Genomic DNA, 115343 nt, shown 5'->3' with positions numbered 1-115343 from the left:
CTGTGAACTCTTGAGTTTGGGTGTCTACATCCAGTTCGGAGAAGTGCCGTTTAACGGATTCCCATGCACCACGGGCGGTAATTCCCATCGCTTTGTGGTCGTAGCCCACCGAGCCGCCGGACGCGAAGGCATCACCAAGCCAGAAGCCGTACTCATCGGAGAGCGAGTTGGCGATGTCGGAGAAGGAAGCTGTTCCCTTGTCCGCTGCCACCACAAGGTAAGAATCGTCGTCGTCGTGACGTACCACTGAAGCCGGTGGCACCAAGGTCTGGCCATCAGCAGCGGTGACCAAGTTGTCAGTCAGGTCCAACAGGCCCCGGATAAAGGTCTTGTAGCTTTCCACGCCTTCGGCCATCCAGGCTGCACGGTCCGCGGCCGGGTCCGGCAACTGCTTGGCGAAGAAGCCACCCTTGGCGCCGGTTGGGACAATCACTGCGTTTTTGACAGTCTGAGCTTTGACTAGGCCAAGGATTTCAGTGCGGAAGTCTTCGCGTCGGTCAGACCAGCGCAAACCGCCACGGGCCACCTTGCCAAAGCGCAAATGCACACCTTCAACACGTGGCGAGTACACCCAGATTTCGAACATCGGGCGCGGGAACGGGAGCCCGTCGATGTTCCTCGGATCTAGCTTGACGCTCAAATATGGCCGGTTTTGGTAGTAGTTGGTCCGCAGCGTTGATTCGATCAAGTTACTGAACGTCCGCAGAACACGGTCGGCGTCCAGCGTTGGGACCTGTTCGACGGCGGCAGCAAGTTCGGCGCGAACCGTCGCCACACGCTCCTCGCGCGTTTGAGCCGGTATCTCGGGATTAAGGCGGGCTTCGAAGAGCGCTATCAATCCGCGCGTGACAGCCGGGTTGGTCAACAGCGTGTCGGAGACAAAACCGTACGAATTAGTGTTCCCCATTTGCCGCATGTACTTTGCGTAGCTTCGCAGAATAACAACCTGGCGGTAGTCCATACCCTCGCGGAGTACCAAACGGTCAAAGCTGTCTGATTCAATGGCACCGGTAATTGCCGCACCAAAGGAATCAGCCAACAACGATCCTGTGGCGATGGGATCGATACCTTCCGGGTACTTCAAACCAAGATCGTAGAGGAAGAAATCCTGTTGATCACTGGTCTGAATCTCAAAAGGACGCTCGTCCAGAACTTCAAGACCCAAGTTATGGAAAAACGGCAGAATCTGGCTCAGGCTGCGGGGTTCCATCATGTAAAGCTTGACGCGCGCGTCCTCCTCGAGGCTCTCCCCCGCGCCAGCTGGGCGATACACATGCAGGCCCTGTCCGCCACTGGCGTCAGCATCAGAGCGTTCGCTGTTCGCCCCATACTTTTCAAAGCGAGCGATGTCCTCGAGTGCATCCTCCACTTCGTAGTCCACCCGGTAGCTCGCCGGAAAAGCTTCTGCCCACAAGCGGGCGAGCTGGTCGGCATCTTCGTGAGTGCGTCCGTTACCGAGCACTTCTGAAATACCTTCTGACCATGAGCGGGCAGCACGAACCAAACGCTGTTCTAGCGCGTTGGCGTCAACGTTGGATAGGTCTGCGTCGCGAGGTAAACGAATGCGGAAGAACAACCGAGCCAGCGCTGATTCGCTCATACGCGCTTCGTAGTCGATGGACTTAGCGTCGAAAGTTTCGCGAAGTTCTTTTTCAATCCGCAAACGGACGTTGGTGGTGTAGCGATCGCGTGGCAAATAAACCACGGCGGAGACAAAGCGGCCGTAGATGTCCGGGCGCAAGAACAGGCGTGTTTGCCGACGCTCTTGAAGGCGCTGGATGGCGCTGGCTGTAGTGAACAGCTCTTGTGCGTCCATTTGGAACAGCTCATCGCGTGGATAAGTTTCCATAATGCCCAGGAGGTCTTTGCCCGAGTGAGAATCCGGCGGGAACCCAGACTCACGCAAAACCCAAGCCACCTTTTCCCGGATGATCGGGATGTTCTGAACAGAACCGGCGTAGGCAGTTGTAGCAAAGAGGCCGATAAAGCGGCGTTCGCCGGTGACATTGCCCGCCGAATCAAAACTCTTGACGCCTACGTAGTCCAAGTAAGCAGAGCGGTGCACCGTGGACCGCGAATTCGCCTTGGTGATAACCAGCGCGCGCTTTTCGCGAGCCCGACGTTGGCCTTCCGGCGTAAGATGCTGGATCTGCTTGCCATCCTCGTGGCCCCGGAGCAGACCAAGGCCGCATTCATCCCCAAGCTTGAGTACATCTTCGCCGTCCTGTGTGATGAGTTCGTAGTCGCGGTAACCCAAAAAGGTGAAGTTGCCATCATCTAACCAGCGCAAGAGATCTTGAGTTTGCCGAATATCCTCCACCCCATGGGAGTGCGCAACCTTTTCCAAACCGTCAGCCACTTCAAGGGCTTTGCTGCGCATTTTCTGCCAGTCTTCAACGGCAGCCCGGACATCCCCCAGAACGCGTTCGAGTCCGGCCACAAGTTCCTGAGCGTGGTCTTCGCTGGTTCGATCGATCTCGACGGCGATCCAAGACTCCATGTGCGAGGTTTCGTCATCCGCGGCTACTAAATGCGCGAGGTTAGGCAGAGCCGCGGTGTCACCACTGGAAGTTCCAACGTGCGAAGGCACCCGGGCCACGCTACGGAGGGCACCGGAGTTGCGGTCACGGGTGACTACAAACATGGGGTGAACCACAAGGTGAATAGGAGAGTTTTGACGCACTAACTCTGCGTTGACTGAGTCAACAAGGAAGGGCATATCGTCAGTGACGATGTACACCACGGAGGCGTCTCCTTCGTGCTGCACGGCTATATTTGCGGTGCCGGACAAGCGCGTCTCCGCAAGCTGGCGGTGGGCGTTGGCCCGTGCAGCGAGGGTTCCGCTGTCGAAGCGGCTAGCGTCGTCCGCTGCCAGATGCTCGTAGTAGTCGGCGAGAAAACCATTTTGATTTTCCACCGGGGTGAACTGATCCGACTCGTTGGATCCCGACGACATCGACAAACGCCTCCATCACTGGTTTTTGACCAGCATCATTGCTGGCTACATGCCGAGCCTAGCGCTTCGCGCGACGTTGCGCCGTGGTTGAAAACACAGAGGATTTTCGCTTCCGCTGGACAGGTGCACAAACGAGTGCTGCAATTCCTCGACGCAAATCGGAGTCCGGGGCCACCTCCAATAACACCGAGCCGCTCAAAAGCGCTGCGTCCGTTGCAGCCTGATCAGCGGGCAAAAACGCCGTGATCGACGACGCAGGCGCGAACCTATCCCATGCGTCGCGCAACTGAGTCTCCGGCGAACGCCCAAGCAGCGCTGAACGCACATTGTTCATCAGCACAAGCGGAGCTGCGCTGGGAACTGACTGCTCCAATTCAGCTAACGCTCGCACCAGACGCGGCACACCAATCGGGCTGGCCAATCCAACCGCGAACACTTTGTCGGCCAGTTCCAAGCTCCGAAGAGTGGCCGCATTTCGCCGCGGAGCCAAGGTGTCAAAACTCAGCTCTTCGTCAGCTTCGAGACAAAACCCGGCATCGATGACTACGTACTCGGCGTTCGCTTTGCATCGTTCAATCACACGCTCCAACGCAGCTGCCCTGAGCTCCGTCCACCGATCGGCACGAGTGATTCCCGTCAGCACTCTCATGATTCCGCCCTTGGTGACTACGGGCATGGCGATCCGCAAGAGAGCTGCATCATCAAGAACACCCTGATCCGCTAGGCGGCAGGCATGCGCCAAGGCCGCGGATTCATCCAGTAGACCCAGCATGGTGGCGATACTTGCTCCATAGCTGTCAGCGTCGATGAGAATGACACTTTTACCCTCGGCAGAGAGCTCGGCAGCCATGTTGACGGCAATAGTTGTTCGACCTGGCGCACCGGCGGGGCCCCACACCGCAATAACTTGGCCAGTACCTTCGGCCAAAGGCGTTGGCTGGTCAATGTCGAGTGCGGATACCGCGGCATCTGACGGATCCGCATAGGCGCTATTGAATCCCCCAAGACCCGATTCTGGCCGGCTCCGGGAGTTACCGCTGAGCTGCCGCACGGCTTCGGAGAGTCTTTCTGCGAGCACACCCGGTTCAACAGCAAGAGGCGCGACGCCAACACCAATTGATGACAGACGGGCCCGTTCCTCCGGTACGTCGCTAAGGGCAACCACGGCGACACCCACTGCATGTAAACGGTCAATCAAGGAGGCGGTCAGTTCTTCGCTGCCTCCAGCTACAACCGCAGCGCGGGCGAGCCCGCTTTGGCACGCAGCAATCAGTTCGGCCAGTTCGGTGCAGCGCCGAACCACTGTCACGGGACCGTGGAGACGCTCAAGCCCGCCCACAAGGTCCTCTTCAGTACTGCCCACGGTGATGACCGGAATACTCATTTGACACCACCAGCCGGGTCCCAAACCACAGAAATCTTTGCCTTGTTAGCTTGCGCTCCCAGCAACTTGGGCATTTGGGCATCGGACACTAAAACAAGCACCGACTTCGCCGAGGATGAACCCAGAGATTGTGAGCTAGCCACAATGTCGCCAATCTCAGCACCAGGTAACAGTAACTGCGGTTCCTGGTAACCGTTGCGTGTGTCCGGCATGGCCACCCACACATCAACGTGTGAGCCCACCACTGCTTGGGCGGGAAGAGCCTGATCGATGGTGATAGCTACGGGCTTCCGATCCAAGGCGTCAGCATGCCCCACGCTGTCTTTGGGAAGAAGCTGCCCCTTGGGGATCATCCGAGTAGCGATGCTGGACTCCGGAACACCGTCAGAGGCGAGGATGTAGCTGTCTTGGGTGTCACCTAGCTGGACTTTGGCACGCCCCAAGGAGCCGGCGTCGACCTTTTGCCCGACGGCGATGGGTGCGTTCGCCACGAAAACTTCAGTGGTGCGATCCATGGAAGTTATCAGCGCAACCACTCCAGCCACAGAGCAAAGAACCAGCAAAATACCCACCAAGAGGCGCGGATCCTTCCACGACGGCTTCTTCAACCTCGCAGCAGTGTTTGTGGTCGTGGAACTCATCATTGGTACATCCCCCATAGTGGCCAAGGTCCAGCGCCACTGCGGCGCCTCGTTCACCATTCTCACCACCGAAGCCCATAACCAAAAGTCATACGGTCAAAATGCATCAAACTGTGGATAACTACGTCAAGACACAGCAAGGATGGCAGAATAGTGCCATGCCACGATTCCTGACTTTGGCCGATGTTGCCGAACAGCTACAGATCAACTCTCCACAGGCCTATGCCTTGGTGCGCAGTGGTGAACTCAAAGCCATTCAAGTGGGTGGCCGCGGCCAATGGCGTGTTGAGCAGAGCAAGCTCGAGGAATACATCAACGAGCGCTATGCCGAAACCGAGCAGATGACTGCCGCCAACGCCAAAAGCAAGGGCAAAAACGTCACCGCTTGAGCAATGACGTTACTTCCAAGCAGTAGCGCGAACCACTAATAGATCCGCAATGACTGCACTACTGCCACTGAGCTCAGCGGCAGAGTCACCACAGCCTCGAGAGAGGCACTTCTGCGGACTTCGCCTGGTGCAAGAACCGCAAGATCAACGTGATCGGCAGCCACCCGGTCCAAAACGCCTCGCAACGTCTGTGATTCTTCGCGGCCGTCCAGAAGTTGGAGCTGCACTTCGGTGCGGTCTCGCCCGATAGTCCGCAGCGCCGAGGCAAGGCTAATGCGAGCCCAACTCTTAGTCACAGTAGAGCTGCTGGCCCTCCCCAAACCCTGATAGGTGATGATGGCCGGATAAGTCACCAAATACTCATGGACTCCGGCGTCCATCACCAGCCAATCACGGCCCACATGCGAGAGCTTGCCGGAGATTTTTGCCCCGCCGCGCAAGGCTATGGAAATTCGGTGTCCTGCATGAGCGCGCAAGCGATCAATAAGCTCAACGGCCGAGGCATCCACGCGAGCGCGTTCGGAAATTTCCGCTTCAAGATCCAGCTGAGCACTTGCTGCCAGCTGATTCTCAAGGTCTTCAAAAAGAGCGTCCCATCGCATGGCGTCAGCGTAGGCTGCGTCCTTCCCCGGGTCAATTCATACGCGACTTACCCGCTTCTAAGGCGCCATGGACGGCTAGAGCAGCCCTAGTGTGAGCATTTCTGACGTCAAAATCTCCGGAAATTTCTCAACCATCCCTCAGGGCCTGGAATCTGCACGTTTACGCAGGCCAACGCGTTTTTCTTAGCTTGACGGTGAGTCCCAGCACGCAAATATGAGCGAAAAACTGACGTCAAGAAAATCTATCCTCTAGACAAACGTCGATGGAATGAGTCAAACTGAATTCAAATTCGTCAAACTACATCAAATGACATGATCGGAGTCCGGTAATGAACCAACACCAGCCCATTCAGCATCGCGTTTCTATGGACGCCGCTATGGCTACCGTCATCTTGATACTCGGAATTGCCCTGGTCTGGATAGGAAGTAGCGCCGCTAGTCGCGGAGCCGTTCAAGACCTTATGGCCGGGCATCCTGATTTTGAAGGTCTGCTTGGTTTGTTGGCCACCGTTACTGGCTTGGCAGTGGTCCTTTGGTGGATTCTTTCACTTCTTGCTGCACTCATTGCCGCAGTGTTGGGCAAGCTCGGTAAAAACCGCGCATCTGAACAAGCTGGACGCTTTGCACCAGTGTTTATGCGCCGCTTGGCACTTGCGATCTTAGGAATCAACCTCTTGGCAGCGCCCATGGCACAAGCCACAGACGCTGCCCTTGACCCAAGGTGGCACCCGGTGCCGGCGGTCTCAGCCACGGCCGGCGCGGCCGCTACTGTCACCGCTAACGCCAATGCCGCTAATGCCACTGCTACTTCAAGTCCAGCAGCAACTGCCACAGCTATCCCTAGCAGCACAACAGCTACACCCCCAAGCGCAGCTCCAGCGCACCCGCCATTATCGGCTGCAACATCTCAGGCAGTTTCCGGCTCGACGCCGATTCGTGGGGCTTGGACGCCAAGTGCACCGGCCGCAAATGCAGGTGTCTTAGCACCACCGCAGAAGCGGGAAGTTGCCGAAAGCGCCAGCCCCACCTCAAGTGCAAGTGCCGCTTCGAATGCGAAGGGTGGCCGCCGGGCCGGAACGGTAGCCGCCGTGGCAGGTGACAGTCTGTGGAGTCTCGCGGCTCGACACCTGCCGGCTGGTGCTAGCGATGCCGAGATTGCAGCCGAATGGCCCCGCTGGTTCCAACTCAACCGAGAGGTTGTGGGCGAGGACCCCAATCTATTGCTTCCCGGCACGGTGCTTTGGATCCCCGCACACTAAGAATTCCACTCGAACTCATCACCACTCGTTATTCCACCTCAGATTGAAGGGCAGTCCCATGAGCATCAGCACACTGAAGAAAGTTCCCGCCGTTTCCCCCAAAGCCCCCAGCGCAAAGCGAGCGGGCACGGCCAAACGCGCCAGCGCTATGGCGCCAGCACCGTCGCAACAACCGGTACTCAGCGTTGTTGGAGCCCAAGAGATCAGAGAGGTTCGCCACACGGCTGGCACAGTAGTGCAAGCAGCGATGGAAGTCCTGGCCGGTACCCGACCATCGCGTCAGCTCTCACGTTGGTTGGAGCCGAACATCTTCGCAGCGCTCGAGCTACGCGCCACCATTAGCCGCAATTCGGAGAAAGCAGCGGGCAACCGCCGTAAAGTCCACGCTAACCCGGCCGTTCGTAGTGTCCATGCCAGTCAGGTATGCGAGGGCGTCTACGAGCTCGCTTTGTTGGTCCGTGAGGACACCAAGGCTCGAGCAGTGGCCGTGCGGCTAGAACAACGCCAAGCGTCCTGGTGCGTTACAGCTCTAGAAATTGGCTGACGCGCCGCCCAGACCGGACGACGCGTCAGTTCAACGCACTAATGAAATCTCACCAGAGGGGTCTTATCCCTGGCGATCAGCGCTTCTTCTTGTTGTTTCTTTTCGCCTTGGCTGCAGCAGCCTTAGCCGGATTACCTGAGCGAGCATCAGCGGCATCCGTATTGCGTGCGGTCTCAATATGAGTTTCCGCATCGCCATCCTCAGTGGGTGCTGTGTACTGCAACTGTGCCGGCTTAGCGGGAGCTTCCAAGCCCGTAGCGTGAATGTGTGGCTCATGGTTTGCCTCACCCTCAGCTGAACCTTCTTCGCCGGGCGTAACCTCAACTTCAAGGTTGAACAAGAAGCCAACGCTCTCTTCACGAATCGCAGCCATCATGGACTGGAACATGGTGAAACCTTCACGCTGGTACTCAACCAGCGGGTCACGCTGAGCCATAGCTCGCAGACCGATTCCCTCCTTGAGGTAGTCCATTTCATACAAGTGTTCTTGCCACTTGCGTCCAATCACGGACAGCACCACACGACGCTCAAGCTCGCGCATGCTTGCTTCGCCGAGCTGGTTTTCGCGGCCTTGGTAGACCAAGCGAGCATCGGAAAGAATCTCTTCCTTCAAGAACTCACTCGTAACGCGAGACTTTCCTCCGGCCTCGTCAATCACGTCATGGTAAGTCAAGGTCACGGGGTAGAGCGTTTTGAGGTTCCTCCACAACTGTGCGTAGTCCCAGTCATCGCCATGGCCTTCGGCGGTCGAATCGTCAATAACTGCATTGATCGTATCTTCCAGGAAGAACTGGACCTTTTCGTGCAGATCATCGCCCTCAAGAATCCGCCGACGGTCGCCGTAGATTGCTTCGCGCTGGCGGTTCAACACGTCGTCGTACTTCAAAACGTTTTTACGCTGTTCGGCGTTGCGGCCCTCAACCTGGCCCTGCGCAGAGGCGATAGCACGCGAAACCAGCTTCGACTCGAGCGGGACATCGTCCGGAAGCGAAGAAGCCATCAGCCGCTCAGCGCCACCGGAGTTGAACAAGCGCATCAAGTCATCGGTCAAGGAAAGGTAGAAGCGAGATTCGCCCGGGTCACCCTGACGGCCGGACCGTCCACGCAACTGGTTATCAATCCGGCGAGACTCATGGCGTTCCGTACCCAAAACATACAGCCCGCCCAAGCCCAGGACTTCCTCATGCTCGTCCTTAACAGCCTTTTTGGCAGCTTCGAGGGCTTCCGGCCATGCAGCCTCATACTCTTCCGGGGTATCAACCGGGTCAAGACCCTTTGCCTTGAGCGCCGCAACGGCCGTGAACTCCGGGCTACCACCGAGCATAATGTCGGTTCCGCGACCAGCCATGTTGGTGGCAACCGTCACTGCTCCCTTGCGTCCAGCCTCGGCAACAATGCTTGCTTCGCGAGCGTGGTTCTTAGCGTTGAGGACCTCGTGCTTAACGCCTTCCTTGGCCAACTGGCGGGAAAGATATTCACTCTTCTCCACGCTGGTGGTACCAACAAGGACCGGCTGGCCCAATTTGTGGCGTTCGACGATGTCTTGGACTACCGCGTCAAACTTAACCTGCTCGTTTTTGAACACCAGGTCCGGCTGGTCCACACGCTGCATTTCACGGTTGGTGGGAATGGCCACCACACCGAGCTTGTAGGTGCCCATAAATTCTGCGGCCTCGGTCTCGGCAGTACCGGTCATACCTGCGAGCTTGTTGTACATGCGGAAGTAGTTCTGCAGCGTTACGGTGGCGAGCGTCTGGTTCTCGGCCTTGATTTCAACGCCTTCTTTGGCCTCAATCGCCTGGTGCATACCTTCGTTGTACCGGCGGCCAGCCAGAATACGTCCAGTGTGCTCGTCAACGATGAGGACTTCGCCGTCCAAAACGACGTAGTCCTTGTCGCGCTTAAAGAGTTCCTTAGCTTTGATGGCGTTGTTCAAAAAGCCAATCAGCGGAGTATTTGCCGACTCGTACAGGTTAGAAATGCCGAGGTAATCCTCAACCTTTTCAATACCGTTCTCCAGCACACCGACGGTACGCTTTTTCTCATCAACCTCGTAGTCAGTTTCAACGCTGAGCCGGTTAACAACCTTGGCGAATTCGCCATACCAGCGGTTCGCGTCGCCTTGAGCCGGTCCAGAAATGATGAGCGGGGTGCGGGCCTCATCGATCAGGATCGAGTCAACTTCATCCACAATCGCAAAGTTGTGCCCCCGCTGAACAAGCTCAGTGCTGTCCCACGCCATGTTGTCTCGCAGGTAGTCAAAGCCGAACTCGTTGTTAGTGCCATAGGTGATGTCAGAGGCGTACTGTTCACGCCGAACAGCGGGATCCTGGTTGGAGAGGATGCAACCGCTGCTGAGGCCAAGGAACCGGTAGACGCGCCCCATCAGGTCTGACTGATATTCGGCCAAGTAATCGTTGACCGTAACTACGTGCACGCCTTTGCCACTTAGTGCGTTGAGGTATGCCGGGGCCGTGGCCACCAAAGTTTTACCTTCACCAGTCTTCATTTCGGCAATGTTGCCCAAGTGCAGCGCGGCGCCACCCATCAACTGAACGTCGAAGTGGCGCATACCTAGGGTGCGGGAAGACGCTTCACGCACTGCAGCAAAAGCCTCTGGCAGAAGATCATCCAGGCTTTCGCCGTCAGAGTGACGCAGCTTGAGCCGGTCAGTTTCTTCGCGCAACTCAGCGTCCGTGAACGTCTTGAGTGTGTCCTCGAGGGCGTTGATTGAAGCTGCATAATTGCGCAGTTGCCTCAGGGTCTTCTTATCGCCGGTGCGAAGAAGTTTTTCAAGAAGTGATGCCACGTGACGTTGCTCCCAGTCCATTGCTGCCGAAATCTGGCGTGTTCAGTCTACGGGAGAGACTCACACCACGTGCGCGCCTTTCCCTCTGAGTGAAAGTCCGTATCTAATTTTCTAGGGTGTGCACCGCGTCGGCGAGCTGCGCGCCGAGGTCTCCTTCGTCGTCGACCCTGACGGTGTCCAACTTGAGCCAAGTTGCCATCAAGCGCAGTTCCGCGGCCAGTTCCTGAGCTGTGTCCAACGGTGCGCCGGGCTCGGCATGGCTTGCGCGTACCCAAAGTGCCGAGGCTTGCCGGTCAGCCTTCAGATCCACCCGGGCAACAAAGCTGTCCCGTAACAAGAACGGCAAAACGTAGTACCCATAACGTCGTTTGTGCGCCGGTGTATAAATCTCCAGGCGGTAGTGCATACCGAATAGTTCTTCGAGGCGGCGCCGCTCAAACACCACGGGGTCAAAAGGGCTCAGCAATGCGCGCCCCGTGGCCCGGCGCGGTAAAGCGGCCTCAGTGTGTAAATACAGTTCCCGATCCCAGCCAGCCACCTGAACCTTTTCTAGGACGCCAGTTCGCAACAAATGGTCGACGGCGGTACTCGCCGCCGATTGTGGCATACGGAAATAGTCGGCTAGGCAACGAAGGGAGCCGATTCCGTGGGCACGAGCTGAGGCTTTAATCAGACGAACCATGGACTCCTCCCGCGATGCCTCCCCCAACTGCGCTGTTTGAGGATAAGCCTTATGGGTCAAAGTGTATCTGCGCTCAAACTGATCTGTGCGACCAGCAGATGTAATAGTTCCTTGTTCAAAAAGGTCTTCGAGAACACGCTTCGCGGAGTTCCAATTCCATCCCCAATTAACGTCTTCTCGTTCTTCTTTGTGGTCAATGCGCGCCGTCACCTCGGAGGCGGTCAGCGGGCGGCTGGTGGACAGCACCGTCATAATTTGCCCGGCAAGCTGATCACGAAGCTCAGGGTCCAGGTTTTTGGCACCCATCCACGTACGGTTTTGCCACACCCGCAAATCATGAAAGTGCTGAGGCTGGATGTAACTGGCTTCATGGGCCCAGTACTCCATCATTCGCCGCGGAGATCGATTAGACATTGTCTCGAGGGTGGAACGGTCATAGTCGCCAAGACGGGAGAAAAACGGCAGATAGTGGCTGCGGGACAGCACATTAACCGAGTCGATCTGCACCAATTGCATCCGCTCAAACGCGCCACTGATCGCCCGCGCCGAAACCGGCCCAGGCTTGCGGGCCTTCGCGAGTCCCTGAGCACCGAGGGCAATTCTGCGAGCCTGCGCGAGTGATAGTTGCGCCAAGATTTGTGTCCTTCCACAGCTGATGCGGGCCCATCACTGGACCCGCATCAGCTTTTATACAGTCATTACATTGGCGTTATGCCAAGCACTCAAGGCCTAGACGCTGGCCACCTGGTCATCGGAGTGATACGCATGAATCTGCTCTTCCACGGGACCAGTGCCCGGTTCGCAGTTCTGATCAAGCGTGATGATTCCGTACGTCCAGCCCCGGCGACGATATACCACCGAGGGTGTGTCATTGGCGCTATCGATAAACAAGTAGAAATCGTGCCCCACAAGCTCCATGTTGTCCACTGCTTCGTCCATGGTCATCTTGACCGCTGGGAAAACTTTGCGACGAATGAGGACGGGACTATCGCCTGCGGGAATGTCGTTCTCGATCTCATACGGCGAGCGTTCTTCAGTGGGCGCCGACGTCTCTTCCTGAGCAGTTTCGAGGTAGAGCGGCGTGCTGGTGCTGGCCGGTTCCAGAGTGGCCGTAGCTTCGCGAACTGCCTTCGGTGTATGGCGACCGTGATGGACCTTGCGACGGTCCTTGGCCCGGCGGAGGCGCTCAAGCAACTTGGCATAGGCCAAATCAAAAGCGGCAAACTTGTCCGGAGCCGAAGCCTCAGCTCGAATCACAGGTCCGCGTCCCAAAACGGTGACTTCAACGGTCAGGAGGTTGTCCGTGGATCGTGCATTAGTTTCCTTAGAAACCTTGGCGTCCACTCGTTGAATCTTGTCTCCGAGTGACTCGATCTTTGCGATCTTTTCGCCGGCGTAATCCCGGAAGCGCTCAGAAACTGTCAGGTTCCGTCCGCTGATCATGAATTCCATGGTGCCCTCCAAATAACTTCGGTGACACGACAGCGGCACTTCTGGGGCCGATCTGTATTGACAGTCGAGCCCCTTTCCGAGCCGCCATCGAAAGGTACATCTCTTGATTTAGTACCCACAACTGACGTTAGTTCATTAGCCCTGCTTATTCACCCTTTCTTCACTTATTTTTTCCTGGCACTGCTCAGATGTCGTTACTTTCAGGTGCCGGCGCCCGTGAAGCGGCAAGTACTACTGCTCCTTCTACACTGGCACCGGCTGCCCGCAACACACGGGCAGCTTCGGAGAGTGTGGCTCCGGTGGTGAGCACGTCGTCCACAATCACCACTCGGCGGCCACACACAGCGGCGCGGGCCATATTTATCCCCCATTGCGGAACAATCAAGCGCAAACGCATACTGTGCCTGACGCGTCTTGATCGCTCACCGGCACCCAGACCTTTTTGCCCGCCACCGGCGGCACCCCAGGAGGCTTTCTTCGCCAGAACATCACCGATGCTCACACCGACCGCCAGCGACCCACTGGTCTGCACAGCCCGAAGCATCTCCTGGACAGGACTAAATCCCCGCCGTCGGAATGCTGCCGAAGAGGTGGGAACCGGAACAAGGATTACCGGCGGACCTGGAGCAAGCGCCACTCGCAAAGTCTGCGCGAGTATGAGGGCCAAAGGACGCAGTAGTCCAGCGCTACCTAGGTGTTTGTAGGCCAAAATCACTTGGGATAACTCGTCCCGATACACACCTGCGGCCACTGCTGGCAGCAACACGGTGCCGTCGAACTCGGTCAGAGCTGGCGCACCACTCTCCGCACGAAAAGGCACTCGGCATTGAGCGCGTAGCTGAGCCGCGCACTGTTGACACAAAATGGTGTCTTCGAGCCCACAATGCACGCACTGAGCCGGTAATAGCAGATTCAAGACGTCCGTTGCAGAGGCAGTGATTCTTCCGCTCAGCGTCTGGACTTTATGAGCTCCCATAGCTCGAGCATGCGCTATCCGGCCGCTACGCGAGGCTCAAATATGCCCATATGTGGAAAACTGCACTGAATTTTAGCCAGGGAATTTAGGGTCCAGGACGCCCGTGGTTTGTTGAGCCCAGCTGTTACCCACCCGCTGCAAAATGCCGTCCTTAGTACGGGCATACAGGTCTTGAACTCCGTTGCCTGCGCTCAGTGCCAGCAAACCTTGCAGCGCCGGGAGGTTCTGCGCTTGGCCCGAACGGAGCGTCAGCAGCTCGGGGGTCACCGAGGCGGTAGCTGAAGTGGCCATTACTGCAACCGTGGAATCACTAACCCACACGCCTTGATCGGGCGAGGATGTTGATGGCAAGGTCATAGGTGAGGTCAGTTCGCGCGGGGTGCCATCGCTGCTGCGGACGATTCCAACCAGCTGGACAGCAGTGCTGCCGTTCGCTGAAGAAATGACTAGAGCGCGTGTGCCGTCCCGTGAAACTTGGAACTCCTTGACCGCCCGGCCGGCAAGCCAACTCGGGGTCAGGATCACGCTGGGCATGGTGGCACCTTCGCGAACACCGTCCGGACGGTACGCCACAATCTCTTCGGCGCCGGTGCCGCCAGGTCCTGCCGTCCACACCCAGTTCTGGGGATCGAAACTTGGCCGCGACAAGCGGCTCCTGGTGGTGACGGCTCGAGCCGATTGCCCCGGGACGATGGTGTACATCGTGGTGCGCTGATCGTTCAAAAAAGCGTACGACGCCGAGGCTGGCGCCGCTGCCGGATACCGCGGCCCAAGCGCTGAGGTGTCCTTCAGACCGGTGATGCGTTCAGTCTTGTTGTTCTCGTACTTCACCAGCTCGTGGTTGGCGACGGCTATCTGCCATGACGGTACGTTTTTGTCCACAATCGGAGGCGAGACGGTGCCAGCGTCTTCGAGATGCAATTCGTTTTGGCCCGCACGTAATTGGACGCTGACCACTGTTGATTGTCCCCGGAAGGAGAGCGTGAGTTGGTTCAGCATCCGCTGACGGTCCTCCACCGAGGTCTCTAAGAGATCCTCTGTCAGGTCAACCTGCGCGGCCCCGGACACTACAGGTACTGATTCCCGCGCTAGCTGAGTTCCGGAAGGGAATGCGCTCACCACAGCATCTTTGAGGTACGGCGCCGGGCCAGCAAGGAGTGCGCTGACAATCGACTTAGTGACAGAGGCACGGTTGATAAACCAACGGACGTCTGGAACAGCGTATTGGAAGCTCGGGTCATAGAAGTAGATGGTGTAAGGCTGGTAGAGCCCACGGTAAATCTCTTCGGGAATGATGGTGCCATCTTGGACTTGGGAGATTCGCCATTGTCCATCCACCTGAGCCAAGGTGACCGGGACACTTTCAATCGTGCCGGAGGGGAACTGAGTGGCGATTCCCTCTGAGTCAACCGAATACGCAACATCTAGTTGATAGTTGAAGTCGTTGGCTTTCCCGCCGGGGACCACCTTGGCGGAGCGGTAGACCAATGTGCGCTGGTCCGGTTTCCACGAGACTGACGTAGATTGAGTCAGGAATTGCCGAGCTACCGCATAGTCATCTTGGTGCGAATTCCCTGCATTGTAGAAATCTTCAACGATGCCTTGTGGGCTTGACCCTGTACGTGGCCCTGAAGGGTAATAAACAGTGGCATCGGAGAGCTGCCCGCTGCTTTCGTCTTGGCTTTTGGTCACCGGGCCAGAACTAGGGATTTGGGCGCAACCACTCAAAAATAGAGCCATGATTACGACGGCGACGGCCCACCGGCGCCGCTCGCTGCGCCTATTCATCGTTCTGCTCCCTCGTGGCCATGTGATCTTCGAAGCTTGGCACAACGTCGTGCCGGTCAGCGGCACCCGCCGGGATGGACAAATAGTTTTGTTCCATGGGCACCGGCGACTTAATGATCTCTCCGCCGGCTTCAAGTGGGATGGTGAGCCGGAACGTAGAACCTTTGCCCTTTTCACCTCTGGCTTCCAGCCAGCCTTGGTGAAGTTTGGCGTCCTCCATGGCGATGGAGAGACCTAGACCGCTGCCACCAGTTGAGCGTGTTCGTGCGGGATCCGCGCGCCAAAAACGGTCAAAAACGCGGTCGGCGTCTGCTTTGCTGAGCCCAATTCCGTGATCTCGTACAGCAACGGCGACGGCATCAGCGTTAGAAGCGACCATAACTTCAATCGGCTTTCCTTCGCCATGCTCAACAGCGTTGAGGAGCAAGTTGCGGAGGATACGCTCAATACGTTTGGCGTCCATCTCGACCACGATGGTTTTTTGGCTTGTGGTCATCCGAATTTCTGAACCGTATTGTTTTGCCACCGGTGCAGCGCTCTCAATAACCTTGTCCAGCACTTGGAAAATGTCGCGAGGTTCAGCATCAAGTGTGGCCGCACCAGCATCAAAGCGAGAGATTTCCAACAAGTCAGCTAGCAGCGATTGAAAACGCTCGACTTGGTTATAAAGCAACTCAGCGGAACGCTTGTTAACTGCGTCAAAGTCATCGCGAGCGCTGTACAGCACCTCGGCTGCCATCCGTACTGTGGTCAGCGGAGTGCGCAGCTCATGGGACACATCCGAGACAAAGCGCTGCTGCATTTGGGAAAGGGTAGCCAGCTGGGTGATCTGCTCTTGAAGGCTCGCAGCCATGTGGTTGAACGAAGCCCCCAAACGGGCTACCTCGTCTTCACCCTTAACTGTCATACGTTCTTGGAGTTGTCCGGCAGCAAGCTTCTCCGAAACTAAGGCCGCGTGACTGACGGGGCTGACCACACTTCGAGTGACGAACCATGCCACAGCACCAATCAAAAGCACCAAAACCGCTGCACCAGCCAGAAGGACGTTTTGGATGTCGTTGAGCGTGGTTTGAGCCGAGTTGACGTCGTAGATCAAGTACAACTCGTACACAGTGCCGTTGAAAAGAACTTTGTTGCCCATCACTATGGCAGGGTGGTTTTCGCTCTGGACCGGCAGGCTAATAGAAGCCCAGTACTGGTCCTTGCCAGACTTTTGAACAGCTGCGCGCAAGCTCTCCGGAATGACGGAAATCCCGGTCTGGTACGAGGAGCGAGAATCTACCCATTTGTTGCGTGGTTGGGTTTGATCCGGGAGGGCCAAAAACACAAAGCGGCGCTGAATTTCTGTGCCTTTGCCCTCCAATACATCAAGGGTGTCAATGACGAGTTTTTGGACACTGGCACGGTCAGTGACTTGGGCGCCGTCGAAGGTGTCTTGGACTTCCTTGACCGAGGTGCGCGTGTCTATCTCAGCTTGGCGTAAGCGTTCCTGGAAGAGGTTGTTAGCGATCTGATTGGACAAGTATGCGCCCACACCAAAAAACGCCAAGCCAGCAAGCAGCAACGTCACCAGAACAGTTCGGAATTGCATGGATCTGCGCCAACGTCGCGCTACAGCCCTCCGTGCAGTGTCCAACGATGGGATGATCCGCGAGAGTGCGTGCAGAACAAAGCGAGCCAAGCGAACAAAGATGATTTGGGCGCGCCGAGCATAAATCCGGGCACGCAAAGAGGCGCCTTTTACCCCTCTGATATTTGGGTGTACAGGACTTTGATCGGGAGTAAGTTCTGGGTCCGGCGCATCGTCAGATGAAGGCGGCACCGCTGACTCAGGAACCTGCTTTATATCCGACACCGCGGACCGTCAAAACTACTTCAGGGGCTTCCGGATCCCGCTCAATCTTGGAGCGAAGGCGCTGCACATGAACATTTACTAGTCGTGTGTCAGCGGCATGACGGTAACCCCACACCTGTTCCAAAAGGAGCTCGCGGGTGAACACCTGCCACGGCTTCCGAGCCAACGCCACGAGCAAGTCGAATTCGAGTGGTGTGAGGGAAATTCGTTCGTCGCCGCGACTGACCATGTGACCGGCCACGTCGATAGTGACGTCAGCAATGCGAAGAGTCTCTGGCGCTTTTTGATCGCCCGGGCGTAGCCGCGCTCGAACACGTGCCACGAGTTCGGCTGGTTTAAAGGGCTTGGGGACGTAATCGTCAGCGCCTGATTCAAGGCCACGCACAACATCGGAGGTGTCCGACTTAGCCGTCAACATCACAATAGGAACATCGGACTCACCACGGATCTGCCGGCACACTTCAATGCCGTCAGAGCCGGGCAACATAATGTCCAAGAGGACTAAATCAGGCTTGGACGCACGGAAAATCTCGAGAGCCCGGCCACCATCAGCGCAAAACACCGGATCGAAACCGTCGTTGCGCAAAACGATGCCAATCATCTCGGCAAGAGCTTCGTCGTCGTCCACTACCAGAATGCGTGCCTTCATACGTCTATGTTCCCTTATTGACACAGCTTTGTCCCGTTGACTGGCCGAGGGGCGCTGCTCTGAGCGGGGAGAACTTCCCCTCTACATGCCTAGCGGCGCAGCGATCAGCGCCTATAGGCTGTCTGAGAACACAAGGTCCCCGGCGATCGCGAGTGCCACCCATCACGTGGCACCGTTGACCGGGGTGGGGGAAGGAATCGTGTGAGCAATCCGTGGGTATCTCCGGAGCCGTCCGAGAATACCGGGGCGCCTACACCGCCAGCTCCGCCGCTGCATCCTCCGCCGCCGTATCCTCCGGCCCAAGAGATGCCACCGTATGGGTCGCCGCGGTATCAAGCAGCCCCGTATGAACAACAGGCGTACCAACAGCGGCAGTACCTACAACCGGCTAATGGTTACAACCAGCAAGCTGGTTTCTACAATCCGAATTTCGCCAATGGCTATGTCCTGCCCCCGAAGCCAGTCGCAATTCCGCTCCGTCCTTTAGGACTAGCTGACATCCTCAGTGGGGCCTTCTCCGTTCTACGCCGAACTCCCGGTGCAATTCTTGGCTCGTCCCTGATCCTCTACACATTGATCGGGCTCATTATTGCTGGCACCGCTTCTTATGCCACAAGTATCGGTGTCGGCCTAGATTCCAGTATGAGCTCCGCTCGCGGGCTACCTCCCGAAGTGGCAGCGTTTGGCCTTGCGGTCATCAGTGGGATGGTTCTTTTAGCTGCCGTGGTTGGCCTTTGTTCGGTGCTCCTGCAGGGCGCTGTTTCTATACCGGTTTCACGCGCTGCACTTAATCGGAAAACTTCTCTAGCCCAAATGTGGCGAGGTGCCCGAGGCAGGATCTGGGCCGTGGTTGGTTTTGCTGTGCTGACAGTACTGGCTGGATCCGTGTGGTTTGGCCTAGCTGTAGGGATTTTGGTTTTGACTGCCAACGTGGACTGGCAATGGTCCCTCCCGCTGAACCTTTTGGGGATGAGTGGAGTATTCGTTGGATTCTTATGGATCTACATCAAGATTTCGCTAGTGCCGTCCATCATTGTGGTGGAGCGGCTGGGGATCTTCGCCTCGATCAAAAGATCATGGACTTTGACCACACATAATTGGTGGCGAATTTTGGGGATCAATCTCCTGACGGGACTCATCGTGGGCGTTTCTACGAACATCGTCTCGTTCGCCATCAGTACCGGATCGACTTTGATCTTCAGTACCTTTGCACCGCGTCAGAGCCCCGGCGACTACCTCGGTGGATATTTGATTGCCATGGCTGCGACTGTTGTTCTGACGTGTTTTGTGAGTGCATTTGGCTTTGCCCTCCAAGCAAGCGTGATCGCGCTGATGTATCTAGACCTGAGGATGCGTCGGGACGGTCTGGACGTGGAACTCATGCGTTTGAACGAAAGCAATGAAATCGACAACGGTGGCGTCCCGGGCGGCAGCGCTAACGTGCTGGGAACGTACCGAGCCATATGACGTTCATTCGTTTTGCAGTGACGCTTCTGCAACAGCGGTTTTTCGCTGAACCTCCCGTTACTCCGGGAGGAGATGAGGCGCGCCGTTGGGCTGAAGAGGAGCTCTCGCGGAGTGTCTATCAAGAAGCCAAACCAACACTTCTGGGCAAACTTCTCAACGATGCGTTGAACTGGTTCCGCAATCTAGTTGACGTTAATTTCAGCGCCCCTCCCTCCCAAACCAGCGTGGTGTGGGTAGGGGTTGCTGTGTTGGTGGTGGTTGTGGCAGCAATATTTATTGTCCGTCCCCGGCTGAACGCACAGGCACCGAAACAGGGCTTGGTTTTCGAGGAGGACAACACCAAATCTGCTGCCGACTTCCGGTCCGAAGCCGAGCTTGCCCAAAGGGCCGGGGAGCTCAGCGCCGCCGCAATTGCTTGGTTCCGCGCCGCGGTCAAAACCGCCGAAGAACGCACCGTTATCGATGCGAAGGCTGGGCGTACAGCAAGCGAAGCGGCGGCCGAGATTGGCAAGTCCTTCGTTTCCGAACAGGCTGAGCTTCACCGTGCCTCAGTGATTTTTTCAGCGATCGTTTATGGCCAACACAGTGTCACCCCAGTTCAGGTTCAACAGCTCAGCGGCCTCGAGTCTAGGCTTCGAGCACTCAAGCCAGAGCGCCACAAAAATACCTCCGCGCTACCGGCGGTGCCTCAATGAGCATAAGCAGCCCCTTCTCCAAAGCTCTTGCCTGGGTCCGCCGTCACCTGCTCTGGATCATCATTAGTGGATTTCTCCTCGGGGCTGCGATCATATTCTTTGTTATCGCCACAAGCCCCACACCTGATGCCAGCGATCTATCACTCAAGAACCCCAAACCGAACGGTGCAATGGCACTGGGGGAAGTCTTGAAGAAACACCAGGTGGACGTCAAGGGACCCGATTCGTTCAAAAAAGCCCTCGTAGAACTGGACTCCGCTAGCCAAGAGTCCACGACTTTTTTGTACGACCCGCGCAGCTACCTGGACAAAGATCAATTGCTCGCACTGGCCTCACGAAGGGGCAAGATCGTGGTGGTCACTCCGAGCCTCGCATCCTTGAAAGTCCTCGCTCCTGAGATATTCCAAGCCGGTGTTCTCGAAGTGCCGCACGGGAGTCTTAATCCACGGTGCAGCGCTGAGATCCCACAGCGGGCAGGGAACGTACAGGTGCACCGCGTACGTATCTACCGCTCTGCCACTGCTTGCTACGGTAGCGCCGACAGCAGCCCACACAACAGCAGCGAGGACAGCGGATCCGCAACCGGAATGTACGCAACGTCCAAGGATGGCCAAGTCACAGTACTGGGCAGCAAAGAAATCCTGATGAACGAGTTTTTAGCTCAGGGTGGCAACGCATCCTTAGTGATTAACTCGCTTGGAAGCACCGAAAAACTCGTGTGGGTAACACCAGACTTCTCTGACGTTACCCACACCAGCAAACCGAAAACGGTCACCGAGCTGATGCCTGATTGGGTAAACCTGGTGGGATTCTGGGTGATGTTCTTAGGGGTGCTAGCCATGCTGTGGCGAGGCCGGCGCCTCGGTCCACTCGCTTTAGAGCCCTTGCCAGTGGTGGTGAAATCCTCCGAAACGGTGGACGGCCGGGCCCGGCTTTATCAGCAGTCGAACTCTCTTGACCGCGCCGCTAGTAACTTGCGTTCAGGCACACTCTCCCGCCTGGCCTCCCAATTGCATCTGGGTCCACATGCCCCAGTGGCGAGCGTAGTGGAAGCAGTTTCCCGGCATCTGGGGCGTCCTGAGACCGATGTTAGCCATCTTTTGACTTCCTACAGACCCGCCACGGATGCGGATTTAACCCGCTGGGCGCAAGAACTCAACGCACTAGAGAAGGAAGTACTGTCACGATGACTACTACCCCATCCACCGAATTTCCCGGTGGTCCTCATCCCGCGCTCGAAGCGTTGAACCGTGTTCGTGCTGAAGTTGGTAAAGCCGTTGTAGGGCAAGACTCCGCTGTGACCGGCCTGCTCATTGCTCTGCTTGCCGGCGGTCACGTGCTGCTGGAAGGAGTCCCGGGCGTTGCAAAAACACTTCTTGTCCGCTCCCTATCAGCGGCCTTGAGTCTGGACACTAAACGAGTCCAGTTCACACCCGATTTGATGCCCGGTGACATTACTGGGTCACTGGTCTACGATGCCCACACCTCCGAGTTCACCTTCCGCGAGGGCCCTGTCTTCACGAACATTTTGCTCGCTGACGAGATCAACCGGACACCTCCCAAAACTCAGGCGTCCCTACTGGAAGCCATGGAAGAACGCCAAGTGTCAGTGGACGGTGTCTCGCGTGCCCTGCCCGATCCGTTTATTGCGGCGGCCACCCAGAACCCAGTGGAGTATGAGGGGACTTATGCCCTTCCTGAGGCCCAATTGGATAGGTTCCTGCTCAAACTGACCATGCAACTTCCCGAGCGTCATGACGAGATTGAGATTATTCGCCGCCATGCAACTGGTTTTAACCCGCGCGACTTGGCCGGGGCCGGTGTTACTCCGGTGGCAAGCGCAGACGATCTAGCCGCGGCTAAAGCTGCTGTGGCAGCTGTAGGTGCTGCGCCCGAAGTCTTGGCCTACATTGTTGACGTAGTGCGCGCTACCCGTACTGCGCCGTCGTTCCAGTTGGGTGTTTCACCTCGTGGCACCACAGCTCTTCTGAACACCTCACGGGCTTGGGCATGGTTGTGCGGGAGGAATTACGTTATCCCAGACGACGTCAAAGCTCTCACCGTCCCATGTCTGCGGCACCGGGTGAGTTTGCGAGCCGAAGCACAAATGGACGGTGTCAGCGTTGATGACGTGCTCTACGGCATTCTGGCCACCGTGCCCGTCCCGCGCTAATGGCCATTTCCGGGCGGGTCCTTCTACTCGCCGCCGTTGTGCTGGTTCTTTTGATGCTGTTCCCATCGTGGTCCACAGTGCTCCTGGCCCTGGCCGCGCTAGTGCTGCTGGTATTTTTAGACGTTGCGCTGGCCGCCCCGCTGAAGAAACTTCAGTTCCGCCGTATGCTTCCCCAGAACGTCCGGCTCGGGGAGCCCTGCACGAGTGAAGTTCTAGTCAGCAACGATTCGTCGCGCCGTCTCAAGGGCGAAATGAGAGATGCATGGCAGCCTTCGGCGGGAGCCCAAAAAGCACGCCAGGCTTTGGATATTCCACCTTCAGAGCAACGCAAAGTCAGCACCACCTTGTTGCCAACGCGCCGTGGCGAGCTACGCACGGCGAACCTGTCGGTGCGGGCCTTCGGACCTCTTGGGCTCGGGGCGCGTCAGCGAACGTTTTCAGCTCCGGGCTCAGTCAAGGTGCTGCCACCGTTCCATTCCAAACGTCATCTTCCTTCCAAACTCAAGCGTTTGCGTGAGCTGGACGGCAAGGCCGCTGTCCAGATCCGCGGAGCCGGCACCGAATTCGACTCGCTGCGCGATTATGTGCGCGGCGATGACGTGCGGTCCATCGACTGGAGGGCTACCGCCCGACGCCAATCCGTGGTAGTCCGGACGTGGCGGCCAGAGCGAGACCGGCGGGTGATCGTTGTCCTTGATACTTCGCGGCTCTCCGCAGTGCGGATTGATGATGAACCGCACTTGGATACCGGCATTGAGGCGGCGCTCCTGCTAGCAGTTTTGGCCGAGCGTGGTGGAGACCGAGTGGACTTTGTGGCTTTCGATCGACGCGTCCGGGCGCGCACCGGAAGCACCGCCAAGGGTATGCTGCTGAACAACTTGGTCCAATCCATGGCTACCTTGGAGCCAGCCCTCATCGAGCTGGATTTCAGCCAAATTCCTCAACAAGTACGCGCCATATCTTCCCACCGGGCCTTGGTGGTTTTGCTCACGGCCTTGGATTCTGGAGCCCCTGAAGAAGGACTGCTGCCCATAGTCCAGCAACTCGCCCAAGACCACGTTGTGGTGGTGGCAAGTGTTCGTGATCCAGCTTTAGATGCGCTGCTCACAGAACGGACGACGGCGACCCAGACGTATCGGGCAGCGGCGGCAGAGCGCGCCCTCCTTGAGCGGGAAGCAATCAGCAGGCAATTGCGGCAGATGGGGGCCGAGGTAGTGGACGCTGCACCGTTGGCATTACCGCCCTTACTCGCCGACGCCTATATCCGGCTCAAAGCGGCCGGGCGTCTGTAGCAAGGGATGCTGCGGGTTACTAGCTTTGATGCTTAGCCGAGCATTCGCTGGTTGATAGCGTCTGCCGCGGCGCTCAACCGTCCAAGCACAGTTTTCCCCTGCTGCGGGGTGCCACGATCCAGTGGTTGCGCTGGCATGACTCGAACAGCACCCAGAGTGTTCAACGGCAGACCTAATTCGCGCCACGGAACAATGATCTGATCTGCTGCTTTGCTGGCCGAGCCGGATTGGCTCGAGGCAAGCTCAAGCCCGGCCCAAAGCCGTTTTCCGCTTTCGACAGCACCAGCAGTGATGTCCCACTGTTCACGCGAAATACCCGCCACATCGAGGGCGAATCCATCAGCCCCGGAATGCAGGATTCGTTGCAAGGGCGCATCCTTCGCCGCCAGGGAGAACACAATCTCGTGTGCCCCAGCGTCCCGAAGGGCATCAACAAGTAACGTCCACGTAGCCGTAGCTTCGGCTCCCGGGATAGACCGCAAAGTGCGGTAGCCACTCGCCGTTGGCAGTGTCCCCGCCAACGCGGAGGCTGCCATATGTTCATCGACCTGAACCACGAGCCGCGTGCCTGGTACTGCGCTTTGAATACGGGTCAAATGCTGGCCCACACCTGCTGCCAGAGATTCGGCGATTTCCCGGCGCGCACCGTGATCGCTCACAGCACGTTCGCCGCGATGAACGTACAAGGCGGAGCTGAGCGTGAGCGGACCTACCAGCTCAATTTTCAGTTCATCGCTGGGCTGCTGTTCTGCACCGGCAATGTCAGCAAGGATATTAATGTCCGTGGACAGGGCTGAGTGAGCACGGCGGATGTCCTTGCCTGGACGGTCAACCAAACGCCAACCATGTGGTTGAACATCCACAGGGAGTTCCACCAGCAAACTTGCTGTCCGGCCGATCGCGTCTGAACCTACTCCGCGGTCCGGAAGCTGCGGCAAAAAAGGGGTGTGCGGCGTGCCCAGTTCGCCACGAACAATCTTGAGCGCTTCAACAGGATCATTCCCAGGCCATGCTGAAAAGGCAGTAGCGGTGACTTGCTTAGTCGTTGACATTGTTCTCGTGATCGGCCGAGATGGCCTCATGATGACGAATCACTTCACTGATGATGAAGTTCAAGAATTTCTCAGCAAAAGCCGGGTCAAGGTGAGCTTCTTCGGCGAGCCTGCGTAGCCGCGCGATCTGGGCGGCTTCACGCCCCGGGTCTCCGGCGGGCAAACGGTGCTTCGCTTTGAGGACACCCACGCGCTGGGTTGCTTTAAAACGTTCAGCGAGTAAAAAAACCAGCGTGGCATCAATGTTGTCGATGCTTGAACGGATGGAAAGGAGCTCATTCATCACCTGATCCTGCACGTGACCGGCAAGAGAGCTGGCCGTTGGATCGAAGGAAGTGCTAGTACTGGAGGCGTCGGTAGCCGGGTGCTGCTGCGTCATTGACTCAGTCTATGACGCAGCAGCACCCGTTGACCGCGTGCGCAGCTACTGTTACCTCTTCAGCACCGGGAAGATGCGCTGACACCCCATGCGGTGTTTAAGCACCTGTCAGCAGCGCGCGGTGAGCCTCGCGCCGTCGTGCTTGTTCATCCGGGTCCGGGACTGGAAGCGAGGCGATGAGCTTTCGCGTATATGGATGCGTCGCGTTGCCCATCACCGTTGAACCGATGCCCTGCTCCACTAGCTTGCCCTTGTAAAGCACACCAACCCACTCGCTGAGCATGTCCACCACTGCCAAATCGTGGCTGACAAACAGAGCCGCAAACCCAAACTCGGCCTGAATTTCGCGGAACAGCTCCAGAACCTTGGCCTGAACCGAAACATCAAGCGCTGATGTGGGTTCATCAGCAATCAACAATTTGGGGTTCAAGGCGAGCGCACGGGCCAAGGAGGCTCGTTGACGTTGACCGCCCGAGAGTTCGTGCGGAAAACGCGCGGCATAAGCTGCAGGCAATTGAACTGCCTCAAGTAATTCGCCCACCCGTTTGCGTACCTCTGCCGGGCTGAGATCCAAATGGATCAGCAACGGCTCAGCAACACATTCGCCAATGCTTAGTTGCGGATTAAAGGACGCCGCTGGGTCTTGAAAAACGAACCCAATGTCCTTGCGGAGTGGCCGGAAACGCCGTTCGTTAAAGGTCCGCATTTCATAGCCCAAGACCTTTAGGGAACCACCCGTAGTTTTGTTCAAACCGGCGATGGCACGCCCAATAGTGGTCTTCCCGGAACCGGACTCCCCCACCAGCCCAAAGACTTCGCCGGCCGAAATAGTGAAGCTGACGTCGTCAACAGCCCGGAAACCGGGGCTGCCCAAACGACCGGGGTACTCAATGACCAGGTTCTTGGCTTCCACCAAAACCTCGTTCCCCTGATGCGCACGTTCGGTCAGTCCGGCCGAGGCCGAATCACGGCCCAAGTGCGGAACGGCCGCAAGCAGCTTCTTGGTGTAATCCTCACGCGGCTGGGCGAACAGCGTTTTTGCGCTGGCTTCTTCCACCACATCACCCTGATACATCACCACCACACGGTCGGCCAGATCCGCCACCACACCCATGTTGTGAGTAATCAGCACAATGGATGTTCCGTAGACGTCACGCAGTTCACGCAGAAGTTGCAGTATTTCCGCCTGCACTGTGACGTCCAGGGCCGTTGTGGGTTCGTCCGCAACAATCAACGAAGGGTTCAGCGCAAGAGCACAAGCAATCACCACACGCTGTTTTTGACCGCCGGAGAATTGGTGCGGGTAGTAATCCACACGTTTCTCCGGCTCCGGGATTCCCACTTTGCCCAAGGCTTCGATGGCCCGGCGTCGTGCTTCTTTTTTGGTGATGCGGCGCCCATCGCGAGAGTGTGCAAGCAGCCCTTCGGCGATCTGCCAACCCACCGTGTAAACAGGGTTAAGCGCAGTTGAGGGTTCTTGGAAAACCATCGCCACGTCTTCACCACGAATCCGGCGAAGCTTCTCGGGAGTCACTTCAATCACGTTCTGCCCACTGATCAATACAGCACCAGAGCTGACGGCTGTCTCAGGCAAAAGCCCCAAAATGGTCTTGGCGGTGACCGTCTTCCCCGAGCCGGATTCGCCAACAATGGCAACAACCTCGCCGGAAGCGACGCTGAGCGAAACATCATCCACTGCACGTACGTCGCCGGAGTCCGTGGCGAAGGTAACTTTGAGGTGCTCAATCTTCAGCACCCCCGTGCGATTCGGCCCAGGCGCCGTGGTCTCAACGTTGCTCATACCGTTGCCTCCTTAGCTGAATCATTTCCGGGTGCGGTGGCAGTCTTTTTGCCTGCCCGCTTCCGTCCGCGTAGCCGTGGATCGTTGAGATCATTCATGCTCTCTCCCAACAGGGTTAGCCCCAGCACTGTGAGCACAATGGCGATGCCAGGGAACAATGCAGTCCACCAAATGCCTGCTGTGACATCGGATTGCGCATGGTTGAGGTCGTAGCCCCATTCAGCTGCCGAGGACGGTTCCAAGCCGAAGCCTAAAAAGCCAAGGGCCGCGAGCGTCAAGATAGCCTCGGAGGCGTTGAGCGTAAAGATCAACGGCAGCGTGCGGGTGGCGTTTTTGTATATGTGGCGGGCCATAATGCGAGTGCTTGAAGCGCCCACTACCTTGGCCGATTCCACAAAGGGTTCCGTTTTGAGACGGATGGTTTCGGCGCGGATCACTCGGAAGTACTGAGGGATAAAAACCACGGTGATCGATGCGGCTGCGGACAAGATTCCGAACCACAGGTTAGAGGCTCCGTGGTTAATGGCAATGGAAACCACAATGGCCAGCAGCAAGGTAGGGAACGCGTAAACAGCATCCGCAATAACCACCAGAACACGGTCCAACCAGCCACCGAAGTAACCGGAGAGCAGTCCCAGCGCAACACCAATAAAAATGGACAGCGCCACTGCCACAATGATCACCAATACAGCGGTTTGGGTGCCCCAAATGGTGCGCGAGAAAACATCCAGGCCACCCGCGGTGGTACCCCAGATGTGAGCGCTCGACGGCGGTTCTTGGCTCACGGGGAACCGCTGACCAAAACCGTACGGGGCTATCAACGGAGCGAAGGCTGCCGTCAGCAAAAACAGCGATGTCAAGATGATGCCGGCCAGCAGCATCCCGCGTTGGAGTCCCACACTTTTGTTCAGGTGGGAGATGATGGGCAGACGTTCCCAAATGGATCGACGCCGGTAAATCTCAGGTACGTTACTCATCTCAGTACCTCACCCGGGGATCGATCAAGGCGGCGATAACATCCACCACAAAGTTAGTGACGGCCACAATGATGGCCAGCAGAACCACAATTCCTTGCACCGCAATAAAGTCACGGGCGGTTAGGTAGTGAGCCAGCTGGAAGCCAAGGCCTTTCCATTCAAAGGTGGTTTCAGTCAGCACAGCTCCACCGAGCAACAGCGCGATTTGAAGACCCATCACCGTGATGATCGGGATCAAGGCTGGCTTGTAGGCGTGCTTTGTCACCAAGCGGAATTCTTTAACACCGCGAGAACGCGCAGCTTCCACGTAGTCCTTGCTCAGGGTTCCAATAACGTTGGTGCGTACTAGACGCAGGAACACACCTCCAGTCAGTAGACCCAGGGCAATGGCGGGTAGAACGGAATGGGCCGCTACATCGCTGAGTGCTTGGAAGTTTCCACTCCGGATGGCATCAAGCCAGTAGATCCCTGTGGGTGCTGCCAGGGAGTTGAGCGCAATCTCGTTACTCGAGGACACTCGCCCGGCCACCGGCAGCCATCCTAATCCCACGGAAAAAATGAGCTTGAGCAATAGGCCAGCAAAAAACACGGGTGTTGCATAGCCCATGATGGCCAAAATGCGCAGTACGGCGTCCGGGGTTTTGTCCCGCTTGCGGGCAGCCCACATTCCTAAGGGCACACCCAGCAGCAAGGCTACTACTAAGGAGTTGACGGCCAATTCAAGTGTTGCCGACCCATAGGTGGCCAGCATGTCGGTGACCTTCAGGTTGTCCGAGATGGTGCGGCCAAAGTTGCCGGTGGCAATCTGGCCGAGGTACTCAAAGTACTGAACCAGCACGGGCCTGTCGTAGCCAGCATCATGAACTCGGATGGCTAACTGTTCGGGCGAGAGACGCCCGCCTTGGGCTGCCGTGATGGGATCGCCGGTGATCCGCATCAGGAAAAACACCATGGTGACCAAAATAAAAATAGTGGGGAAGATCAGCAGAAATCTGATCAGAATATATTTGCTCAGGCCACCGCCGGATTTAACCTTGGCGGTGGGGAGGAGTGCGTCGGCGCCGTCTGGCGGACTTTCAATTAAGGTTGTCATTCTTGCCGTTCGTTGTGTCCAATACCGTAGGGGGAGGCGGCGCCTGTGGCGCCCACCCCCCCCCCCCAACACAGCCATTTTTTTTGGTGGTCTGGTTTTCTCTTTTTTTTTTTCCAACCCCTGTGGGGGGGGCCCGCCCCTGGCCCCCCCCCTCCCCCTACGCAGTCACTTCGTTTTTATGGGTGTTCGGCGCTTACTTTGACAGAACGCCCAAGCGGAATTTGAAGGACGCATCCAAGGTGTCCTTGGTGCCCTGCACGTTTTTACCCGAGACAGCCACTTGGGCGCCCTGGAAGAGCGGCAAAGTGGAGAGGTCCTTGGCTACAGCTTCCTGAATGTCACCAATCAACTTTTCACGTGCCGGCTTGTCCACGGTGACCAACTGCTTGGCGATCATGTCCTGCACGTTCTTGTTGTCATAGTGGTTCTTCAGGAAGTTATTGGCTGTGAAGAACGGAGACAGGTAGTTGTCAGCATCGGAGTAGTCCGGGAACCAACCGAGCTGGTATTCCGGGTAAGTGTCCTTAACGCGTTCCTTGGAATACGTCACCCACTCAGTGGACTGCAAGTTCACCTTGAACAAGGAGCTCTTTTCCAGCTGATCCTTGATGGCAGCGTACTCATCGCCGGAGGACTGGCCGTAGTGATCCGAGTTGTACTGCAGGTTAAGTGTCACCGGCGTGGAAACGCCTGCTGCCTCAAGCACAGCCTTGGCCTTGTCCACACTGGGCTTGCCCGAACCGTCGCCGTACATGCTCTTCAACGGTTCAGTGGCACCAGCAAATCCTTGCGGTACGTGGGAGTAGACCGGAAGGTAGGTTCCTTTGTAGACCTGATCAGCAATTGCCTGGCGATCAACAACGTTAGCCATTGCCTGCCGGATGGCCAATGCCTTGGCGGGATCAGCCTCAGGGGTCTTGGCGCCGAAGGGCATCGTGTCAAAGTTGAACACGATGTAGCGCAGCTCGCCACCGGGTCCTACGTCTACACGAACCTTGTCGCTCTTGGTCTTCAGGTCAGCGATGTCCGTGGCGGACAGGCTCCGGGTAGCAACGTCAACGTTGCCCTGTTCAACATCTAGCTTCAAGTTAGAAGCGTCAGCGTAGTACTTGATGGTGACGTCGCTGGTCTTGGGTGCACCGAGCAAGCCCTTGTAGTCCGCGTAGGCCTTGAAGCTGATGAGCTCGTTCTTTTTGTACGACTCAATCGTGTACTGCCCAGCAAAAGCCTTCGCCTTGATGATCGCGTCGTCATCGATAACCTTGTCCGCTGGGAACGTCTTGTGATCCACAATAGGCCCAGCCGGGCTGGTCAAGATCTGCGGGAAGGTTTGGTCATTCCCCTGCTTGAGTTTGAAGATCACTGTTGTGGCGTCAGGAGCACTCACGGAATCCAGGTTGGCCAGCAAGGTTGCCGGACCGTTCGGATCGTTGATCTTGAGCTGACGATCAAAGCTGAATTTCACGTCCGTTGAATCCAAAGTGTTGCCATTAGCCCATTTCAGACCCGACTTCAGCTTGACCGTGTATTCGGTGGGGCTCGTGAAACTAGCGGACTCGGCGATATCCGGAGTGGGATCCGCGCTGCCTGGCTTCGAGTTCAGAACAAAGGGGTAGATCTGGTTCATCACCATAAAGGAGCCGTTGTCGTAGGAACCAGCTGGATCCAAGAAGGTGACTTTGTCAGTGGTGCCCAAAACGATGGCTGCTCCGGAAGCGCCGCTGGCGCTGCTGGTGCTTCCACCGCTAGGGCCGGTGCAGGCTGTGACGCCAATTGCCAGAACGGACATACCGGCAAACCCGAGAAAATGACGACGATCAAAGGTGTACTTAGTCATTGGGTGACTTTCTTTCGATGCGTGCGAAGTGCCTGGCATCACACCCCAAGGTGACCGCCAGCACATTCGTGATCTCTCGTTTCTACCAGACGAATGGCTGGAAGGCGCGCCTAAACCCAATTTGCAATCAGATGTTTACAACACGATTGTTAGTTCACTAATAACTAGCACCGCGGCTGGACGCCCTTACCGGGCAAATCTGTGGCGTCCGGGCTTCTCCAGAAGTCGCAACTAGAGCGCAGTGCGTTGCAAAGAACGTGCCACATCGATGGTTGCTTGGCCCAAAACACGGCTGCCCTGATAGAGAACAACAGTTTGACCGGGAGCCACACCACGCAGTGATTCATCAAGGGTTACCAACACCTGAGTACGGGCGGTGCCGTTCTCGTCGTCGACCATTTCTACCTTGGCGCGAGCCGGCACCGGATCCCCGTGAGCGCGCACCTGGGCGTAGCAAGCAAACTCTTCGCCGGTGTTGACTTCGCTAATCGGCAACCCGGCCCAAGAGACTTTGATGCCGCGAATCTCGTCGATCGCCAACAGTGCCTCGGGCCCCACCACAACTTTGTTTTCCTTGGGGCGGATCTCCAGAACAAAGCGCGGCTTGCCGTCCGCCGCGGGGGTGCCGAGCTTGAGGCCACGCCGCTGTCCAACGGTGAAAGCGTTAGCGCCGGGGTGCTCCCCTACTTTGGTGCCTGTCTCGTCAACGATGTCGCCGTTGGTCATGTCAATCTTCTCGGCCAGCCAACCCGCGGTGTCCCCGTCTGGGATAAAACAAATGTCGTGGCTGTCCGGCTTGTTGGCCACGGAGAGTCCGCGGCGTTCAGCCTCGGCGCGGACTTCGGCCTTGGATGGGGTGTCAGCGAGCGGGAACATCGAATGCTTGAGCTGCTCATGCGTCAGAACACCAAGTACATAACTCTGGTCTTTGGCCCAATCTGCAGCACGGTGCAATTCAGGGTTGCCATCGGCGTCAGTGATGACCTTGGCATAGTGACCAGTGCACACTGCGTCGAAGCCCAAAGCGATGGCTTTCTCCAGCAGCGCGGCGAACTTGATGCGTTCGTTGCAGCGCATGCATGGGTTAGGTGTGCGCCCCGCAGCGTATTCGTCAATGAAGTCTTGGACTACGTCTTCTTTAAAGCGTTCAGAGAAGTCCCACACGTAATAGGGGATGCCCAAAATGTCGCACGCTCGCCACGCATCACGGGAGTCCTCGATAGTGCAACAACCGCGGCTTCCGGTACGCAAAGTACCGGGCATTCGGGATAGGGCCAAGTGGACGCCAACAACGTCATGGCCCGCCTCAACGGCTCGGGCGGCGGCAACGGCGGAATCGACTCCACCGCTCATGGCTGCAAGGACTCGCATAATTACTCTCTAATGGACTTTGCACACAGTGCTTTGAAGAGTTCACCAAGGAACTGCGTTAAATTACTGCCACGCCAAGGACGTGGTGGGTGCCCCACTATTCTAGCGCCGGGTGGACCCTGGTGCAGCGTGACCCTAGAGCCGAGGCCTAGGGATTGAGGGTTCCAGCCGTTTGGATAGAAGAAATATGGGAAGCCATTCCGGCCTTCAATGCTTGGGCATAAGCTCCCGGAAGGGCGGAAAGTAGGGCTAAGACGTCTGCCTCGGTGGAGTTGTGCCCCAAGCTAAAGCGCTGGGCACCACGGGCAGTTTCTTCGTCCAAGCCCATGGCCAACAACACATGTGAGGGCCGTGGCACTCCTGCCGTGCATGCCGATCCAGTTGACGATTGCACCCCAACCAAGTCCAACAGGAACAGCAGCGAGTCCCCCTCGCAGCCTGGGAAGGTGAAGTGAGCGTTCCCCGGCAAACGTCCGGAGCCTGGCGCGCCGCGTAATTGAGCTTGGGGAACCGCCGCGAGAACCCCCTCGATGAGCTGATCTCGCAAAGCACTGAGCCGCACCGCCTCGGTATCCAAGTGGGCTGCTGCCTCCTCGGCGGCAATTGCAAAGGCAGCAATCGCTGGTGTGTCCAAGGTGCCGGAACGAACATCACGTTCTTGGCCGCCACCATGCTGAGTTGCTTCCAAGGCAACTGCACGGCCTAGAAAGAGTGCGCCGATCCCCATAGGGCCGCCGATTTTATGCGCTGAAACGCTCATGGCATCAAGGCCTGAGCTCTTGAAATTCACGGGTACCGAGCCAAACGCCTGCACCGCGTCCGAATGCACTGGAATGCCGTGCGCGTGAGCTAATTCCACAACTTCCTTGATGGGCTGAACGCTCCCCACCTCGTTGTTGGCCCACATCAGGGTCAACAAGGCAATGGTTTCTGGGCTCTGACTCAGCTCACGTTCCACCGCCGCGAGGTCCACCACGCCGTAGCTATCTACTGGCAACCAGACGATCTCGGCGTCCTCGTGGCGTTCCAACCACTCAACGGTGTCCAGTACCGCATGGTGTTCGATGCCGGCACAGAGGATCCTGCGCTTGGCCGCATCCCGCTTTTTTCGAGCCCAGTACATGCCCTTGATGGCGAGGTTGTCGGCCTCTGTGCCGCCGGAAGTGAAGATGACCTCTGAAGGGTGCGCACCCGCCGCAGCGGCCAAGCGCTCGCGAGCATCCTCCACTGTGCGCCGGGCCGAACGGCCAGCCGAGTGGAGTGAAGAGGGGTTACCTACTTTGGCCAATTCACGGGTCATTTCAGCAAGAGCGGAATCCGAAAGGGGTGTTGTGGCGGCGTGATCTAGGTAGCTTGGCACTGTTCTATTCTATGTCCGCTTGCTATGGCTCGTTGTGGGCAGGACAAGGTAACGCAAGCAAGTGCCGGCCGTCAGTCACTCACCGAGTGCTAATCGGCAGGTGGTTGCACCACCATTCTTTTAATCACTGTGCCTTTAGCAGCGGCGAGCGCCGCATCCGTTGGGCACGAGATACTCAAGAGCAGCGTTGACTCTGCTTGGGAGAACACCCGTGCATAAACCACCGAGGCGCGCACGGGAGGCGCGGCTTTGGTTTCTAGAGCAAGGACGTCAAGTTTTTTGCCTGGCTTTTCATCATCGCCGCCCCACCGTAATTGGGCGGTTTTGAGGTACTCAGGCAAAACACTTGAATCAAGGTAAGCAAACATCCCTGCCGTGGCGGCGTTGTCATCACCGGCAACAGACAGTGATCTCTGTTTAGTACGGGTTTTGGCCGAGACAATACACCCGGCGGTGCTCGTGTAGTCAGTTCCTGAATCAACGTTATTTCGTGTGATTCTCCATCCTGGGGTTTCTTCAAGGCCTTGTCCGAAGCTAATCGGCACGGATGCGGCGAGCGTGTTACCCGCGGCGAAGGTCATGTCCTTAGCGGCTACAGCTGCGGCGTCATGACCGGGGATGACCGTGGGGGTGGCCAATGTTGGTGTGCTCGGCGCCGGTTTGGGGGCTTTGGGATCGTCAACGGCCACGGCGCACGCAGCAAGACTTGCGCAAAGTAATAGGGCACTCAAGGCAGAAAAAGTTCGACGGCATTGCGCCGCAGGGCGCACTTGGCCCACCTCTGAATGGACTGTCGTATGCACTGCTTCCCCTTGCTTTTGCCGACGCTGGTGCGCTTGCGCACCTGCGCCGCACGCCACCGTGGACGATTCTAATCTGTTGCCGCTTGGAGTGTCATCAAGTCCAAAGCCGATGAGCGATCATGCCCATGGATGAAGTGGCTGTTCACCGGATAAGCTTGGCAGGCGAAATGCGCACGTATTTTGTAGGTTCTCGCCACGAATTTGGCTCGTGAATCTTGGCCACGGAGGGATGAGCAACAACTGTGAGCAAAGCTCGTGTGACGCACTACGAGATTCTTGGTGTGCCGATCACCGCTACAACTCAAGAAATCAAAGTTGCGTACCGCAAACAGGCTAGGCGCACCCACCCTGACCATGGTGGAGATCCTGCAACGTTCCGTCTTGTCACTCTTGCTTTTGAAACGCTCTCCGATCCCAAAAGGCGGGCGGCTTACGACGGCAGCTACGGCGCAGGTTCGGTTCCGCGAACTACTGCCGAAAAGTCCGGGTACCGTTCGTCGTCGGGCCATTCGTCAGGTACGGCTGGCTTCACCGCACACGGTGTCCGCAGACCTGCACCCCGGGTTAGCGCAACTGATCCTGCAGTGTTTGTTCCACCGTTTCCCACCGGGGCACCGGGCGAAGACCCCTCGGCGTTCGGCACCAGTATGATCCCCGAGGCTATGGCACGTCAGCAAATGCATGGCCTCCCCCGCAAGCGTGGAATCTTTGGCGCAGAGGCCCGGATTGCCCGCGAAATGCGCACAGTGCAACTCTTGGTTCGTGGAATTTTGTCCGAAATGCCATCCGCTAGGCTCATCAACGGGCTGGTGGCACCGCATAACAACAGCCACATAGACCACGCCCTTTTAGTCGGTTACCGCTTAGCTTTGATCGACTCCATGCTTCTCCCACCGGGCGTTTATGGTTGGAATGGTGACTCGCTGAACCGGGCTGGCCGGTTAGTGAAACCGCCCCGGCTGGCGCCATCGCTGCGGAGTCTTCAGGATGCTTTCCCGGAATTGAACGTCACGGCTTGGACTGTTATTCATAGTCCCGACGGCGCCATTCATCAACCGGTCATTGACGATCATCGCGGTGGCTCGGAAATCATCGCCCCCGAGGTGGTGAATGCCGCTGGCCTGATTCGCGGGCTAAAACACTTCCTCGGTTCTGGGCCAGTACCTAACACCGTTGATGTGCCTATTCTTGCGCGGCTGATCAAAGGGATGCACTAGCAATTCAAGGGATGCACGCGCCCGGCACTAGGATGGTTGGGTGTTCCGCATCCTTTTTTATACGCCAGAAATTCCCGGTAATACCGGCAATGCCATCCGTTTGGCCGCCATTACCGGCGCAGAATTGCACCTCGTTGAACCTTTAGGGTTCAGCTTCGAGGACTCTAAGTTGCGCCGGGCGGGTCTGGATTATCACGACCTTGCCGTGGTGACGGTTCACCCAAATATTGAAGCAGCCTGGGAAGCCTTGCAGCCCGAGCGGGTGTTTGCTTTTACCTCCGAGGGGGAACTCCCCTACACGGAGGTCCAGTATCAAGCCGGTGACGTTTTAATGTTCGGCCCAGAATCCGTGGGGCTACCCGCAGAAATCAAGATTGATCCGCACGTGACATCACGGGTGCGTTTGCCCATGTTGCCGTCCTTGCGATCGCTCAATCTGGCTAACTCTGCCTCGATTGCCATCTATGAGGCATGGCGCCAGAACGGATTCGCCGGAGCGCAACTGTAAGCATCCACTCCAGCTCTCCATATCCAGATGAAAACGTCCGGACAGCTCTCGGTCCAGCAAACGCAGGATTCACGGTGAGCTTAGAAGCCTGCGAAGGTGCTTTGCCCGTTCACAGCCACCACATGGAATGCCTCGGCTAACCTTCCCTCGCCCAAGCCACCGCGGGCGGCGGTGTCTTCCAGACCTTGGCGGACCGAACGGTCCATCGCAGTTAGATCCGGATGTTGGCTGGCATGGATTCGAATCGCTGCGAGTTTGGCCTCCACATGTTCGGTGACGTCCACAAAATGGTTTTCTAGCTCTTCCGGACCAGCCATCAGCCAGAGCCAGGGAACTTTGTACGCTTCCAGCCCACGCTCGGCGAGTTCGGGGTACGCAAAGGGGTTCTCGGCGGCAGGATACACGGCTCGGGTGACTGCCTCGCCAACCGCAAGGTGATCTGGGTGGGACTTTTGGATGCGTGCCCAGTTTCGCTGCGGGTGCATGGAAAGTACGACGTCGGGACGGATTTCCCGGATCAGTGCCACTACTTCAGCAATCACCGAATGATCCGGGGTGAGGTAACCGTCGCGGCGGTGCAAATAGTGGACGTTTTTCACCCCCACAATCTGTGCAGCTTGAAATTGTTCAGCAGCTCGTTGGGCGATGATCGCTTCACGTTCGCGTGGCTCAAAGCCGCCGGCGTCGCCGTCGGTCATCACACAATAGGTGACTTCAACACCTTCGGCGGTCCATGCTGCAATGGTTCCGGCCGCGCCAAAGTCAACGTCGTCCGGGTGGGCAGTGAAACACAAAACCCGTTCGACCCTGTGATTCGAGCCGAACGGGTCCGTGGTGTGCTGAGTCAAGATTTAGCCTTTGCGCTTCCGGATTTCTTCGATGGCTTGTGGCAGAACCTGAAAGAGGTCACCCACCACACCAAAGTCAGCAATCTCAAAGATGGGTGACTCAGCGTCCTTGTTCACCGCAACGATTACCTTGGAGGTCTGCATCCCAGCTTTTTGCTGGATTGCCCCGGAAATACCGACTGAAATGTACAGCTGCGGCGACACGGTTTTACCGGTTTGCCCCACTTGGAATTCGTGACCAATCCAGCCAGCGTCAGTAGCCGCACGTGAAGCACCGACGGCGGCACCCAGAACATCGGCCAATTCTTCAACCGGCCCAAAATCACCGTCCAGACCTCGACCACCGGCAACAATAATGCGTGCATCCGTCAGCTCGGGGCGTCCGGTTGCCGGGCGAGGTGCGCGATTGGTGATGCGGGCCGAAGAAGCCAAGGCGGCAGCGGGAACTTCAACTGTAGAAACATTTGCAGAACCCGGTGCTGATGCTTCAGACGGTTCAACACTGTTGGGCTTGAGGGTCAGAACGGCAATGCCCGTGCGGACCGTAGCCTGCGTGGTGTAAGAGCCGGCGAGCACTGACTTGTGTGCTGTGCCGTCAGCGTCGAGCTGAACAACATCGGTAATCACACCTGCACCCAAACGGATGCCCGCTCGTGCAGCGATCTCTTTGGACTCCGCAGTGTTTCCAAGAATGATTGCCGAGGCACCTACTCCTTGGGCTGCAGCGGCCACAAAAGCGGCCTTTGGCCCCACGAGGTAATCGCCCAAGTCAACCGAAGGCAACAGCACCTCTGCGGCGCCGTAACGTCCCAGGGTTGCTGAGGCATCGGCGTCGGGCGTTGTTGGTAGAGCAACAGCCAATTCGCCAAGGCCACGTGCGGCAGTCAAAAGTTCAAGGTGGCTCTTTTTCAGCTCACCCTCAGCGTCAATATATACAAGTACTTTTGCCATGATGATTACGTCCTAGCGTCCGGTTCAGATGAGCTTCTGGGCGGCCAAGAAGTCCGCGAGCGCAATGCCAGCGTTGCCGTCGTCATTGATAATGGTTCCGGCTGTGCGCGCCGGGCGCTCATTTGCCGAGGTCACTGCAGCCCACGAGCCGGCAGTACCCACCTGGGACGCATCCACGCCAACCTCAGCGAGACTCAAAGTCTGAGTCTTTTTCCGCTTGGCCGCGATGATGCCTTTGAAGTTGGGGTACCGGGGATCATTGGCCTGGTCGGTGACGGAGAGTACTGCCGGCAAAGTTGCTTGGACAGTTTCCGAATACAAGTCTGAATCACGGCGGATCGTTAGGGTGGATCCATCTAGTTCCACCGAGGAAGCAAACGTCAATTGCGGCAAATCGAGGCGTTCGGCGAGCATCGCCGGAACCAAGGAAGTTTCGCCATCGGTGGAGGCCATCCCTGTGACAATCAGGTCCACAGGAGCTTCTGCCCCAATCTTGTTGATAGCAGCGGCGAGTGCCAGCGATGTTGCAGCAGCATCGGAACCAGCTAGAGCATCGTCGCTCAAGTGGATTCCTTCGCTTGCACCCATCTGCAGCGCCTTCTTTACGGCGTTGGACGCACCAGCCGGGCCCATGGTCAGTGCAACAACAGAGTGACCTGACCCCGGCGCGGCGTCTGCGATCTGCAGTGCGGCCTCGAGTGCGTACTCGTCCAGTTCGGACAGAATGCTTTCGGAGCGGTCAGTGGTGTGACCAGGGCCGCTCAAGTGGCGATCAAATTGCGCATCAGGCACAAACTTGATCAAAACAACGATCTTCAACGTTTCTCCCACTGTCTCTTAAAGGCCACCGGTGCTGTACCGAGCCTGTCTTCGTCGGGTGTGTTCCAAGCTAACCACAAAGCCAGCTTGGTGGGCTTGAGCGTTAAGGTCCTTTTCGTCGCTGCGCTTAAAAGAACGACGGCGACCGACCCTTTTTCGGGGCCGGTCGCCGTCGTTCTTATTTCATTCTTACCGAACTATCTGCGACGAATGTCAGTTGGCCGCTTCCGTAAGTGTGACGTCAAATTCTTTGGTAGAACCGTCACGCTGGACGGTCACCTTGACGGTGCTTCCGGCAGCCTGTTCGCGAACAGCTGCTGTGAGTTCCTTGGGATCGCTGATGCTGTAGTCACCGAACTTGGTGATCACATCACCCTTTTTCAGACCGGCTTTGTCAGCGGCCGAACCACTAACAACTTCAGCTACAAGGCCTCCTACCGAGAAGGTAGAGTCGGCGCTAGTGGAGGTTTTTGGCTGAACACTCACACCGAACTGCCCGTGGGTGGCCTTGCCGTTGCTGATGATGTCTTGAGCAATTCGCTTGGCGTAGTTGATCGGGATGCTAAAACCAACACCGATGTTTCCGCTGCTACTACTGCTACTACTGCTGCTTCCAGACGAAGCTATAGCCACGTTCACACCTACAACTTCACCTTTGCTGTTGACCAAGGCACCACCGGAGTTTCCGGGGTTGATGGCTGCATCGGTTTGAATCACGTTGAGGTAGATGGAACTTGTAGCGGTTTGGCTCTGGTCTTGGCTGCTACCTGGCGGGGCAAAACGGAAGCCGTTGTCATCCTGGCCCTGGGAGCTGTCTGAACTTTGGTCAGGTGCCGCTGAAGACGCTACGGATATGGTCCGGTTCAGCGTGGAGACAATGCCGTCTGTCACAGTGTTGGTCAGGCCCAGCGGTGAACCGATGGCCACAGCGGTGTCACCAACATTAAGCTGGCTGGAATCTCCCAGAGTGGCTGGGGTCAGCCCTGAAGGATCAACCTTAATCACTGCCAGGTCAGAAAGCGGGTCAGTACCTACTACGGTGCCAGTCAGGACCTTACCCTCATTGGTACGTACTTCAATGGTGGCTTTCGCTGCCGTTCCATCCAAGGTCACCACGTGGGTGTTCGTCAGAATATGCCCCTGATCATCAATGATGATTCCTGATCCTGTGCCTGAGGACTGACCGCTCACTGCGCTGATGGTCACAACACTCGGAGATGCTTTGGCTGCAGCCGCGGTGATCGCATTAACAGAGTCCTTGTTGTTGACAATCACCGTGCTGGGCTGGCTGGACGTGGAAGCCGCGCTGGAAGTGTTTTGACCCCACAGCGCACTCCCGCCGGCGGCTACACCTCCGCCAACAAGACCCGCAGCAACAATGCACGCCACCAAAGTGCCAACACCAAAGCTGGCTTTGCGTTTGGGCGCAGAGCCCGGCATGGTGGCCACGGAGGCCGAAGTGTGCTGACTATATGGCTGCTGCCCATACTGAGGTGAGTAGTGCGGGGCCGGCGGCGTAGTGGCATTGCCCCCAGCGTTGGCCGGTCCATTGAAGTTGCTCTGCTGTCCAGAGAAGGTTCCTTGCGGGGCTGGCTGCGGGTATACCGGCTGCGGCGGCGAGTAATTTCCGTTGGCTGTATTCTGCTGCTCGTGGCCCGCCTGTGCTGGGTTGGCCTGGGCTGGGTTCGCCTGGGCTGGGTGACGATCAAAACTCATGGTCGGATTTTCCAGGTGCGGGATCACCTCAGTGTGGTGCGTGGTTGGATCCTGGTTCGCAGCAGAGTCGGCCGCTTCGCCGGAATTCCTCGGTGCTGGATTCTCAGTCATGAAATTTCCTTTCGTCCTCCGTCTCACTAACTATGGTCAATGATTCTGGGGCAATGTCGGACGTTTGCTGGAAGTTGTCTGGGAACTTTTCCTGCGCTCAATCTACCCTTGTTCGCATTTCGCTTGTGGCATATTCGCTTCGGTGGACGCACCCAGTGCTGCACCATAGAATCAAGTTGAAATGCCACAGCGACCTGCGGCGAAACCTGTGCGTGGGGGCGCTGATGCATTCTGAACTGCTGTTCCGGCCTGGGACGGTACTAGCGTGCTGAAGGGTTACCCATGCGGTTACTGTTAAAACGAGTCCTTGCCACTATCGGGTTGACCGGACTCCTCTTAGTCCCGGCCGCTGCGGCGTTCGCCGAAGATCCCGTGACCATTCCCTCGGGTCAAAACATCACGGATAATTCCGGCGTGATCAAGGACAAGACCGCGGTCAATGATGCCATTCGAAAGCTCTACACCGATCACCAGATCAATCTCTGGGTAGTCACCGTTAAGACTTTCACCAACCCCACTGCTCCCACTGCATGGGCTAATGCCGTGGCCACCAAAAAGACGTTCAGTGCAAGCGATGTATTGCTAGTGATTGCAACAGAATCCGGCAACGGAACCATTGTGCGCGGGCCCAATTCCCCCATCACCGATTCGCAGCGCAATGATCTCCTCAAAAATGCCGTGTCCCCGGCTCTGAGCCAGGGCGTTAAGGATTACGACAAAGCCATCATCAACACGGCTACGCAAATCGGTGAGAGCCAAAGCGGCGGTGGCAGTGTTGCAGCACTCGTTGGTGGTGGCGTGGTGGTTGCAGGCGGCGCCGGAGCGTATTTGTTGGTCCGCAACCGGCGCAAAAAGGCAGCTCAAGCATCGAGCGCTAGCTATGGACCTCAGGGCGAACAGCTGGACCCATTGGCCGGGCTAAGCATTGACGAGTTGCGCAAACGCAGTGGTTCTTTGCTCATCGCTGCGGATGACGCCATCAAGTCCAGCGAACAAGAGCTTGGCTTCGCTCAGGCACAATACGGTGATGCTGCAGTGGGGAATTTCACCACGGCACTCGCTGAGGCCAAGGGCCACATGTCAGAGTCGTTCAAGCTGCAACAGCAACTTGATGACCACATCCCAGACACTGAAGAACAACAGCGCAGCTGGCTTGGCGAAATCATCCGACGCTCCGAAGCTGCAATCGCTTCCCTCAAGGAACAGAAAGCTGACTTCGATTCCCTCCGCGAGCTGGAGAAGAATGCCCCGCAGGCCTTGGCTTCGGTTGAAGCCGGCGCCACGAAGGCCACGGAACGAATCAATGCAGCCGAGCAGTCATTGACGGTGCTGCGGTCTAAATATGCCGAATCAGCCAGCACCCAGGTTGCTGACAACATCACTCAGGCGAAGGAACGTCTGAGCTTTGTCCAGAACGCTTCAGCAACGGCCCAGACCAAACTCGACGCTGGGGAGTCCAGTCTCGCCGCCGTGGCTGTGCGAGCAGCTGAGGAAAGCTTGGCTCAGACCAACATCCTCCTTGATGCCATCGCTAAGGTCTCCGCAAACCTGGATATCTCCCGCACCTCGCTAGACTCAGCGATAGCCGAGACTGAACAAGACCTGGCCCAAGCTAAGGCCATGACCGCGAACGGCCAGCACACTGAACTGGTGGGCCCGGTAGCGGGGGTAGAACAGGCTCTACAACAGGTCAAAACAGAGATGCAGGCTGGGAAGATTGACCCAACGCTGACCTTGCAGCGTGTTGAAACCGCCCACCAAGGTTTAGATCAGGCGCTCACGGGAATTCGGGACCAACAAGATCAGGCCCGGCGTGCCCAAGCCTCACTCCAGCAGGCACTGATGTCAGCCCAGGCTCAAATTAGCGCCACCACTGACTACATCACGGCTCGCCGTGGCGGTGTAGGCACCGAGGCTCGCACCCGCCTGGCGGAAGCGCAACGCAACGCTGACTATGCGCTGTCCATTTCCAAAACTGACCCGGTTACAGCGCTCAGCTACGCACAGCAAGCAAACGCCTTGGCTGCTCAGGCAGCCTCCTTGGCCCAGCAGGATGTGGATCAGTTTGGCCAGGGTTACGGTAACCAAGGCTTCGGCGGTGGAATGTTCGGTGGCCGCGGCAATGGTGGAGGTCTGGGTGGCGCCATCCTCGGCGGCATCTTGATCAACTCGATTCTCAACGGCGGAAATCACAGTGGAGGCGACTCCGGCTGGGGTGGAGGCGACTCTGGCGGAGGCTGGGGCGGTGGCGGAGGCTGGGGTGGAGGCGACTCCGGCGGAGGCGGCGGCTGGGGCGGCGACTCCGGCGGCGACTTCGGTTTCTAGGTTCAAATCATCCGCGGCTGGTCCCCGGTTCCACAGGGAACCAGCCGCACCAATAGCTAGGCATCTATGCGTCACCACGGCGCAGATGTATAGAGGAAGTACCCAATCGGGTAGCTGAGACCAGCACCCGCTCTGAGCAGGACGAAAGGGATCACCATGGTAAAGCAGTCCATTTTTGGCCGGATCGCACAGTTGGCAAAGGCGAACATCAACGCCATTCTGGATCAGGCCGAGGATCCGCAGAAGATGCTGGATCAAATGGTTCGTGACTACACAAACAACATCGCCGAGGCTGAGTCCGCCGTGGCACAGACCATTGGCAACTTGCGCCTACTTCAGGACGACCACACCGAGGACGTCAAAAACGCACATGACTGGGGCAACAAGGCACTTGCAGCATCACGCAAGGCTGACGAGTTCCGTGCTGCTGGCAACGATGCAGATGCCACCAAGTTCGACAACCTCGCCAAGGTTGCCTTGCAGCGTCAAATGTCGGCCGAGAACGAGGCCAAAGCTAACGAGCCCAACATCGCTTCGCAGACCGAGGTTGTAGACAAGCTCAAGTCTGGCCTGGACCAAATGAAGGCCAAGCTCAACGAGCTGACCAGCAAGCGCAATGAACTGGTGGCTCGGTCCAAGACAGTTGAGGCTCAGTCTCAGGTTCACGATGCCATTAAGAGCATCGACATCCTTGACCCCACGAGTGAGATTGGCCGCTTCGAGGAGAAAATCCGTCGCGAAGAAGCAAAAGTCCGCGGTCAGCAAGAGCTGGCATCTTCAAGCTTGGACGCCCAGTTCAACCAGCTTGAAGACCTCGGTGAGCAGACTGAAATCGAAGCCCGTCTTGCTGCTTTGAAGCACGGCGGCTCCACCCCAGCGTTGGGCGCATCCGCTCCGCAGACTAGCCGTTCCACCGTGGACGAAGCTGACTTCGACAAGCTCTAAATAGCACTCAACAAAACGATCGTCGCCCGGCTCCTGCTGCCGGGCGACGATCGTTTTGTGCTTTATCACTTTTGTTTTGCTGCCCTGCTGAGATTCACCGTGGCTTAGAGCTGGCTGCGCTAGAGCGCAGCAGCAGCTGCCCGGCCCGCCGTTCTGCCAGTCAACATGCAACCACCCAAAAAAGTCCCCTCGAGGGCGTTGTAACCGTGGGAGCCTCCCCCACCAAAGCCGCTGACCTCACCTGCCGCGTAGAGCCCGCTAATCACTTTTCCGTCTGAGTTAAGCGCACGTGAGGACAAATCGGTTTGGATTCCGCCGAGTATTTTGCGAGTGAGAATGTGCAGCTTTACACCGATCAGCGGGCCGGCCTTGGGATCAAGAATTCTGTGCGGTGCGGCGACGCGGGTGAGCCTGTCGCCAAGGTACTTACGGGCATTATGAATCCCCATCACTTGCGCGTCCTTGCTGAACGGGTTGCTCATCTCCCGGTCTCGCTGCTCTATGTGGGCCCTAAGAGTGGCCACATCCAACAATTGCTCCGTGGTCAGAGCGTTCATTTGCGGGACTAGCTCCTCAAGTGAGTTAGCCACCACAAAGTCCGCCCCATAAGTCTTGAACGCTTCCACAGGGGCTGGAGCTCCCTTGCCCAGCCGCGCCTTAAGCAGCAGCTTAAAGTCCTTGTTGGTGATGTCCGGGTTTTGTTCGGAACCTGAGAGCGCGAACTCTTTCTCAATCATCTTTTGGGTCAAAATGAACCAAGAGTGGCTGTACTGCGCGATCGCCGGGTCCGTCCGCAGTAATCTCAACGTGCCTAGGGTGTCATAGCCTGGCAGCCCGGGAGCGGGAAGCCGCCGTCCCCGCGCGTCAAACCACATGGACGAAGGGCCTGGAAGTATTCGTATTCCGTGTTGAGGCCACACTGGGTCCCAATTCTGGATTCCCTCTGTGTAGTGCCACATCCGGTCTTTATTAACCAGCCGCACGCCACTAGATTCGGCAATGTCCAGCATTCGCCCGTCCACGTATTCGGGGACTCCAGTGATCATGGTGGCGGGCGGCGCGCCAAGCCTCGCCGGCCAATTGCGGCGCACCATCTGGTGGTTTCCGCCCAGCCCGCCGGTGGTCACAATGACCGCTTGAGCGCTGAACTCGAAATCCCCCACTACTTGCGAGTTCGACGGCGAACCGCGCCTTGCCGTCTCAGGCGCAAGGACCGCTCCGGAGACCGAGGTGATGGCGCCGTCGTGCATGCCGAGGTGATCAACCCGGTGGCGAAAAGCGAACTGCAATTTGCCTTCCGATGCTGCCGCTCGAGCCTTTTCAACGAACGGCCCAACAACCCCTGTGCCGGTCCCCCAAGCAACGTGGAACCGCGGCACCGAGTTGCCGTGGCCGCCAGCTCTGCCGTCCCCACGTTCAGCCCAACCAACCATGGGCGTGAAACTCACCCCCTGCTCACGTAGCCACGATCGCGCCTCCCCGGCGGCAAATTCAACATAGGCACGGCCCCACTGGGAGGCCCACTCGTCTTGGGGAAGTGGCCCGTCCAAACGATCCCAAGCTGCACTCCCTTGCCAGTCCTGCCAGGCAAGGTCAAAAGAATCCTTCACCCCAAGCCGCCGCTGTTCGGGAGTGTCCACCAAGAACAACCCGCCAAAAGACCAAAAGGCCTGGCCACCCAGGTTCGCTTCGTTTTCTTGATCTACCAGGAGCACGGTGTGGCCAGAGTTGATAACTTCGTTGGCTGCCGCGAGCCCGGCAAGGCCGGCCCCAATAACTATCACATCAGCTTTCATCGTCAGCCTTTCAATGGGCTTGGTGGCGCAGGATTGAATCTACTCAGCCCCGGTGACTAGTGCCTCTGGTACCTCGGTTATCTGGAAATCAAGCCCAGCACCTTGGCTTTGAAGGTACACGAGGTGACTTGCGGTTTCGGCCATGGCTAGCCTCAATGCGAAAGAGCCGAGGGAGTCAAATCCTCGGGACCAGGTCAACTTGCTTGCCACATCCCACACGTTCCTTGCTGTTCCCGAGTTAATGACGCTTTGTACTTCAGCGGACCTAGCCAAGGTGTGTTGCCGCAGCTCGGCAAGACGTTGACTCAGACCATCAAAACGATATTCGTGAGCTGGCAAAACTTCCAGAGCCGTGTTCGCGTCTTGCCTTTGGAGGTTTTCAAGGACATCCAGAGAGGAGAGGTAGTCGGCTACAGGGTTGATGGGCGAGTGCATTTCAAGGGATATATGTGGAGTGATTCGAGGAAGAATATGGTCCCCCGTGAGGAGAAGGTTGTTTTTCTCATCAAAGAGACAAATGTGCCCCGGGGTGTGGCCAGGGGTTGCGATGACCCGTAGCCTCAACCCAGCGGCCGGAACATAGGCGCCATCAATGAGCCGGAGTTGAGGTTCCTGCATCCGTGCCATCTGAGCCCAATCCGCTGCACCAAAGGTGACTTCCCTGAGGCGATCTGCCGGCACACCCCAATTCCGGTACCGCTCAGCATCCTTGATTGCATGTTTGTCAGCATCGGCGGCCCAGCCCGAGGGTAAAACCTCTTGCTCCCCAAGCGCCACCCATGCTCCGGACGCAGTCCGCAAACGTGAAGCGAGACCAAGGTGGTCTGGGTGCAAGTGAGTCACCACAATTCCACTAACGGCTTCGGTTGATACCCCGGCAATAGCCAGCCCCTGGGTCAAGGCTTCCCAGCCCTCGGCTGACGCCCATCCAGGATCAACCACCACAACTGAACCGGAACCGGCGTCCTCTCCAATGAGCGCATAACACAGTGTGTATCGCATGGGGTTGTTGGGGAACGGTACCGGAATTGACCACACACTCGGCCGGACTTCTTCCACCGGTGGGAGCACTTTTTGGCGCCACGCCTCGAATTGCAAGTCCCCGGTGACGGTAATCATTTCCTCTGCCATTGCTTTAACACATCCTCTAAAGTGACCCCAGTTTCTGTGGCTGAAATTTCTGAGACGGGGGATTCTGTGGCTCGGGTCTCTGGAACTTGAACGGCCGACGGCGTCCGGGAGAATCGTGGGGCAGCTGCGGCAACAATATTCGCGCCGTCGCCGTGGAGAGTCTCGCGGGCCACCACTTGTGGTGTGAGGGCGGCCTCGCCAAAGCTCAACACGGGGGTGACACACGCATCAGTATCCCGGAACAGTTTGTCCCATTCGTCCCGGCTGCGCTGGGCAAAAGCCTGGGCGAACAGTTCGGTGATGAGCGGCCAATTGGCCGGGTTGATGCGTTCAGGGACGGATCCTGTTGGTTCTGCGCTGCTTATGGGTTCTCGGCTCCCTGCAGCCTGCTCACGAAGCCCCAAACCAGACAACAGCTCAGCATAAAAGGGGTCTTCAATGGCGCCCACAGCAACAAATTGTCCGTCCGCACACCGGTAGCAGCGGTAGTAAGGGGCTGCCCCGTCCAAGAGGTTACTGCCACGGGTGTCAGTCCACATCCCCACCGAGCGCAGCTCCAAAATCAGTTGCGAGAGCATACCTATTCCGTCCAGCATGGCCGCGTCCACCACTTGCCCCATGCCGGAATATTCCCGCTCCACAAGTGCCGCCAAAATGCCGGTGAGGACCAGCATGGATCCCGCACCAAAGTCCCCCACCAGATTTAGCGGCGGGACGGGATGCTCGGCGGGACCAACGGCGTTGAGCGCACCGCTGAGGGCCAGATAGTTGATGTCATGCCCGGCCCTGGCAGCCAGCGGCCCGGACTGACCCCAGCCGGTCATCCTGGCGTAGATGAGTCGCGGATTTCCCTCCAAGAACTCTGCCGGCCCCAAACCCAAACGCTCGGTGGTGCCTGGCCGGAAGCCCTCGAGTAGTACATCGGCCTCGTTGATGAGTGAACGCACCTTCGCGAGCGCGGCGTGGTCTTTCAGGTCCGCCCGCACAGTGGTGCGTCCGCGCTGGAGATGAGTATCGACGTCGTACCCTCCAATAAAAGGTGCCGGGCCCACGATGCGGACCACGTCTGCTCCCATGTCCGCAAGCATCATGGCAGCGTGCGGCGCTGGTCCCAGCGCCGCAAGCTCCACCACTTTCACACCCTGCAAGGGTCCTGACATTATTATCCTTGTTCGCCGTCTGAGGCTGCGGCTTTTTCCCGTGCGTACGTTTCGCGCAAGTCCCGCTTGAGGATCTTTCCGGCACCTGACATCGGCATGGATTCAGGGAATGCGAAGCTGCGAGGAACCTTATAGCCGGCAATGTGTTCGCGGCAGTGGGCCTGGAGTTCCTCCACGGTAGGTGCTGCGTCCGGCGCCAAAATCACCACTGCGTGCACCCGCTCCCCAAAGCGTTCATCCGGCACACCAATGACTGCAGAGGACGCGACGGCGGGATGCTTGCTCAGCGCGTTCTCTACCTCGGCTGAGTACACGTTTTCGCCGCCGGTGATGATCATGTCCTTGAGTCTGTCCACCACGTACACAAATCCTTGGGCATCAAGGTAGCCAAGGTCCCCGGTGTGCAGCCACCCATCTTGGAGGGCCGCGGCAGTCTGTTCGGGGTTATTCCAGTAGCCGAGCATCACGTTGGCACCGCGGGCACAGATCTCGCCCACTTCACCGCTGGGAAGTTCCGTGCCGTCCGCGCCCAATACCGCGACTTGGCAGTGCGGTGCTGCACGGCCTCCCGAGCGCAGAGCGTCGCCGTGGTGGTCGTCCGGCAGCAATAGGGTGATCACGGGCGCGGCCTCCGTCTGCCCGTAAGCCTGAGTCATCCGCACACCTGGGAAACGCTCCATGGTCCGTTTCAAAACACCTTCAGAAATAGATGCACCACCGTAGAGCATGCGCTGCATTGAGGACAGATCGTAGTTCCCGGCATCGGGATGGTCGGTGAGGATCTGGATCATGGTGGGTACCAGCAAAACGTCGGTGGGCCGGTGCTTCTCGATTGCTTGGAATACGGAGGTTGGTTCGAAGAACGGAACCATCACGTGAGTGCCGCCCAAGATCGTGAGGCCGCACCACGCGGCAAGGTCAGCCAAGTGGAACATCGGCGCCGCGTGCAAGAATGTGGCTCCTGCGAACAACAATTCACTCGTGGCAACGGTGCCCAAGCCGGAGGTAACAAAGTTCGTGTGGCTGAGCATCACCCCCTTGGGGAATCCCGTGGTGCCACCCGTGTAGAAGACCCCAGCAAGGTCATCCCCGCGCCGGTATGCATCCTCGACTGGTTCATTCTGGGCCACGAGTTGTTCATAGGAGAGCATGCCTTCCGGGGTGGGTCCATCACCACAGTGGATCAAGGTTTCCAGTCCCGGGGTTTTTTCCTTCAAGGACTGGGCCATGGGGAGAAACGCATCGTCGATCAACAAAACCTTGGTGCCGGAATCGTTGAGAGAATACGCAATCTCGGTGGGGCTCCACCGAATGCTCACCGGGTTAACTGCCGCACCAGCCCACGGCACAGACAGAAGATACTCGGCGTAGCGGTCGCTATTGAGCGAGAGCATTGCCACCCGGTCCTCCGGCTGGACGTTGAGCTGCCGCAAAGCTCCAGCAAAGCGGGCGATCCTATCGGCATGCTCGGCGTAGGTCCGGGAACGGTCCTTGTAAATGGTGGCAATACCGTTGGGGTCTGCCTGAAGTGAACGATGAAGGCCTTGAGTGAGATACATTGCGGCTCCTTAAGAAATCGACGCTGATTCTTTGTGGCGGGAGTGCCAAATGATTTTGGCTAGTGACCTGTGAACCTTGCTGAGCGCCCCTCCCCCATGGCTTGAACGGCTTCTAGCAAGTCTTCGCTGTGAATAAATGAACTATTCCAAAGCGCCACGTGACGCAGTCCCCGGGCAATGTGTTCTTCACGATCCTCGTTGAGCACGGCTTTGGTTCCGGCCACGGCTAGCGGCGAGTTAGCCGCGATCTCCCCGGCCATCTGGATGGCGGCAGCCAGTGCTTCCTCGGGTGTCCCCAGAACCTCGTTGACCAGGCCGATCTTTTCGGCATGGGCAGCGTCAAAGTCTTTGGCTGTTAGTGCCAACTCCCTTAAGTGGCCTTCACCGATGATGCCGCGCAGGCGTTGCAAGCTACCAACGTCGGCGACGATCGCCAGCCGTGCTTCGCGAATGCTGAATTTGGCGTCTTGGGATGCCACCCGCACATCTGCCGCGCTAATCAGGTCAACTCCGCCACCAATGCACCAGCCGGATACTGCTGCAATCACTGGTTTCCGGCACACAGCCACCGAAGTGATACTGGCTTGGAGTGTGCTGACCAAAGCCAAGAACCCGCTGCGATCCGCCGCTGTGGATGTTGGTCCCCCACCTATGCCAGCAAGCCACGGCCCCAGTACGCCCTGAACATCAAGGCCCGTGCTGAAGTGCTTACCTTGACCGGCGAGAACCACAGCGCGAACCGAGGTATCGGCATCGAGCGCGGCAAAAATTTGCGGCAGCCCAGCCCAAAAGTCCTGCCCCATCATGTTGCCGCGGCCAGGGCCAAGCAACTGCACGACGGCGACTTCCGGGTTTTTATCCCGCGTCACCGAGAACGCTTTCCACTCGCGGTCAAACACACCGCCGGCAGGCTCAGGCACCAGGCGCATCAGTAGTGGCCGCCGTTCTCGGCCTTTTCCACCAGCGACGCCGGCGGTTCGAATTGCTCACCGTAACGGGCAGCAAGCTCACGGGACCTAGCCACAAAACCTGGCAATCCGCCGTCGTAACCGTTGATGTACTGAAGCACACCGCCAGTCCATGCGGGGAAACCAATACCCAGCAGCGAGCCAATGTTGGCGTCCTCGGCACTACGCAGAACACCCTCGTCCAGGCACCGAACAGTCTCCAGCGATTCCGCGAAAAGCATCCGCTCCTTGATGTCCTCAAACGGAATCTGGGCTGTGCCACCAAAGTTTTCCTTGAGCCCTGACCACAGGCCGGTTCGGTGGCCGTCCGCATAGTCATAGAAGCCTGCACCGGCGAGTTTTCCCTTGCGGCCGAACTCCTCGATCATCTTGTCCACGATGTTGTACGCAGCGTGGTGACGGTACTTCTGCTGGCCGTTGTCGGCTTCGAGCCCAGCCTTGGTTTCCTTCTGGATCTTGGACATCAAAGTCAGGTTGAGTTCATCGGAGAGTTGCAGTGGTGCCGCCGGGTAGCCTGCTTGCAGACCCGCCTGTTCAATCGAAGACGCCGCGACGCCTTCACCCAACATGGCGATGGCCTCATTCATAAACGTCCCGATCACCCGGCTGGTAAAAAATCCACGCGAATCGTTGACCACAATCGGGGTTTTGCCGATTTGCTGGGCGAGGTCGAACGCCCTAGCCAGGGATTCATCCGAGGTCTCCGTGCCAGCGATGATCTCCAAGAGTGGCATCTTGTCCACTGGGGAGAAGAAGTGCAGCCCAATAAAGTTCTTAGCTTCATTCACTCCCTCAGCGAGCGAGGAAATGGGCAAACTAGACGTGTTGGAGCCTAAGAGGGCATCCGGAGCAACAATGTCCTGGATTTCTTGGAACGCAACTTGTTTCACATTGACGTTCTCAAACACTGCCTCGATCACCAGATCACAACCGGCAAGATCAGTGGCCTGAGTGGTGGGGGTAATTCGGTCCAGCAACGTGGTGGCCTGCTCTTGGGTGGACCGGCCCCGGGACACAGCCTCTTCTGTGATGGCCTGCGAGTACGCCTTGCCACGCTGGGCTGCTTCGAGTGAAACATCCTTGAGCATCACCTCGATGCCCGCCTTGGCACAAACGTAGGCGATACCGGCACCCATCATCCCGGCACCCAGAACTGCCACCTTGGTAGCGGTGCGCTGGGGGAAGCCTTCGGGGCGGCTCAGACCTGAATTGATGCTGGCCATGTCAAAGAAGAATGCCTTGATCATGTTGGTGGAGACTTGCCCCGTGACCAGCTCAACGAAGTAGCGGCCTTCGATCTCTTGGGCCGTCTCAAAGTCCACTTGCGTGCTTTCAACTGCTGCGGCCAGAATAGCCCGCGGTGCCGGATAATTTGCACCCTTGAGTTGCTTGCGCAGATTCGCTGGGAAGGACGGAAGATTCGCAGCGAAAGCCGGGGAGGAGGGGGTTCCACCAGGAATCTTGTAGCCCTTAACGTCCCACGGCTGCGAGGACTCAGGATGGGAGGCAATCCATGCTTTGGCAGCCGGGATGAGCTCCTCCACGGTATCCACTACGTTATGAACCAAACCCAGTTCGAGAGCCTGTGCTGGCTTGTACTTTTGGCCCTGCAGCAAGAGCTTGGTGACAGCTTCTTGGATCCCCATTAGCCGGACGGTGCGCACAATTCCGCCGCCGCCAGGCAACAGACCCAGGGTGACTTCTGGCAAACCAAGTACGGTTCCTCGAGTGTTAGCCACCACCCGGTAATGCGTGGCCAATGCGATTTCGAGACCACCACCGAGGGCAGCACCGTTGATGGCAGCCACCACCGGCACACCCAGGGTTTCCAGAGTCCTCAGCTGTTGCTTTATTTGCCGGCCGAGATCAGCAATGCGCTGTGCATCGTCCTTGGTGGCTGCCACCAGGTCTCTCAAATCACCGCCGGCGAAGAACGTCTTTTTGGCCGAAGTGAGGATCACGCCTTTCACGTTTTCCTTTTCGGCAAGCAGCCTGTCCACTACCGACTGCATCGAAGCGACGTAATCGGCATTCATGGTGTTCGCGGATTGCTGGGGATCGTCCATGGTCAGGACCACTACACCGTCGGCATCTTGCGCCCAGCGGATCATCATGCCTGTTTCTTGGTTCACGGTCATTTGGTTCACGGTCTTTGAGTTCGCAGTCTCGTTTGCCATCGCCCCTAAATCCTCTCCACCAGAGTTGCCACGCCCATACCGCCGCCGATGCACAGGGTGACCACCGCGCGTCGTTTGTTAGTCCGTTCCAGCTCATCCAGCACAGTGCCCAGAATCATCGCCCCCGTGGCACCGAGCGGGTGACCCATGGCGATGGCACCACCGTTGACGTTGAGCTGCTCGTCCGGAATACCCAAGTCCTTTTGGTACTTCAAGACGACAGACGCGAAGGCCTCGTTGATCTCGAACAGGTCAATGTCCTCCACACCGAGGCCTGCCTTCGCAAGGAGTTTTTTGGTAGCCGGAGTGGGGCCCGTGAGCATAATCGTGGGGTCGGCGCCGGACGTTGCGGTGGCCACAATCCGCCCTCGCGGCTTAAGACCTAGCCGCTCCCCAACTTCCGCGCTGCCCATCAGAACCAGCGCAGCGCCGTCGACAATTCCCGAGGAATTACCGGCAGTGTGCACGTGATCAATCGACTCCACGTGGTGGAACTTTTGAAGTGCGACGGCGTCAAAGCCACCAGCCGAGCCCATCACCTCAAACGCCGGCCGCAATGCGGCCTGAGATTCGGGAGTGGATTCAGGGCGCATGTGCTCGTCATGGTCCAACACCAGTAAGCCGTTTTGGTCCCTGACTGGGACCACTGAGTTCGCAAAGCGGCCCTCTGCCCAGGCCTGGGCGGCGAGCTTCTGCGAGCGCACCGCGTACGCATCAACGTCCTCGCGGGTGAACCCCTCCATGGTGGCGATCAAGTCGGCACCGATGCCCTGCGGAACAAAGTAAGCATCGTAGTTGGTGGCAGGGTCCATAGCCCAGGCTCCGCCGTCGGAACCGATCGGTACGCGAGACATAGACTCAACGCCACCGGCAATGATCAGCTGATCCCACCCGGAACGAACCTTTTGAGCCGCAATGTTTACAGCTTCCAATCCGGAGGCGCAGAACCTGTTGACTTGAACGCCGCCCACCGTGTCAGGCAACCCAGCAGCTAGCACGGCGGTCCGGGCAATGACTGCGCCTTGGTCCCCTACGGGTGAGACAACTCCCAGAATGAGGTCATCAATCAGAGTTTCGTCAAGGCCCGGGTTCCGTTCCCTCAGGGCGTTGATCAGCCCCACCACGAGGTCAATGGGTTTAGTCCCGTGGAGCGATCCCTTTTTGCCGCGTCCTCGCGGGGTACGGACTGCATCAAATACGTAGGCTTCTGGCGGCGTTGTTTCACTCATGGGTTTTCCTTCCACATCACAGCGAGCGGGCGATGAGTTCCTTCATAACTTCGTTGGCGCCGGCGAGAATCCGCAGCACCCGGTTGTCGGCGTACATTTCGGCAATGGGGTACTCGGTGGAGTACCCGTAGCCGCCAAAGAGTTGTAGGCAACGGTCCACTACCTCGGAAGTTTTGTCAGTGATCCAGTACTTGGCCATTGACGCGGTGGCCGCATCGAGGCCGCCGGTGGTGTGCCGGGTTATACAGTCATCGAGGAAAACCCGGTTTACGCGGGTGATAGTGGCGCATTCGGCGAGTTCAAAACGGGTGTTTTGGAGTTCAAAAAGTGGTTTGCCAAAGGCTTCACGGGTTTTGGTGTAGTCAAGCGTTGCCGCAACCGCTGCTTCGCTGATGGCTTGGGCCAGGATGGCCGTAATCAGCCGTTCTTGTGGAAGCTGGGTCATTAATTGATAGAAGCCCTGACCTTCCCGGCTGCCATTTTTCTCGGTACCCAGGATGTTTTCGGCTGGGACCCGGAGTCCGTCGAAGTACAGTTCCGAAGTGTCTTGGCCTTTCAGGCCCAGCTTGGCGAGTTTGCGGCCGCGGTTGAACCCGGGTGGGTTGTCGCCAACCTCTGCTACCAAAAGTGAGATTCCCTTGGCGCCCTGACTGGTATCGGTTTTGGCGGCGATGATCACCAGATCACACAGCTGACCGTTCGAGATGAAAATCTTGGATCCGCTGATAACGTACTCGTCACCCTCGCGAACGGCTTTGGTGGTGATCGCCTGCAGGTCGGATCCGGTGCCTGGCTCGGTCATGGCGATGGCGCCCACCCATTCGCCGCTGCAGATTTTGGGCAGCCAACGTTTTTTCTGTTCTTCACTGGCGTAGGCCAAGAGATAGTGGGCCACAATGCCTTCACTCACGGCGAACCCGAGGCTGCCGGCGCCTGCAGTAGTTTGCTCTTGGAGGAGCACGGCGAGGTTAGCGAAGGTGCCACCGCCGCCACCGTATTCCTCAGGAATGGACATACCGGAGAGTCCCAGCTCCCCTGCTCTGGCATAGAGTGCTTTGTCCGGGAATCCTTGGGCTTTGAACTTCTCCTCGAGCGGGGCTACCTCTTTGACGAAAAACGTTGCGGCCAGCTCGGCTACATCGCGGAGATCTTCATCGATCCATGCTGACGACGTCGGAGTTATTGACATACCGCCAATAGTGCAAGACTATTGACAGCACGTCAATAGCCGTCTTGAACTTTTCCCCTCGGCCCGGAAGGCTGCCCATGACTACAGAGATTTCGGCACCATACTCCTCCATCACTTATGAGGTCACGGAGCGTATTGCAACGCTGACCCTGAACCGGCCAGAAGCCCACAATGGATATACCCTAACCATGGCCAGCGAGCTAGAGCACGCCTTCAAAGCAGCCGACGCCGACCCCGAAGTTTTCGTCGTAATCCTCACCGCCGCCGGTAAAGACTTTTGTGTTGGCGCCGATCTGAGCGGCGGCGGCTTTGACGTGAATGAAAAATCAGCAGGCGACGACTGGCAAGAGCCCGCAGGGCGGTGCTCCAAAACGATCTATGGAATGAACAAACCGGTGATCGCAGCGCTACGAGGAATCGCCGTCGGGGGCGGGCTGACCATAACTCTCTCGTGCGATTTCCGCCTAGCCTCCCACGACTCCCGTTTTGGTTTCCCCTTCAGCCGCCGCGGCATCTTCCCCGAAGGCGGATCTACCTGGTACCTGCCCCGGCTCGTTGGCGTCACCCGGGCCTCAGACTGGATGCTCACGGGACGCATCTTCGGCGCCGAGGAAGCCCTAAGTGCCGGCCTAGTGACCTCGGTGCACGCGCCGGAAGACGTGCTTGGCGCCGCCAATGACCTGGCGCATGACCTCATAAAGAACACTTCTGAAGTGTCCAACGCCGTGATCAAGCAAATGCTCAACAGGCTCAGCGGCCTTGAAACCCCATATACAGCCCACAGTGTGGACTCACGACTCATTGCAGGACTCCCCACGCACCAAGACGCCGTGGAAGGTGTGAAGTCCTTCCTCGAAAAACGCCACCCGGACTTCCCTCTGAGTGTCCCGCAGGATCTTCCCGCGTGGCTTCCATGGATCGACGGCGAGCGGAGTTGATGAGCCCCACCCCAGCCGAAGCACCGCTTGCTGAACAGCGCCGTAGCCGCCTCTCCCCCGATGAGCGGCGGCAGCAGATCTTCGAATGCGCGCAGCGACTGTTTAATGAGCGCCCCTACGAGGACGTCTCGGCTACCGACATTGCCATTGAAGCCGGCGTGGCGCGCGGCCTGATCAACCACTATTTCGGGAACAAGCGCGGCCTGTACCTTGAGGTCATCAAAGTCAGCTCAACAGTTTCTGAGCTTGCCATGGCTCAATTGCCCAATAGCACACTGGCCGAGCGGATCGACAGTGCCGTGACGTGGTTTCTTGATTCAGTGCAAAAATCCGGCTCCACGTGGCTCCCGCTGGGATCTGGGGCGCTCGGGCGGGACCCTGAGCTTGAAGAAGTCCTGATTTCAGCCGAGAACGAGTCAATTGAGCTCCTAATGGAGGCGTGCGGCCTGGCTGATCGACGCGTCAACCAGCAAGAGATCCGGGCGCTCTTCCGTGTTTTTGCGCAGCTGGCTCGAAGCGGCGCCCGCGAATGGCTTTTGCGCAAGACCCTCACTCGCAGCCAAGTCCACGCGTTGCTGGCTGGCACACTCCAAACAATCGTCGAGGACGCAGTCCCTGCACTCTAGTTCCCGGGTTCTCGCTACATTTTTGGACATCCGCAGCCTGGATCGGCGCGCGAGTGTCCAATTTTGTAGCGCTGGTTAGAACAAAACGGCCCGGTCAGTGTTTCCACTGACCGGGCCGTTTCCTTGGTTGCGGGGACAGGATTTGAACCTGTGACCTCTGGGTTATGAGCCCAGCGAGCTACCGAACTGCTCCACCCCGCGTCGCAAGAACTAGTCTACCGCAGTGAAGCACAGGCAGATTACCGCCGTGCCACCGTGAAGTGCCACGGCGTAACCCCACCCCTGAACAATCGTGCTCAGACGCGAAAAAACCCGGAAGAAAATCTTCCGGGTTTTTCTCATTGGTTGCGGGGACAGGATTTGAACCTGTGACCTCTGGGTTATGAGCCCAGCGAGCTACCGAACTGCTCCACCCCGCGTCGCAAGAACAACACTACCGGCTGGGAAACTTCAGGCCAAATCCTGGTGACGTGATCTGTGTCTCCCAGCCGGTGTGCCGCGTGTTTTAGCGGTTGTTCTACTTGTTACTTGGTGACGGTGACGCAGAGTCCGACGGCGTGGCCGACGGTGATGCGCTAGGGCTCGCCGTCGAAGTTGCAGCGGCGGCTGGGTCGAGCTTAGCCTCAGCGTCCATGGCCTTCTTCAGCGCCGCGTCCAACTTCTTTTGCTGCTCGCCATAGGCTGCGAAGTCGCCGGACTTCAACGCAGCTTGACCATCCTGAATAGCCTTATTGGCTTCATCAAGAGCAGCCTTCAGATCCCCCTTGGGATCCGCGTTGGGATTGGTAGTTGTTCCTGATGTCCCCGGCGCGGTGGGTGTCTTACCGTTGTTCGTAGCATCCCCCGCTGTTGCACCAGAGTCACCGCCGAAGAGCTGATCTAGGGCAGCGTCCAGGGTCGGAGCAAAACCAATCTTGTCACCGAAAGCAACAAGAACTCGCTGCAAGGTGGGGTACGCGGTGCTACCTGTTGACTTCAAGTACACCGGCTGGACATAGAGCAAACCACCACCCACCGGCAGAGTCAGTAGGTTTCCGTTGAGCACCTCGGAGGCGCCTTGACGCAAAAGGTTTAAGGCTTGGGAAACGGTGGGGTCTGAGTCAAAGCGGTTTTGTGCCTGGCCCGGCCCGGTGACTTGGGTATCCGTGGGCAGCTCCAGCAATTGCAGCTTGCCGTAGCTTTCTGCCTTCACCCCCTTGGTGGAACCGGCATCAGAATTAGCCGAGAGGAAGCCGTACAGAACGTTACGTGCGCTGTCTCCAACCACCTGAGGGATAAACGTGCTGGTGAGACGGAAAGCTGTTCCGGTTTCACCAGGCACTTGCAGTGACATGTAGTAAGGCGGCTGCTTGACCTGGTTGGCTGGATCCTTGACGGTGGGATCATTCGGTGTGGACCACGCATCGTTGTTGGTGTAGAAGCTATCCGGATCCGTTACGTGGTAGCGTCCCAAAAGCTCACGCTGAACCTTAAACAGATCCTCTGGGTAGCGGACGTGACTCATTAGATCAGCAGACATCTCCGAGTACGGCTTCACAGTGGTGGGGAAAACTTTCTGCCACGTCTTCAGTACGGGATCCTGATCATCCCAGGCATACAAATCCACTGAGCCATCGTATGCGTCAACGGTTGCCTTGACTGAGTTTCGTATGTAGTTCACGGACTCACCCGGGAGAGCCGCAACACGGCCGGCTGCAGTCTGGGAATCGCGGGTAGCGGAGTCCAACTCTTGCTGCTGGGAGTACGGGAAGTACGGGCTGGTGGTGTACCCGTCCACAATCCACTTCACACGACCATCAATGACGGCCGGGTAAGCATTCCCATCAATCGTCAAATACGGTGCAACCTTCTGAACACGTTCGCGAGGTGTGCGGTCATACAGGATCTGCGACTGCTCATTAACACCGTCAGAGAGCAGCAAGTCGGAGGACTGGAACTTCACAGCGTAAAGCAGTTTGTTGAACCAGTTACCTACGTTGGGACCACCATTTCCATCAAAGGTATTGAGGGTTTCACTAGTACCTTCGCGGCCAGCAGGCCGGTCTTGCTCGCGGTTCGGGGCGCCTTCAGGGGCTCCAACAATCGAGTAGCTGGGCGAGTTTTCGCCAAAGTAGATTCGCGGCTGGTAGCTCGTGTCATTGCCCAAAACACCCGTGGAAGGAATGCCATACTGCAAAAATTCCGGCTTGCCGTCTGAGGTGAATTTGTTGCCCTTGGCGGCCACTACACCGTAACCGTGGGTGTAGACGATGTGCTGGTTGTACCAAGTCTGCTGTGAGGCGTTCAAACCGCTGGGGTTCAGCTCACGCACGGCAATGACGGTGTCTTGAACCTTGCCATCGATCTTGTAGCGGTCAACGTTCAGCGTCTGCGGGAACTGGTAGTACGGGCGGTATTGCTCAAGCTGGCTAAATGCCGAAGAAATCAGGTTGGGGTCTAGAAGCCGGATACTTGCAGCCGTCTCGGCGTCGCCGCGCAAAGCTCCGGCAGTCGCCGTCGTGGTGGCGTTGTACGGCTTAACGGAGACCTTATCCAGGCCGTAGGCCGAACGGGTCATCTCGATGTTGCGTTGGATATATGCCTTTTCCAAGGTCCGCTCAGAGGGCCGTACCTGGAATTGCTGAATTGCCCACGGGTAGATGCCGCCGGCCAGGATTGCGGTGATGATCAACATGGCTGTACCGATCACCGGCAAACGCCAGCGGCCAATGACTGCGGCCACAATAAAGAGCACAGCAACAATCGCCGCGGCAATGGCCAAGATGGCCTTGGTGGGGATTACTGCCGAAACGTCCGCGTACAGGGCTCCAGCCCAACGGCCCGGGTTGGCATTAAGGACTGCACTATAACGGTCCAGCCAGAAATTCGCGGCGAGCAACAACAAAAAGAGCGCACCGGCAACGGACAGGTGAATCTGTGCTGTGCGGCTGGTGAAAATGCCGCGTTCTTGCAGGCGAATCGCGCCATACAAGTAGTGCGTCAGGAGTCCGGCAATCGTGGAGATGACCACAACGCTGATCAAAAAACCCACTAAAAAGCCCAAGAACGGCAGTGTCATGAGGTAAAAACTAATATCCAAGTGGAACTGCGGATCTTGCTGACCAAAGGGAACTTGGTTGATAAACATCAAAACGCGCTGCCATTGAGCCGCTGCAGCACTACCGGCAAACAGTCCAAAGAGTGCAGGAACACCAATCATCACTGCCCGGCGGATGGGTTCCAGCTGTGCCTGGTAGCGGTTCAGATTGTCCTGAATGCTCGAATCAGGCGCGTAGACCGGGCGTGACCGGTAAGCAATGCGGATCGAGAAAAACACTGCCAAGAACATCAGCGCGAACCCCACCAAGAAGGTCAGGATGCGGGAGATATTCTCGGTCAAAAATACGGAAATGAATCCCAATTGCTGATACCACAAAACGTCAGTCCAGATATTGGCGAAGAAGATAAATGCCACTACCAGCACCGCAACAACAATGAGGGTGGGAACTAGAGCCCCCCTTCGCGCGCGTTGATATGCGGGACCTGCGGGGCTGGCGTCTCTAGACAAGCTAGCTACCTCTTAGTGATGTGAGTGCCTTGCGCGCGGCCGCGCGCAACAAGCGGTGATGATAATTCGGGTACTTATGGCACGAGCCAAGAGCCCGCTAAGTTCCCACACCGTCAGTCTAGTTCGCTGAGCAACTTGGCAAAGCGGAAGTGTCCTTACCTTCTCCAGCAAGTCGAACTGCGTCCCGCGCCTCAGCCAAGGTCTCGACCTTGACCACTTGGAGCCCATCCGGGACGTGCCCCACAACGTCATTGCAGTTTGCTGCCGGTGCCAAAAACAGCGTTGCGCCTTGGTCGCGAGCGCCGTGCATCTTCTGGGCAATTCCGCCGATCGCGCCCACTTTGCCGTCCGGGGTGATGGTTCCGGTGCCGGCGACGAATTTCCCGCCAGTCAGCTCGCCCGGGGTGATGGTGTCAATCAGGCCAAGCGCAAACATCATTCCGGCGCTTGGCCCACCGACCTGGTCCAGACTGAACTTCACGTCAAAGGGGAACGTGAACTTGTACTCAAGCCCAATGCCCAGCAGGTAGCGGCCCTCAGAATTGCGGGTTGGCGTCACTTGAGCTGTGACATTTTTTCCGCCGCGAAGTACGACGACGGTTGCTGGCATTCCGGCGCCGGCTGCCAGCGCGTCTTGCACAACTTTCAGGGTGGTCACGTTGTGACCGTCAACGCTGAGCAGTTGATCCCCCACCGCCAGTTTTGATTGCGAAGGCGAGTTTTCCGAGAACCCAGCAACAATCAAGTTTTGCTTATAGGTGATCGCCAGCTCAGAGAGTGCGGCCGCCGTCGCATTTTCTTGTGAGGTGGACATGGCCACGGCACTTTCTTGGTCCGACTGCTCTTTCGTGACGCCGGAGGGGTAGATCATTTCCTGCGGGTACACAGCTTTGGCTGGATCCAACCAAGCTTGCAAGGCTTCCAAGATCGATACCGGACCGTTGGGGCCGCCGCTGACGTAGACGGTGGTCAGGTTGAGGTTTCCAGAGGTGGGGTAAGACTCGTGACCGGTGACTGAAATGACCGATTTGGTGCCATCTTTACCGAGGGTATTAAAGGTGGGGCCTGGCGATTCCACCACGTAAGGCACTGGTACCACTGCCGCGACGATGCCCAACACAACCGCCACTGCGCCGGTCACCAACATGGCCGTAAACCTGCGGTCCCGCTTGGTGTACGGAGCATTGTTGGCGTCCGGAGCATCAAGGTGATTACTCAGCTGTGTCATGGGGCCTTTCCCTGGCGAAACTTTAACTCTGTGTTTTTACCTGCCCCGCTGCTGACCGCTGCGGATCATAGAGGTGTACCCGGACGCGAGGAGTGTTGTGAACAGATTACGCGGTGCTCATGAATTGTTGGGCCGCCGGTGACTTCACACAGGCCAGCTCACGGCATATTCCATGGACATTCACAGTCTGGAGCCCAGCATATTTGCCTATAGCGAAACCGGCCGCTCGCTGGCAGACACGCAGCAGTGCGCCGGAGTACGGTGAAGGTCGAAGCAGCTCGAAAACAGATCGGCGGAGCCATGACCTCGAATCCCAACACCCCTTCAAATGGTGACGAACCCCAAGACCCGCTTGCTGAAATGCTGGCGAATCTTTTAGGCGGTCAAGGCATGAACGGGTTGGACGCTGCCGAAATTGCCAAAGCAACGGGCCTCCCCAATGACCCTGCCCTGCTGCAGCAGATGTTCGCGCAGGTGCAGGCCATGATGAGCGCACCGGCCGAAGGGCCAGTGAACTGGACGCTCGCCCATGAAAATGCTCGACGCGCGGCCGCTGGCACTTCGGATCCTTCGGTCACTAGCCTGCAAAGCCGAGAGGTGGACGAGGCACTGCGCCTTGCCGAGCTTTGGCTTGATGCCGTCACCGACCTTCCGTCAACGGGTCTGATTGGGCGAGCATGGTCCCGCGCTGAGTGGGTGGAAGAGACCATGGGGACGTGGAAGCGCCTCACCGAACCGGTAGCTAACAGCATTGCCAACGCTCTCTCCAACGCGATGACCGAGCAGATGCCGGAACACATGAAGTCCGCCATGGGCGGGGCATCCTCGATGCTGAACAACATGGGCGGTGCCATTTTTGGTATGCAGTTGGGCCAAGCCATTGGTGCGCTCTCCACCGAAGTTGTGAGCTCAACGGACGTTGGTGTCCCCCTGGCTGACCTAGAAATGGCTCTACTCCCGGCCAACGTGACCAAATTTGGTGAGGGCTTGGAGCTGCCTGAAGGCGACATTCGTTTATTCTTGGCGGTTCGAGAAGCCGCACACGCCCGCCTGTTTGTGCACGTCCCGTGGTTGCGCGGCCATTTGCTGGGTGCCATTGAGGAATACGCACGCGGCATCCACATCGACACTTCACGCATCGAAGAGCTAGCCCGCGAGCTTGATCCTTCGAATCCTGAAGGCATCCAAGAAGCGCTCTCGCAAGGCGTCTTTATGCCGCAGCGAACGCCTGCGCAGGAACAAGCCCTCGCTAAGCTCGAAACCGCTTTGGCGCTGGTTGAGGGTTGGGTGGACGAGCTCACCGCTGCCGCAACCCACAATGTGTTGCCTTCCGCTGCGGCCCTGCGCGAGACGGCTCGTCGTCGCCGGGCAACGGGTGGTCCGGCCGAGCACGCTTTTGCTTCGCTCGTGGGCCTTGAACTCCGTCCGCGGCGACTGCGCGAGGCTGCCGCCTTGTGGTCTTCGCTCAAGGACGAACGCGGCGTGGAAGGCCGCGACGCTATTTGGAAACACCCAGATTTGCTGCCGACTGCCGAGGACCTTGATGATCCCACAGGTTTTGCCGCTCGACGCACACTGGCCGAAGCGTCTGATAGCGAAGTCGACGACGCGCTGGAGAAGTTGCTTGCCGGCGGCTTTGACGAGCCAGACTCTGGTGACGAACCGGCGCCGGATTCATCCCCAAAGTAGTTCGCATTTGTGGTTGTTCTCAGCGCTGAGAACAACCACAAATGTCAGTCAGGCGGGCAGCCGCGATTGGGCAAAGGCAACACCCTCGAGGAATGCTTTAGCTCGCTCGGTATGCGGGTAAGCGTCCACCAACCGCCAAAAAACAGGCCCGTGCGAAGACACCAATAAATGTGCCAGCTCGTGCACCATCACGTAGTCCTGTACCCAGCCTGGCATGGGTTGCAACTTGTCTGACAGACGAATACTGCCGTCCGCCGGTGTTGCCGAACCCCAACGCGAATTCTGATTACTCACCCACCGCACGCTCGAGGGCACAGCCTTAGCCCCCAAATACTGTCTGGACAGCTCCGTGGCGCGTTGCATCAACTCATCGTCGCTCCGCGGAGAACGCTTGGCGCCTGCACCACGTCCTTGCCCGCGCTGTTGCAACTTGGGCACCATTTTTTGCACCCAGTCGGCCTCTTGAGCTGGTGTAAAGTGCGCCGGAATAGCCACCACAGCCGTTCCCTGCTCCCAAAATGCAGAGACGGTACGCTGGCGCCGGGTTGACCGGCGGACCTCCACGGTAACGCCGCTGAAGTCAGTCACCAGCTGCTGAGGTTGCGCCGAACGGCGCCGGCCCAAACCTTTCACGCCGCCGGCCCCGCCACCGACCGTGCAAGCACAGCGAGCACCGCTTCCCCGTAGCGTTCGAGCTTGGAGGGCCCCACCCCGGCCACGGGAGCGAGCTGTTCCATAGTGAGCGGACGTGCCTCAGCAATTGCCGTCAACGTTGCATCAGTGAACACCACGTACGCCGGAACGTCAGATTCGGAGGCCACTCCTCGGCGCCATTCACGCAACGCTTCAAAGGTGTGTTCTTCGTAGCTAGGCGGGCAGTTTGAACAGCGGCCCACTTTCCGTTCAGCGCCTGTGGTGAGCATACTTCCGCAGACCTTGCACGACGCCGGAACTGCAGCTTTGCGCCGCATGGATACTTTGCTTCCACGCACCGTGGAGGTGGTCACTGAGCCGGGACGCAAGCCGTCCAAAAAGCGGGATGGTTTACGGTTGGCTCGTCCGCCGGGTGTTCGGGCTGTGGACCATGACAGCGACAAGAATTCTCGAGCACGTGTGATGCCTACATACAGCAAACGCCGTTCCTCATCCACTGACGCTGCAGAATCGGCGAAGGAGATGGGCATCAGCCCCTCGCTCAATCCCACCAAAAATACTGCGTCCCATTCCAGCCCCTTGGCCGCGTGCAGTGAAGCCAAAGTCACGCCTTGAACGGTGGGGGCATGTTGGGAGACGGATCGGTCTTGAAGCTCAGCCACAAAAGCCATCAAGCCAAACTCAGGGCCACGATTGGCACTGAGTTCATCAGCCAAAGACACCAAAGCGGCAAGGGATTCCCAGCGCTCCCGGGTGGCACCGCCGGAGGCTGGAGCTTTGTCCGCGTAGCCGAGGCTGCTGAGAACGTCACGCACTATTTGGCCAAGCTGGAGAGCGGCGTCTTCTTCCACAGCCCGCGATGCTGCCCGCAATTGCAGGATGGCATCACGCACTTCCCTGCGAGCAAAGAACCGCTCTCCACCACGGAGCTGGTAGCCGATTCCGGCCGAAGCCAGGGCTTGTTCGTAAGCTTCGGATTGGCCGTTGGTACGGAAGAGGATTGCAATCTCGCTGGGTTTGGTCCCTGCTGTCATCAGTTCTTTGATCTTGGCCGCAGCCATGGCTGCTTCAGCTTCGTCATCCGGGCATTCGGTAAAGACTGGCCCGGGTCCTTGCGGACGTTGGGCTTTCAACTGCAAGGGTTTAGCCCAAGCAGCGTCAGCTGTGGGGCCACCGCTGGGGCGAGCAGCGAGGAGTTCGTTGGCCAGCTTCACCACTTGCGGGGTGGACCGGTAATCGCGGACCAACTGGACCACTTTGGCGTCAGGGAACGTCTTGGGAAATTCCAAGAGGTGGCGTGAGGTGGCGCCCGTGAAGGAGTAAATAGTCTGGCTCGAGTCCCCCACAACACACAGCTCTTGCCTGCCGCCTAGCCACAAATCGAGGAGCTTTTGTTGCAGCGGCGAAACGTCTTGGTATTCGTCCACAACAAAGTGCCGGTACTGTTCACGAACCGTGGCCGCTACCTTCTGATCCTCTTGCAAGATGCCCACTGTGATCAGTAGAACGTCTTCAAAGTCGATCAGATTTCGGTCAGTTTTGAGGTCTTCATAGGCCTGAAAAACCCTCGAGACGGTGCGGATATCAAAACCGCCAGGTTCTCCCCGGTCCGCAGCACGATCTGCGTAATTGCCCGGGGTGAGCATCGATACTTTGGCCCACTCAATTTCAGAGGCTAAGTCGCGCACGGTGGCACGGTCCGTTGAGAGGCGGAGCCGGCGCGCTGACTCGGTGATCAGCTGCGCTTTGTGGTCAACCAGTGCCGGCAATTCGCCGCCAATGGCTTGGGGCCAGAAGAACTGCAATTGCCGCAATGCAGCTGCGTGGAAGGTCCTCGCTTGGACGTTCCCCACACCAAGGTCGCGCAACCGGCTGCGCATTTCCGCTGCGGCCCGGGCCGTGAAGGTCACGGCCAAGAGCCGCTGAGGCTGGTAGACGCCTGTGTGGACACCATAAGCGATCCGGTGGGTAATGGCCCGGGTTTTTCCTGTACCAGCACCTGCCAGAACACACAAGGGACCGGTCAAGGCGGTGGCCACCTCGCGTTGTTCGGCATCCAGCCCGCCCAGGATCCGTTCCTCGAGGGAGAGTGAGTCGTCAAATGCTGGTGTAGTCAAGGGCGCCGTTCTAGATTGCTGCAGTTGTTCTGGGTCTTTGGTGATTGTTGGACCTTCAAGTTTAGGCCGGTTGAGGCTCTTCAATTTTTCCGCCGTACCAGTGCTCAATCAACGCCCTGGAAATCGAAATTCTGGACGGAATAACAATCTCCCCGCTCAACACCGCTTCCTGCAATTCCGCACGAGTGAACCAACGCGCCCGGGTGACCTCAACGCCGTCGGGTTTGGGGTCAACGGTGGTGGTGCTTGCTGTGAACCCGAGCATCAGGCTTGCTGGGAAGGGCCAAGGCTGCGATCCGAGATACTGCACATCTGTTATGTCCACGCTGACTTCTTCAGCCATTTCCCGGGCAACAGCTTGTTCTAGTGATTCACCTGGCTCAACAAAACCGGCGAATGTGGAGTGCATTTTGCTGTGCTGAGCACCACCGCCGCCTAGGAGCACGCGATCATCCGGGCCAACAATTGTCACAATGATCGCCGGGTCAGTGCGCGGGTAATGCTCTGAATCATCGCGCGGGCAGCGGCGCACCCAACCGGACTGTTCCACGTTGGTAGCTGCTCCACACCGCGGGCAATAGGGGTGCGAGGAATGCCAGTTTGAAATGGCGCTGGCCTCGATAAACAGTGCCGTGTCAGTGGCGTTTAACCAGGCTGCACACTCACGGAAACTATGCCACACAGCGGTGGTGCTGATGCCAGCAGTCCCCGGTTCTAAGGGTTCAGGCAAAACCACCAGTACGACGGCGGTCCCCACCGGAGCGCTTTCGGAACTGACAGTTCGTCCCAAGTAGACGAACTGCAGCTTGTCTTGCTCTGGAATGTGCTCGAGCACAGTACCGACGTCCAGCAGAAGCAAGCCTCCGTCGTCGTCAGCGGTCAAAAGTGCCTGACGCTGGGACAGCAGCATGGCTTTGGTGCCCGGCTCAACCAAAAGCTCCGACAATTTCTCAGGGCGCATCCGCTCAGTAGCATCTCGATCGATCGATGCTTCAATGTGAGGCAAGACGGTGGAGGTGAGGCGGTCGGCTGCATGGGTGCGTGACGCGACAATACTCATGCTTCTACCGTACTGACTTGTACACGGTATTGGCGACTCGCCGGAGAGCCTCGAAACAGAGCGCGCCCCGGCAATCTACGGTGGAAGGCGTGAGAAGATCCCCCATTGAACTGGCCGCCATTGCAACCGCCGCCGTACCCGGCCTGGCTCCCAAGGCAGTAGCCGCCTCCGCAGACGACGCCGCCGACTTCGATTCGGCACTCCTGCTGGACAATGAAGACAAGCGCTGGCGTGTGCGCTCCCCTAAGCACCCCGAGGCCAGCACCCGTCTTGAAACTGAGCTATTGGTGCTCCGTGCCTTCGCCCCCGCTGTGCGTGCCGAACTTCCGTTTTTGATGCCCACCGTGGCCGGCACCGTGCGACAAGGTGCGCTCACCACCTTTGTGTACTCGCACTTGGCCGGGTATAGCGTGCCGGTGGATGAGATGGCCGCCGCAGGGGACGCCATGGCCGCTGATCTGGCCACTACGTTGGCCGCGATCCACGATCTACCTCACTCTTTGGTGGACAACGCAGACCTGCCGCATTATTCCGCCGAACAATTCCGTCAGCGCCGCCTCAACGAATTGGATCAAGCCGCCACCACCGGCAAAATTCAGAGCGTTCTGTTGCGCCGCTGGGAGAACGCGCTTGAGGATGTCACTTTGTGGCGCTTTAACCCGTGTGTGGTTCATGGCGACCTCCACGAAGACAACATCCTGGTTGAAGGAACCCGCGTGATGGCCGTGACCGGATGGACTGACCTCCGCATTGGCGATCCCGCCGATGACTTGGCGTGGTTGGTGGCCGCTCAAGATCAGAGCTTTGTGGATTCCGTTTTGCGCCACTACGCCGCCTCCCGCCGGGACCAGCCGGACACACAATTACTGCGCCGCGCAGCCCTGTCCGCTGAGTTTGCCCTGGCCCAGTACTTGGTCAAGGCGCTTGCGAGTGAAGATCCACAAATGATTGCCGAGGCCGAGGACATGCTTGCCTCCTTGGCTGCAGACATCGAAGAAGAACAACGTGTTGAGGAAGAAGCTCGTCTAGAGGCGCGGTTGCAAGAACTCGCTGCCCACGAGCCCGAACCCGAAACCGCCTTGGAGACGGAGACTGCCGCTGCTGTGCCGTCCCCGGCCGCAGAGCCGCCGGTCGCTGAGTCGCCAGCGGCAGCTACGGTTGCCGTATCGGCAGGTGCTGCAGCTGCTGTGTCGGTAGCGCCAATTCCCGTTGAAGTAGAGAGCAGCGAGCAGGACTCGGATTCCGAGGAAACCACGGAACCGGAGGCTGCGCACCACGACAGCACCGAAACGGCTGCGATTTCCATCATCGAGGCCCCCAAGCGCTCCTAGCGGCTCGGTTTGTCGGTGATCGCGCTGACCGACTGTTCAAACCGGCTGTTCAGCGTAGGCGGCTGCCACAATAGCTTCCAGTTCGGCTTCCTCTGCAAGGTCCATGGGCCGCACCACCGCGTCGTCCGCAACGTAGTAGAACGCAGCGCGCACCTTCGCCAAGGGAACGTTTTTGAGCCGTGCCCAGGCTAGCCGGTACACGGCCAACTGCACGGCGCGCACTTCCAGATCCTTGGCGGAGGGTTTGTGGCCGGTTTTCCAGTCCACAAGTTCCCAGCCACCGTCAGCGTCTTGGAAAATGGCGTCAATGCGGCCACGAACCACAACGTCACCTACGCGCGTTTCCACGGCAGCTTCAACAAACGCGGGAATGCGGCTGGCCCATTCGGAGCGTTTAAAAGTCTCTACAAGCTCTTCAAGTTGGTAGACGTCTGCCGGATCGCTATTAGTGCCAGCGAGATCTTCAAAGTCCAGCATTCCGGCCGAACCAAAGAACTCCTCCACCCACAAGTGGAAAGCCGTCCCCTTACGGGCGGCCATTCCCGGTTGCCGCGGGATCGGTCGGCGCAATTGGGTCACAACACCAACCGGATCCTTGCGCAGTTCCGTCAGAGTGGACGCGGAAATGTGCTGCGGCAGACGGACTTCGTTGTTTGGCCTCAACTGCTCGCGAGCAGCCAAGAGTAGCTTTGCCTCTTCGGCCCATCCAGACGCTTTGAGGCTCAGCCCCGCCGCAATATCCCCGGTCTCCGTCCCCCTTTCTAGCCAAGCGTTGACCTCAACAGCGGCACGTTCCATTGCCGCGCGTCGGCCTGGTTTGAGACTCAAACGTTCACCGGTCACAGCGTCGAGGGGCCCCTCTAGCGGATCGTAGGGCCAGTTGGCACTTTGGATCTCGGCGGTGTGCGGGTTCGTCTCTGTGATGGCCTCAGCTTCAACACTTTCGGCGTGGATTTCGATCAGCGATTGCCCCGGCACAGCTAGCTGCCACAATTCGCTCAGGAAGGGTGACGGTTCACTGGGTTTACTGCGAGTTCCCACCCAGGCCGCGCTCGAGAGCCACAAGAAGTCCTTGGCCCTTGTGTAGGCAACGTACGCAAGTCTCCGTTCTTCAAGTTCGGCGTGCGCGCCCACCTCATCGGAGAAGGTTTTCTCGGATTCCAGCCAACCTTTTTTGTCCGGCTGATCCGTGTCCCATTGAGGTAGATCGTTGGCGTCCCCACGTAAAGGCCACGGGAGCGCCGCACTGCCGCTGCTCCATCGTGAGATTTTGTCGCTCGGAAAGCTGCCTGCATTTAGACCCGGAACAAACACCGCATCCCATTCGAGCCCCTTGGAAGCGTGGACGGTGAGGAGTTGAACGGCTTCCGGATTAACCTCGGCTTGTGCCATGGCCAGGCCGTTTTCTTCATCTTGAGCCGCTTCGAGCCACGCCAAAAAAGTCGCCAGGTCAACCCGTTCAGCCGTTTGCATAAAGCCCGCCGCCGCATCCTGAAAAGCATCAAGATTTCTACGCGCTTGATGGATACTCACCCCAGGTTTTGCTGCCACCTCAATATCCAAAAGCATGGTGCGTTCGACTTCACCGAGTAGGGAGATCAAGTCATCACCCAAGAAAGTACGCAAGGTACGCAGCTCCGCCGATAACCGTTGAAGACGCTCCAGCCCTTCAGCGGTGAGGGAGCGTTGGTGACCGGAGACCCAGCCTGGCTGCGGCAACCAGTCCAGCGCTTCAATCAGGCTTGCTGAATCGCTAAGGTCCGCCGCGATCACTGGGGCGCTAGCGTCCTCGCTCTCGAGCTCCTCAGGTGTGTTGAGATCCAGAGATTCTCTGCGCTCAATGGCTTGGGCACGGCGCTTGGCCAAAAAGCGAGACCAGTCGTTGAATGCCATCAAGTCTGCGGTGCCCAGACGCCAGCGCGCTCCAGCGAGTAACCGCATCAAGGAATCTGATCGGCCCGGATCCGCTAAAACGTGGAGTGTGGCAACCATGTCCACAATTTCTGGGGTGTCCATCAAACCACCGAGACCAACAATCTCGTAGGGAACACCGTAACGCTCGAATTGTTGACGAATGCCTTCCATTTGAGCCCGACGGCGGCATAGAACGGCCATAATCGGCGGTCCGGAGCGGCCCCCGGCCACACCCGGCTCACGTAACCCGCCTGGTCGACGTAAACGCATAATGGCCTCGGTAATGGCCAATGATTCGTCCACGTCAGTGTTGAACCTGGACATAACAACGCGGCCCTGTTTGGCAGTTGGTGAAGCCGTGAGTGAAGGTACACCACCGGTGACACTCACTGCCGCCTTGTTCAAGGGCGCTGCGATGGTATTTGCCATGGCCAGCACGTTGTGGCCGTTACGCCATGCGGTGGTGAGGAAAGCAGTCTTCGCTGGTGCACGGTTGCCGTCGGGGAACACCCTAGGGAACTCTGTGGAGAAGTGGAACAATTGCCCTGCTGAGGCACCGCGAAAGCCGTAGATGGATTGATTGGGGTCCCCTACCGCTGTGACCGGGTGCCCGTCGCCGAATAGCCGCGAGAACAGCACCATCTGTGCGTGCGAGGTGTCCTGAAATTCGTCCAGGAGGACAACTTTGCTGCGCTCACGCTCCATCCGTGCTGCCTCAGGAATTTCATTGGAAATACGTGCTGCAAGTTCAACCAAGTCCCCGAAGTCTAGGACTGAACGGCGACGTTTGGCTTGTTCGTAGCGTTCAACAAGCTCAGCAACGGTGATCCTTGTTTTGAGCAGACGCTCGAGGTCCTTGGCTGCTTTCTCTGGACCCCGGGCTCCCTTGGAAACGAGGGGAAGCTCACTGTAGGTAGCAAGCCGTTCCGCGAGCCACTCTTGAACTTCTGTGGCGGGCCGCAAGTGCTCGGAGCACTCGCCTGAGAGTTGAACAACTGCTTTAACTAGCGTGGATTTGGCAGCGCTCAGGTGCTCGTATTCGCCGTCGAAAGATTCCACAATTTCGTTTGCCATCTGCCACATCCGGGCACCGCCCAAGAGGGTCACGTCCCGTTCGATACCCAGGCGAAGGCCGTGGTCCGAGACGATCGAGGAGGCGTATGAGTGATACGTCGACACCTTGGGTTCCAAGGCATCGGGGTCCAAAAGGCCCGCCGGGAAAACGGCATGTTTGGTGTCAGCAGCGGCAATTTTGGCCAAGGCTGCAAGTTTGCTTCTAATACGCGAGGCGAGTTCACCTGCGGCCTTGCGAGTAAATGTCACACCCAAAATTTCTTCCGGCCGCACCCAACCGTTGGCTACCAGCCACACCACCCGGTCTGACATGGTTGCAGTTTTACCTGAACCGGCACCGGCGATCACCAGCATCGGTTCCAGAGGAGCGGAGATAATGGCTGATTGCTCAGCGGTGGGAGCATGGGATTCGCCCAATAGCGAGGCCAATTCCTCGGGTGAGAACCTCACGGGTAATTCCTGACTCATTCAGTGACCTGCCTTCCCCTAGCGCAGAGGGGACAAACTTCTGGAAGCCGGCAACCATGACCGCCGTAGCTTCCTTTGGTGGGATCGTGCCGGGCTTGGAAAGATGCGGAGCCCATTAATTCAGCAGCTTCTAGGATGAGTTCCTGAGCCCACGATTCGTCTTTTTCAAGGGCTGGTTGTTCCTGAACGCCAACCGAGGCCGTTTCTGAACCCAATTGGACCAACGCGGCACCACCGCTACTTCCCTCCGCTAGCTCGGCAAAGGCACCGTTTTCAACGGCTGCTTGGTAAACACCTAGTTGGGCGTGCCGGGCGAGCTCAGCTTTGGTCGGTTTTCGGCGGCCCGTCTTAAGGTCAACCACGTAAAGCCGCCCATCTGCGTCCATCTCCAGGCGGTCCACTTGTCCACGCAACACGGCGTCGCGCGCGGTACCTGGGGCCGGGAACTCCACTTGGAAATCATGCTCAGTGGCCACGAGCTCGCGGTTCTGAGAACGCATCAGGATCACGTAGGAGGCGAGGTGTTTGACCATGCCTTCGGCTCGTTTGAAATCCAGCCGTCCCTCCCAGTTGTCCTTCATCCCCAAGGTGGGCCATCTTCGGACTAGCTCCTGAATGTATTCGTTGCCACTTGCTGCTGGCATGTCTTGGGCAATGGAGTGCACCAAGGTACCCAGGCTGCGTGCGAAGTCAGTCGCTGCTTCGCCGCCTGCTGCTTGCACAAACCAGTCCAGAGGTGACTTGTGGACTGCCTCAATTTTTGACGGCGAAACTGCCACAGGAAGTTCAGGGCCCACAATCGGAGCCGTTGAGCTCAAGGGCGCCAAGCCCCACCAGTCTTGCGGCGCAGCACCGGGAACTGGCGGTTGGGCGGACGCCAAGACTGCAAGCACTCGAGCTGCCTCGTGAGCGTCAGGGGACCAGGGAACGCCGGCTGCGCCGGCTGCCGTCTCTGTCGCTGCATCTGTCGTTATAGCCGTCTCCGTTATGGTGGCCGCCCGTAATTCAGCCACGAGGGCCCGCAGAGTTAGTGGCCGCTCTACTCTGGTCAGCGAGCGTCCAGGATGATCCACCGAAAGCGGCGCAACGTAATCCAAAAATTGTGAGGGCTGTTCGTCTTCACTCGCCACTGCTGTGCAAATCAGAATCCGCTGGGCGCGGCTCACAGCGAGTGAAAACATTCGTAGCTCGTCGTAACGAACTTCGCGAAGGCGACTCACGGGCCCCTGCTGGAGTGCATAGTCCACCCCGTGTTCCACGGCGTCCGCAAAGAGACTGCTGCCTAGCAACTCGCCACGAAGCTTGGTATTGGGCCACACACCTTCTTGCAATCCTGGGATCAGCACCATCTCCCACTCTTTGCCCGCTGCGCTGGCCGGTGTCATGATCTGCACAGCACTTCCCTGTTGGGCTCGTGCCGCCAAGGTATCCATCGGTATTTCTTGGTTCATCAGGTAGTCAAAGAACTGGGCAGGGCCAGAACCTGGAACCTGATCTACATAGCGTTCAGCGGCGTGGAACAGGGCCATGATGGCGTCCAGATCCCGGTCTGCCCGTTCCCCTGCGGCTCCTCCTGCGAGGGCAGCCTCGCGCCAGCGTTTGGCGAGTCCGGCTGTATCCCAGATTGCCCATAGGACCGTCTCAGCATTGGCTCCTTGGACGGCCATCGCTGCCCGGCCGGCTTCAATCATGGCGGCGATCCGGCGAGCGCCCCGGGCTTCGATGCCAAGGGTCTGTAGAGCCCGAGGATTACCCAGTGCTTCGACTAAGAGCTCGTCACTGGCGCGCCCGGAACCGCCAGAGAGTTCTTCTCGCCGGAGGCTTTGGCGCAATCGCCTCAGCTCCATCGCATTACTGCCACCCACTCGGGAGGTGATCAGCGCGACCGCGCGTTCGGCGTCGAGCATTTCTGGTTCTAGCACTACGCGGTAAACGTCCAGAAGTGGGCGTACGGCGATCTCGTCACGGACCGCAGTGTCAGCTACCGGGACTGCGCAGGTGATCCCTTGAGCTTGGAGAAAGCGCTGGGTTTGAACCACTTGGGCACCGTTACGGACAATCACGGCAATGTCCTCGAAAGCGATATTGTCCCGCAGCTTCGCGTGAAGAATCCGCTGTGTGAGGTACCGCAGTTCGTGCACTGGTGAGGCCAAGAGGTGGGCCTCCACAGAGCTGTTCTGATGCACAGAGCTGTTTTGATGGACCGAGCTGTTCTGCTCCGCTTCAGAGATCCCCGCAACGGCAGTGAGCGTTCGTGCAGCTCCCCCACCGGCCCGGGTGGAGATTCGCTCTGCCACGGAAGTCCAGGCTGCGGCCAGCGGTGGAGTCATTCGGTGTGAACGGCTCAGACTCAGTTTCTTGACGCCCTCGTCCGAGGCCCCGGGCAAGCTAGCCCCCACGCCACGTACAGGTGTGCCGCGCAAGAGCTGCGGTAGTTCGGCGACGAGGTCTGGCCGCGCCCCGCGGAACCCTTGGGCCACTGTGTCTGGGCAGGCGGTAACAATGCAGTCCTTGCCTTCCGCCACATCTGCCAGAAGTTCGTATATAGCCGGATTCGCCTCTTGAATGTCGTCAACCAAAATCAGCTGGAGCCGATCCCGTTCAAGGCGCAAAAACTCAGGAGAGTCTTGGAAAATATTGCGCGCTGTGGTGATGATTCCTGCCGGATCAAAGGCGGCATCAGCACCAAGATCCATCACGTCCCGATACTCGGCATATAGGTTGGCCGCTGCATGCCACTCGGGCCGGTTCAGTCTCGTGCTGAGCGCCGCGAGGTCATCTGCCCCGCGACCGGATTCAATAATGCGGTCAAAGAGCTGCCGAATTTCTTGGCGAAAGCCGCGCGTGGGTAGGGCAGCTTGCAGGTCATCGGGCCAGGGCAGATCTCTTCCTTCACTGCTGTGCAGCTCCAGTAATTGTTTGATAATAAGGTCCTGCTCGGCGCCAGCTAACAGTCGCGGCACACCTCGCAAGGAGGTGAACCCCTCGGCGCGTGCGCGCCGGATCAGGTCAAAAGCATACGCAGACCAGGTTTTGGCTGGCGTGGTGCTCAGTGTCCGGTCTAGGCGTGCAGTGAATCGATCACGAAGCTCCGCTGCGGCAGCACGGCTCGGCGCCAGAAATAGGACCCGTTCGGGGTCAATACCGTGCTTCTCCACACGATTAACGGCTGCTTCAATAAGCGTTGTGGACTTACCGGTGCCTGGTGCGCCGCTAAGAATGATGGGCCCGCTTCCCTCTCCGTGACTGAGGACCTCGGCTTGTTGAGCGGACAGTGCCGGGCCAGTCCGCAAGCCGCGTACGGGTGGAACTAGACGCAGCGGCGCATATGTGGAGGAACCCGTTGAACTTGCCATGTTCACAGTTCACCATCCGCCTGTGACAATTTTGCTGTTCTGGAACGCAGGGCTTCCGCGAGTTGGTCCACCGCGGCGAAATTTTCCTCTGTAGGAGCCCAGCGGGCAGTCCGGAAATCAACTTTCCATCGCCCCTCGCCGGTTCGAAGATAGTTGTCAAAGTCTCCGCGGAGCGGTGTTCCCTCAGCTAGGTAGTGGGCCAAGGCTTGGGATTCGTGTCCTTGCGGCGCTTCACCGCTGGCTCGCAAAACGCGCCACCAAGGAACAGAGCTGCCGTAGTGGGACATGACCGAGCCGACCTGCCGTGGACCTGCTGACTGGAGCAGGTCCGAAATGTCGCTATAGGCCACCGCGGAACCGGCCGGAACCATTGCCGCAATGGTCAATACAGCATCCACAAAGTCCTCACGCATCGCCCCAGCCTATCGGGCACCAACGGAGAGCGCCTACCGGTTCCGAGCTCGGGTTATACGGTTGGAAACCAGTCCGCGAGCTACGTCTAGAGCCGGTGCATCAGAAAATGTCAGAGCTGGACGGTAGCGTTGGCTTTATGAGTAGCAGTTGGCATGATCAGCCCCGAGCAGCGTTCGACGTCGAAACCACCGGCCGTAATTCCCGTGCCGTTCGTATTGTCACGGCCTCGGTGGTTGTGGTGGACGGTGCTGGAAACGTCACCGCCGAGCATGAATGGTTAGCCAATCCAGGGGTGGACATCCCTGAGGAAGCTGCCCAAATCCATGGAATCACCACCGAACACGCACGCGCCAACGGCCAAGACGCTAAAACTGTGGTGGCTGAGCTTGCCAAAACGCTCGAGGACTTGTTCTTAGTTGGTGTCCCAGTTATTGCTTTTAACGCCAACTATGATTTCACGGTTCTTGCCGCTGAATGCGCCCGCCACGGTATCGCACAAGTCAGGCGTTTTCCGGTGCTGGACCCTTTTATTATGAATAAGCAGGTGGACCGGTACCGCAAGGGCAAGCGCACACTCACAGCATTGTGCGAGGAATACGGAATATCTCTAGAGAACGCCCACACCTCCGCGGCGGATGCACTGGCTACCTCGCGAATGTTGGATGCCATGGTGCTGAAGTTCCCCAAACTTAAAATGCCGGCTGAAGCGTTGCACAATTTGCAGATTGAGTGGGCCTCAGCACAGGCAGCGGATTTCCAGCAGTACTTGCGTCGAACCAAACCTACGGCTGTTATCGAAGGTGACTGGCCGGTACTTCCACCCGAGGACAATAGTCGTGGCGAGTTTTAGGGGCTTATAGCCGCAGCTGGCCGATGTGCGATCTGCGTCACGTTCACCTTTTGTTCAGGTGACTGTCCGCGTCATAACGACGGCGAGAATCCGCCGTCGTTTCTTAACTGACGGCATTTTTGCGGCAATGACGAGAACTTTATTCTGCTAAACAGCCACATGTCCGAATATGACATCACTAAGTCGGGCAAAGTTACTGCGTGCCATACTTAAATTCGATTTCGGGACCACACATCACTGGGCCCGCAGATGCTACACGCATCCAAGACCGCATCATCGAGAAAGTACTTTTTATGAAACTGACTTCTGCATGGCTCAAAACAGCCGCCGTGGCCGCAACTCTTGTGTTGTCCCTGTCTGCGTGCGGTGGCGCATCCACCGCAAGTGGCCCGTTGCCTACTGACATCAAGACCGTGAAGATCGGTGTTGCCGATGGTGCAGAGCCATACTGGCAGGTTTACAAGAAGGTAGTTAAGGAAAAGGCCGGCGTTGACGTCACGTTCCAGAACTTCTCTGACTACAACCAGCCCAACCCGGCTTTGGATGAGAAGCAGCTGGACTTGAACGAATTCCAGCACTTGCAGTACTTGGCCAACTACAACGTCAAGAACGGCAAGAACCTGCAGCCGATTGGCGCCACAGCTGTTTACCCGCTGCCGCTGTACTCCAAGAAGTACAAGAGCGCAGATGAGATCCCGGCTGGCTCCGAAGTTGCTATCCCTAACGATCCCACCAACCAGGCTCGTTCAATCATCGTCCTCGAGCAGGCCGGTTTGATCAAGGTCAAGGGTGGCGCGAACTCCGCTTCTACTCCTGCCAACATCGACACCGCAGCATCCAAGGTCAAGGTAGTTCCGGTAGACGCCAAGCTCACCGCACAGAACTTGGGCAGCGTTGCAGCAGCAATCGTCAACAACAACTACGCCACCGCTGCCAAGCTTGGCGATGACCTGATCATCGCCAAGGATGACCCCAACGCCGAATCCACCAAGCCGTACATCAACGGTTTTGTGGCTCGCGATGAGGACAAAAACAACGCAACCCTGCTGAAGATCGCAGCCCTTTACCACGATCCTGAGGTTGAAGCAGCAGTCAAGAAGGACCTCGGCACCAACGGTGTGTTCAAGGACAACAGTGCAGCTGACCTTCAGGCCGCGTTGAAGACCATCCAGGAGAACGTCCAGTCTGCCAAGTAATACCTGGCTTTAGCCGTTGACGCCGATCGCCTTAGGGCGGTCGGCGTCAATGCCGTTTTCGGTGTCACTCATGGCACATCACTTGAAGTTAGGAGGACCGTGTTGAGCAGCATCGTTTCGTTCAATAATGCGTCCAAAGCCTTTGCGGGCTTCGGCAAGGCCAAGGGGAACCTGGTTAACGCCGTTGACTCCGTCACTTTGGACATTGAAGAAGATTCCATTACCGGCGTCATCGGATACTCGGGTGCCGGTAAAAGCACCCTGGTACGTTTGATCAACGCCCTTGAATTGCCCACCTCAGGTTCCGTAGTGGTTGACGGCAAAGACCTCACCACCTTGAACCAAAAACAGCTGCGGGAGCTCCGGTCACAGATCGGTATGATCTTCCAGCAGTTCAACTTGTTCAACTCACGGTCCGTGGCCAAAAACGTTGAATATCCTTTGCGGGTAGCCGGTTGGCCCAAGGAAAAGCGCGAAGCACGAGTCAAAGAACTGCTCGAATTTGTGGGCATAGCTGAGAAAGCTCGCCAATACCCAAGCCAGCTTTCTGGTGGCCAAAAGCAGCGTGTAGGTATTGCCCGCGCACTGGCCACCTCACCCAAGATCCTTTTGGCTGATGAAGCAACCAGCGCTCTAGACCCGGAAACCACCTCGGAAGTACTGAACCTGCTCAAAAAGGTCAACCGCGAGTTGGGAACCACCATTGTGGTGATCACTCACGAAATGCACGTGGTCCGTTCCATTTGTGATCAGGTTGCCGTGATGGAAAAGGGAAAGCTCCTTGAAGCTGGCCCCGTGTACAACGTCTTTGCCTTCGCGCAAGAAGACGCCACTAAGCGCTTTATCAACTCGACAATCCAGGACAAGCCCTCGGCGGACACTGTCCGACGTTTGCAGCAAGCGCATTCGGGAACCATTGTCACTGTGACAGTTTCCGAGGACGCCGCGGCAGGCAACGGCACCCAGCAGCGAGACATCTCGGAAATCTTCCGCACTCAACCGGACGTTCACAGTGCCGTTGTTTACGGCTCCATCACTGAAATTGCTCAGCGCCCCTACGGTTCCCTGACTTACGTTTTGAGTGGCCCGGACGCCTCGGTAACGGCGCTGATCGCAAAGCTGAAGACGGTGACTGCCGTTGAAGAATGGCCAGCTTCGAACGGGAATGAGGCGCAACTATGATCGACTGGAGCATCATCGGCCCGCAGCTGGCGAGCAGTGTTCAGCAGACGCTCTACATGGTGGCTGTCACCATGGTTATTGGTGGCATCATCGGCTTGGTTATTGGTGTGCTCTTGTACGCCACCCGGCCAGGCAACATCCTGCATAACCCGGCCGTCTTCAACGTCTTGAACTTTGTGATCAACGTGGTGCGTCCCATCCCGTTTATCATCTTCATTTCCCTAGTTCAGCCCCTCCCCTTGGCAATCATCGGCAAGTCCATCGGTACTGAAGCCGCCATTTTCCCGATGACCCTTATGGCAGCCGTGGTGATGGGCCGCATTGTGGAGCAAAACCTGGTTTCGGTTGACCCCGGAGTGGTAGAAGCTGCCCGGTCCATGGGCGCCAGCCGTTCTCGGATCCTTTTTGGGGTAGTTCTCCCCGAAGCTCTGGGCCCACTGATCCTGGGTTACACCTTCATCTTTATTGGTGTTGTGGACATGTCTGCAGTGGCCGGTTACATCGGTGGTGGTGGTCTAGGTGACCTTGCCATTACCTATGGTTACCAGCAGTTCAACTACGCGGTGACCTTGCTGGCCGTTGTGGTGATTGTGGTGATTGTGCAGTTGGCTCAGCTCTTGGGCAACCTGCTGGCCCGCAAAGTGATGCGCCGCTAGGCAAACACCGCAAACCACCAGGAGCACACAAAAAGCCTCGCCCTCCAGTCACTCTGGAGGGCGAGGCTTTTTAGTTAGCTCAGGCTCTGAAGGCTACTTACGCAGTGGCCGCAGCAGCTGCCCGGGCGGCCGCTGGAAGGGCTTGGAAGATACGTTCCATGGCTGCGTCATCATGGGCTGCTGACAAGAACCATGCTTCAAAAACGGACGGGGGCAGGTACACGCCCGAGTCCAGCATCGAGTGGAAGAACGGTGCGTAGCGGAAGGACTCTTGAGCCTGTGCGTCAGCGTAGTTGTGGACGCCGTTCGCGGCGGTTCCAAAGGCAACAGAGAACAAGTTCCCCGCCGTCTGGATGGAGTGGTCCACGCCCTCTGCACTGAGCGCGGCACTCAGGGCTGCTTGCAGCTCAAGGGAGCGGGCATCCACAAAGCTGTACACCTCCGGCGTCGCGTTTTCTAGGGTGGCCACGCCGGCGGCCATGGCCACCGGGTTCCCGGACAGTGTTCCGGCCTGGTAAACCGGGCCCACGGGGGCCAAGTAGTCCATCACTTCAGCACGGCCTCCTAGGGCAGCTGTGGGCAGGCCGCCACCAATAACTTTTCCGAAGGTGAACAAGTCAGGGGTCCATGCTTCGGTGGCGTCGGCGGCACCACCGGTGAGGCCCCAGTAGCCTGCATAGCCGGTGCGGAATCCGGTGAGCACCTCATCGAGGATCAGCAGTGCACCGTGTTCGGCGGTGATGCGGCGCAGGCCAGCGTTAAATCCTTCGCCCGGTGTAACAACGCCCATGTTCGCTGGTGCGGCCTCGGTGATAACCGCCGCGATGCGTCCTGGGTGGGCCGCGAATGCCGCCTCCACTGCTGCAAGGTCGTTGTAGGGAAGCACCAAGGTTTCAGCGGCGGTTGCGGCCGTAACTCCAGCGGAGCCGGGCAGGGCCAAGGTGGCAAGACCTGAGCCAGCCGCAGCCAGTAATCCGTCTAAGTGACCGTGGTAGCAACCAGCGAACTTGATGATCAGGTCACGGCCAGTGAACCCGCGTGCCAAACGTACGGCTGTCATGGTGGCTTCGGTGCCAGTAGAGACCATACGCAAACGTTCGACGCCGGAGACTCGTTCCGTAACCAGCTCGGCTAGGCGACCCTCGTCCGGGGTGGACGCACCGAAGCTTAGACCCTTGTCTACCGCTGCGTGGACGGCGTCCAACACGGCGGGGTGACCGTGACCCAGCAGCGCCGGTCCCCACGAGCAAACGAGGTCCACGTAATCCCGGCCATCAGCGTCCTGCAAGTGGGCACCCTTGGCTGAGACCATAAAACGTGGTGTTCCACCAACCGAACCGAAGGCGCGCACTGGGGAATTGACGCCGCCTGGCATCAGGTTCCGTGCGCGTTCGAAGAGTTGGTCCGAGGCCGGGGTGTTGGAAGTCATCTGTCCTGTTCTCATTCTGCGGTGGCGGTGTTTGTGGCGGCGGTGGCGGTGCCGGCCAAAAGTTCTGCAACGCGAGGTTTGACCTCAGCGCCGTAGAGGCGGATGCATTCCATCATGGCCTCGTGGGGCAAAGTTCCGTTGCCGTACTTGAGGTCAAAACGGTCGACGCCGAGATTCCGCTTGAGTAGCGCAATCTTCTGTGCCACTGTCTCCGGGGAGCCCACATACAGTGCGCCTTCCGGCTCACACATGGCGTCAAATTCAGCCCGACTTCCGGGTCCCCAACCGCGTTCGGCACCTAGCCTGTTGCGGTATGTGATCCAATGCGGGAACAGGGTGTCCCGCGCTTCCTGATCAGTGGCTGCCACGAAGCCCGGAGAGTGGGTGGCGATTTGTTGAGGTTGGTGCCCGTACTTGGCTAGAGCCTCACGGTACAGGTCTACCAGCGGAGCGAAGGCGCGCGGTTCCCCACCAATGATGGCGAAGATAATGGGGTACCCATATTCGGCGCAACGCAGTACGGATTCCGGGGTGCCACCAACACCAATCCAGGTGGGCAAAAGGTGCCCTTCAAGGCGCGGGTAGACGCTCAGGCCGTGAATACCTGGCCGGGTACGCCCGTCCCAATTGACTGGTTTCTGTGAGCGGACCTTGTCAAAGAGTTCTAGCTTTTCTTCGAACAGGACCTCATAGTCAGCAAGGTCTAGACCAAAAAGTGGGAAGGACTCAACAAAGGAGCCGCGGCCCAGCATGACCTCGGCGCGTCCGTTGGACAGGGCATCCACCGTAGCAAAGCGCTGGAAAACCCGGATTGGGTCATCGGAGCTGAGCACGGTTACGGCTGAACCGAGGAGGATGTTTTTGGTCCGTGCCGCTGCAGCAGCAAGGAACACTTCCGGGGCGGAGACCGCGAAGTCCCGCCTGTGATGTTCGCCAACGCCGAAGGCGTGCAGTCCCACCGAATCAGCTAGTTCTGCTTGCTCCAAGATTTGGCGGAGCACCACGGCATGGGATTTAGCTTGCCCATCCGCATCAAGGTCAACGTCCCCGAAGGTGTTGAGGCCGAGCAGGATCTGGGGGTCACTCATTATTGCTCCTTGAGCCAGCCGGCGAGTTCCGTGGCCCAGTAAGTCAGGACCATGTTGGCGCCAGCGCGTTTGATTCCAAGGACGGACTCGGTGATGGCTGAACGCCTATCGATCCACCCGTTGGCTGCTGCCGCCTCGATCATCGCGTATTCGCCCGAGATTTGGTAGGCGGCCACGGGGACCGGGCTCATGGCAGCGACGTCAGCCAAGATGTCGAGGTAGCTCATGGCAGGCTTGACCATCACCATGTCTGCACCTTCTTCGAGGTCCAGTTCAACTTCCAGAAGTGCTTCGCGGCGGTTGGAAGCATCCATTTGGTAGGTACGCCGGTCGCCTTTGAGTTGCGAATCCACTGCTTCACGGAAGGGGCCGTAAAACGCCGAGGCGTACTTAGCAGCGTAGGCGAGGACCGCAGTGTTGCCGAAACCTTCTTCTTCGAGGCTCTGGCGAATGACCGCGATTTGTCCGTCCATCATTCCGGACGGCGCCACAACATCTGCCCCGGCGCTTGCTTGTGCCACTGCCATCTGGCCGTAGATTTCCAAGGTGGCATCGTTGTCCACGTAGCCGTTGGCGTCCAGGACACCGCAGTGGCCGTGGTCGGTGAATTCATCGAGGCACAGATCGCTCATCAACACGGTGTCGGATCCCAGCTCGGCTTTGAGCTCACGGATTGCTTTGTTGAGGACGCCGTTCTCGTCGAGGGAGGCTGTGCCGCGTGCGTCCCGGGTCTCAGGGATACCAAAGAGCATCAGGCCACCGATCCCGGCTTTAACTGCCTCGTGCGCTGCGCGCTTGAGACTGTCCGAGGTGTGCTGGACTACACCGGGCATGGAGGAGATGGGGCGAGGTTCTGCAATGCCCTCGCTGATAAACATCGGCAGGATCAGCTCGGCCGGGTCAAGCCGGTATTCGGCGGTGAGCCTGCGCATGGCGGGTGTGGTGCGGAGCCGCCGGGGACGGTGGTGGGGGAAACTCATGGTGTTACCTTCCTGCTGTTGCTGCCGTGGTTTGCCCCGGCCAGGGCTGCCATGCAGGCTTGAACAATTCCTTGCGGCGTTGGTGTGGCTGCGGTGGCTGCCACGTCGATGCCGAGCGTACGGGCTTGGGCCGCTGTGGATTCACCGATGGCGATAAACGCTGCAGGTCCCAGGTCACCTAGGGTTGTATGGATCCGGCGCGCTGCACTCGGTGAAGCGGCGACGACGGCGTCCAGCCCACCGGCATTCAGTCGTGCCACGGCGGCGGGGCCGTCGAGTTCGCCAGCCCAGGCGGTTGTGTCACCACCTGCCACCGTTGCTGATTCGGTGCCCAGCCCGGGCTCAAGCTCTTGCGTGAGGCGGTGCTCGGGCCGGGCAGGGTAGTCCACCGTATGGTAGGCGGTCACAGTCCGTACCTCTGCCCCTGCAGCACGAAGTCCGTCGCAGAGAGCCTCCGCTGCAATATCGGCTTGGGGCAGCAACACTGAGCACTCCCCTGCCGGCCAAACGTCGAGCAGACCTTCAGCCGATTGCACACCGGTCGGTGCCAAATGCACTGTGAGCCCTTCGGCTTCCAGAATCGCTCGGGAAGACGGGCCGATCGTTGCCACCTTGGTCCGTTCGGGAACCAAAGCAGCGAGAGTGGTTCCACGTTCTGCAGCCGCTTCTTTGAGTGCCCGCACCGTGGTGATGCTGCTGACCACCAGCCAATCGAAACCGCCAGCCACCATGGCATCCAGGCACAGTTCGATCGAGTGCTGATCGCTGGCGCGTTCAAAATCAATCAACGGCAATAGCCACGGTTCAGCACCAGCGTGCTTGAGCGCCGAACACAGTGCCCCAGCCCTGTCTGGGCTTCGGGTGATCAGAACCCTGTAGCCATTGAGTGGCATGACCTCCGCGGCGTGAGAATCAGTGAGCTGCAAGGTCTGCAAATTCCGCTACCCCGCCAGCCAAAAGTTCCTCGGCCAGTTGGATTCCCAACAGAGTCGCACCAACCTCAGTGAGCCCATCGGTAGCCTTTTTGACTCGCATTTGTTGGGTGCCATCAACAGCGCACACCACCGCTTCAAGGTGCAACATGCTGCCCTTCCGGACGGCAAGCGCCCCCACGGGTGCTGCGCAACCGGCCTCCAAGCGAGCCAAAAGTGCACGTTCAGCTGTCACGGCGAGGCGAGTGTCGACGTCGTCAATTGCTGCAAGTGCCTGGGCAAGAACCTCTTGAGACCCGCTCGCGGGAGCATCGGCGGTGCGGCATTCGATCGCGAGTGCGCCCTGGCCAGGCGCCGGGAGCATCACTTCGGGTTCAAAAAACTCCGTAACGACGTCGCTGCGGCCGATTCGCTCTAGACCTGCCGCAGCGAGTACAACTGCGTCAAGGTCACCAGATTTGCCGGGAACCACAGCGGCCTCCGGATTGCCCGGCAGTCCTGGCACGCGGCCAAGGCGAGTATCCACGTTGCCTCGAATGTCCACCACTGTCAGGTCAGGGCGCGCGGTACGCAGCTGGGCGGCACGGCGAGGTGACCCTGTCCCGACCTTCGAACCCGCTGGTAGCTGCGCCAAGGTCAGCCCGTCACGTGCGCACAAAACGTCGCGGTGATCCACGCGCTTGGGCACGGCCGCTATCGACAACCCAACAGTGCTACCGGTGGGCAAGTCTTTGAGGGAGTGCACAGCTACGTCACAGTCTCCGCGAAGGAGTGCCTCGCGCAGGGCGACCACAAACACACCGGTGCCACCCATTTGGGACAGTGGCCCAGTGAGAACGTCGCCGTCAGTTTTGATGTGCACCAGTTGGGTGTCAAAACCTCCCACGGCGGCCAAGCGGTCAGCCGTTTGCTGGGATTGGGTGAGGGCTAGTTTGCTGGCACGTGTTCCAACACGAATACTCATTTGGTCTGGTCCTGAACTGCCTTCAGGTACGGGGCATGACCGGTACCAACAGTGGTGTCTGCGCCAGCAATGGTGGGCTTTTCGCCACGGAAGTTGGCGCAGCAACCCGGGCGGCACACGTCGAACCAGGGACCAAGGTCGGTCAGGTGCGGCCGGTCGGCAATGTTGTTGTTGGCGGTGCGTTCGCAGATCAGGTCCACAATGCCGGTGATGAACTTAACATGGGTGCCCGGGGTGGGAACACGCACTGCTTCAAGTCCCAGTTTCTGGCTGGTTTCCATCGCTTCGGTGTCTAGGTCCCACACAACTTCCATATGGTCGCTCACAAAACCCAAGGGCACAATCACTACGGCCTTAACACCCTTGCCGTGGAGTTCTTCAATCGCGTCATTGATGTCCGGTTCAAGCCAAGGAACGTGCGGAGCGCCGGAGCGTGACTGGTACACCAAGGACCACGGGATAGTGGCTCCAGCCTCTGCCTCAATACGGCGGATAATCTCAGCGCCGGTAGCCAAATGCTGGGCCACATAGGCGGACCCTTCTTCGAAGCTGCGCGGATCGCCCTCGGAACGTCCAGCTGCCTCTGCATCTCGCGTAGGGATGGAGTGCGTGGAGAACAGGATGTGTACCGAGTCAGCTGACTCTTCAGCATTTCCGGCGGCTGCGAGCTTTGCACGGACTTCGGCTACACCTGCGAGTGTGCCTTCAACGAAGGGCTCCACAAAGCCAGGGTGGTCAAAGTACTGGCGCACCTTGTCCACTTCCAGCTTTCCGTCCAGCCCGGTTTCCACCAGAGCCATACCGATGTCTTCGCGGTACTGGCGGCAGCTGGAGTAACACGAGTAGGCACTCGTGGTGATCATCAGAACCTTGCGGTGACCGGCGTCGTACATGTCCTGGAGGGTCTGCGGGATGTACGGGTCCCAGTTGCGGTTACCCCAGTAGACCGGCAGTTCAATGCCGCGCGCATCGAGTTCGCCTTCAATGGCTACCTTGAGTTCGCGGTTCTGCTGGTTGATGGGACTGATTCCGCCGTTGGCCCGGTAGTGGTGGCTCACCTCTTCAAGCCGCTCATCAGGGATACCGCGGCCACGGGTGACGTTGCGCAGGAAGGGAATCACATCGTCTTGACCTTCAGGGCCACCGAAGGAGGCCAAAAGGATCGCGTCGTAGTCCTTGGGGGCCATCCGGCCTGCTTCGGTCACGGCGTTAGTTGCAGTGTTCGTTGCATCGTTCGTTGCTGAGTTCACCGAGCTCATGCGAGGACCTCGGCAATCCCGTTAGCGTCGATCCGGCGGCCGGTGTAGAACGGAACTTCTTCACGGACGTGGTTGCGGGCATCTGTGTAGCGCAAGTGACGCATCAGGTCCACAAGATCGGTGAGCTCGGGAGCTTCAAGAGCCAGAATCCACTCCCAGTCACCCAGAGCGAAGGATGAAACAGTGTTAGAGAGGACCTGCGGGAAGTCGCGGCCCAGCATTCCGTGGTCACGCAGCATCCGGCCACGTTCCTCAGCGGGGAGCAGGTACCACTCGTAGGAGCGAACAAATGGGTACACACAGAGCCATTCGGCCGGTGCTACACCGCGCGAGAAAGCAGGGCTGTGATTCTTGGAGAACTCGGCTTCGCGGTGCACACCCATGGCGGACCAGACAACTTCGGTGCCGGTAAAGAGTTTGCTGCGGCGGATGTCACGAACTCCCTTTTGCAGCGCTTCGGGACGGGGGCCGTGCAGCCAAATCATCACGTCAGCGTCGGCGCGCATAGCGGAAACATCGTAGGTTCCGCGGACAGTGACACCTTCTTCGGCGAGCTCGGCGGCCAGCCGGTCGAAGTCTTCAGCAGCGTCGCCGCTGCGCAAAACATTGTCGGTGCGCTTGAATACCGTCCAGAGGGTGAAGAACAGCTCTTCGGCCTCGTCGCCTTCGGCGGGTTTAGTGACAGATTCCATAGATGTGTGGCTCATGATCTCCAGTGTCCCTTATGTTTTGCTTGGTAGTAAAAATTCTAGTCTTCTACAGCACGTAGAAGTAACGCATAACGCAGCTCACGTTCCCTGCTCAATAACGCCCCGAACTGCCGCCCGCGCGTCCGCCACAACGGCGGCCAGCCCGGTGCCTGCCAGCCATGCGCCAATAACACTGAGCCCTGATTGGCCTCGGGCCAGTTGCCGCACTTGCGCCACACGATTTTTATGCCCGACGGCGGCAAAGGGCAGCGCTCCTTGCCACGTCACCACATCCCATGCCTCAACGTCCGCCTCTACCAACGGCACACCCAGAAGTGCTGTTGCATCAGCGAGCGCAATCTCAAGCAGTTCTTCATCACTATGGTTCGTCACGGAGCTAACGGTGGCGGCCGCGTCAGAATTCGCTTCCGCCTGGCGTCCATAGGACAACCGGAGAACGTGTGTACCCGGACCCACCGCCGCGGCAGCTTCTTGAGCTGTCCATTCCCACTTGCCAGTGACATGCGTAAGAGCCTTGGCCCGAATATTAGAAGTTCCTGCAGTTTCAGTCCGAGCTGCTTCGCCTGGTGTGGCTGCCCTCTGTGGTGCCACCAAAATTCCTGTTCCGCGCGGCCTCGCATCCAGCTTTGGTGCACGTACAACCAGCGTGACAAGCTTCACGTTGGGTCCAGCACCAGGCCGGAACGGCACCATCTCAGGAATGGACGGGGCCAGCAGATCCACAGCATTTGGCCCATCGAGGGCAACCACCACGTGCGAGGCGAGCGCCTCGCCTTGGGTTGTGCGCACCCGCCAGAGTGGAGCAATTTCTGCTGCTGATCCCTCAACTGTTGTACCGTCGTCGTCCGCTCTTTGCCCGAGCGTAAGGTCAGTTTGGGAACCGTCTGTACGGCTCATGCTCACCACTGACAGCCCGCGTTGCAGCACCACGCGATGCTTGCGCAGATCTTCTAGGAGCGACTCAACTAGTCGGTGCATGCCACCGGAAATACCTGCGACGGCGGAACCCGCCGCGGCTGGTCTGGCTCGCTGGGCTTTAACAGCTTTGGCGAGGGAACCCTGCTCCTGGATTCCAGGGCGCAGCCCCGGGGCCACCATGTCAACGTCCAAAAGTGCGGCGCTTGCGGCGTGGACACCGCCAACTACGGGCTCCACCAAGCGTTTCAAAACTCGTTGCCCCATCCGGCGTTGAACCAGCTCAGCAACACTGGATAGCTCAGCTTCAGTCCCCCAAGCAGGAGGCATCAACGTGTCCATGGACGCCCGGAGCGAGCCCCACCACCCAAGGGTGCGGCGAACTTCCGGGTCCCACGGATTCGCAGGAATTCCCAGGACACCGGTCTTGGGTAATTCTCGGGGTCCCTGCGGCAATTGCACCCAAGCTCCACCTGGCAGAGGCCTAACAATGTGCTCACCCAAGCCCAGCTCGGAGGCAAGATTCGCTACCGCGTCAGTGCGGGTGGCAAAGGATTCGGCACCACTGTCCAGGGTTAGCCCGGCGAGCTGGTGCTTCCCGAGCGCGCCGCCCCACGTAGAACTCGCCTCAAAAACCGTGACGGCGTGACCTGCGTGCGCAAAGTCGCGTGCTGCAACGAGTCCTGCAACGCCGCCGCCCACTACAACTACGTTCACAAGACCTCGATCGAGTGAACCAACTCCACAATCTTGGTGAGGACTCCGGGGTCAGTTTCTGGTGGAACTCCGTGGCCAAGGTTGACCACGTGCCCGGGCGCATTTTCGCCTGCTTCAAGGACTGAACGGACGTGGGCTTCAAGGACGTCCCAGCCTGCTGAAAGCAGAGCCGGGTCAATGTTGCCCTGGAGCGGGACACTGCCTTCCAGACGACGATTGGCTTCATCCAAGCCCAAACGGTAGTCAACACCCATCACGTCAACACCAATGTTCTTCATGGCAACCAATAGTTCAGAGGTGCCGGTACCAAAGTGAACCAGGGGTGCGCCGAGGTCCCGCACGTGGTCCAAAGCTCGGGCCGAAGCCGGGGCAACAAACTTCTCGTAGTCCGCAAGTCCCAAAGACCCAGCCCATGAATCAAAGAGCTGAGCAGCTGAAGCACCGGCCTCAAGCTGTGCACGCAAGAACAGGCCTGAGGCGTCCGCAGCCCATCGCGCCAAGGCGGACCACGTTTCAGGATCGGCGTGCATCATGGTGCGTGGGCCCAAGTGATCGCGTGAAGGTTTGCCTTCAACCATGTAGGCGGCCAGGGTGAACGGAGCCCCCGCGAATCCAATGAGCGGAGTTTTGCCCAGTTCTGCCACGGTGAGGCGGACAGCTTCACGAATGGGTTCCAATGCCTCCCATGTCAGTTCAGGTAGAGCAGCCACATCTGCAGCGGTGCGGACAGGCTTCTCCAGAACAGGGCCAACGCCGGGAACAATGTCCACACCGATTCCGGCCAGCTTGAGCGGGATCACAATGTCAGAGAAGAAAATTGCCGCGTCAACGTCATGCCGACGCACTGGCTGGAGTGTGATTTCCGCCGCCAATTCGGGGCGCAAACACGAGTCCAGCATGGCCACCCCTTCACGTACCTTAAGGTACTCGGGCAGCGAACGGCCGGCCTGACGCATAAACCAAATGGGGCGCCGTGAAGGCTTCCCCCCGCGGTAGGCGGTGATCAGCGCGGAGTCCGCAGTGCGGCCATCGCGCAGCGGATGAGTGGCGTCAAGGGTCCCGGTTCGAAGCTGCATCCTCTTATTCTGCCTAAGGCCGTTGGAGACATATAACGACACTGTGTCAGCGAATTTACCGCGAAATCGCGCTATGTTCTACAGAGTTACGAAAAAGCTATGCTTGGAGTGCTGTGGTTCTTTTTTCTCTCGTGGCTAGCCACGCCGACGTCGATTTAGAGACTGTTGCTCAGTTGAGCAACGGTGCGGCTTCGCTTGCCCAAACGGCAATTGCAGACTCCCCCTCGGTTCAAGGTGCAGTGGTTTTGGCCACCTGCAACCGCTACGAAATTTACGGCGAGGCCACCTCGGATCAAGATCTAGAAGCGGCCCGGTCCAGCCTGATTGAACAAGTCAGCGAACTCAGTGGACTCAATAAACACGTGGTTTCTACGTCCTTTGGGACCCGTACTGGCTCAGACGTCAGCTCTCATCTTTTTGCCGTGAGCTCCGGATTGGACTCCGCTGTGGTCGGTGAACGCGAGATCGCTGGCCAAGTCCGCCGAGCCCTCATCGCCGCCGAGCATAACGGCACGGCAAGCTCCGGTTTAGTCCGCCTTTTCCAAGCAGCATCAAAAACGGCAAAGGACGTTGGCGCACACACCGCTTTGGGTAGCCGGGGACTGTCGATTGTTTCGGTGGCACTGGATTTGGCTCAAGAAATGTCTGTTGACCCGGACTGGTCCGAAAAAAACACTGTGATATTTGGCACAGGTGCCTACGCTGGCGCAACCATGGCCCTTTTGCGCGCCCGCGGATGTACAAACATCGGCGTCTACTCGTCCTCCGGCCGTGCGGAAGGCTTTGTGGCCACACGCGGCGGCATCGCCTTGACGAATAAAACCATCGAGGCTGCACTGGCCCAAGCTGACGTGATCATCGGCTGCAGTGGGTCAGATCAGCGCGTTGAAGCCGAGGATTTGGGCCGGGTACGCGCGGGCACGGAAAAGCCTTTGATTGTTATTGACCTTGCGCTGACCCGTGACTTTGATCCGGCCGTCGGCGAACTGCCCAACGTTGAGCTTTTGACACTTGAATCAGTGCGTCTGGCTGCTCCCCAAGAACAGGCAGATTCCCTTGCTGATGCGAGCAACATCGTGAACGAAGCAGCCGCTGCTTTTGAACAGGAGCGCCGCGCCCGTTCAGTGGATTCGGCCATTGTTGCCTTGCGCCGACACACCATGGACGTTTTGGATGCGGAAATGGAAAAGGTCAGGGCCCGCCACGGTTGCACCGCTGCAGCCGAAGAAGTTGAGTTCGCTCTGCGTCGGATGGTCAAACAACTTCTACACGTTCCCACTGTGCGGGGCCGCGAACTCGCAGCGAAGGGTCAGCAGGATGACTACATAGCTGCCCTCGAGGCGCTTTACGGTATTGAGGTTGATCAGGCCGGCGACACCCAGGCCGGGCAGCGCAGCAAGGAAACTAACAAAAACGCTAGTCAAGAATCCCAGCTGGGTGCCCAGTGCCCGGTTGCCGACGCTGAGTCTGCCTGAGCTAGAAGGCGTTGACTCCGGTCAGTTCCGCGGAAAGCTGCCATAGCCGCTGCGCCGCATCCGCATCGATTGCGTGAGCGTCCACACCCGCATAGCGCGCCGTTGGTGAATCCAGATCGGTGGGTTCAGCCACATCACAGTCCTCGCAATACACACCACCGAGGCCCTCCAAAAGCGGCGAAGTTGCCGCCCATACCGAGGTGGCAGCGCCTTGAGCCGGGGATTTGAAGATCTCGTTGACTTTGCCTTGTTCATTAATCCAGCCCGCGGCCCGCATTTCCTCAACCGGTAAGTGGCGCTGAAGTTCGGTCATAATTCCGCCCGGATGCACGGCGAAGGCGCGCACTCCGTGATCTGCTCCCAAACGGTCAAGTTCAATGGCGAACAGGGCGTTAGCAGTTTTTGCCTGGCCGTAGGCCTTCCACTTGTCATATCCGGTACTGAATTGAGGGTCTTCAAAGCGAATCGGCGAGAGTTTGTGCCCTGTTGAGGACAGCGCCACCACACGAGCTCCCGGCTTGGCGGTCAAGGCTGGCCACAAGCGGTTCGTCAAGGCGTAGTGACCCAGATGGTTGGTGGCGAATTGGGCTTCCCAGCCGGGCCCCACCCGAGTCTCGGGGCAAGCCATAACCGCAGCGTTGTTGATCAAAATGTCCAAGCTTCTGCCTGATCCAAGGAACGACTCCGCGAATGCCTGAACACTCCCCTGATCGGCCAAATCCAAGGAGGCTACTTCTACATCGTCAAGCCCAGCCTCACTGAGGGTTTGCGCGGCTACCTCGGGGCGGCGGGCGGGCACCACTACTGCGGCGCCGCCGTCGTGCAGTGCACGGACGGCTTCCAAGCCCAACCCAGAGTAGCCACCGGTAACAATCGCCGTTTTACCGGCTAGATCGATTCCTGCCAGAACGTCTTTGGCGGTACTGCGAGCGCCGAAGGGCGAGCCAAGGTGTTGCTGCGGGGTGCGGGGACTGTTAGTGCTCATCTGAGACTTCTTCCAAAAGTTGTAGAGGGTTTTAGTAAACCGCTTTGTCCGGTTCCACGTCGCGCACCCAAGCCAACACACCGCCGTCGAGATGGCTGACCTTGGTGTAACCGTGGCTTTTAGCGGCGGCGAGGACATTCGCCGAACGCGTTCCACCTTTGCAGTGGAAAATGATCTCCTTCTCGGTGGGAAGTTGATCCCACGCTTCGCCGTCAAGGATCTTTCCTTGCGGGATCAGTACCGAGCCGGGAATTGAAACAATAGTTCGCTCCCCCGTTTCCCGCACGTCCACGAGCAAGAAGTCCCGTAGGCCTGCATCCCGTGCAGCCAGCATGGTGGCCAGTTGCGGAGCCGTCACGAGTTCGTGAACACCTACAGTGGGCTCTGCGTCGATGCCACAAAAAGCGTTGTAGTCGGCAAGCTCGGTGATCGCTGGTGCGCTGGGGTCCTTGGAGACACGAATTTCCCGCCAGGTGCCGCTTAACGCGTCAAAGAGGGACACTCGCCCTAACAAGGAACGTCCGACGCCGGTAATCAGCTTTACCGCTTCGGTCACCATCAGGGATCCGACGGCGGCGCACAACATTCCGAACACGCCACCTTCCCCACAGCTCGGGACAGAGCCAGCTGGTGGCGCTTCCGGGTAGAGGTCACGGTAGTTGGGTCCATGTTCCGCCCAAAACACGCTGACCTGACCATCAAAGCGGAAAATGGAACCCCACACGTAGGGTTTGCCGAGGATCGCTGCTGCATCGTTGACGAGGTAGCGGGTTTGGAAATTGTCAGCACCGTCGAGGATCAGATCGTATTCGGAGAAGAGTTCTAGGGCGTTGGAGGCTTCGAGGCGTTCTTGGTGAACCCGGACATTAACCAGCGGGTTTAAGTCGTGGATGGCGGCCCGAGCGGATTCGGCTTTGGGCTCTCCGACCCGTTCCACGGTGTGCATAATCTGGCGTTGGAGATTGCTCAGCTCAACAACGTCGTCATCGATAATTCCCAGAGTCCCCACACCTGCAGCAGCTAGGTACAACAACGCTGGCGAGCCCAAGCCACCAGCACCAATAACCAGCACACGAGCATTCTTGAGCCTTCGCTGACCGATATCACCGATTTGCGGAATGATGATGTGCCGCGAATATCGCTCACGTTCTTCTCTGCTCAAAGACTGTGCTGGTTCCACGAGGGGCGGCAGAGAAGGAGAAATGGGGGCGGGGCTGTTCGCAGGCATACTCCAATCTAGGCCTGTCGACGCGCTTATACATATTACTGACGAGTAAAGTGGATTGAGCCGTCAATGAAAGGACCGGAAGTGAGCAGGACGCGCACCACGCAAGAAACATCCCAGGCGAATGCTCGGTCCGCACGTCTACCGCGCGACGAGCGCCGTGCGCAGTTGCTCCATGCGGCTCTTGAAGTGTTTGTGGCCAATGGTTACCACGGTGCCGCGATGGACGAAATCGCTGAAACTGCCCGTGTCTCCAAGCCTGTGCTCTACCAGCACTTCCCATCCAAACGCGAGCTTTATTTGGCCCTTTTGGATAGCAATCTTGAAGAACTGACCGGACTGCTCTTGGGCGCACTAAACTCCACTCAGGACAACAAAGAACGTGTTCAGGCCGTGATGCGCGCCTATTTCCGCTTTATTGCTAGTGACGATCAAGCCCATCGTCTAGTGTTCGAGTCCGGACTAACCAATGACGCTGACGTTAATGCTCGATTGGAAACGTTCAACCGAACCTTTGCTGAGGCGGTGGCCGCCGTGATCGCTGAAGACACCAAGTTGGCACCGCTGGAAGCAGAACTCTTGGGCCGCGGCCTAGCCGGGTTAGCGCAGGTAAGTGCCCGCTATTGGCTAGAAACCGACGGCGATTTGGACCTCGATGTTGCAAGTGATCTGGTCTACCGTTTAGCTTGGCGCGGAATCAGTCGCTTCCCCAAGGAGTCCTGAGCTACAAATGAATAACCTGTTGAATTCTGATGGCTGGGAGGCCTTGTTGTGGAAGTAAAGATTGGTATCCAAAACGTTGGACGTGAAATTTCGCTCGAGTCTTCACAGGACGCCGATGCCGTAGCCAAGATTGTCTCCGAGGCAATCGCTAACGGAACGGATTTGCGTCTGACGGATGAGAAGGGCCGCCAAATCATCGTTCCTGGCAAGGTTTTGGGTTACGTAGAGATTGGTGCTGAAGAAGTCCGTCGTGTGGGATTTGGCACCGTCTAGACCCCTTTTGTAGCTGTTTGAGGCCAAGGAAAGGGACGCTCGCGTGCTTTCACTGATTATTGCCGTTCTTGCAGTCATTGCCGCCGGAGCCATCGTGTGGGGCACAGACAAGCACCACACCTCTTACGGTGCAGCTTTGCCTGCTGGGTTGGGCGTAGCTGTGGCATGCGTGTGCTGGATGGTGGTGATCGCGTTGGGCTTTGGCTATCAACCTGGCCTGACGTGGATCCCTTGGGTGCTGCCGATTGTTCTTGGTACAGCAGCTGCCGTCGCTGTGGTTGTTCCCTTGCGTAAACAGCGCGAAGCCAGTGACCGCGAGCGCCTCACAGCTATTCTCCGCGCCTAGCTTTAGGCCGCTCTCTACAAAAATTCAGCCCGGCCCTGCATGGGTGAGGACGCTAGGGCGTGCTCACGCTTAGGGATTCGCCCTGCGAGCCGGGCAAGACGCCCTGCTGCCACCGCGTGGCGAAAGGCCTCGCCCATCATCACGGGGTCCTGAGCCCGGGTCACTGCAGTTGCCAACAGCACTGCGTCGCAGCCTAGCTCCATGGCAAGGGCCGCGTCCGAGGCCGTGCCGATTCCGGCGTCGAGCACTACCGGGACGTTGGCGCGGGCAACGATCAGTTCGATGTTGTGCGGGTTGAGGATGCCCAAGCCTGTCCCAATCGGAGCACCGAGTGGCATGACGGCGGCAGCGCCTAAGTTTTCCAGACGCAACGCCAGAACCGGATCGTCGTTGGTGTAAGCGAACACTTGGAACCCACTTGCCACGAGTTGTTCGGTCGCTTGAACTAGCTCCACGGCATCCGGGAGCAGGGTTTGCTCGTCGGCTATAACCTCAAGCTTCACCCAGTTGGTCTCTAGGGCTTCTCGTGCCAGTTCAGCTGTCAAAACAGCGTCGCGAGCGGTGTAGCAACCAGCCGTGTTGGGCAGAACGCGGATCCCGTGGCTTTGCAGCAGTTCGAAGAGCGAGCCTGCCGTGGCAGGTGAATAGCGGCGCATGGCCACGGTGGTGAGTTCAGTCCCGGAAGCCACCAGCGCCGCCCCCAAACCGTCCAGGCTTGGCGCACCTCCAGTGCCCATAATAAGCCGCGAATTCAGTGCCACGCCGTCGATGTGAAGTTGGTCCTTGGACATTTCAGCCTCCCTGTACTGCTGTAACGAGTTCGACGTCGTCTTCCGAACAAAGCGTTGTTCCGCGCCATTGGCTTCGTGGCACCACCGCTGCGTTGCGGGCAACAGCAATACCCAGCCTGCGGCCGTCAACGGCTTGTCCTTGTTCATTGATCGTTCTGCCCGTGACGGCTTGGACAAGGTCTGCAACGGTGGCTCCAGCGCTAAGGCTGTGTGGCTCCCCGTTGAGTGAAATATTGAGCGTGGTCACGAATGCTCCCGGTCCTTGCTGTGAGTTGTGGGTAGGGAAAATCTGTCCGGTCTAAAAGGCGCCCACCGTACGTCCGCTATTCTGTCCATAAGTTGGCGGCAAATCTGGGCTGCAACAGGCGCAAGGAGAACGCCGTGGCGGAAGAACCCGGTGGCCACAATCAACCCCGGAATGTCCTGGCTTTTGGGATTGAGCTGGCTCCTTGGATCCGAACTTGAGTGGCCAGAGCTTGAGTTGTCAGAGCTTGAGTTGTCAGAGCTTGAGTTGTCACAGTGCAGTGTGGATGCGGCAACTCGCCCCAGGAGCGGGGCGTTGTCTGGAGTACCTGGACGTGGCCTTGAAGTGGACTCGAAAAGTTCGAGCTCAGCCACGGCCGGAACCAACGATTGGGCGTCGCGGAGCAGTTGGTAAACGCCTCCGGCAGAAACACCGGAGCTATTGTCCTCACGGGAGGTGGCACCAATAACTACCGTCCCGTCCTCTCGAGGCACAATGTAAACGGGAACACCATGGACGCTTCCGCGCACAGTGGCGGTCAGCAGCGGACGCAATTTTGAAGGCACCCGGAGGCGAAGAATATCCCCGTACACTTTCCGCAGGGGCAGCCGAAGACCGGGTGGAAGCCCTTGCAACTCTTCTGCGTAAGTTCCATTAGCAACTACCACTTCTTGTGACCTGACCGTGCGGCCATCTCCAAGGTCCACTCCCGCGACCCTGGCATCACTCCACACCAAGCCGAGCGCGCGCTCGCTCAGGTGAATGCCGCCGTCGTTAATAAAGGTCTCTAAAAGTGCTGCGTGAATTCGCCGTGGATCCACTTGGTGGTCTTGGGGAATGGTGTAAGCGGCCGACAGCCCTGGGGCCAATAGCGGCTCCGCACTGCGGGCCCGTGACACCGTTAGTGGTTGTACGTTGAGTCCTTGACGAAGTTGTTCCGCGTACAGGTCCGCTAGGGCCCGACGATCGGCCGCGTCCACACCCAATAGCAGTGTTTCTGTGTTCTGGTAACCGGCGTTCGGAGCAAACGGACGTGCAAACTCTGGCCACAATCGGGCCGATTCGAGAGTGAGTTCAAGGAGTTGCTGCTCTTGATAATGGAGCTCACTCACTGGTGCCAGCATCCCTGCTGCAGCGTGGGTGGCGCCGGTTCCGGGTGCTGGATCAATCAGCACCACCGAACGGCCAGACGTGAGGGCTTGGTATGCGATAGCCATCCCCACAATGCCCGCGCCAATGACGGCAACGTCAGCCTCTACGGCCATCTTCATTCCTTCCCTACGCCGGCACTATCCGGATCAGGTATAACGGTCGGCACTAAAGCCCTCTCAGCCGTGAACAACACCGTGTTCAAGCTCCCGCAGTACTCGCCCAGTCTAAAGGAACTACGCTGGTTCTTATGAGCCAACACGTCCACCATGCTGCCCGCCTCTACCTGTGCACCGATGCGCGCACCGAACGCGGAGATTTTGCCGACTTTGTTGACGCCGCATTTTCCGGTGGCGTTGACATCATCCAGCTGCGGGACAAGAACATTGATGTGGCCACGGAGCTGGAAGCACTCAAAGTTCTTGAGGCAGCCGCTACACGGCACGGACGGTTGTGGGCCGTCAACGATCGCGCCGACGTGGCGAGCCTTGCACAAGCTCCGGTGTTCCACATTGGGCAGGATGATCTCCCCTTCGACTTTGCTCGAAAAGTGCTGGGCAAAAAAACGGTGATAGGTATGTCCACTCACTCCCCAGCCCAAGTGGACGCCGCCATTGCTGCAGCCCCGGGCCGTAAAGGTTTGGACTACTTCTGTGTAGGCCCACTGTGGGCGACTCCCACCAAACCCGGCCGGGCCGCCGTCGGGCTGGAATTGGTGGAATATGCGGCTCAAGCAGCAGCCAAAATCGATGGCCCCATTCAGATCCCTTGGTTCGCAATCGGCGGGATTGACCTGAGCAACATCGGCCAAGTGGTGGAAGCTGGGGCCCAGCGTGTGGTGGTGGTTCGCGCCATTACCGAGGCTAGCGATCCTGCTGAAGCGGCCCTCAAGTTGCTTGAAGCGTTACCCAGCCAAGACGACGTGGCCAACAGCTAGATTTCTTGCTCAGACGGGCCAAGAATCGGTGGAGCGGACGGAGCTGCGGCAATCGTGACGAAGAATTTGACGCTATTTCCGCCACTAAGGTGGCTTTTCCCGCTAGCCTGAATTTCGTGTCTCATCAACGGATAGCCCCACGCGCCCTTGACCCGCAGAGCCAATTGGCAGGTGCACTGAGTGCCCTAAAAACTGAGCTCAAACTGCCCTTGGAATATCCTCCAGTGGCCGTCCAAGACGCAGAAGCTGCTGTGGCTAAGCATCAGCTTCCAAGCCTTGACCTCACGGCCTTTGAATTTGTGACGATAGATCCACCCAGCTCAACTGACCTTGACCAAGCCATGTATTTGGAACGGGCCGGCGACGGCTACAAAGTTCTCTACGCGATTGCTGACGTGCCGTCTTTTGTGAACCCAGGCGGCGAACTGGATGCTGAGACTCGCCGTCGTGGTCAGACTTTTTACGCTCCGGACGGCCGCATCCCTCTGCACCCAGAGATTATTTCCGAAGACGCTGGCAGCCTGCTGCCAGATCAGCTTCGAGCTGCCTATGTGTGGGAATTCGAACTCGACGCCAATGCCGAGCTGACCTCCGCCGTCGTCCGCCGTGCTCAAGTCCGCAGCCGAGCCAAACTTAACTATCAAGGTGTTCAAGAGCAGATCGACAACGGCACCGCCTCAGAGAGTCTTCAGCTGCTCAAAGAGATCGGCCTCAAACGCATTGAACTAGAACGCAAGCGCGGCGGTGCGAGCCTGAACATCCCCGAGCAGGAGATCGAACAAGTCCCCGGTGGTTCCGGCATAACCTACCGGATTGTGGCAGCCCCGCAACTACCCGTTGAGGATTGGAACGCACAAATTTCATTGCTCACCGGAATGGCGGCCGCTGACATTATGCTCAAGGGGAAGGTGGGCATTCTGCGGACCATGCCTGCTCCCGATGAAAAATCTCTGAAAGCATTTACCTTGCAGACTGCTGCATTGGGTCAAAAATGGGACTCCTCGATCTCCTATGGTGAATATCTGCGCACCCTTGATCCAAGCAACCCCAAGCACTTGGCCATTTTGCATTCGGCCGGCGTTTTGTTCCGCGGAGCCGGCTACACCCCCTTTGACGGGGACGTTCCGCAAGAAACGGTTCAGGCAGCCATTGGGGCTCCGTACGCGCACACCACTGCACCGTTGCGCCGCCTCGTTGACCGTTGGAGTCTTGTTATTTGTGAGGCTTTGAGTAACGGCCAAGAAGTCCCTGCCTGGGCAAGGGAGTCTTTGGCGCAATTGCCTGAGATTATGACGGCTTCAGACCAGTTGGCGTCCAAACTTGAACGTGTCTCCATAGACACCATTGAGGCTGCGATTTTGAGTCCTCTGGTGGGCCGGGAATTTGAAGCAGTGGTCATTTCGGGGTCCCGAGACGGCAACGGCAAGCCGGATCACGTTCCCTACGGAATAGTTCAAATTGCCGAACCTGCTGTCGCTGCTCGCTGCGAAGGCGAAATGGAAGCTGGCACCGTAGTGAGGGTCAAACTGGTCTCGGTAGACATCGTCAAACGCGAGATTGTGCTCCAACGCGTGGGCTAAGCACTCAGCGTTGCCAGCGCCACAAGGTAGCCCACCTTGTGGCGCGATCCCGTGATTCGGCTGCTCTACGGCTAGACTGAAAAAGTAGTTATGGATGCCCGGTCGTTGATTGAACCACCAAACTTCGCTGGCCGCAGCTGATGCGGTCCCTGAAATCAACAATCCCGCCCCTACGCGGACTGATAATGAACCGCCGGTCCCAGTGCCGGCGCCTAGAAAAACCGCGATCGGCTCCACTGGAATTGTCTGCGCGTTTACCGTGTGCTCCGAAGGTCCGGAACAACGTTCTACCTCTACGTCGAGCACAACGCGCGGCCCAAATGAATAAGGAAACTCCCTGTGAGTGAATTGCACACCCATGAAATCCTCAGCGATGCCTCCGGTACGGAAGTCCTTGAGCCTGAAGAGACCATCGTTACCACCGCGGTAGCTAAAGAAATTGAAGAGAAGTCTTTCGCCGACTACGACGTCCGCGCAGACATCGTTGAGTCGCTGGCTGATGCCGGAATTACTCATCCTTTCCCCATCCAGTCCATGACCTTGCCCGTAGCCCTTGCTGGCCACGACATCATTGGTCAGGCCAAAACCGGAACGGGTAAAACGCTCGGCTTTGGTATCCCCGCTCTTCAGCGTGTGGTTGGCCAGGATGACCCCGGCTATGACCGTTTGCCAGCACCGGGTGCGCCTCAAGCACTCGTTATTGTTCCCACGCGTGAACTTGCCGTTCAGGTGGCTAACGATCTTCAGACTGCCTCACGCAAGCGCAACGCGCGGATAGCTACCATTTACGGTGGGCGCGCCTACGAGCCTCAGATTGAAGCTCTTCAAAAGGGCGTTGAGCTTGTAGTGGGTACCCCGGGTCGACTCATTGACCTTTACAAGCAAAAGCATTTGGTCCTCAAAAACGTCAAGATCGTGATCCTCGATGAGGCTGACGAAATGCTTGACCTTGGTTTCTTGCCGGACGTGGAAACATTGATCGCTGGTACTCCTGCGGTCCGCCAGACCTTGTTGTTCTCTGCCACCATGCCTGGCCCGGTCATTGCTATGGCCCGGCGCTACATGACCCAGCCCACGCACATTCGTGCAGCTGACCCGGATGACGAAGGCCTGACCAAGCGCGACATCCGTCAGCTGATCTACCGTGCCCACGCCATGGACAAGATTGAGGTTGTGGCACGTATTCTGCAGGCACGTGGCCGCGGACGCAGCATCATCTTCACCAAAACCAAGCGCACCGCCGCCAAAGTTTCTGAAGAGCTGGTTGATCGCGGTTTCGCCGCTGCAGCCATCCACGGTGACCTTGGACAGGGTGCACGCGAGCAGGCTTTGCGAGCTTTCCGCAACAACAAGGTGGACGTTTTGGTTGCCACTGACGTTGCTGCCCGCGGTATTGATGTGGACGATGTCACTCACGTGATCAACTACCAGTGCGTAGAAGACGAGAAAATCTACTTGCACCGTGTTGGCCGCACCGGCCGCGCAGGCAACAAGGGCACCGCGGTGACCTTTGTTGACTGGGATGACATGCCTCGCTGGGGTCTGATCAACAAGGCCCTAGGCCTGAGCGTCCCCGAGCCAATCGAGACCTACTCCTCTTCACCCCACCTCTATGAGGACTTGGACATTCCGGCCGGCACCAAGGGCCGTTTGCCCCGCAATCAGCGCGTACTTGAAGGCGTTGGCGGCGAAGTTCTTGAAGACTTGGGCGAGACCGGCAAAAAGAATGCTGGAGGTTCGCGTCCGGATTCTCGCGGCCCCCGGCAGAATTCCCGCGGTGGCGCTTCACAGGGTTCACGCAGCGGTTCTCACGACCGTAACCGCGACGGCGGCCGTGATTCCGGACGCCAGTCCGAGGCCGCCACTCGGGATGCCGCAAGCACCTCACGGCCCGCACGTGATGAGAACCGCACGGAGGCCGCAGCATCAGCGTCGTCCGAGCCGCGCGTTCGCCGTAACCGTAGCCGTACTCGTCGCCGTAACGGCGAGGTAGTCAACGCCCCGGAGCAGGGTGGCAACAACGCCCCCTCCACTAACGAAGGCTAAGACGCCTCGATGCACAACTCTGTCTGGGCGCCGGACGGCAGCAATTTGGTGGTTCACGCTGATAATGCGGAATTTTTGCCAACACTGCCGGACGGCGCCTTTACTCTGATTTATGTTGATCCGCCGTTCAACACCGGGCGGGTTCAAAGCCGCCAGCTGACCACGATGGTACGCAGCGAAGCCGCCGATGGTGACCGCGTGGGTTTCCAAGGCCGGTCTTATGCCACGGTCAAGGGCGCCTTGCACCGTTACGACGACGCGTTCAGCGACTATTGGGCCTTTTTGGAGCCTCGGCTTATGGAAGCTTGGCGCCTTCTTGCCGACGATGGCACCTTGTACTTGCACCTTGATTACCGTGAGGTGCACTACGCCAAAGTGATGTTGGATTCGATCTTTGGGCGCGAATCGTTCCTCAACGAGATCATCTGGGCCTACGACTACGGCGCACGAGCGAAGAACCGTTGGCCCACCAAGCACGACAACATCTTGGTGTACGTCAAAAACCCGTCCCGTTATCACTTTGATGCAGCAGCTGTGGACCGGGAACCCTATATGGCTCCCGGGCTGGTCACCGAGGCCAAACGAAAGCTCGGCAAACTGCCGACCGACGTCTGGTGGCACACCATCGTCTCCCCCACCGGTAAAGAGAAAACTGGTTACCCCACGCAGAAGCCCGAGGGCCTCATTCGGCGCATCGTGACAGCGTCAAGCCGTGAAGGCGACTGGTGCTTAGACTTTTTTGCCGGTTCAGGGACGCTCGGTGCTGTCGCTTCAAAATCGGGGCGCCGTTTTGTGTGTGTTGACCAAAACCCGCCAGCCATCGAAGTAATGGCCAAGCGCCTGGGTGCGGTAGCCGAGGTAGTAGGTTTCCCTAGCTCCAAGAACGCATAAAAGCGTGGACCGAGTCGGCGATCATTTGCACAGCGATCGCCGAGAGCAAAAGACCAGCAATACGGGTGACGAGTTCCACGCCGTTCTCACCCAATACCCGCTGAACCAGCCCAGCAAAGCGCATGGCCAAATACAGGGCCGCGAGGGTTACAGCAATGCCCAAGCCTACTGCCAGGTACTGCGGGAACGTCGAGGACCGCTGCACGTTGACCATCACTGCCACAATCGCGCCCGGACCTGCCATCAACGGAGTACCCAACGGCACAAAGGCAACGTTTTTGTACTTGGTAGCTGTCTCTTCGCCACCCGTAGAGCCAGTGAGCAATTGCAGTGCGATCAGCACCAGCAGCAACCCACCAGCGCCTTGAAGCGCAGCGAGGGAAATGTGCATGTAGTTCAGAATGGATTGGCCAAAGATGGCAAAAGCCACAATCACACCGGTGGCCACCAAAAGCGCTTGTAACGCTGAGAGGTTCCGGTCTCGGGGCGACATTTGAGCCGTCAGAGACATAAAAATGGGCACGGTGCCGGGCGGGTCCATGATCACAAATAGCGTCACGAGTACCGAGGCAAAAAGTTGCAGGTCAATCCAGTTCACTAGCCAAGTTTAGTGGCCCAGTTTAGGCAAAAGGACTGAAACGGCATGTGAAATTGCCAATCCAGCTCCAGCTGTTCAGGACCTTAGGGACGTACGACGGCGGCGCCTCGCCCTTGGGCTTCAATCTCCCCCAAGGCTTCCTCGCTGGTCAGGTTCTCGCCGAGGCGGTTAACCTTTCCGCTGCCGTGATAATCGCTGGACCCGGTGATCAACAGTGAGTGCTTGACAGCGAGCTGGCGCAAGAACTCCCGGCCGTCCTCAGGATTATCTCGGTGGTCAATCTCTACCCCGGCCAGTCCGGCGTCGATCATCTCTAGAAAGACTGACTCTTCCACTACCCGGCCGCGGGCTGCGGCAACAGGGTGAGCGAAGACGGGCACGCCACCGGCCGCACGGACCAATTCAACGGCGCGGGCAGGATGCGGCGCATAGTGATGCGCGTAGTACTTTGAGTGCGGCGTGAGAATGGAGGCGAAAGCTTCACTCCGGTCAGCCACTATCCCGGCGGCTACAAGCGCGTCGGCAATGTGCGGCCTTCCTACGGTGGCACCGGGGGAAACGTGAGCTGTAACGTCATCCCAGCTCAGCGGGTAGTCCTCCGCCAGCAAGTTGACCATGGTCTCGGCCCGGCTGAGCCGCGCGTCGCGAGCCTTGGTGATCTCCTCGAGCAAACCAGGATCCGCCGGATCGTGCAGGTAGCTGAGAAGATGGACGCTGATCCCATTGTCCGTGCGGCAAGAAACCTCCATTCCGGGAACAAAGCTCAGCCCTAAAGCCGTTGCTGCAGCCGCCGCTTCTGCCCAGCCAGCCGTGGTGTCGTGGTCCGTGAGCGCCACGACGTCAAGGGCTGCAGCGTGCGCAGATTTCATCACCTCGGCAGGAGATTCGGTGCCGTCGGAGATGCGTGAATGGGTGTGCAGATCGATCCTCACGCTCTCAGCCTAGACGAGCTGGGGCCATTGAGCCCCTCGCGCTTGGCCGCCCGCGCGCCCGGTGAGAACATGGGATGGTGACTAACGCTGAAAACACCCCCGAAGTAAGCTCTCAAGCTCTCGAAGACCGCGTGAATAATCGTTCACAGCGACCCAATTCTGTTGCTTTTAAGGCCTTTATGGCTAGCAACTGGGCCCCCGCCTCTTCGGAGTTGCCGGGCCTCGACGAGGTCGCAGACCACGCCGCCGGACGCCGTCGTGCCATTTCTGAACTGTTCAAGGGCGAACGTTTGGTGATTCCGGCCGGCCCGTTGAAAGTCCGTTCCAATGACTGCGATTACCGTTTCCGCCCGCACTCCGCTTTTGCCCATCTGACCGGTTTGGGCTTGGACCATGAGCCGGATGCTGTGCTGATTCTGGAACCTACCGATGAAGGAAAGGGCGATGACGGCGGTCACCACCACGCGACGCTCTACTTCCGTCCTTTGGCCGGCCGGGACACCGAACAGTTCTACGCCGACGCCCGATCAGGCGAGTTCTGGATTGGCCCGCGCCCAACCTTGGCGGAGTTCAAGGCTCGTTTGGGCCTTGCCACGGCTCATCTGGATGAGCTCGAAGTTGCCATCACCAAAAACGTGGGTGCGCCGGAGATCGGCGGAATTTCCATCCGCTTGGTGCGCAAAGTTGATGAGAACATCGATGCTCTTGTTGATACCGCACGCTACAACACCGCGAAGGACCCTGAGAACCTTGACCTCACCGCGTTGGACGCCCTGGACGAGGTTCTGAGCGAAGCGCTCTCTGAGCTGCGTCTACTCAAGGACGAGTGGGAAATTCAGCAGATGAAGGTGGCCATTGCGGCCACCGTTCAAGGCTTCGAAGAAGTTGTGAAGTCCTTGCCTCGAGCCATTGGCCACCGCCGCGGCGAGCGCGTTGTTGAGGGCGCATTTTTTGCTCGTGCCCGCGAAGAAGGCAATGAGCTGGGTTATGACACCATCGCAGCCGCCGGTAACAACGCCACCATCCTCCACTGGACCCACAACAATGGGACAGTCAAGGAAGGCGAATTGCTTCTCTTGGACGCTGGGGTCGAAGCAGATTCGCTCTACACCGCTGACGTCACCCGTACCTTGCCTACAAACGGCACCTTTTCCGAGGTTCAGCGCAAGGTTTACCAGGCTGTACTGGACGCTGCCGATGCAGGTTTCGCAGCAGCCCAGCCGGGTGTGAAGTTCCGCGATATCCACTCCACGGCAACCCGCGTTTTGGCCGAGCGCCTGGCCGAATGGGGCCTGTTGCCGGTCTCCGTAGAAGAAGCCGTTTCTCCGGAGGGCCAGCAGCACCGCCGATGGATGCCCCACGGCACCAGCCACCACTTGGGACTGGACGTTCACGACTGTGCCCAGGCCAAGCGCGAGCTGTACCTCGACGGCGTACTGACGGAGGGAATGGTCTTCACCATTGAGCCGGGTCTCTACTTCAAGAACGAGGATCTGGCGATCCCGGAAGAGTACCGCGGTATTGGTGTGCGCATTGAGGATGACATCCTGATGACCGCTGAAGGTCCAGTCAATCTCTCCGCTGCACTTCCGCGCACCCCGGAGGAAGTTGAGAACTGGATGGCAGGGCTAGCTCAGGGCTAAACCCGCCCTACTGCAAAAACGGCGGCTTCGGTTGCTCTAGAACTTCTAGAGCAACCGAAGCCGCCGTTATGTGGTGACCCTCTTGGCTTCCCTGGTGTTGTCCCCTTCCCCAGTGCTGCACTGCCAGGACGGTACTAGCAGGAAGGTACAAGCAGGAAAGGACTAGCAAGAAGGGACTAGTCAGTCTTAGGTCCGTTGCCCTGCTGGCCGTCCTGAGGAAGTCGAATGCCATATTGCGGGCGGCCGTCCGGAAGGTCAGGGTAATTGGTGGACTTACGCTCCGTAGGCGCGGGGGCCACTTCGGTGTTTGCGGCAGAATCCGCATTGTGCTCGCCAGCTGAGTTCTGGCCTGCACTGTTCTGGCCTGCGCTGTTCTGGCCGTAAGGATCATTCCACGTGGCGGGTCGCTGTGGCTCCGTACCACCTGAAGGTGTGCCCTGTTCCCCATACTGCGGCTGCTGGTGCTGCTGAGGTTCCTGTTCCGGCTGCGCCGGTGCTGCGGGCTGCTGGTAGGGAGCCTGCTGGTAGCTCTGCTGCGTAAACACGCCCGCATCGTGGCCACCCGGAGCAGCGTCAGAGGCCTTCATGGGCAACTGTTGCAGCAAACGACGTGCCTCATGGGCAGCTTCTGGAGCCACGATAACGTCATAGCTGGATGCCAAGACTTGACTCGTTGAGGTGAAGTCTCGCTTACCGCGCTGCATGGCGTAGGTAACGATCCCGAAGAGCATAAAGAACGCGGCGCCCATCAGCACGGAGGTAATGATGGAGAAATATCCGCCCGGTGAGAAAAAGGACAGCAGAACGCCTACAAATAGCCCGAACCACATACCGCTCAGAGCCCCGGAGAGGGCAACTCGCGGGTAGCTCAGGCGGCCAGTGACTCGCTCAACCATCTTTAAGTCATTGCCCACGATCGAGACCAGCTGAACCGGGAACTGCTGATCCGCCAGATAGTCCACCGCCTTTTGGGCATCCAGATACGAAGTGTAGGACCCAATAGTGTCCCCAGTAGGGACAGTACGAGCCTCTTCAAGGGCCTTGGGAGCACCAAAGATGTTTGACATGTCTCCATTGTTGCCCATATGGATGTGAGAAGACTGAAATTCAGCTAAAAGAGAGCAGACTCGGTAGCCTGTAGGGGTGAGTACAAATACTTCACGCGTCTTTGTTGCGCGTCTGTTAGGGCTCGATGTTTTTGACCCGCTCGGTGACCGTCTTGGCCGACTGCGGGATGTTGTGGTGCTCTCCAGAGCAAACCGCGGCGCGCCACACGTGGTGGGTATCGTGGTCGAAGTTCCCGGCAAAAAACGCGTATTTGTTCCAATGACCAGAATTACGTCCATGGACCAGACCCAAGTCATCTGCACGGGTTTAGTAAATCTGCGCCGCTTTGAACAGCGCGGTGCCGAAACGCTGGTTGTTGGCGAGATGTTTGACCGCCGCGTCACCTTGGCCGACGGCAGCGGTGACGCCACCATCGAGGACATCGCCATGGAACAGCACCGTTCCGGCGACTGGTTTGTGGCCAAACTTTTTGTTCGGCGTGGCCATTCTTTGTCGCCGTTGAGCCGCTTGCGCCGCAACGAAACACTCATCGTTGACTGGGCTGACGCCTATCAAGGCGCCCGGACCGAGCCTCAAGCTGCCACAGCTTTTGTAGCCACTCACGAGGACCTTAAGCCCGCTGACTTTGCTGAAGCTCTCCAAGAGATGAGCGGCAAACGCCGTTTTGAAGTGGCCCACGAGCTCCAAGATGAGCGCCTTGCAGACGTTCTTCAAGAGCTCCCCGAAGAAGACCAGGTAGAGATTCTTTCCTCGCTCAACGTTGAGCGCGCTGCAGACGTCCTCGAAGAGATGGACCCGGATGACGCAGCGGACCTTCTCTCCGAAATGCCCGAGGCCCAAGCTGAAGAGCTCCTGCAACTCATGGAGCCTGAAGAAGCCAAAGACGTGCGTCGACTACTCGAATACGACGAGGACACTGCCGGTGGTCTTATGACCCCTGTGCCGGTGATCTTGCCGCCCGAAGCCACAGTGGCCGAGGCATTGGCCCACGTTCGTCGTGAAGAGCTCTCCCCTGCTTTGGCGTCGTCGATATTTATTGCGCGTCCCCCGTTGGAGACGCCCACCGGACGTTTTTTGGGTGTTGTCCACATCCAACAATTGCTCCGCTTCCCGCCGCCGGAGCCACTGGGCAACCTGGTGGATAAAAATTTGGAGCCGGTCTCTGACCAAGCTCATATTTCTGAAGTAGCTAGGACCTTGGCTACGTACAACTTGAACTCTCTTCCGGTAGTCAACGAGGCCGGGCGGCTGGTTGGCGCTGTTACCGTGGACGATGTTCTTGACCATTTGTTGCCAGATGATTGGCGTGTTCACGAAGACAATGCACCGGTAAGAAAGTTGGGAGGCAGGATTGGCTGAGGTTAGTAGCACCCACGCACGCAAGCACCCCACCAAAGGCAGCCTGGATACTCCGCTGACCTCTCGAAAGCGGCTCTTCCCCAAGTTCTCGCCTAACCCGGATGCATTCGGTCACGCCACGGAAGGGTTTGCCCGTTTTATGGGCACACCCCAGTTCTTGGTCTATATGACGATTCTTTGCTTGTTCTGGCTGGGCTGGAACACGTGGGCACCGGAACAATGGCAATTCGATTCCAAAGCCCTGGGCTACACACTCCTGACCTTGATGCTTTCGCTTCAGGCCTCCTACGCAGCACCTTTGTTGCTCTTGGCTCAAAACCGGCAAGATGACCGGGACCGCGTCTCCCTCCAGCAAGACCGCCAACGGGCCGAACGCAATCTCTCTGACACCGAGTACCTCACCCGTGAGCTGGCCTCGTTGCGTATAGCTTTGCGTGAGGTCGCCACCCGCGATTACGTCCGTGCCGAGCTGCGTTCCTTGCTGGAAGACGTCATCGAAGCTCAGCATGAGATCCACAGTCAGGACGAGACGACCCCTGACGCTGAGCGGACTCCGGAGAAGGTTCGCGAAAAAATCAAGGACAAACGAGAGAACAAACGCAATCCTCGAACGCAGCAGATCACTTCCGTCAAGGCACCCAAGGACGTGACTCCCCCACAATGATCGTGCCCGAAGAATCTCTCCTCAGGGCTGCGCTTGACCGCGTCATTGACCCAGAGCTTCGCCGTCCCATCACCGAGCTGGGCATGGTGGAATCGGTCCACGCTGATGCTGCGGGCACGGTGGACTTGGCAGTGCTTTTGACTATCGCTGGTTGCCCGCTACGGGAAACCATTACTGCAGATGCGACGGCGGAGCTCAGTGTGGTCCCGGGCGTCACCGCAGTGAATGTAACGCTGAAGGTTATGAGCACCGAGCAGCGCGAGCAGCTCAAGGAAATGCTCCGTGGCCCCGGTGGTCAACGAGGCATCCCCTTTAACGAGCCCAACTCTCTTACCAAGGTGTATGCCGTAGCGAGTGGTAAAGGCGGTGTGGGGAAGTCTTCAGTCACCGTTAACCTTGCCTGCGCACTGGCCGCTCAGGGGCTTCGTGTGGGCATTGTGGACGCAGATGTTCACGGCTTCTCTGTGCCCTCGCTGATGGGCATCACACAGGCTCCCACACGTATGGATGACATGATCCTGCCACCGGTTGCACACGGCGTGAAGGTCATTTCGATCGGTATGTTCGTTGACGGCAATCAGCCGGTTGCCTGGCGTGGACCAATGTTGCACCGAGCATTAGAACAGTTCCTCACGGATGTGTACTTCGGCGATCTGGACGCGCTCTTTTTGGATCTACCTCCCGGCACCGGGGACATAGCCATCTCGGTGGCTCAATTGCTGCCTAAAGCCAAAATTCTTGTAGTGACCACTCCCCAATCGGCGGCTGCGGAAGTTGCCGAACGGGCTGGTTCTATTGCCACACAGACCGGGCAGAGCCTGGCCGGCGTTGTGGAGAACATGTCTTACCTGGAACTTGAAGATGGCCAGAAGCTCGAAGTATTTGGCAACGGTGGCGGTGAGTCTCTCGCCGCGCGTCTGTCCGCCAGTACCGGGACGCAGGTACCGCTTTTGGGGAAGATTCCGCTGCAGGTCAGTCTTCGTGAAGGCGCAGACAGCGGCATGCCTGTGGTCCTCTCACAACCAGCAACAGCTGCTGCCAGGGAACTGGAAAAAATTGCTGCTTCACTGGCGGCTCAGCCACGTGGTTTGAGCGGAAGGTCACTGGGCGTCTCCGTCAAATAAGGCGTCTCCGTCAAATATGCCGGCGGCCAAAGTACCCCACCGGCCGCTGCGCGTAGGTACCTTGGTTGCTCGCGTAGGTACCTTTTAGGTTGCTTCCGAGTCGAAGGGTGCCGCTTCGCCTTGAGCCAAGCGTTCAACAACACGTTCAGGCGCGGCTGGCTCGTTACTCTGTGAGGCTGCTGCTACCGCGGCAGGAGCAGTTGCTGCGGCAACTGTCACGGCTGCGGTGGCCGGGCCGTCGTCGAGCAGTGCTTCACGGATAATCCGGCGAGGATCGTATTGACGAGGATCGTACTTTTTCCAGTCGACCTCATCGATGTCTATGCCAACTTCTTCTTTGATCTGTTCGCGGGCACCAGAGGCCATACGGCGAACTTCACGGACCAAATTAGCCAGCTTTTGGGTGTACTCGGGCAAGCGCTGAGGACCAATCACCAAAACCCCGATGATCAGCAGAAGAAAAAATTCTAAACCGTTGATTCCGAACACCTTAGGAAGATTACCCTCTCTGGAATGGATGTAGCGATTTTTGCGTGAGCTGTGTCATCACAGATGCAATTTAGACGTCCGTGGAGCCGATGAGCATCCGTAGTCCGCGCAGGATTTGTGTAAGCGGATTGTGGCTGCGCTCACCGTTTGAACGCGCACTCGCATCTTCTGGCAGCAGTGCTGCGAGGGCCTGTCTGGCCTGTTCATCGGTTAAATTGGCCGTGATGGTGTATCGGCCGCCACTGCCCGTAATCACACCCGTCCATGGCCGCCCGGGCGTTGAATCAATGGCCTGCGAAACGTTCGCCGCAATGGCTGCCTCGGTGCTGGGCGCAGAATTCGGGGTTAGGCTGGGGCCCACATTGGCTGCCATTGCCCGCTCAGAACCGTGTGAGTCGTTGTTGGCAGTAGCTTCCGGGTGTTCTTCGGTGACTGCAATCCAGTGTTTACCGTCGCTCAACTGCAAGACAACACCAGGACCTGCTGGCAACTCTACGGAGCGAGCAGAGACCACCGAATAGCCCAGCGAGGACAACTCTGGGCAGGCCCAACCGTGCTCTCGCAATGAAGCCAGCGCCGTGGCGTCGAGGCTCTGGGACTCGCTGACTAAGGTCAGAGTTTTGTCCGCAGTACTAGTCGCAGTCGGGGCGGTGGTACCACCACCCACTGAATAGGCTGCTACGGTGAGTGCTGCAGTAGCAAGGGTGGCAGCAGAAACAATCCCAGCGCGTACCAACGGACGGGCGAAGTGTTTGTGCAGGACGAGTGGCTCTGATTGTGTGGTGCCTGGTTCAAGAGCACTAGTTCGCTCCAGAATCCGGGCAGCAAGGTCACTTCCGCCACTGGGAACAGGTGCAGAGCGCAGCGTCTCCAAATACTCCCGGCGACGGTTTAGCTCCAAGGCGCACTCAGAACATTCTGCGAGGTGCGCTGGCGAATCTGGATGAGCGACCAACGGCAACTTACTCAGATCAACGGCTGCCGTCAGCCGGGTAATGCGGCCCACGGTGCTCTAGAGAATTCCAGCGATGCGCGGCATCTTGAGCCGCGGCTTGGCCACACTAGTGCGAGGATCGCGGTGTGCAAGCTTTTCCCGAAGCATGGTCCGGCCACGGTGAATGCGTGAGCGAACCGTGCCGAGCTTGACGTCTAAAGCTTGGGCCACCTCTTCGTAGGAAAGACCTTCCAGATCACACAGGACGACGGCGGCGCGGAAGTCTGGGGGCAGCTCCTCTAACGCTGCCTGAACGTCCAAATCCAGGTTGTTGAGTTCGAAGCTCTGCTCAGGACCGGGCTCGCGGCCAGGGATGCGCGATTCAGCATCGTCAGTGAAACCATCAAAACGAATCCGGCTTTTGCGGCGGGCTTGATCCAAAAAGAGGTTGGTGGTGATGCGGTGTAACCATCCATCCAAAGTGCCCGGTTTGAAGTTCTCGAGAGAGCGGAACACCCGGACAAAAACTTCTTGGGTGAGGTCTTCGGCGTCGTACTTGTTGCCGGTGAGACGGTAGGCGAGGCGGTAGACCTTAGCCGAGTGGTTAGTTACCACTTCTTCCCATGTAGGGCGGACCCAGTTCTCCACAGAGTCGCCGCTTAAGGGCTCCACACTGGACGAACCGTGCGACTGTGGTGTTGCAGCACTGCTGTACTGGACGTTAGTCAGCGATTCCGTTGACATGGCCCACTCCCCTTCAGGCAATAGTGCCAGCTGGCTGCTTTCCTACACTGGAGCTTCCCGGCGCTGGCTGAGTGTCCATCGTGTCAAATATCCCTGTGAATTTGCTGAACAACAACTCATGTCCGCGACGGGCGAAATCGGCTCAACGGCTCTCGCGCGTGCAGGCAGTAGGCTTGAGTGAATCACAAACTCTCGTTCCCCAACGTGTATCTCCCTGTTCACAATCACCGAAAGCGAAATTCATGAGCACCGACAAGTCCATCAGCTGGTCCTACTCCGAGGGTCTACCGGCCGAGGATGAGGTGCTGTTGCGTGCTCGTGAACGCTCCTACGAGCTTGGTGTCAGCGCGGTTTCCGCCGGCGTTGGTGCGGCTCTGACAGTTATTGCCGCCGCCACCAAGGCCAAAACGGCCGTGGAAATCGGCTCGGGTGCTGGCGTTTCGGGTGTGTGTTTGCTGCGCGGTTTAGACACCAACGCAGTACTAACCACGATCGATGTGGACGTAGAACACTTGCGTGCCGCACGGCTGGCCTACCAAGAGGCTGGCAGCGCCGCCAACCGTACGCGGACCATTTCAGGCCGGGCTGCAGATGTTTTGCCGCGTCTGACGGACGCCGCATACGACCTCGTTTTTATTGACGCCGATAAGCCAGGTTTGCCCGGCTATGTGGAACAGGCAATCCGCTTGCTCAAGCGCGGTGGAACGTTGATCATCAACGATGCACTGGACAAGGACCGGGTTTCGAACCCTGCTGCGCGTGACGCAGGCACTGTTATTCTGCGCCAAGTAGGCAAGACCATTCGTGAAGACGAACGGCTGTTCTCCGCCATGCTGCCCACCGGTGATGGACTCTTAGTAGCAGTCAAAAAGTAGCCAGCGCCAGTTTGACCTCAGCGCCAGTTTGAATGGGCCGGCTAGAGTGCAAGAAGCCTCGGCGGGAAACTCCCCGCCGAGGCTTGACTTCTTAACACCAATTATTCAGTGACGCCGGAGAGGCACCCTTTGAGCTCGGCAGCTTCGGCAGCATTGAGCTCCACTACCAATCGTCCGCCGCCTTCAAGCGGGACGCGCATAATAAGGCTGCGCCCTTCTTTGGTCACTTCCATTGGACCGTCGCCTGTGCGTGGTTTCATGGCAGCCATAAGGAAAATCCCCTCCGATAGTCCGAGGACCAGCAGCCCGGTTGGGCTGGGTCCACAAGGCACACAGCCTTTACAGCGGCCGCTTGCGCAGCCGCCATGGCTGAACACTTCACAGTGTTGATGTACTTGCTCGGCTTCCATTATCCCGCAGATGGGCGCGGGTAGCCAATTGATGGACATACTCTTTGTGACTTGCCATACACCGCATTTGTGCTAGTGCAGCACAGGCATCATCGAGAGCTCAGGGTGTTTCCCTCACGTTCTTAGGGCGGGTAGTCGCCGCCGCCAGGCAGCTGCGCCCAAGCCCACAACCACACCACCCAGACAATCTGTAAGAGCACAAACATCAACACCACAGCACCGCGATAGGCCCTGGACTTAGAAATCAGGACTCCTGCCAGCGCAAGTGGAAACAGCGGCAACAACATTCTGAACGTACTGGTTTGTGGATCCAGAAAAACGAATAAGTATCCCGCATAGCAGTAGCACCACAAGCGCAGTGGCGTGCCAAGCGCACGGACCGGGCGGGAGTTCATGGCCCACACAAAGAGTCCCAGCAGCAACAACGGAGCAACAGCTCCTAGGACAGGGCCAAACAAGTTGCCCGCCGCATCAAACCACGGCTTGATCGGTACCAGAGAACCACCACGCCACACGGTTTCAGTTTTGGTGTAAGCGGCCGGGTCACCCGTGCGCGCCCAGGCAATGGCTGGCCACGAAAGTGCAGCTATCACCGAGACCACTGCCAAGGCAGCGAGGCGCAATAGTTGGACCGAATCGGCGGAGGCGTGCTGTTTTTGTGCCCGCGAATCCTTGATGAAAATCCACAGCTGAGCAATTAGGTACAAACCCACCATGGCAGCGAATGGCACCCCCGTTGGCCGTGAAAGGCACATCAGAATCACCACAGGGATGGCTGTCAGATAACGCTTTTGAACCACAAACAAAAGTGACGCCGCAAGCAATAGGAGGTTCAGCGATTCTGCGTAGGGAACCTGCAAAATCGGTGAAACCGGAAAAACGGCTACGAACACCACCGCCCATAGTGCTGCTGTGCGAGAAGCGATCTGCCGGAACAACTGGTAGATGACCAGCGCTGCGCCCAGCCCAGCCAACATGGCAATACCCGTCAGCATGAACCCTAGATCCGCGCCGGTCAGAGCAGAGAGCGCCCGTGCCAAAAACGGAAATAGTGGATAAAAGGCCCATGTGTTCTCTTGGACCTTGCCGTTCTCTCCCAGCGGTAATTGGCTAGGATAACCATCCTCCGCAGCCCTCTCATACCATTGGGCATCCCAAATCCGGATGAATGCCCAATACCCCGGTTTAGGCTCAAACCAGGGGTTAACTCCTTGATGCAGTGCTGCGGCAGAAAAAATGCACGCGCTAACAAGGCGTGCAATGACGTAAATGCCAACAACATGTGCCCACCCGGGCCAAGCCCGTGCGCGCACTTCTTGAGTGTGCAGAAGTGTCACGGGGAGTCCGCTTCAGGTGCACCGTGGGCAAGCTGGTGCTCCAACTTTTTGATGTAGGCGTCTTTGATAGTTAGCTCATCGCGTAGGGCATCAAGAACTTCATCCACTTGATCCATCCGGTAACCGCGCAGCCCTAGTGCGAACCGAACACGATCAACATCTTCGGCACGTGGATCACTCGGCAACAGGACGGCTGGAAGGTTGGGAACTGGGTCATCAAGCCCGTCCTCCCACGCAGGAGTTCCGAGCTTGCGGCCCCGCACGGTTAACCGGCTCAGGAGCGGTGTACCAAAAATCGCGGCGACACCGATCACTACCACAGCGAGGAAAACCAATAAGTTGCTCACGGAACCATGGTGCCAGACGCTAAGCGCAAGAGCGGACAATGCACCGCCTGCCACCATCCAAACATCAAGAAATGACTCACCGGAAGATCACTCCGGACGAGGCCCATCATTCTTATCCTGCTCAACGCTGTCCAAGACTAATTTCACGGCTTCTTCAGGAGAATCAACCACCTGAATCAGGTCCAGATCCTTTTCGGAGACCATTCCTTCTACGACCAAAGTCCCGCGAATCCAATCCAGCATGGGGCGCCAAAAGTCGGTCCCCAAAAGAATAATCGGGAATGATGTCACCTTGCCCGTTTGAACCAAGACCATCGCTTCAAAGAGCTCGTCCATGGTGCCAAGGCCACCGGGCAGGACAATAAAACCCTGTGCATATTTAACGAACATTGTTTTGCGGGCAAAGAAGTACCGGAAGTTCACGCCCAGATCCACCCACTCGTTGAGCCCCTGTTCGAAGGGCAGCTCGATCCCCAGCCCCACTGAGACGCCTTTGCCTTCCACCGCGCCTCTATTGGCCGCTTCCATGGAGCCAGGCCCACCGCCGGTGATCACTGCTATGCCTGATTCGGCGAGCAAGCGTCCAACTTCTTGGCCCATCTCGTAGTACTTACTGCCTGGTTTGGTCCGAGCCGAACCGAACACGCTAACCGCTGGACCCAGATCGGCGAGTGCTCCGAACCCTTCAACGAACTCGCTCTGAATGCGCAAAACTCGCCACGGGTCGGTGTGGATAAATCCGCCGGTTCCCTTGGTATCCAGAAGTCGTTTGTCCGACATTTCCACGTCCGCTTGTTCACGCCTGAGCTGAACCGGGCCCTTTCGGCGCGGTTGGTTGGAGTGCACAGA

The 115343-nt window shown here is 58.2% G+C and carries 97 protein-coding genes, 2 tRNA genes and 1 riboswitch (2 of these 100 running past the window's edge); of the genes, 33 read left to right on the top strand and 66 right to left on the bottom strand.

The window, feature by feature from the left end:
• The 3 genes in view from ACQR35_RS03395 to ACQR35_RS03385 are tightly spaced (at most 58 nt apart) and all read right to left on the bottom strand, a layout consistent with a single transcriptional unit that may run on beyond the window.
• Positions 1 to 2956 carry the 5' portion of an NAD-glutamate dehydrogenase gene (locus tag ACQR35_RS03395; RefSeq protein WP_430269194.1) on the bottom strand. The gene continues 1898 nt to the left of window position 1, outside the view, so the window shows 2956 of its 4854 coding nt (coding positions 1-2956); the start codon lies at positions 2954 to 2956; the stop codon falls past the left edge of the window.
• A gap of 58 nt (positions 2957 to 3014) precedes the next feature.
• Positions 3015 to 4340, bottom strand: a complete 1326-nt coding sequence (locus ACQR35_RS03390; protein ID WP_430269193.1) for an AAA family ATPase — start codon at positions 4338 to 4340, stop codon at positions 3015 to 3017.
• Positions 4337 to 4981: a hypothetical protein gene (locus tag ACQR35_RS03385; protein ID WP_430269192.1), complete on the bottom strand. Its 645-nt coding sequence runs from the start codon at positions 4979 to 4981 to the stop codon at positions 4337 to 4339. Before ACQR35_RS03385 ends, ACQR35_RS03390 begins: the two co-directional genes overlap by 4 nt.
• Positions 4982 to 5139: 158 nt before the next feature.
• Between ACQR35_RS03385 and ACQR35_RS03380 the strand changes: the two genes are divergently transcribed.
• Positions 5140 to 5370, top strand: a complete 231-nt coding sequence (locus ACQR35_RS03380; protein ID WP_430266604.1) for a helix-turn-helix domain-containing protein — start codon at positions 5140 to 5142, stop codon at positions 5368 to 5370.
• Between the two features lie 35 nt (positions 5371 to 5405).
• Here the strand turns inward: ACQR35_RS03380 and ACQR35_RS03375 are convergent, their stop codons facing one another.
• On the bottom strand, positions 5406 to 5972 hold the full coding sequence (locus ACQR35_RS03375; protein ID WP_430269191.1) for a hypothetical protein: 567 nt from the start codon (positions 5970 to 5972) through the stop codon (positions 5406 to 5408).
• A 329-nt stretch (positions 5973 to 6301) separates the two neighbouring features.
• Between ACQR35_RS03375 and ACQR35_RS03370 the strand changes: the two genes are divergently transcribed.
• Both ACQR35_RS03370 and ACQR35_RS03365 read left to right on the top strand, forming a co-directional pair.
• Complete coding sequence (locus ACQR35_RS03370; protein WP_430269190.1) at positions 6302 to 7231, top strand: LysM peptidoglycan-binding domain-containing protein; 930 nt, start codon at positions 6302 to 6304, stop codon at positions 7229 to 7231.
• Between the two features lie 58 nt (positions 7232 to 7289).
• Positions 7290 to 7775: an Rv3235 family protein gene (locus tag ACQR35_RS03365; protein WP_430266601.1), complete on the top strand. Its 486-nt coding sequence runs from the start codon at positions 7290 to 7292 to the stop codon at positions 7773 to 7775.
• Between the two features lie 76 nt (positions 7776 to 7851).
• Here the strand turns inward: ACQR35_RS03365 and secA are convergent, their stop codons facing one another.
• From secA to mtrA, 7 genes are all read right to left on the bottom strand, one after another.
• Positions 7852 to 10584, bottom strand: a complete 2733-nt coding sequence (gene secA, locus ACQR35_RS03360) for a preprotein translocase subunit SecA (protein ID WP_430269189.1) — start codon at positions 10582 to 10584, stop codon at positions 7852 to 7854.
• 103 nt (positions 10585 to 10687) lie between these two features.
• On the bottom strand, positions 10688 to 11902 hold the full coding sequence (locus ACQR35_RS03355; RefSeq protein WP_430266728.1) for a winged helix-turn-helix domain-containing protein: 1215 nt from the start codon (positions 11900 to 11902) through the stop codon (positions 10688 to 10690).
• A 93-nt stretch (positions 11903 to 11995) separates the two neighbouring features.
• Positions 11996 to 12718 carry a ribosome hibernation-promoting factor, HPF/YfiA family gene (gene hpf, locus ACQR35_RS03350; RefSeq protein WP_430266599.1) on the bottom strand — a complete coding sequence of 241 codons (723 nt, stop codon included), beginning with the start codon at positions 12716 to 12718 and terminating at the stop codon, positions 11996 to 11998.
• A gap of 184 nt (positions 12719 to 12902) precedes the next feature.
• A complete protein-coding gene (locus ACQR35_RS03345; protein ID WP_430269188.1) occupies positions 12903 to 13538 on the bottom strand; it encodes a ComF family protein in 636 nt (211 codons plus the stop codon).
• A gap of 228 nt (positions 13539 to 13766) precedes the next feature.
• The gene (locus ACQR35_RS03340; RefSeq protein ID WP_430266597.1) at positions 13767 to 15482 is read right to left on the bottom strand and encodes an LpqB family beta-propeller domain-containing protein; all 1716 of its coding nucleotides are present in this window, start codon (positions 15480 to 15482) and stop codon (positions 13767 to 13769) included.
• Positions 15475 to 17211, bottom strand: coding sequence for an MtrAB system histidine kinase MtrB (gene mtrB, locus ACQR35_RS03335; RefSeq protein WP_430269187.1), 1737 nt, complete (start codon positions 17209 to 17211; stop codon positions 15475 to 15477). The genes ACQR35_RS03340 and mtrB overlap by 8 nt, the downstream gene beginning before the upstream one ends.
• A gap of 100 nt (positions 17212 to 17311) precedes the next feature.
• The gene (mtrA, locus tag ACQR35_RS03330; RefSeq protein ID WP_430266595.1) at positions 17312 to 17986 is read right to left on the bottom strand and encodes an MtrAB system response regulator MtrA; all 675 of its coding nucleotides are present in this window, start codon (positions 17984 to 17986) and stop codon (positions 17312 to 17314) included.
• Positions 17987 to 18187: 201 nt separating this feature from the next.
• Between mtrA and ACQR35_RS03325 the strand changes: the two genes are divergently transcribed.
• From ACQR35_RS03325 to ACQR35_RS03305, 5 genes are read left to right on the top strand one after another with little or no spacing between them, the layout of a single operon-like run.
• Entirely contained in the window at positions 18188 to 19453 is a 1266-nt protein-coding gene (locus tag ACQR35_RS03325) for a hypothetical protein (protein ID WP_430269186.1), read from the top strand.
• On the top strand, positions 19450 to 20148 hold the full coding sequence (locus ACQR35_RS03320; RefSeq protein WP_430269185.1) for a DUF4129 domain-containing protein: 699 nt from the start codon (positions 19450 to 19452) through the stop codon (positions 20146 to 20148). The genes ACQR35_RS03325 and ACQR35_RS03320 overlap by 4 nt, the downstream gene beginning before the upstream one ends.
• Complete coding sequence (locus ACQR35_RS03315) at positions 20145 to 21338, top strand: DUF4350 domain-containing protein (protein WP_430269184.1); 1194 nt, start codon at positions 20145 to 20147, stop codon at positions 21336 to 21338. Before ACQR35_RS03320 ends, ACQR35_RS03315 begins: the two co-directional genes overlap by 4 nt.
• Positions 21335 to 22321 carry an AAA family ATPase gene (locus ACQR35_RS03310; RefSeq protein WP_430269183.1) on the top strand — a complete coding sequence of 329 codons (987 nt, stop codon included), beginning with the start codon at positions 21335 to 21337 and terminating at the stop codon, positions 22319 to 22321. The genes ACQR35_RS03315 and ACQR35_RS03310 overlap by 4 nt, the downstream gene beginning before the upstream one ends.
• Complete coding sequence (locus ACQR35_RS03305; RefSeq protein ID WP_430269182.1) at positions 22321 to 23613, top strand: DUF58 domain-containing protein; 1293 nt, start codon at positions 22321 to 22323, stop codon at positions 23611 to 23613. Before ACQR35_RS03310 ends, ACQR35_RS03305 begins: the two co-directional genes overlap by 1 nt.
• Before the next feature lie 32 nt (positions 23614 to 23645).
• Here ACQR35_RS03305 and ACQR35_RS03300 read toward each other — a convergent pair whose 3' ends face one another.
• From ACQR35_RS03300 to ACQR35_RS03260, 9 genes are all read right to left on the bottom strand, one after another.
• Positions 23646 to 24665, bottom strand: a complete 1020-nt coding sequence (locus ACQR35_RS03300) for a hypothetical protein (protein WP_430269181.1) — start codon at positions 24663 to 24665, stop codon at positions 23646 to 23648.
• Positions 24652 to 25044 carry a chorismate mutase gene (locus ACQR35_RS03295; protein WP_430266588.1) on the bottom strand — a complete coding sequence of 131 codons (393 nt, stop codon included), beginning with the start codon at positions 25042 to 25044 and terminating at the stop codon, positions 24652 to 24654. The genes ACQR35_RS03300 and ACQR35_RS03295 overlap by 14 nt, the downstream gene beginning before the upstream one ends.
• Positions 25045 to 25141: 97 nt before the next feature.
• Positions 25142 to 26845 carry a dipeptide ABC transporter ATP-binding protein gene (locus tag ACQR35_RS03290; protein WP_430269180.1) on the bottom strand — a complete coding sequence of 568 codons (1704 nt, stop codon included), beginning with the start codon at positions 26843 to 26845 and terminating at the stop codon, positions 25142 to 25144.
• Positions 26842 to 27822 (bottom strand): ABC transporter permease, encoded by a 981-nt coding sequence (locus ACQR35_RS03285; protein ID WP_430266586.1) that lies wholly within the window; start codon positions 27820 to 27822, stop codon positions 26842 to 26844. Before ACQR35_RS03285 ends, ACQR35_RS03290 begins: the two co-directional genes overlap by 4 nt.
• A gap of 1 nt (position 27823) precedes the next feature.
• Complete coding sequence (locus ACQR35_RS03280) at positions 27824 to 28915, bottom strand: ABC transporter permease (protein WP_430269179.1); 1092 nt, start codon at positions 28913 to 28915, stop codon at positions 27824 to 27826.
• A gap of 193 nt (positions 28916 to 29108) precedes the next feature.
• Positions 29109 to 30752, bottom strand: a complete 1644-nt coding sequence (locus ACQR35_RS03275; protein WP_430269178.1) for an ABC transporter substrate-binding protein — start codon at positions 30750 to 30752, stop codon at positions 29109 to 29111.
• 231 nt (positions 30753 to 30983) lie between these two features.
• Complete coding sequence (mnmA, locus tag ACQR35_RS03270) at positions 30984 to 32123, bottom strand: tRNA 2-thiouridine(34) synthase MnmA (protein ID WP_430266583.1); 1140 nt, start codon at positions 32121 to 32123, stop codon at positions 30984 to 30986.
• 148 nt (positions 32124 to 32271) lie between these two features.
• Positions 32272 to 33483: a cysteine desulfurase family protein gene (locus ACQR35_RS03265; RefSeq protein ID WP_430266582.1), complete on the bottom strand. Its 1212-nt coding sequence runs from the start codon at positions 33481 to 33483 to the stop codon at positions 32272 to 32274.
• Positions 33484 to 33572: 89 nt separating this feature from the next.
• Entirely contained in the window at positions 33573 to 34214 is a 642-nt protein-coding gene (locus ACQR35_RS03260) for a hypothetical protein (protein ID WP_430269177.1), read from the bottom strand.
• Positions 34215 to 34528: 314 nt separating this feature from the next.
• On the opposite strand from ACQR35_RS03260, the gene ACQR35_RS03255 reads away from it, so the two are divergent.
• Positions 34529 to 35503 carry a J domain-containing protein gene (locus ACQR35_RS03255; RefSeq protein ID WP_430266580.1) on the top strand — a complete coding sequence of 325 codons (975 nt, stop codon included), beginning with the start codon at positions 34529 to 34531 and terminating at the stop codon, positions 35501 to 35503.
• Positions 35504 to 35543: 40 nt separating this feature from the next.
• A complete protein-coding gene (locus ACQR35_RS03250; RefSeq protein WP_430266579.1) occupies positions 35544 to 36011 on the top strand; it encodes a tRNA (cytidine(34)-2'-O)-methyltransferase in 468 nt (155 codons plus the stop codon).
• Positions 36012 to 36091: 80 nt separating this feature from the next.
• On the opposite strand, the gene ACQR35_RS03245 is transcribed toward ACQR35_RS03250, so the two are convergent.
• The 4 genes from ACQR35_RS03245 to ACQR35_RS03230 form a co-directional block, all read right to left on the bottom strand.
• Positions 36092 to 36862 (bottom strand): PIG-L deacetylase family protein, encoded by a 771-nt coding sequence (locus ACQR35_RS03245; protein ID WP_430269250.1) that lies wholly within the window; start codon positions 36860 to 36862, stop codon positions 36092 to 36094.
• Positions 36863 to 37810 carry an electron transfer flavoprotein subunit alpha/FixB family protein gene (locus ACQR35_RS03240; RefSeq protein WP_430266578.1) on the bottom strand — a complete coding sequence of 316 codons (948 nt, stop codon included), beginning with the start codon at positions 37808 to 37810 and terminating at the stop codon, positions 36863 to 36865. It lies immediately after the preceding gene.
• 24 nt (positions 37811 to 37834) lie between these two features.
• Positions 37835 to 38629 carry an electron transfer flavoprotein subunit beta/FixA family protein gene (locus tag ACQR35_RS03235; protein ID WP_430269176.1) on the bottom strand — a complete coding sequence of 265 codons (795 nt, stop codon included), beginning with the start codon at positions 38627 to 38629 and terminating at the stop codon, positions 37835 to 37837.
• Positions 38630 to 38842: 213 nt separating this feature from the next.
• Positions 38843 to 40456: a trypsin-like peptidase domain-containing protein gene (locus tag ACQR35_RS03230; RefSeq protein WP_430269175.1), complete on the bottom strand. Its 1614-nt coding sequence runs from the start codon at positions 40454 to 40456 to the stop codon at positions 38843 to 38845.
• A 282-nt stretch (positions 40457 to 40738) separates the two neighbouring features.
• Here ACQR35_RS03230 and ACQR35_RS03225 point away from each other — a divergent pair, with 282 nt between their 5' ends.
• Positions 40739 to 42781 carry a TPM domain-containing protein gene (locus ACQR35_RS03225; protein WP_430269174.1) on the top strand — a complete coding sequence of 681 codons (2043 nt, stop codon included), beginning with the start codon at positions 40739 to 40741 and terminating at the stop codon, positions 42779 to 42781.
• 156 nt (positions 42782 to 42937) lie between these two features.
• Positions 42938 to 43726, top strand: a complete 789-nt coding sequence (locus ACQR35_RS03220) for a PspA/IM30 family protein (RefSeq protein WP_430266574.1) — start codon at positions 42938 to 42940, stop codon at positions 43724 to 43726.
• A 119-nt stretch (positions 43727 to 43845) separates the two neighbouring features.
• Here the strand turns inward: ACQR35_RS03220 and ACQR35_RS03215 are convergent, their stop codons facing one another.
• The 8 genes from ACQR35_RS03215 to ACQR35_RS03180 are packed head-to-tail and all read right to left on the bottom strand — an operon-like array spanning position 43846 to position 54935.
• Positions 43846 to 45522 (bottom strand): FAD-binding dehydrogenase, encoded by a 1677-nt coding sequence (locus ACQR35_RS03215; RefSeq protein ID WP_430269173.1) that lies wholly within the window; start codon positions 45520 to 45522, stop codon positions 43846 to 43848.
• 39 nt (positions 45523 to 45561) lie between these two features.
• The gene (locus ACQR35_RS03210) at positions 45562 to 46653 is read right to left on the bottom strand and encodes an MBL fold metallo-hydrolase (protein WP_430269172.1); all 1092 of its coding nucleotides are present in this window, start codon (positions 46651 to 46653) and stop codon (positions 45562 to 45564) included.
• Positions 46638 to 47813 carry a CaiB/BaiF CoA transferase family protein gene (locus ACQR35_RS03205; RefSeq protein ID WP_430269171.1) on the bottom strand — a complete coding sequence of 392 codons (1176 nt, stop codon included), beginning with the start codon at positions 47811 to 47813 and terminating at the stop codon, positions 46638 to 46640. The genes ACQR35_RS03210 and ACQR35_RS03205 overlap by 16 nt, the downstream gene beginning before the upstream one ends.
• Positions 47814 to 47815: 2 nt before the next feature.
• Positions 47816 to 49372, bottom strand: coding sequence for an acyl-CoA synthetase (locus ACQR35_RS03200; protein WP_430269170.1), 1557 nt, complete (start codon positions 49370 to 49372; stop codon positions 47816 to 47818).
• A 59-nt stretch (positions 49373 to 49431) separates the two neighbouring features.
• Positions 49432 to 50292, bottom strand: coding sequence for a crotonase/enoyl-CoA hydratase family protein (locus tag ACQR35_RS03195; RefSeq protein ID WP_430269169.1), 861 nt, complete (start codon positions 50290 to 50292; stop codon positions 49432 to 49434).
• Between the two features lie 8 nt (positions 50293 to 50300).
• Entirely contained in the window at positions 50301 to 52517 is a 2217-nt protein-coding gene (locus ACQR35_RS03190; protein WP_430269168.1) for a 3-hydroxyacyl-CoA dehydrogenase NAD-binding domain-containing protein, read from the bottom strand.
• 5 nt (positions 52518 to 52522) lie between these two features.
• Positions 52523 to 53746 carry an acetyl-CoA C-acetyltransferase gene (locus tag ACQR35_RS03185; protein WP_430266567.1) on the bottom strand — a complete coding sequence of 408 codons (1224 nt, stop codon included), beginning with the start codon at positions 53744 to 53746 and terminating at the stop codon, positions 52523 to 52525.
• A 16-nt stretch (positions 53747 to 53762) separates the two neighbouring features.
• Complete coding sequence (locus ACQR35_RS03180) at positions 53763 to 54935, bottom strand: acyl-CoA dehydrogenase family protein (RefSeq protein WP_430266566.1); 1173 nt, start codon at positions 54933 to 54935, stop codon at positions 53763 to 53765.
• A 77-nt stretch (positions 54936 to 55012) separates the two neighbouring features.
• Between ACQR35_RS03180 and ACQR35_RS03175 the strand changes: the two genes are divergently transcribed.
• Positions 55013 to 55873, top strand: coding sequence for an enoyl-CoA hydratase-related protein (locus ACQR35_RS03175; RefSeq protein WP_430266565.1), 861 nt, complete (start codon positions 55013 to 55015; stop codon positions 55871 to 55873).
• On the top strand, positions 55873 to 56499 hold the full coding sequence (locus tag ACQR35_RS03170; protein ID WP_430266564.1) for a TetR/AcrR family transcriptional regulator: 627 nt from the start codon (positions 55873 to 55875) through the stop codon (positions 56497 to 56499). Before ACQR35_RS03175 ends, ACQR35_RS03170 begins: the two co-directional genes overlap by 1 nt.
• Positions 56500 to 56623: 124 nt before the next feature.
• Here the strand turns inward: ACQR35_RS03170 and ACQR35_RS03165 are convergent.
• The 4 genes from ACQR35_RS03165 to ACQR35_RS03150 form a co-directional block, all read right to left on the bottom strand.
• Positions 56624 to 56700 (bottom strand) — tRNA-Met (locus tag ACQR35_RS03165).
• Between the two features lie 141 nt (positions 56701 to 56841).
• A tRNA-Met gene (locus ACQR35_RS03160) sits at positions 56842 to 56918 on the bottom strand.
• A 98-nt stretch (positions 56919 to 57016) separates the two neighbouring features.
• Positions 57017 to 60046: a UPF0182 family protein gene (locus tag ACQR35_RS03155; RefSeq protein ID WP_430269167.1), complete on the bottom strand. Its 3030-nt coding sequence runs from the start codon at positions 60044 to 60046 to the stop codon at positions 57017 to 57019.
• A gap of 118 nt (positions 60047 to 60164) precedes the next feature.
• Entirely contained in the window at positions 60165 to 61274 is a 1110-nt protein-coding gene (locus tag ACQR35_RS03150) for a YlbL family protein (RefSeq protein ID WP_430266562.1), read from the bottom strand.
• 300 nt (positions 61275 to 61574) lie between these two features.
• On the opposite strand from ACQR35_RS03150, the gene ACQR35_RS03145 reads away from it, so the two are divergent.
• Positions 61575 to 62963, top strand: coding sequence for a zinc-dependent metalloprotease (locus ACQR35_RS03145; RefSeq protein WP_430269249.1), 1389 nt, complete (start codon positions 61575 to 61577; stop codon positions 62961 to 62963).
• 48 nt (positions 62964 to 63011) lie between these two features.
• On the opposite strand, the gene ACQR35_RS03140 is transcribed toward ACQR35_RS03145, so the two are convergent.
• From ACQR35_RS03140 to nudC, 3 genes are all read right to left on the bottom strand, one after another.
• Entirely contained in the window at positions 63012 to 63551 is a 540-nt protein-coding gene (locus ACQR35_RS03140; protein ID WP_430266561.1) for a M48 metallopeptidase family protein, read from the bottom strand.
• Positions 63552 to 63592: 41 nt separating this feature from the next.
• Positions 63593 to 65734, bottom strand: coding sequence for an ATP-dependent DNA helicase UvrD2 (locus ACQR35_RS03135; RefSeq protein WP_430266560.1), 2142 nt, complete (start codon positions 65732 to 65734; stop codon positions 63593 to 63595).
• Positions 65735 to 65795: 61 nt separating this feature from the next.
• Positions 65796 to 66794 (bottom strand): NAD(+) diphosphatase, encoded by a 999-nt coding sequence (nudC, locus tag ACQR35_RS03130; protein WP_430266559.1) that lies wholly within the window; start codon positions 66792 to 66794, stop codon positions 65796 to 65798.
• An 89-nt stretch (positions 66795 to 66883) separates the two neighbouring features.
• On the opposite strand from nudC, the gene ACQR35_RS03125 reads away from it, so the two are divergent.
• Positions 66884 to 68125, top strand: coding sequence for a phosphotransferase (locus ACQR35_RS03125; protein WP_430266558.1), 1242 nt, complete (start codon positions 66884 to 66886; stop codon positions 68123 to 68125).
• A 36-nt stretch (positions 68126 to 68161) separates the two neighbouring features.
• Here ACQR35_RS03125 and ACQR35_RS03120 read toward each other — a convergent pair whose 3' ends face one another.
• From ACQR35_RS03120 to ACQR35_RS03110, 3 genes are read right to left on the bottom strand one after another with little or no spacing between them, the layout of a single operon-like run.
• Positions 68162 to 71581 carry an ATP-dependent helicase gene (locus ACQR35_RS03120; RefSeq protein ID WP_430269166.1) on the bottom strand — a complete coding sequence of 1140 codons (3420 nt, stop codon included), beginning with the start codon at positions 71579 to 71581 and terminating at the stop codon, positions 68162 to 68164.
• A complete protein-coding gene (locus tag ACQR35_RS03115; RefSeq protein WP_430266556.1) occupies positions 71578 to 74937 on the bottom strand; it encodes an ATP-dependent helicase in 3360 nt (1119 codons plus the stop codon). Before ACQR35_RS03115 ends, ACQR35_RS03120 begins: the two co-directional genes overlap by 4 nt.
• A 2-nt stretch (positions 74938 to 74939) precedes the next feature.
• Positions 74940 to 75350, bottom strand: a complete 411-nt coding sequence (locus ACQR35_RS03110) for an MGMT family protein (protein WP_430269165.1) — start codon at positions 75348 to 75350, stop codon at positions 74940 to 74942.
• 137 nt (positions 75351 to 75487) lie between these two features.
• Between ACQR35_RS03110 and ACQR35_RS03105 the strand changes: the two genes are divergently transcribed.
• The 4 genes from ACQR35_RS03105 (at position 75488) to ACQR35_RS03090 (ending at position 79235) form a co-directional block, all read left to right on the top strand.
• Positions 75488 to 76201 carry a 3'-5' exonuclease gene (locus ACQR35_RS03105; protein WP_430266554.1) on the top strand — a complete coding sequence of 238 codons (714 nt, stop codon included), beginning with the start codon at positions 75488 to 75490 and terminating at the stop codon, positions 76199 to 76201.
• Between the two features lie 200 nt (positions 76202 to 76401).
• A complete protein-coding gene (locus ACQR35_RS03100) occupies positions 76402 to 77397 on the top strand; it encodes a MetQ/NlpA family ABC transporter substrate-binding protein (RefSeq protein WP_430266553.1) in 996 nt (331 codons plus the stop codon).
• A 99-nt stretch (positions 77398 to 77496) separates the two neighbouring features.
• Complete coding sequence (locus tag ACQR35_RS03095) at positions 77497 to 78579, top strand: methionine ABC transporter ATP-binding protein (RefSeq protein WP_430269164.1); 1083 nt, start codon at positions 77497 to 77499, stop codon at positions 78577 to 78579.
• The gene (locus ACQR35_RS03090; RefSeq protein WP_430266551.1) at positions 78576 to 79235 is read left to right on the top strand and encodes a methionine ABC transporter permease; all 660 of its coding nucleotides are present in this window, start codon (positions 78576 to 78578) and stop codon (positions 79233 to 79235) included. The genes ACQR35_RS03095 and ACQR35_RS03090 overlap by 4 nt, the downstream gene beginning before the upstream one ends.
• 97 nt (positions 79236 to 79332) lie before the next feature.
• Here the strand turns inward: ACQR35_RS03090 and hemL are convergent, their stop codons facing one another.
• The 9 genes from hemL to hemE form a co-directional block, all read right to left on the bottom strand.
• Positions 79333 to 80664 carry a glutamate-1-semialdehyde 2,1-aminomutase gene (hemL, locus tag ACQR35_RS03085; protein WP_430266550.1) on the bottom strand — a complete coding sequence of 444 codons (1332 nt, stop codon included), beginning with the start codon at positions 80662 to 80664 and terminating at the stop codon, positions 79333 to 79335.
• An 11-nt stretch (positions 80665 to 80675) separates the two neighbouring features.
• Positions 80676 to 81752: an LLM class flavin-dependent oxidoreductase gene (locus tag ACQR35_RS03080; protein ID WP_430266549.1), complete on the bottom strand. Its 1077-nt coding sequence runs from the start codon at positions 81750 to 81752 to the stop codon at positions 80676 to 80678.
• A complete protein-coding gene (gene hemB / locus ACQR35_RS03075) occupies positions 81752 to 82732 on the bottom strand; it encodes a porphobilinogen synthase (protein WP_430269163.1) in 981 nt (326 codons plus the stop codon). Before hemB ends, ACQR35_RS03080 begins: the two co-directional genes overlap by 1 nt.
• Positions 82729 to 83625, bottom strand: coding sequence for a uroporphyrinogen-III synthase (locus ACQR35_RS03070; protein ID WP_430269162.1), 897 nt, complete (start codon positions 83623 to 83625; stop codon positions 82729 to 82731). Before ACQR35_RS03070 ends, hemB begins: the two co-directional genes overlap by 4 nt.
• 19 nt (positions 83626 to 83644) lie before the next feature.
• Positions 83645 to 84628 carry a hydroxymethylbilane synthase gene (hemC, locus tag ACQR35_RS03065; protein ID WP_430266546.1) on the bottom strand — a complete coding sequence of 328 codons (984 nt, stop codon included), beginning with the start codon at positions 84626 to 84628 and terminating at the stop codon, positions 83645 to 83647.
• Positions 84625 to 85887: a ferrochelatase gene (locus tag ACQR35_RS03060; protein WP_430269161.1), complete on the bottom strand. Its 1263-nt coding sequence runs from the start codon at positions 85885 to 85887 to the stop codon at positions 84625 to 84627. Before ACQR35_RS03060 ends, hemC begins: the two co-directional genes overlap by 4 nt.
• Positions 85884 to 86594 (bottom strand): hydrogen peroxide-dependent heme synthase, encoded by a 711-nt coding sequence (gene hemQ, locus ACQR35_RS03055; protein WP_430269160.1) that lies wholly within the window; start codon positions 86592 to 86594, stop codon positions 85884 to 85886. The genes ACQR35_RS03060 and hemQ overlap by 4 nt, the downstream gene beginning before the upstream one ends.
• A gap of 81 nt (positions 86595 to 86675) precedes the next feature.
• A complete protein-coding gene (locus ACQR35_RS03050) occupies positions 86676 to 88229 on the bottom strand; it encodes a protoporphyrinogen/coproporphyrinogen oxidase (RefSeq protein ID WP_430269159.1) in 1554 nt (517 codons plus the stop codon).
• A complete protein-coding gene (gene hemE, locus ACQR35_RS03045; protein ID WP_430269158.1) occupies positions 88226 to 89305 on the bottom strand; it encodes a uroporphyrinogen decarboxylase in 1080 nt (359 codons plus the stop codon). The genes ACQR35_RS03050 and hemE overlap by 4 nt, the downstream gene beginning before the upstream one ends.
• 113 nt (positions 89306 to 89418) lie before the next feature.
• On the opposite strand from hemE, the gene ACQR35_RS03040 reads away from it, so the two are divergent.
• Positions 89419 to 90780 (top strand): glutamyl-tRNA reductase, encoded by a 1362-nt coding sequence (locus ACQR35_RS03040; protein WP_430269157.1) that lies wholly within the window; start codon positions 89419 to 89421, stop codon positions 90778 to 90780.
• 1 nt (position 90781) lies between these two features.
• Here the strand turns inward: ACQR35_RS03040 and ACQR35_RS03035 are convergent, their stop codons facing one another.
• The gene (locus ACQR35_RS03035) at positions 90782 to 91765 is read right to left on the bottom strand and encodes an SDR family NAD(P)-dependent oxidoreductase (RefSeq protein ID WP_430269156.1); all 984 of its coding nucleotides are present in this window, start codon (positions 91763 to 91765) and stop codon (positions 90782 to 90784) included.
• Positions 91766 to 91796: 31 nt separating this feature from the next.
• The gene (moeB, locus tag ACQR35_RS03030) at positions 91797 to 92993 is read right to left on the bottom strand and encodes a molybdopterin-synthase adenylyltransferase MoeB (protein ID WP_430266539.1); all 1197 of its coding nucleotides are present in this window, start codon (positions 92991 to 92993) and stop codon (positions 91797 to 91799) included.
• Positions 92994 to 93059: 66 nt separating this feature from the next.
• Here moeB and ACQR35_RS03025 point away from each other — a divergent pair, with 66 nt between their 5' ends.
• Genes ACQR35_RS03025 through ACQR35_RS03015 form a run of 3 tightly spaced genes read left to right on the top strand, consistent with a single transcriptional unit; the run spans position 93060 to position 94332 of the window.
• Positions 93060 to 93713 (top strand): TetR/AcrR family transcriptional regulator, encoded by a 654-nt coding sequence (locus ACQR35_RS03025; protein ID WP_430266538.1) that lies wholly within the window; start codon positions 93060 to 93062, stop codon positions 93711 to 93713.
• A 48-nt stretch (positions 93714 to 93761) separates the two neighbouring features.
• A complete protein-coding gene (locus tag ACQR35_RS03020; RefSeq protein ID WP_430266537.1) occupies positions 93762 to 93986 on the top strand; it encodes a DUF3107 domain-containing protein in 225 nt (74 codons plus the stop codon).
• A gap of 43 nt (positions 93987 to 94029) precedes the next feature.
• Positions 94030 to 94332, top strand: coding sequence for a hypothetical protein (locus ACQR35_RS03015; RefSeq protein WP_430266536.1), 303 nt, complete (start codon positions 94030 to 94032; stop codon positions 94330 to 94332).
• Between the two features lie 14 nt (positions 94333 to 94346).
• Here ACQR35_RS03015 and ACQR35_RS03010 read toward each other — a convergent pair whose 3' ends face one another.
• The 3 genes from ACQR35_RS03010 to thiO all read right to left on the bottom strand — a co-directional run bounded on the left by ACQR35_RS03010 (position 94347) and on the right by thiO (position 96638).
• Complete coding sequence (locus ACQR35_RS03010; protein ID WP_430269155.1) at positions 94347 to 95123, bottom strand: thiazole synthase; 777 nt, start codon at positions 95121 to 95123, stop codon at positions 94347 to 94349.
• A gap of 1 nt (position 95124) precedes the next feature.
• On the bottom strand, positions 95125 to 95370 hold the full coding sequence (thiS, locus tag ACQR35_RS03005; RefSeq protein WP_430266534.1) for a sulfur carrier protein ThiS: 246 nt from the start codon (positions 95368 to 95370) through the stop codon (positions 95125 to 95127).
• Complete coding sequence (gene thiO, locus ACQR35_RS03000) at positions 95367 to 96638, bottom strand: glycine oxidase ThiO (RefSeq protein ID WP_430269154.1); 1272 nt, start codon at positions 96636 to 96638, stop codon at positions 95367 to 95369. The genes thiS and thiO overlap by 4 nt, the downstream gene beginning before the upstream one ends.
• A riboswitch (TPP riboswitch) is annotated at positions 96626 to 96739 on the bottom strand. (Overlaps the previous gene by 13 nt.)
• 27 nt (positions 96740 to 96766) lie before the next feature.
• Between thiO and thiE the strand changes: the two genes are divergently transcribed.
• The 4 genes from thiE to ACQR35_RS02980 all read left to right on the top strand — a co-directional run bounded on the left by thiE (position 96767) and on the right by ACQR35_RS02980 (position 101970).
• Positions 96767 to 97453, top strand: a complete 687-nt coding sequence (thiE, locus tag ACQR35_RS02995; protein WP_430266532.1) for a thiamine phosphate synthase — start codon at positions 96767 to 96769, stop codon at positions 97451 to 97453.
• Positions 97454 to 97569: 116 nt separating this feature from the next.
• A complete protein-coding gene (locus tag ACQR35_RS02990; protein WP_430269153.1) occupies positions 97570 to 99033 on the top strand; it encodes an RNB domain-containing ribonuclease in 1464 nt (487 codons plus the stop codon).
• 339 nt (positions 99034 to 99372) lie between these two features.
• On the top strand, positions 99373 to 101079 hold the full coding sequence (locus ACQR35_RS02985) for a DEAD/DEAH box helicase (protein WP_430266530.1): 1707 nt from the start codon (positions 99373 to 99375) through the stop codon (positions 101077 to 101079).
• Positions 101080 to 101088: 9 nt separating this feature from the next.
• Positions 101089 to 101970, top strand: a complete 882-nt coding sequence (locus ACQR35_RS02980; RefSeq protein ID WP_430266529.1) for a DNA-methyltransferase — start codon at positions 101089 to 101091, stop codon at positions 101968 to 101970.
• Here ACQR35_RS02980 and ACQR35_RS02975 read toward each other — a convergent pair.
• Both ACQR35_RS02975 and ACQR35_RS02970 read right to left on the bottom strand, forming a co-directional pair.
• Positions 101951 to 102559 (bottom strand): MarC family protein, encoded by a 609-nt coding sequence (locus tag ACQR35_RS02975; protein ID WP_430266725.1) that lies wholly within the window; start codon positions 102557 to 102559, stop codon positions 101951 to 101953. The genes ACQR35_RS02980 and ACQR35_RS02975 overlap by 20 nt on opposite strands.
• 92 nt (positions 102560 to 102651) lie before the next feature.
• Positions 102652 to 103500, bottom strand: a complete 849-nt coding sequence (locus tag ACQR35_RS02970) for a PHP domain-containing protein (RefSeq protein ID WP_430266528.1) — start codon at positions 103498 to 103500, stop codon at positions 102652 to 102654.
• Between the two features lie 77 nt (positions 103501 to 103577).
• Between ACQR35_RS02970 and ACQR35_RS02965 the strand changes: the two genes are divergently transcribed.
• Positions 103578 to 105143: an aminopeptidase P family protein gene (locus ACQR35_RS02965; protein WP_430269152.1), complete on the top strand. Its 1566-nt coding sequence runs from the start codon at positions 103578 to 103580 to the stop codon at positions 105141 to 105143.
• Positions 105144 to 105319: 176 nt separating this feature from the next.
• Here ACQR35_RS02965 and ACQR35_RS02960 read toward each other — a convergent pair whose 3' ends face one another.
• Positions 105320 to 106210, bottom strand: coding sequence for a general stress protein (locus ACQR35_RS02960; protein WP_430266526.1), 891 nt, complete (start codon positions 106208 to 106210; stop codon positions 105320 to 105322).
• Between the two features lie 76 nt (positions 106211 to 106286).
• Here ACQR35_RS02960 and ACQR35_RS02955 point away from each other — a divergent pair, with 76 nt between their 5' ends.
• Genes ACQR35_RS02955 through ACQR35_RS02945 form a run of 3 tightly spaced genes read left to right on the top strand, consistent with a single transcriptional unit; the run spans position 106287 to position 109358 of the window.
• Entirely contained in the window at positions 106287 to 107570 is a 1284-nt protein-coding gene (locus tag ACQR35_RS02955; protein WP_430266525.1) for a magnesium transporter MgtE N-terminal domain-containing protein, read from the top strand.
• Positions 107563 to 108234 carry a DUF1003 domain-containing protein gene (locus tag ACQR35_RS02950; RefSeq protein WP_430266524.1) on the top strand — a complete coding sequence of 224 codons (672 nt, stop codon included), beginning with the start codon at positions 107563 to 107565 and terminating at the stop codon, positions 108232 to 108234. Before ACQR35_RS02955 ends, ACQR35_RS02950 begins: the two co-directional genes overlap by 8 nt.
• Positions 108231 to 109358, top strand: a complete 1128-nt coding sequence (locus ACQR35_RS02945) for an Mrp/NBP35 family ATP-binding protein (RefSeq protein ID WP_430269151.1) — start codon at positions 108231 to 108233, stop codon at positions 109356 to 109358. Before ACQR35_RS02950 ends, ACQR35_RS02945 begins: the two co-directional genes overlap by 4 nt.
• A gap of 84 nt (positions 109359 to 109442) precedes the next feature.
• On the opposite strand, the gene ACQR35_RS02940 is transcribed toward ACQR35_RS02945, so the two are convergent.
• The 3 genes from ACQR35_RS02940 to sigE all read right to left on the bottom strand — a co-directional run bounded on the left by ACQR35_RS02940 (position 109443) and on the right by sigE (position 111525).
• On the bottom strand, positions 109443 to 109847 hold the full coding sequence (locus tag ACQR35_RS02940) for a Sec-independent protein translocase TatB (RefSeq protein WP_430266522.1): 405 nt from the start codon (positions 109845 to 109847) through the stop codon (positions 109443 to 109445).
• Between the two features lie 70 nt (positions 109848 to 109917).
• Positions 109918 to 110853 carry a hypothetical protein gene (locus ACQR35_RS02935; protein WP_430266521.1) on the bottom strand — a complete coding sequence of 312 codons (936 nt, stop codon included), beginning with the start codon at positions 110851 to 110853 and terminating at the stop codon, positions 109918 to 109920.
• A gap of 6 nt (positions 110854 to 110859) precedes the next feature.
• Entirely contained in the window at positions 110860 to 111525 is a 666-nt protein-coding gene (gene sigE, locus ACQR35_RS02930) for an RNA polymerase sigma factor SigE (protein WP_430266520.1), read from the bottom strand.
• 242 nt (positions 111526 to 111767) lie between these two features.
• Between sigE and ACQR35_RS02925 the strand changes: the two genes are divergently transcribed.
• Entirely contained in the window at positions 111768 to 112400 is a 633-nt protein-coding gene (locus ACQR35_RS02925; RefSeq protein ID WP_430266519.1) for an O-methyltransferase, read from the top strand.
• A gap of 101 nt (positions 112401 to 112501) precedes the next feature.
• Here the strand turns inward: ACQR35_RS02925 and ACQR35_RS02920 are convergent, their stop codons facing one another.
• The 4 genes from ACQR35_RS02920 to ACQR35_RS02905 form a co-directional block, all read right to left on the bottom strand.
• The gene (locus ACQR35_RS02920; protein WP_430266518.1) at positions 112502 to 112669 is read right to left on the bottom strand and encodes a DUF3117 domain-containing protein; all 168 of its coding nucleotides are present in this window, start codon (positions 112667 to 112669) and stop codon (positions 112502 to 112504) included.
• Positions 112670 to 112932: 263 nt separating this feature from the next.
• Positions 112933 to 114147 (bottom strand): hypothetical protein, encoded by a 1215-nt coding sequence (locus tag ACQR35_RS02915; RefSeq protein ID WP_430266517.1) that lies wholly within the window; start codon positions 114145 to 114147, stop codon positions 112933 to 112935.
• Positions 114144 to 114494: a DivIVA domain-containing protein gene (locus tag ACQR35_RS02910; RefSeq protein ID WP_430266516.1), complete on the bottom strand. Its 351-nt coding sequence runs from the start codon at positions 114492 to 114494 to the stop codon at positions 114144 to 114146. Before ACQR35_RS02910 ends, ACQR35_RS02915 begins: the two co-directional genes overlap by 4 nt.
• A gap of 87 nt (positions 114495 to 114581) precedes the next feature.
• A protein-coding gene (locus ACQR35_RS02905; protein WP_430266515.1) for a TIGR00730 family Rossman fold protein crosses the window boundary here: on the bottom strand, positions 114582 to 115343 show its 3' portion. The gene runs 18 nt beyond the window's last position; 762 of the gene's 780 nt are visible here — the last part of the coding sequence; the start codon falls outside the window, past its right edge; its stop codon occupies positions 114582 to 114584.

It is taken from the genome of Pseudarthrobacter sp. J1738 (assembly GCF_050490315.1).
Taxonomy (GTDB): Bacteria; Actinomycetota; Actinomycetes; order Actinomycetales; family Micrococcaceae; genus JBNPEO01.
The sequence above is the reverse complement of the archived record's forward strand: the minus strand, read 5'-3'. Positions and strand labels throughout refer to the sequence as shown.

Coding starts and splice junctions, on each gene's coding strand:
- ACQR35_RS02945 (WP_430269151.1), top strand. CDS start 108,231: ATGATCGTGCCCGAAGAATCTCTCCTCAGGGCTGCGCTTGACCGCGTC.
- ACQR35_RS03285 (WP_430266586.1), bottom strand. CDS start 27,822: ATGAGTAACGTACCTGAGATTTACCGGCGTCGATCCATTTGGGAACGT.
- ACQR35_RS03110 (WP_430269165.1), bottom strand. CDS start 75,350: ATGCGTGAGGACTTTGTGGATGCTGTATTGACCATTGCGGCAATGGTT.
- ACQR35_RS03220 (WP_430266574.1), top strand. CDS start 42,938: ATGGTAAAGCAGTCCATTTTTGGCCGGATCGCACAGTTGGCAAAGGCG.
- ACQR35_RS03295 (WP_430266588.1), bottom strand. CDS start 25,044: ATGACGCAGCAGCACCCGGCTACCGACGCCTCCAGTACTAGCACTTCC.
- hemQ (WP_430269160.1), bottom strand. CDS start 86,594: ATGAGCCACACATCTATGGAATCTGTCACTAAACCCGCCGAAGGCGAC.
- ACQR35_RS02920 (WP_430266518.1), bottom strand. CDS start 112,669: ATGGCTGCCATGAAACCACGCACAGGCGACGGTCCAATGGAAGTGACC.
- ACQR35_RS03290 (WP_430269180.1), bottom strand. CDS start 26,845: ATGAGCAACGTTGAGACCACGGCGCCTGGGCCGAATCGCACGGGGGTG.
- hemE (WP_430269158.1), bottom strand. CDS start 89,305: ATGCAGCTTCGAACCGGGACCCTTGACGCCACTCATCCGCTGCGCGAT.
- ACQR35_RS03175 (WP_430266565.1), top strand. CDS start 55,013: ATGACTACAGAGATTTCGGCACCATACTCCTCCATCACTTATGAGGTC.
- ACQR35_RS02960 (WP_430266526.1), bottom strand. CDS start 106,210: ATGTCAAACATCTTTGGTGCTCCCAAGGCCCTTGAAGAGGCTCGTACT.
- ACQR35_RS03230 (WP_430269175.1), bottom strand. CDS start 40,456: ATGACTGAGAATCCAGCACCGAGGAATTCCGGCGAAGCGGCCGACTCT.
- sigE (WP_430266520.1), bottom strand. CDS start 111,525: ATGTCAACGGAATCGCTGACTAACGTCCAGTACAGCAGTGCTGCAACA.
- ACQR35_RS03380 (WP_430266604.1), top strand. CDS start 5,140: ATGCCACGATTCCTGACTTTGGCCGATGTTGCCGAACAGCTACAGATC.
- ACQR35_RS03010 (WP_430269155.1), bottom strand. CDS start 95,123: ATGTCCAAGGACCAACTTCACATCGACGGCGTGGCACTGAATTCGCGG.
- ACQR35_RS03025 (WP_430266538.1), top strand. CDS start 93,060: ATGAAAGGACCGGAAGTGAGCAGGACGCGCACCACGCAAGAAACATCC.
- ACQR35_RS03275 (WP_430269178.1), bottom strand. CDS start 30,752: ATGACTAAGTACACCTTTGATCGTCGTCATTTTCTCGGGTTTGCCGGT.
- ACQR35_RS03365 (WP_430266601.1), top strand. CDS start 7,290: ATGAGCATCAGCACACTGAAGAAAGTTCCCGCCGTTTCCCCCAAAGCC.
- nudC (WP_430266559.1), bottom strand. CDS start 66,794: ATGAGTATTGTCGCGTCACGCACCCATGCAGCCGACCGCCTCACCTCC.
- ACQR35_RS03105 (WP_430266554.1), top strand. CDS start 75,488: ATGAGTAGCAGTTGGCATGATCAGCCCCGAGCAGCGTTCGACGTCGAA.
- hemC (WP_430266546.1), bottom strand. CDS start 84,628: ATGAGTATTCGTGTTGGAACACGTGCCAGCAAACTAGCCCTCACCCAA.
- ACQR35_RS03205 (WP_430269171.1), bottom strand. CDS start 47,813: ATGTCAGGACCCTTGCAGGGTGTGAAAGTGGTGGAGCTTGCGGCGCTG.
- ACQR35_RS03185 (WP_430266567.1), bottom strand. CDS start 53,746: ATGAGTGAAACAACGCCGCCAGAAGCCTACGTATTTGATGCAGTCCGT.
- ACQR35_RS03280 (WP_430269179.1), bottom strand. CDS start 28,915: ATGACAACCTTAATTGAAAGTCCGCCAGACGGCGCCGACGCACTCCTC.
- thiE (WP_430266532.1), top strand. CDS start 96,767: ATGAGCCAACACGTCCACCATGCTGCCCGCCTCTACCTGTGCACCGAT.
- ACQR35_RS03215 (WP_430269173.1), bottom strand. CDS start 45,522: ATGAAAGCTGATGTGATAGTTATTGGGGCCGGCCTTGCCGGGCTCGCG.
- ACQR35_RS03385 (WP_430269192.1), bottom strand. CDS start 4,981: ATGAGTTCCACGACCACAAACACTGCTGCGAGGTTGAAGAAGCCGTCG.
- ACQR35_RS03060 (WP_430269161.1), bottom strand. CDS start 85,887: ATGAGCTCGGTGAACTCAGCAACGAACGATGCAACGAACACTGCAACT.
- ACQR35_RS03210 (WP_430269172.1), bottom strand. CDS start 46,653: ATGGCAGAGGAAATGATTACCGTCACCGGGGACTTGCAATTCGAGGCG.
- ACQR35_RS03240 (WP_430266578.1), bottom strand. CDS start 37,810: ATGGCAAAAGTACTTGTATATATTGACGCTGAGGGTGAGCTGAAAAAG.
- ACQR35_RS03225 (WP_430269174.1), top strand. CDS start 40,739: ATGCGGTTACTGTTAAAACGAGTCCTTGCCACTATCGGGTTGACCGGA.
- ACQR35_RS03120 (WP_430269166.1), bottom strand. CDS start 71,581: ATGAGTCAGGAATTACCCGTGAGGTTCTCACCCGAGGAATTGGCCTCG.
- ACQR35_RS03150 (WP_430266562.1), bottom strand. CDS start 61,274: ATGACACAGCTGAGTAATCACCTTGATGCTCCGGACGCCAACAATGCT.
- hemB (WP_430269163.1), bottom strand. CDS start 82,732: ATGAGTTTCCCCCACCACCGTCCCCGGCGGCTCCGCACCACACCCGCC.
- ACQR35_RS03115 (WP_430266556.1), bottom strand. CDS start 74,937: ATGGCAAGTTCAACGGGTTCCTCCACATATGCGCCGCTGCGTCTAGTT.
- ACQR35_RS02980 (WP_430266529.1), top strand. CDS start 101,089: ATGCACAACTCTGTCTGGGCGCCGGACGGCAGCAATTTGGTGGTTCAC.
- ACQR35_RS03145 (WP_430269249.1), top strand. CDS start 61,575: ATGACCTCGAATCCCAACACCCCTTCAAATGGTGACGAACCCCAAGAC.
- hemL (WP_430266550.1), bottom strand. CDS start 80,664: ATGACTTCCAACACCCCGGCCTCGGACCAACTCTTCGAACGCGCACGG.
- ACQR35_RS03035 (WP_430269156.1), bottom strand. CDS start 91,765: ATGAGCACTAACAGTCCCCGCACCCCGCAGCAACACCTTGGCTCGCCC.
- ACQR35_RS03315 (WP_430269184.1), top strand. CDS start 20,145: ATGAGCATAAGCAGCCCCTTCTCCAAAGCTCTTGCCTGGGTCCGCCGT.
- ACQR35_RS03180 (WP_430266566.1), bottom strand. CDS start 54,935: ATGTCAATAACTCCGACGTCGTCAGCATGGATCGATGAAGATCTCCGC.
- ACQR35_RS03190 (WP_430269168.1), bottom strand. CDS start 52,517: ATGGCAAACGAGACTGCGAACTCAAAGACCGTGAACCAAATGACCGTG.
- ACQR35_RS03305 (WP_430269182.1), top strand. CDS start 22,321: ATGGCCATTTCCGGGCGGGTCCTTCTACTCGCCGCCGTTGTGCTGGTT.
- ACQR35_RS02925 (WP_430266519.1), top strand. CDS start 111,768: ATGAGCACCGACAAGTCCATCAGCTGGTCCTACTCCGAGGGTCTACCG.
- ACQR35_RS03375 (WP_430269191.1), bottom strand. CDS start 5,972: ATGCGATGGGACGCTCTTTTTGAAGACCTTGAGAATCAGCTGGCAGCA.
- hpf (WP_430266599.1), bottom strand. CDS start 12,718: ATGGAATTCATGATCAGCGGACGGAACCTGACAGTTTCTGAGCGCTTC.
- ACQR35_RS03340 (WP_430266597.1), bottom strand. CDS start 15,482: ATGAATAGGCGCAGCGAGCGGCGCCGGTGGGCCGTCGCCGTCGTAATC.
- ACQR35_RS03070 (WP_430269162.1), bottom strand. CDS start 83,625: ATGCCACTCAATGGCTACAGGGTTCTGATCACCCGAAGCCCAGACAGG.
- mtrA (WP_430266595.1), bottom strand. CDS start 17,986: ATGAAGGCACGCATTCTGGTAGTGGACGACGACGAAGCTCTTGCCGAG.
- ACQR35_RS03170 (WP_430266564.1), top strand. CDS start 55,873: ATGAGCCCCACCCCAGCCGAAGCACCGCTTGCTGAACAGCGCCGTAGC.
- ACQR35_RS03090 (WP_430266551.1), top strand. CDS start 78,576: ATGATCGACTGGAGCATCATCGGCCCGCAGCTGGCGAGCAGTGTTCAG.
- ACQR35_RS03300 (WP_430269181.1), bottom strand. CDS start 24,665: ATGTCAACGACTAAGCAAGTCACCGCTACTGCCTTTTCAGCATGGCCT.
- ACQR35_RS03320 (WP_430269185.1), top strand. CDS start 19,450: ATGACGTTCATTCGTTTTGCAGTGACGCTTCTGCAACAGCGGTTTTTC.
- ACQR35_RS03310 (WP_430269183.1), top strand. CDS start 21,335: ATGACTACTACCCCATCCACCGAATTTCCCGGTGGTCCTCATCCCGCG.
- ACQR35_RS03390 (WP_430269193.1), bottom strand. CDS start 4,340: ATGAGTATTCCGGTCATCACCGTGGGCAGTACTGAAGAGGACCTTGTG.
- mnmA (WP_430266583.1), bottom strand. CDS start 32,123: ATGCGAGTCCTTGCAGCCATGAGCGGTGGAGTCGATTCCGCCGTTGCC.
- ACQR35_RS03080 (WP_430266549.1), bottom strand. CDS start 81,752: ATGAGTGACCCCCAGATCCTGCTCGGCCTCAACACCTTCGGGGACGTT.
- moeB (WP_430266539.1), bottom strand. CDS start 92,993: ATGCCTGCGAACAGCCCCGCCCCCATTTCTCCTTCTCTGCCGCCCCTC.
- ACQR35_RS03200 (WP_430269170.1), bottom strand. CDS start 49,372: ATGTATCTCACTCAAGGCCTTCATCGTTCACTTCAGGCAGACCCCAAC.
- ACQR35_RS03370 (WP_430269190.1), top strand. CDS start 6,302: ATGAACCAACACCAGCCCATTCAGCATCGCGTTTCTATGGACGCCGCT.
- thiO (WP_430269154.1), bottom strand. CDS start 96,638: ATGAAGATGGCCGTAGAGGCTGACGTTGCCGTCATTGGCGCGGGCATT.